We start from the raw sequence: 96,657 nt of genomic DNA on the forward strand, positions 1-96,657 counted from the left end.
TCTATGGCTGCCAGAACGGCAAGCGGATCATCGATGACCACATGGTGAGACTCGTGATCAGCGGAGAATTAAGTTAAGAAGATGGCCAGCTCAACCGCGCAGTTGAACTGGCCATCTTCTCCAGCAAACTTCGGACGCCTTATCCCGTCAGGTTTTGGACGTCCAATCGTAGCAGTAACAGTGGTAACTTACTTACGTAAATACAAACGTGATCTCAGTGAAAAATGAAGATGATTCCTGCACAGCGCAGGAATCATCTTCTTTGATATTATTTGTCAACTAATGCAAAAACTATTCTACAATTAATAATCGCTTTAGCTAGATAGCTTCAACTTCCTCGGATTGATCGAGATTATCCAAAGGAACAACTTGCCCCAAATTCTGATGGGACTCAATGGGAACTCCATCAGCTGTATAGTCCTCTTTAAAAGTATCATACTTCATTGGGTTTTTAGCTACTTTAACAATAGAGTACGCCATTGCTAACTCTAAAAATAGCGCTGGGAATCCACCAAGGTTTGATAACATTTTAATACCATCAATCCCCGCAAATGCTAGCATAACCCATGAAACTATACAAAGCAGAGCACCCCAAAATACTTTCATCCCGATTGAAGGTTCTGGACTATCCGGTGAAATTCCGGTCGTACTCATTCCACCCATAGATGAAGTCATGGCATCCGCACCGGTCACATAAGATAGAAAAGCTGCAAAAATGAAGATCGGGATTATTATTTTAGCCAGTGGGTATTGGGAGAAAAATAGGTAAACTGCCGCTTCAGGGCCTTGGCTGGTTACTGCTTCCGCGATGGGTACGCCATTGAGCTGCGAGTATATCGCACCTCCTCCGTAAATCGACATCCAAAGTAACCCAAAAAGTGATGGAAGTATGAAGTTTGTCATAATCATATCTTTGACTTTATATCCATAAGATATTCTACCCAAGAATAATCCTGTGATAGGTGCCCACGCTAACCAATTAGCCCAATAGAACATCGTCCATCCTTGGGGCCAGCTATCACCTTGTATGATTCCCGTAAACAAACTCTTCTGCATAAAGTTAGTGATATAGTCCGCAAATGATTCTACTCCTAGGTTAAGAATGTACACGGTAGGACCAACAGCGAAGACAAATATTGCTAGCCCAATGAAAAGCCAAGTGTTTATCTTCGAAAGATTTTTAACCCCATTCATCAAGCCTGTGATCGCAGATAATACAAAAGCTACAACAATCACAATATCCACAATCAGCCAAAGTGTAGGATTGCTTTCAATTCCAAAAAGATATGTCAGCCCTCCGGAAACGGTTAATACACCAGTTCCAAGAGATGCAGCCATTCCGCCAACTAAAGCATATAAGCAAATAGCATCGATACCCTGACCAATTTTGCCGTAAGATTTTTTCCCTAAGATTGGATCCATGGTTGAACCCAAACTGTAAGGTTTCTTCATGTTATAATATGCAAAAGCAAAAATGACGGCGGGAACAGTATATATGGCATAGGGTGTAAAAGTCCAGTGTAGCATCAGGGATGATAATGAAAATACAGCTGCTTCTGGTGAACTTGGTTCGATATTAAGTGATGCAGGTGGTGCCAATAAATGGTACATGGGTTCAGCTGTAGCCCAAAATAAAAGTCCAATGGCTATTCCAGTGGTTAAAGTTATCGAAAACCACTCAAACCGTCCCAGCAATGGTTTTGCTTTAGATCCGCCTATTTTGACTTTCCCAAATGGTGAAAAATATAATCCTATGATCACTATCAGGAAAATAATTCCACTAAGACTAAATAACCACCCAAAGTTGACTAGAATCCACGAATTCGTTCCGTTAACCACATTACTAAATGCTTCCTTATCAAGAAAACTTACAATTACTGCGACCAGTAGAAGGATTACCGGAGGAAAGAACACTATCGGTTTAATTTTCTTCATCGTATAACTCCTCGTTTTTCATCACTTTCAATCATTGTGATGAAGCCTAAAATACTCATCTTTTTTATCTACATTCTGACTAAAGAAAAAGTGTCAGATTCATTCGGGAGAATAGGATTGCGAAGTAGCAAAACAGATCTTAATTATGCGGATGACAATGATATTTCACTCCCTTCTATTCAACAGAAACTTGATTTTTTTGCTTTGGTCGGATAACATGCCGATATATTTATTCACCCATAATGATTCTGCATCTTGATAGTCATCAATCTTTTCAAATGAGTTGATTGAATTCCTGAAATATGAGCTCGCTAAGATCGAACTTCTCATATTAGATTTAATTCAGTGTTCCGCACACACTCATAAAGGAAAAAGAGTAAATTACGTGCAACGGGCTAAAGATTTACTTTCACAAAAGCTAAATCCTTAAATCGTTTTCAATGTGCACAATACTAGATTATTTCAAAACGAGTTCATAGTCAACGGATTTTGGAAAATTATTATATATTAATCGAAAAAATAAACTTATTATGGAAAATTTTCCATAAATTCAGGGTACCAAGCTGAATAAACAACATTAAAATTCAGAAGTTTATAAAAAAGCACCGCCAAAGCGGTGCTTTTACACATATTTACGTTTAATCCTGGGGCTTCATTGTGGGGAACAAAATGATGTCCCGGATGGAGTGAGCATCGGTAAGGAACATGATGATTCGGTCGATGCCGATTCCCAGTCCGCCTGTGGGCGGCATTCCCGTTTCCAGGGCGCTCATGAACTCTTCATCGATCATGTAGGCTTCGTCATCGCCAAGCTCTCTTTCCTTTGCCTGCTGGGTGAAGCGATCCCGCTGCACAATGGGGTCATTGAGCTCGGAATAGGCATTACAGATTTCACGGCCGAAGATAAAGCCTTCGAAACGTTCGGTGAAGTCCGGATTTCCGCGCTTCTTCTTGGTCAGCGGGGAAATTTCCACGGGATAGTCGCAGATGAAGGTCGGCTGGATCAGCTTGTCTTCACAGAACCGCTCAAACATGACGTTCAGCACATCCCCCTTGGTCGTGAGGCTCACATCATACTTGAAGTCATCCTGGATGTGCATTTTGCGGGCGATCTCATGGGCTTCTTCATCGGTCTTCACTTCATTGAAGTCGATGCCGGTTTCTTCCTTGACGATATCCGCCATGGTGACTCTTCTCCAGGGTGGTGCCAGATTGATTTCTGTTCCCTGGTAGTTGACGACCATGGTGCCCAGAACCTTCTGAGCCACAGAAGACACCAGGTCCTCCGTCAGGTCCATCATATCATTATAGTCACTGTAGGCTTCATAAAGCTCAATCATGGTGAATTCCGGATTATGCTTGAAGTCGATGCCTTCGTTCCGGAAGTTCTTGCCCATGTCATAGACCTTTTCAAATCCACCCACGATGAGGCGCTTCAGATAAAGCTCCGTGGCGATTCTCAGGTACATGTCGATGTCCAGGGCATTGTGGTGGGTGACAAAGGGTCTTGCGGCAGCACCACCGGCAATGGGGGACAAAATGGGGGTCTCTACTTCCAGGTATCCCCGGTCATCGAGATATCGGCGGATTTCCCGGATGATGTGGGTACGCTTGATCATCTTCTCCCGAACTTCAGGATTCACGATGAGATCCACTTCCCGCTGACGGTACCGGATATCCGGATCCACCAGGCCATGCCACTTGTCCGGCAGGGGCTTTAGGGCCTTGGAAATGAGCTCGAAGCTGGAGACCAGAAGGGAGATTTCTCCGGTCTTCGTGACAAAGGCTTCGCCTTCCACGCTGATCCAGTCGCCCAGGTCCAGGGTTTTGAAGAACTTCAGCTTCTCCTCGCCCACCATGTCGATCTTGATGTAGATCTGGAGTTTTCCTTCCCGGTCATGAATATCGGAAAAACCAGCCTTCCCCTGCACTCTTTTGCGCATGAGCCGTCCGGCGGTCTTGACCTTCACGCCCTCCAGGGCTTCGTAGTTCTCCTTGATTTCCTTGGAATTATGGGTGATTTCCACCTTGTAGACATCAAAAGGATCCTGCCCGGCTTCCTGCAGCTCCTTCAGCTTCTCTCGTCTTAAGAGCTCCTGTTCCGACAAACGGTCCTCGGTCTCTCTCAAATTGCTTTCTTCATTTGACACGTCTTGCACCTACTCTCTTCCTATTTCGATGATCTTGAACTTGCTGGTTCCATTGGGAACCACAGCGAGAACCTCATCTCCCACGCCATGGCCGATGAGGGCCTTGCCCACGGGAGACTCATTGGAAATTTTAAAATTCATGGGATCTGCTTCCGTGGAGCCGACGATGGTGTAGTTCACCTCTTCGTCAAAATCAAAATCATAGACCTTGACAGTGCAGCCCACGCTGACGATATCCACGGAGATTTCGCTTTCATCGATGACGCTGGCGTTTTTCAGCATGTTTTCCAGCTGAACGATTTTGCCTTCTACGAAAGCCTGCTCATTTTTCGCCTCATCATACTCGGAATTTTCACTGAGGTCTCCGTAGCCCAGAGCTACCTTGATCTTTTCCGTGATCTCCTTGCGCTTGACGGTCTTCAGGTATTCCAGCTCGCTTTCGAGCTTTTTTACCCCGTCATAGGTCATAATGTATTTTTTTGCTTCACTCATTTTATATCCCCTTAATCAGTTCATTTAATAACCCATTATAGTTACAATATCGTTCATTGTCAACGGCTTTAATCATTGGCCCGCGAGCCAAAAGCCATATTCCGCGAGGCTTTCCAGCACTTTTCGGGAATCGGTTTCGGTGTTGATCCGGTTCTTGAGGTCAGTGCTGCGGGGCATGCCTTTGAGATACCAGCCCACATGCTTGCGCATCTCCCGGACGGCTTTACGCTCGCCGTCATAGGCCAGGGTGTTCTCATAGTGCCGGATGAGGATGCGGATCCGCTCCTCCAGGGTGGGCGGAGTATACGGGGTATTCTCCAGGGCCGCGCGAATTTCTGAGAAAATCCAGGGATTTCCCAGGGCTCCCCGGGCCACCATGATCCCGTCGCACCCGGTGGTCTCAAACATTTCCAGCGCATCGGCTCCGGTAAAGATATCGCCGTTTCCGATGACCGGAATGGACAGGGCCTTTTTGATCTTCCGGATAATTTCCCGGTCGGATTTGCCCGAATAGTACTGCTCCCGGAATCGCCCATGGACAGTGATGAGATCGGCACCGGCCTCTTCCATGCGAAGGGCAAAATCCAGGGCGGTTTCCTCATCCATCTTGAATCCTCGGCGGAATTTGCAGGTCACGGGTTTGTCCGTGGCCTTCTTCACTTCCCGAAGAATCTCCTGGGCCTTTTTCGGATCCAGCATGAGGGAAGCTCCTTCGCCGTTTTTCACCAGCTTGGGTGCTGGACAGCCCATGTTGATGTCGATGAGGACGATGTCCTCATTCTCACTGAGCCGGGCCGCCGTTTCCGCCAGAATCTCTTTTTCGCTGCCGAAAAGCTGCACGGCAATGGGTTTTTCCAAGGGTGAGATCCTCAGCAGGTCTTCCGTATTGCTGCTGCCGTAATGGAGCGCCTTGGCGCTGACCATTTCGGAGTAAACCATGGAGCAGCCCATACTAATGGCGATCTCGCGAAAGGAGATATCCGTGACTCCGGCCATGGGGGCCAGGAACACGTTGCTCTCCAGGGTTTTATTTCTTATTTTTATCATAGATCAGTTTCAGCCCTTCCAGGGTCAGATTGGGTTCAATGGCATCGATGACGTCAGTTCCGCTCTTCATGAGCCGGGAGAATCCGCCCGTGGCCACCACCAGGGGCTCCTCTTCGCCATCGTTCATCATTTCGGTTTTCATCAGCTTCACCAGGTGCTCCACCATGCCGATGTAGCCATGGACGAGGCCGGACTGCATGGACACCACGGTGTTTTTCCCGATGACCTTTTCCGGTTTCATGAGCTCCACCCGGGGGAGCTTCGCTGCCCGCTCAAAAAGAGCATCGGCAGAGATTTTGATTCCCGGGCAGATGATTCCGCCTTCATAGGTACCGTCTTTTTTCACGGAACAGAAGGTGGTGGCGGTGCCAAAGTCGATGATGATGAGGCTCCGCTTGTACTTATGGGTGGCCGCCACGGCATTGACAATGCGGTCGGCGCCCACTTCCTTGGGATTGTCCGTCTTGACGTTGATGCCGGTTTTCACGCCAGCTCCCACCACCACGGGGGGAACGTTGAAGAGTTTTCGCACCATGTTCTCCAGGGAGTACATGACGTTGGGCACCACAGAAGAGATGATGACTCCATCGATATCCTCCGCTCTCAGCCGGTTCATCTGAAAGAGGCTGAGCACCTCAATGGCGATTTCATCGGAGGTCTTCCGCGCATCGGTGGAAAGACGGAAATCGGAAACGATCCGCTCCCCATCATGGACACCCATGACGATATTGGTATTTCCGACATCGATTAGCAGTATCATAAAACATCTCCCCATAATATTCTAAAAGCAGCTGTGAAGCTGCTACACGATGGATCTATTACGCTGTGGTTATTTTTGACAATACTATTTTAACAAGATTCCCTTTAATGTCAAGCAAAAAGGACATGGCCGCGAGGCATCCGAAGTGCGGTTTTTCCCGATTTTTCAGGGCTTCCCCCTCCATGGCATAAATAAGACGGAGGGAATCCCTCCGTCTTCTCCATCTCTTTAGAATAAGCCCACGATATTGCCTTCTTCATCGATATCCATGCGGTTGGCTGCCGGGACCTTGGGCAGTCCGGGCATGGTCATGATGTCTCCCGTGAGGCACACGATGAAGCCCGCGCCGTTGGAGAGGCGAACCTCATTGACCTTGACCTCAAAGCCCGTGGGCGCTCCCAGGAGTTTGGGGTTATCCGACAGGGAATACTGGGTCTTGGCCATGCAGATGGGTTTCTTGTCGAGACCCATGGCTTCGATGTCCTTAATGGCTTTCTCCGCTGCCGGCGAATACGCCACGGAGGAGCCTCCGTAAATTTCCTTGACGATGGTTTCCACCTTGGCCTTGATGGGGGCTTCCACCGCATAAAGGGGCTGGTATTTTCCTGCTTTTTCTGCCGTCGCAATGACCTTTTCCGCCAGCTCCAGTCCGCCTTCTCCCCCCTTGGCCCAGACCTCCGTCAGGGCTACGCCGACCTTGCGCTCCTCCAGGAAAGCCTGGATGAAGGCCAGTTCCTCGGGGGAATCCGTCACAAAGCGGTTGATGGCCACCACGGGTTCCAGGTTGAACTTCCGGATATTGGCGATTTGCTTTTCCAGATTGACGATGCCCTTCTTCAGCCCTTCCACATCGGGGGTGCCCAGGTCTGCCTTAGCCACTCCGCCGTGATGCTTCAGTGCCCGCACAGTGGCCACAATGACCACAGCGCTGGGATTCAGTCCGCCGAAGCGGCACTTGATGTCCAGGAACTTTTCCGCACCCAGATCGGCGCCAAAGCCAGCCTCGGTCACCACATAATCGCCCAGCTTCAGCGCCGTGCGGGTGGCCAGGATGCTGTTGCAGCCATGGGCAATGTTGGCAAAGGGTCCGCCATGAATAAGGGCCGGAGTGTTTTCCAGGGTCTGCACCAGATTCGGCTTAATGGCGTCCTTCATGAGGAGGGCCATGGCCCCCTGAATCTCCAGATCCTTACAGAAGACAGGGCCTCCTGCCAGATTGTAGCCAATGAGGATTTCACCCATGCGGGCCTTCAGATCCTCCAGGGAGGTGGACAGACAGAGGATGGCCATGATTTCCGAGGCCACGGTGATCATGAAGCCGTCTTCCCGGGGGAATCCATTGGGCTTTCCGCCCAGGCCCACATTGACCTGACGCAGGGCCCGGTCATTCATATCCATGACCCGCTTGAACAGGATTCGACGCACATCGATGCTCAGGGCATTGCCCTGATGAATATGATTGTCGATGGCGGCACACAGGAGATTATTCGTCGCCGTGATGGCATGCATGTCTCCGGTAAAATGAAGATTGATGTCCTCCATGGGAACCACTTGGGCATATCCGCCGCCGGCGGCTCCGCCCTTCACCCCAAAGACCGGTCCCAGGGAGGGTTCACGCAGGGCAATGACTGCTTTTTTCCCCAGGCGGTTCAGCGCCTGGCCCAGACCCACGGTGACGGTGGATTTTCCTTCGCCGGCGGGGGTGGGATTGATGGCCGTGACGAGGATCAGCTTGGCATCCTCGTCCCCTTCATGGGCTTTGAGCACATCCAGGGACACTTTGGCCTTATGCTTGCCGTAGAGATCCAGATCATCCTCGGTGAGCCCCAGCTGGGCTGCCACGTCGCGGATATGGAGCATGGTGGATTCCTGTGCAATTTGAATATCAGTTTTCAAGTTGTACCTCCTCAAATCATGTGGTTGATTTTATTCATAAACTTGTTTCCATCGACAATCACCCGTTCATGGATCGCCGTGCCGATGAGGACCTCCCCTTCAAACACCTCGACCCGGAGGGTCATTTTGCGCCCCTCCCCCTGAAGCAGCTCTGCCCGGGATCGGACCGTTTTTCCCACTCCTGTGGCTTTCAGGTGATCCAAGTGAAGATGCGTCCCCACCGTGGTCTCCCCTTCCTTCAGCATGGGCTTCAGAAGCTCCTTGGCGGTATGCTCCATGAAGGCGGCCAGAGCCGGTGTGGCGTACACGGGAAGATCCCCGGACCCCAAAGCCTTTGCCGTGTCCTTTTCCATGACGCAGCGCGTCTCCTCCAAAATCCATTCCTTTTCCAAAACTCATCCTCCCTTCAAACTATTTTTATTATACCATCGGAAAAAGTTCCTGGGAATGACCAAGAGGGGAAGATGTAATCATTTACACCTCCCCGCGAAAAACAGGCAGAGTTTCCTCTGCCTGTAAAAATCTTGTTTCAGCTATGCTTCAGTTAGGGGTTCATGGGGATAATCCCCTTCCCGGGCAGGCTTGTAGATTGGTTTGTCCTTAGGCTCCCCATGAACGCTCTCCGTTTCCGGTGCTGCATTTTTCGGGGTAATCTTTCCTGTGGTGAAAAGTTCTTCAAACTCATCCGCCTCGATTTTTTCCATCTCCAGGAGCTTTTGGGCCAGGAGGTGGAGCTTGTCCAGATTTTCCGTGAGGATTTCTTCCGCCTTCTTATAGGCCGCATCCACCAGGCTCTTTACCTCATCATCGATAAGTTCACCCATTTTCTCGGAAAAATTCTTGGACTTGGAGAAATCGCGGCCGATGAAGACTTCCTGATCTTCTCCGAAGGAGATGGTTCCCACTTTCTCGCTCATGCCGTATTCCGTGACCATGGCCCGGGCGATTTTCGAAACCCGGTCAATGTCATTCTTGGCTCCGGTGGAGATATCCTTCAGCACCAGGGACTCGGCCACGCGGCCCCCCAGGAGGGAAACCATCATGTCCAGAAGCCGGCTCTTGCTCATGTAGGAACGGTCCTCCGAAGGGAGATGCATGGTGTAGCCTCCGGCCATGCCCCGGGGTATGATGCTGATCTGATGGACGGGATCCATGTTGGGGAGAAGGCGTCCAATGATGGCATGGCCCGCTTCATGATAGGCGGTGAGCCGACGCTCATGCTCGGAAACCACACGGGACTTCTTCTCTGTTCCCGCAATGACGCGGGTGATGGCTTCATCCAGCTCCTTCATGGTGATGAACTTCTTGTTGGCCCGGACAGACAGGAGGGCCGCCTCATTGGTGAGGTTTTCCAGATCGGCTCCGGTGAAGCCGGAGGTCATTTTCGCTAAAGTGTTGAGGTTCACGTCTTCACCCAGGGGTTTCTTCTTCACATGGACCTTGAGAATCTCTTCCCGGCCCTTGGCATCGGGATAGCCCACGGCGATCTGCCGGTCAAAGCGGCCGGGACGCAGGAGGGCATTGTCCAGAATGTCCGGACGGTTGGTGGCAGCCACCATGATGATGCCCTCGTTGATGCCGAAGCCGTCCATTTCCACCAGAAGCTGGTTCAGGGTCTGCTCCCGCTCGTCGTGGCCTCCGCCAAGCCCTGCACCGCGCTTGCGGCCCACGGCGTCAATTTCGTCGATGAAAATGATGCAGGGGGCATTCTTCTTGGCCTGATCAAACATATCCCGAACACGGGATGCGCCCACGCCCACAAACATCTCCACAAAATCCGAACCGGAGATGCTGAAGAAGGGTACGCCGGCTTCGCCGGCCACAGCTTTCGCCAAGAGGGTCTTACCGGTTCCCGGAGGGCCCACCAGAAGGATTCCCTTGGGAATCCGCGCACCCAGATCCAGATACTTTTTGGGATTCTTCAGGAAATCTACCACTTCCTGGAGCTCGTACTTCTCCTCATCAGCTCCTGCCACATCCTGGAAGGTCACATGGCGGGTGTCGGGATTGGCCATTTTCGCCCGGCTTTTGCCGAAATTCATGGCGTTGCGGTTGCTATTGCCCATATTCTGGTTCTGTTTGTTCATATAGATGAAGAAAAAGGCAATGCCGCCCAGAAGGAGCACAGGGGTCACCAGGCTCCACACCGAGAAATCGGACTTCGGCGTATAGCGCTCCACCACAGCATCCTTGCCCTCATCATTGAGGAACTGGGCCAGTCGCTCCGGCGCTGCCACGGTGGTAAAGGTGGTGTTGTCCGTACGAATGCCCTTAATGGTCATGCCATCGGCGGACACGCTGATCTCCTTGATCTTGTCCGCCCGGTACTCCGTGGTGAACTGATTGTAGGAGATGGAGTTTAGCTGGGCATCCATCCCCGCAATAAGGTAATACCCGATCATGAACAGGAGGATGACAGCGGTGAAGCTGAACATCCCTGGAATTTTCGTCTTCGAATTCATCGGTGTTATCCGACAGGAAGCTTTTCCTGTCTGTCTCCTTTCTTTCTCATCTTTTCCCCTTAAAATTTCACGGGGAATAATTTAATTGTATACTACTTATTTTACGACCAACGGCAAAGGAAAGAAAGGGTTTTCTACTTTTTATAGATCTCATCTTTCAGGGATCCGATAAAGGGCAGATTTCGGTACTTCTCCGCATAGTCGATGCCATAGCCGATGATGAACTCATCGGGAACCTCATAACCGATATAGGCCACGGGGATATCCTTCAGCCGCCGTTCCTTTTTATCGAGGAGGCAAACGATCTCGATGCTTTCCGCCTTGCGGTTCTTCAGATAATCCACCAGGTAGCTCAGGGTAATACCCGTGTCAATGATATCCTCCACAATGAGAATATGCTTTCCGGAAATATCCATATCCAGATCCTTGTTGATCTTTACCACGCCGGAACTGGTGGCTCCGGTGCCGTAGCTGGACACTTCCATGAACTCAATATTGCAGGGAATGGTGATTTCCTTCATGAGATCCGTCATGAACACCACAGATCCCTTGAGGATCCCCACCAAAACCAGTTCTTTCCCTTCGTAGTCCCGGCTGATCTGGTCCCCCAGTTCCCGGCACTTTTGGGACAGGTCCTCCCGGCTGAATAAAATTTCCTTCACATCATCTGCAATCACTTATTTTCCTCCTCATAGATCCCGATTTCCAGCACCTCTTGGGTGCTTTCCTTAACTTTATAATCTTCACTGATCACCTGGTTTCCCAGGGAAAAGATGTCCTGTTTACTGACCAGCACCAGCAGCCGGTCCCGGTCTTCCCGGTTCATTTTTTTGTCGATGAGAATGCTCTTCACTTTCCGGTTCCCCGTCATCCCCAGGGGCTTCATTTTGTCCCCATCTTCCCGATGGCGGATGAGAATCTCTTCCCCGAAGGCTCCGCGGTCAAAATAGCGGCAGCGGGGATCACGGCCCAGGGCTTCCCGGGACACCACCCTCGCCTCCACTCGCCGTCCTTCCACCATCACGCTGCCCGGAAGGGGAAGCGTGGTTCGAAGATCGGAGGGCTCCGCGGCTGATTTTCGCGTGATGATGACCTCCCCATAGACATGGCGGGCCACAATCTCGTCCTTCACATCCAGCATTTTCCCCGATTCTTTTCGGCTGAGGGCTTCGATGTCCCGAAGATGAACCTCCTCGATATTCTGGAGGTTTCCCTTGACCAAAGCTACAGCCTCCCGGATCATCCGAATCCTTAGGGCCATGGGCAGGGTAAAGGCCTCCTTCGTCAGGACCACTTTCGGTTGACCTTGCCGATCCTGCTCTTCCCGGAGAACTCCTGGACGGACCTTTTGCACTTCCTCCTCGATGAACTCCCGGTCTTCCCGGAGGGTTTTCGCCATTCGGCTTAAGGTTTGGGGGAAATCCCCATTGAAGTGCTGCTGAATATAGGGGATGACCTCCAGGCGGATGCGGTTTCGAAGAAAGGCCGGATCCTTGTTGGTCTCATCTTCCCGGGGGCTCAGTCCCTTTTCCTCAAGATAGGTCAAGATCTCCTCTTTTTCCACACTGAGCAGGGGGCGGATAAAAGCCTCCCGCTGGAAGGCCATCCCGGAAAGACCGGTGAGTCCCGTTCCCCGGAACAGATGGAGAAGGATCGTCTCCCGCTGGTCATCCTGGTGGTGGGCGGTGGCACATGCCGTGTAGTTCTCTTGTACCATAATTTCCTTAAAGAATGCATATCGGGCTTCCCGTCCGGCCATTTCCAGGGACCAGCCCTTAGCCTCGGCCAGGGCCTCAATGTCCATTTTTTTGCTGTAGAAGGGAATCCCCCGTTCCTGGGCAAAGGTACGGCAAAACGCCTCATCCTTGTCGGCCGATGCGCCCCGCAGCCCGTGATTCACATGGGCGGCACCCAAGGTAAACCCCAAGAAGGGCGAGAGCTCATGGAGCACCGATAGGAGGGCCAGGGAATCGCTTCCGCCGGAAAAAGCCACCAGAATCCGGTCCCCCGGATGAATTAAATCCTGGGCTTCCACATCCCGGATCACCTGTTCCTTCAACATTCCCTCGCCTCCTTTTACTTTGACGCTAAAAGATACTTCTACAGTTTACCGTCTTTTCATCCTTCTCGCAAGAAAGGGGCAGGGGGTTTCCCCCTGCCCCTTCAAAATGTTATTCCAGATCATCCGGTAGGTAAAGATCCACCACCGTTTCCGCCTTCACCTCAGGATCCTCGGAGAGGTTTTTCAACCCCTGCATGGTGTTGATGCCCTTGCAGCGCTGACATTCATAGCCTTCCTCCACAGGAAGGAAATAGGTAATTAGCTCGCATTGGGTGCAGTACCCTTCTTTTGCCTCCAGCATGGCCGGCCATCTCCTTTCCGATTCGCTTTGGTTTGTATCTTTATTATACTGGGTGGAGTTTCCCGGAAAGTTAATAATCTACAAAGATAATGTGAACAATGGCCTAAACTTTTTTGAGCGAATTTCTTTTTCGGGCTCAAGGACTTCCTGATTTTTCAGCCTTTTCGCCGTGATCTTTTGAAATTTCTTCTTGAATGTTCCCCGGGGATCAGCTATAATAAGATTCGGACATCGGGGTGTAGCGCAGATGGTAGCGTGCATGACTGGGGGTCATGAGGTCGCAAGTTCAAGTCTTGTCACTCCGACCAAATGGAAAGCGGTTGATTTCGAAGAAATCACCGCTTTTTTGATATCCGGATTTCTCTGCAGTATTTCGGGATCCTTCTATTTTGAAGGATCCCTTTTCCATGTCCTCAGAGACCAGGCTCTATGCTGCACTTTTTAAACCTCTCCCGTTCCTCATCCATGGCGATGAACTCCTGAGCCACGGAGAGAAGGGAGTCCCGAAAATAGGTATTTTTGAGAAACACGAAGTTGAATTCCCGTTCTTCGCAAAAGCCGGGAATCGCCATAGGGGCCAGGGTTTTGTTCTCGATTTCTTCTTTGGCCGTCACGGCAAAGAGGAAGGTTACCCCAGCGCCTTGGGCTACCAGCTGCTTCATGGCTCCAATGCTGCCGATTTCCACAATTTTATCAAAGGCCTGGAGGGAAAAGTTGTTTTTCTGCAGCAGGTTCTCCAGAATTTCTCGGGATCCGGAACCCGGCTCCCGCAAAATCAGCCGACTTCCGGTGATTTGGGGAAAATCCACCTGCTCATTGGCCCAAAGGGAACTCCCCGCACAGACGGGAAGGAACGGTTCCCGGCGAAAAAGGAGAGAGTCATAGGCAGACTTGTCAAAAAGCCCCTCCACCAGGAGAAAATCCAGTTCCCCCTGACTTAGCTTCTCCAGAAGATCGTGGGTGTTGGCCACGGTCATCTGGATTTTCGCCTCCGGATGCTGCAGTAAAAGGCGAGCCAAGATCGGAGGCATCACATACTCCCCAATGGACATGGTGGCCCCAAACCGAAAGTTCCAATTCCCAGCATCCCCGGAGCCCAGTTGATCCCGGAAATGCCGATAGTCCGAAAACACGGTGGTGGCATAGGCTTTCAGCCGTTCTCCCTCCTCCGTGATGCGGATTTTCCGGTTGGCGGTATCCACCAGGAGGCACCCATAAACCTCCTCCAGGTACCGGATGTGCTGGGAGACGGCGGGTTGAGTCATATTGAGGAGCTCCGCGGTTTTGGTGAAGCTCTGGGAGGCGCAAAGGGTCAGGAAGGTGTGATGACGAAAATCAAGCATAGCCGTTTCCCTTTCATAATTTCAATTTATGTTTTCATAATAAAGCATAATTTAATCTTATTCTATTCTTCTGGTAAACTCAAGTACAGGACATCAATGAACATCAGAAAGGAATAATTTGAATGAACATCATGAACAAGAATCTGCCTGGCATACTCCTGTCCGCCGGCATCACCCTTCTGGCCTATCTTCTCTCCCCCCTCATTCCCGGAAAAATTCTGGGCGAAACCCTATTCGCCCTCCTCCTGGGCATGGCCTTTAACCCCTGGGTTTCCCGTCAGGAATCCTTTGACTCCGGAACCCGCTGGACCTCCAAGATCATTCTTCGCGCAGGAATCATCCTGGCGGGGATCACCCTCAGCTTTTCCCAGGTGCTCCAGGCGGGACGCTACTCCCTGATCCTCATGTTCTTCACCCTGACGACAGCCTTTGGCGTGGGCTATCTCTGCAAGAAGATCTTCAAGATCAACTGGAAGCTGGCCAGCCTTCTTTCCGTCAGCACCGCCATCTGCGGAGGCACCGCCGTGGCTACCCTGGGTCCCACCATCCGGGCCAAAAACCGGGATATCGCCTATGCCATCTCCGCCACCTTCCTCTTTGATCTCATCACCGTCATCGCCTTTCCCTGGATCGGCCAGCTCATGGGGCTTAGCGACACGGGTTACGGCCTCTGGGTGGGTACAGCGGTGAACGACACCTCCTCCGTGGTGGCCGCCGGCTATGCCTTCTCCGATGCTGCAGGACTTCTGGCCACCATCGTGAAGCTCACCCGAACCCTCTTCATCGTTCCCGTGGTGCTGATCTTCTCCTGGATCATCGCCCGCAAGGAACCCACCTCCACGGAAACCAAAAAGATCCGCATCCAGGAAATCTTCCCCTGGTTCATCCTGGGCTTCCTGGCCGTGGTGGGCATCCGTACCACGGGAATAGTTCCTGCCCTTTGGGTGGAACGGATCTCCTTCCTGTCGAAATTTCTCCTGTCCATGTCCCTGGCCGCCATCGGCATGAACACCAGTCTCCAGGAGGTGAAGAGCGTGGGGATGAAACCCATGGTCGCCGGCGTCATCATCGACACCTCCGTGGTCATCGTGTCGCTCTTCGCCCAGGCCGGAATCCTTCGTTATCTCCAGTAACCGAAAAGAATATCCAGCCCATGGCATGAAAGCCCAAGAGGGCAGGGGTGAAGTTCCCCGCCCTCTTGGGCTTCCTTATTCATTGAGTCATTTCAGATTCGGTTGAGGTTTCGGATGACGCCTTCCAGATCCGCACAGTACAGATCCGCCCCCGTCTCCACCGCCGGATTCTGGAGATACTGCAGGGCATTGCCCCCAATCATGAGGGTGGGGGACTTGGTGCCAAAACGCTGCTTGATAGTCTGGATCAGCATTTTCGCCGAGTCCGTATGATAGGGCATGGTCACCGAAATGAGCACCGCCCGGGGTTTATTAGCCTCAATGGCCTGGAGGATATTGTCTGCCGGGATTCCGCTGCCGAGGAATATCACATTGTAGCCATGGGACTCCAGCATGTCGCTGATCATGCGGATGCCTATGCTATGCTGCTCCGCGCCGGGAACCACCGCCAAAATGGGGCGGGAGTTTTCCGCTTCCTTGAATTTTCGGCGCTTGATGAGGGACATGTTCTCCATGGAGATCTCCGAAATAAAGTGCTCCTTCCAAATGGGTAGTTCACCCTTTTCCCAAAGTTCCCCCGTGACCACCAGGGAACGTTCAATATAATCCTTATAGATGGTGGCGGAAGGGATCCCCTGGCGAAGAAAACTGAGGATGATTTTTCGCACGGTCTTTTTGTCCCCATCCACCAGGGCCTTCATATAGTCTTCAAAGGCATACTCCGCTGTCTCCTGGGCAGGGGAGTCTTTTTTTTCCGCCGCTGCGCTGTAGCCCTCCCGGCCAATGAGATAATCCACGGAAACCCCAAAAAGTTCGGCGATCTCCGCGGTCTTTTCCAGATCCGGCACTCGGGTGCCGTTCTCGTAATTGGCAATGGTGGTTTGGCCGATCCCCAGGGCTTTGGCGGCTTCCTTCTGGGTCAGCTGATGTTTGATCCGAAGTTCTTTCATCCGTTGGGGAAAAGAAAAATTCATCATGGTCAGCACCTTTCGTATTCAGGTTCATTATTTAATCACATTATGTGATAATACCACACATCAGTCAACAAATTGTTTGCAATATTTCAAAGCGTGGTATATTATCGAGCTAACAAAGAACGATTCTTCATTAGAGGTGAGAATATGAATCCGAATTTCCATGAATTTGAAGCGATTTTAATAACAGAAAACCGCCGGGAGGCCCTGTCGTACATCCTGAATCTCCTGGATCGGGAGAACCTTTCCATCCCCCAGCTCTACAGTGAACTCCTGGCCCCGGCCCTCAACGGCATGACCTCCTCGGGCAACGAGAAGCTGGACATCTGGAAGGAGCATGTACGAAGCTCCATCATCCGGGCTATCATTGAAAACTGCTATCCTTATGTATTGAAAGAACGGGATCGGAATAACGTCGCTCCCTTGGGCCGAAAGGTCGCTGTGATCTGTCCTTCAGAGGAGTACCACGAACTGGGTGCCCGCATGATCACCGACTATTTTACCCTCTTGGGCTATGATGCCACCTTCGTGGGCAGCAACACGCCGAAAGAAGTCTTCGTGGCCGGGCTTCAGACCGAGAAGTTTGATGATGTGGCGCTGAGCATTACCAACCCCTATCATCTGGTCTCGGCCCGCAACACCATCGCCCTCGTCCGTCAGTTTCTTCCGAAGGTCCGGATCCTGGTGGGCGGTTACGCCCTGACCATTCTGGGTGATGAAAAGGAACTGCTGAAGGCCGATGCCTATGTCTACTCATTCGGCGATCTCGCCAACCTGGCAGGAGGACAACATCATGAAACTATCCTTTAAAATCGCCCTGCGATTCCTAAAATCCAGTAAAGGACAAACCCTTCTCATCGCCTTGGGCATCGCCATCGGGGTCAGCGTCCAGATCTTCATCGGCACCCTCATTCAGGGTCTTCAGAAGAGCCTGGTGGACAGAACCATCGGCAACCAGCCCCAGATCACCCTCGCCGCCGCAGAGAAGGATACCCGCATAGAAAAGAGTGATGAGCTCATGGCCTCCATCACGAAGGACCGGCCGGAAATCACCGCCATCGCCGCCGCTGCCGACGGGCCCGCCCTGATCCATGAAGGAGAGGACACCTACAGCGTCCTCGTTCGGGGACTGGATCTCGCCTCCTCGGACAAGATCTACGGTATTCTGGACAAGATCGTGGAGGGCTCTGCCCCCACCGCCGACAATGAAGTGCTCATCGGCAAGGATCTCAGTGTGGAATCCGGCATCAGCGTCGGTGACGAACTGGAAGTTCAAGCCAACGTCATGGAAACAAAAACCTTAACGGTCACGGGAATCTTTGATCTTGGCGTGGCCAGCATCAATAAATCCTGGGCCATCACCACCCTTCCCACGGCCCAAGGGCTCTTTGACTATGGGGACCAGGTCACCGGCATCGAGCTCCAGGTGAAGGATGTCTTTGCCGCCGATACATTAGCGTCAACCATTCAGCAGACCGTGGGGACCGAATTCACCGTGGACAACTGGAAGGATCAGAATGCCCAGCTGCTCAGCGGCCTCAGCGGCCAGAGCGTCTCCAGCATCATGATCCAGGTCTTCGTCATGATTTCCGTTCTCCTGGGCATCGCCAGCATCCTGGCCATCACCGTGGTACAGAAGTCCAAGCAGATCGGCATCCTGAAAGCCATGGGCATCCGGGACAAGACCTCCAGCCTCATTTTCCTCTTTGAAGGACTGCTTCTGGGCATCGTCGGTGCGGTTCTCGGGATCCTCCTGGGTCTGGGCCTCGCCTGGTCCTTCGCCACCTTTGCCCTGAACCCCGACGGAACACCCGTGGTTCCCCTCTACCTTGACCGGAACTTCATTCTCCTTTCCGCCGGTGTCGCCGTGGTGGCAGCCACCATCGCCGCCCTCATCCCCGCCCGCAACTCTTCTCGACTGAATCCCATCGAGGTGATCCGAAATGCTTAAGAATGTCATTGAACTGAAAAACATCAATAAAATCTACGGCACCACCGTGAAGACCCAAGTCCTCCACGATGTGAACCTGAATATTGAAGAGGGAAGCTTTACCTCCATCATCGGCCAGTCCGGCAGCGGAAAAAGCACCCTGCTGAATATTGTGGGCACCCTGGATAAGCCCACCTCCGGCGAAGTCTACATCAACGGCAAGCGCACGGACCAGATGAAGAAGGATGAGCTGGCGGATCTACGAAACCGTACCATGGGCTTCATCTTCCAGTTCCACTATCTCCTGCCGGAGTTCACCGCCCTGGAAAATGTCCTCATTCCCTACCAAATCCAGGGGGAGAAAATCACCCCGGAGATTCTGAAACGGGCCCATGAGCTCATGGACCTGGTGGGTCTCCAGGCGGTGAAGAACAACATGGCCAATGCCATGTCCGGAGGCCAGCAGCAGCGAACCGCCATCGCCCGGGCCCTCATGAACCAGCCCAAGATCATCCTGGCCGACGAGCCCACGGGAAACCTGGACTCCGACACCACAGAAAGCGTCTATGATCTCATGCGGGACATCAACAAGAAGCTCGGCACCACCTTCATCATCATTACCCATGACCGGCGCATCGCCGAGCGGGCTGACCGCATCGTGGAAATCAAGGACGGCCGCATCGCCCTGAACATTCCTTTTCAGAGGATGACCTCATGATTCCCCGGCAGCGGATCCGCATCCTGAAGGAAACCTCTTCGACAAAAGGCCGTTATGTCCTCTACTGGATGAAGAGCGATCAGCGCACCCGCTGGAACCATGCCCTGGAGTATGCCTTGGACCAGGCCCATGGCCTGAACCTTCCCCTCCTCGTCTATGCCGTGCTGGAGGAGCCAAAAGACGGAGAACCCCGTCATCGGCGCTTCCTTCTGGAAGGGTACCAGGATGTGGCGGAAAACCTGATAAAGCGGGAAATCCCCTTCGCCCTGCTTCCCGGTTCCCCCCAGGACATCACCCTGGCTTTAAGCCAGGACGCCGCCCTTCTCATCACGGATAAAGGCTACCTGAAAGAGGACCGCCTCCTTCTGGAGGCGATTAAGGCTTCCCTTCCCGCAGCCCTCCATGTGGTGGAAACCCATGTGGTGGTGCCCGTGGAGGCTGCTTCTTCCAAAGAGGAGTACAGCGCCGCCACCCTTCGCCGAAAGATCGAGAGGCTCCTCCCGGAGTTCTCCCTTCCTTTGGAGCCCCGCCTTCCTGGAAACCAAGACTTCCCCTGGGATGACTTTTCCTGGCCCACCCCTCCGGTGGAAGCCCAGCGCCTTCTGGCAGCTCTTCCGCCCCGGGGCCTCATCCCTTATGCCGGGGGCGAAAACGCCGCCCAGGAAAGGCTGACCCAGTTCCTGGAGGAAAAGCTTGCGGGTTACGGGGAAAAGCGCAACGATCCCACGGGGGATTTTTCCTCAGGCCTTTCCCCCTATCTTCGGTATGGCCAGATTTCTCCTTTGGAGATCTACCTTCGGGTTCGAAAGATCCCATCAGAGGACACCCGGGTGTTCCTCGATGAGCTCATTGTCCGCCGGGAGCTGGCGGTGAACTTTGTCACCTACAACCCCCACTATGATTCCTACACCGCCATCTCCTCCTTCGCCCGGACCACCCTGGAGAAGCATCGGGATGATCCCCGCCCCTACCTCTATCCCCTGGAGGAGCTGGAGAGGGGACAAACCCATGATCCCTACTGGAATGCGGCGCAGCTTCAGCTACGCCATACGGGCATCATGCCCGGCTATCTTCGGATGTACTGGGGCAAGAAAATCCTGGAATGGACGAAAAATCCGGAGGAAGCCTATGCCTGGGCACTTCTTCTCAATAACCGGTACAGCCTGGACGGCAATGATCCCAACAGCTACGCCGGCGTCGCCTGGTGTTTCGGCAAGCATGACCGACCCTGGATGGAACGCCCCGTCTACGGCACGGTGCGGTACATGAATGACAAGGGCCTGGAACGAAAATTCCGCATCGGCGAATACACGAAAAAAGTGGAGAAACTCCTCGCTGCCCAAAAGGAAGAGTCATGAAAAAGGAAAACATCCGGCTCACCGAGCCCTTGAAGCTCTTCATCGCCCCTCCCCTCACCGAGGAGGATCCCCTCCTCTCCTGTCTCTCCTTCCCCTATAGCCTCACCGAGCTTTCCCAAGCCGACGCCGTCTTTTGTCTGGAGGACTTTTCCCCGGAACCCGGAAAAAGCTTCCCCCTGCATCCTGGGGATCTGGCGGATCCCCTCTTGGCTTGGGACACCCAGCGAAGGCTCCTCGCCCATGTGTGGTTTAAAAGCCTTCCGCTGCCCTCTCGAAGGGCCCTCCAGGAAGCCTGGTATATCCTGAAATTTCTCTGCCAGGAGCTGGATAACCCCTTGGCCCGGACCTGGGGCACTGCCCTCTCCAGTCAGCGGACAACGCTCACCCAAGAAGATCTGGAAGGGTACCGACAAAAAATTCTCCAGCTGCTTCATGGACCTTCCAGTGCCGAGCGCATTCGGGGAAGCCTCTGGAAGAACTACGCCCACCAGCGGAAGAAAACCCAGGAGTCCCTTCCGGGGATTCACTCCTCCGCAGAAGGCATCGGTGGGGAAACCCTCCTGGAGGAGCTCCGAATCCTCGAAGATTATGCCTTGAACCGGGGGATCTTCTTTGGCACCTCGCCGGTGATCTGGCGGGAACAAACCCCATAAAAATTAAATTATTGTAATATTCAAAACTATACCCCATTCCCTCATGAAATATCCGCTATAATTAAAGTACATCCCTGCCGCAAGGCAGTTTTGAAGGAGGATGACCCATGCAAAGCCTGAAACTTTTCGGCATGACCTTTCTCGTCTTTTTCCTGGTGGACCTGGTCTGGCTGGGGGTAATTTCCAAGAACCTCTATCGTAAATACCTGGGCCATCTCATGACCCCCAATGTGAACTGGACCGCGGCCCTTCTCTTCTATGTCCTCTTCATCGCCGGCCTCGTGTTCTTCGTGGTGAATCCCGCCCTGGAGAAGGAGAGTCTGCGCTATGCCATCCTGGCGGGCGGGTTCTTCGGTCTCATTGCCTATGGCACCTATGACCTCACCAACCTGGCCACCCTCAAGGACTGGCCCCTCACCATCACCGTCATTGATCTCCTATGGGGTACCTTTCTCAATGCGGCAACATCCGGGCTCACTTTCCTATTGGCAAGAGCCGTTCTTTAAGAATCATCCCTAAAATGGAGCGTGTTAACATGAGCATTCAGTATCTGGACAATGAAAAAATTTATTATTCCTTTCTCTCCGGAGCCCAGGAAGTCATCCGGAACAAGCGTCTCTTAAATGAGATCAATGTCTTTCCCGTGGCCGACGGGGACACCGGGAGCAATCTGGCTTCCACCATGAACGCCATTGTGCGGGAAGCCAAGATCCTGAAGACTGTCCGGGATACCCTGAATTCCATTGCCGATGCCGCCCTCACGGGCGCCCGGGGAAACTCGGGCATCATCATCGCCCAGTATTTCAACGGCATCTTCATGAGCCTTCGCGATGACGGCAACATCACCCTGCAGAGCTTTGCCAATATGGTGAAGAATGCGGTTCCCCATGCCTATGAGGCCATCAGCAATCCCGTGGAGGGCACCATCATCACCGTCATTCGGGAATGGGCTGATGCAGTAGACCGCTACAAGGATACCTGCGAAGACTTCCACGAGCTCTTTCGCCGCTCCCTGGTGGATGCCCAGATCTCCCTAAAGGCCACCACCGGAAAGCTGAAGGTCCTGGAGGAATCCCATGTGGTGGATTCCGGAGCCAAGGGTTTCGTGTACTTCCTCCAGGGTTTTGCGGACTTTCTCCGTACGGGGCATTTTGCCGCTGAAAACGGACAGGAGGAGGAAATCCTGGCCTTTGCGGAGCTTCCCGGTCACGACCATGATGTGGTGACCCACCGGTACTGCACAGAAGCCCTATTAAGTGGTGTAAACCTCAACCTGGAGGGCCTCCGTTCGATGCTCTCCCCCTTGGGCGATTCTCTCATCATCGCCGGTCATCCCGCCAAGGTGAAGATCCACCTCCATACCAGCAACCCGGAAAAGCTCTTTCAGCTGCTCCGGAGCCAGGGGGAAATCATCGAGCAGAAAGCCGATGACATGCTTCGCCAGTATGAGGATGCCTATCAGAAGAAGTCCTCCATTGCCCTGGTGACGGATTCCATCGCCGATGTGCCCCAGGAAATCCTGGACCGCCATCAGATCCACATGATCCCCCTTAATCTGGTTTTCGAGAATACCTCCTATCTGGATAAGGTGACCATGACACCGGAGATCTTTTATCCCCTGCTGGAACAGGCACCGGAGTATCCCAAGTCTGCCCAGCCCAATCCCAAGCAGCTGGAGGCTTATTTTTCAACCCTGACCCGTCATTATGATGAAATACTCGTCATCACCGTGGCCAGTGCCCAAAGTGGGACCCACAGCGCCTTTGTGAAAGCCGCGGAGAAGTTTGCCGAACAGGGCAAGCGCATCATCGTGGTGGATTCCAAGCAAAACTCCGGGGCGGAAGGCCTCCTGGTCTGGAAGGCTGCGGAGCGAATTGCGGAAGGATGGTCCCTGGAGGACATCGTCACGGAAATCGAGGAGCTCCGCACCCGAACGAAGATCCTGGTCAGTGTGAACACCCTGAAGTTCATGGTCCGCTCGGGACGTTTAAACAAAGCCACGGGCCTTCTGGGCAAGTGGATGAACCTGAAGCCCGTCATCTCCATCGACGAAGCCGGAAAGGGAAAAATTGAGGAGAAGGCCTTCAGTGAAGGCGCTGCCCGGGAGAAGATCCTGAAGATCGTACAGACCGCCCAGGAAAAAGAGGGCATCACCCGGTATGCCATTGTCCATGCCAATGACCCAAAACGGGCAGAGGAATACCGCAAGGCCTGTGTCCAGATCCTGAAGAAAGAACCCGACTACATCATGAATATCTCCACCATTGTGGGCATGAGCGCCGGCGTCGGCTGTGTCGCCGTCTCCTACATGTGTGAGAAGGAGGCATAAGATGAATCCGTATCTCGGCAGCGCTCTGCTGCTCTGGCTTTTCTTTACCCTGATTTTCCTCGTGGCCCAGGTCCTTCGAAACAATTCCATCGTGGACAGTTTCTGGGGTCCCGCCTTTCTCCTGGTGGCCTTATATACCTTCACCGTGATGAAGGATCCCGGTCCCCGGTCGACGGTTCTCACGCTCCTGGTGACCCTCTGGTCCCTTCGCCTGTTCTTCTACATCTCCGTCCGGAACTGGAACAAACCCGAGGATTTCCGCTACGTGGACATGCGCAGGCGTTGGGGCACGAAGCTTCCCCGGCTCAAGGCCTATCTCAATGTCTTCGTCCTCCAGGGCGTCTTCGCCTACATTGTCGCCCTGCCCATCATGGCGACCAACACTTCCTCCATCCAGTCCCTGGGAATCCTCAGCTATGCCGGCATCGCCATTTGGGTCATGGGATTCCTGTTTGAAAGCGTGGGAGATGCCCAGCTGAAGGCCTTCAAGGCCAAGCCGGAAAATAAAGGAAAGATCATGTCCACGGGCCTCTGGGCCTACACCCGCCATCCCAACTACTTTGGCGAAGCCCTCATGTGGTGGGGAATCTTCCTCATCTCCTTCACGGGTCTTTCGGATCTGCCCAGCCTCATCAGCCCGGTCTTCATGAACTATCTCCTGCGCTACGTATCCGGCGTTCCCCTCCTGGAGCGAAAGTACAAGAACCGGGAAGATTTTCAGGAGTACGCCAAGCGCACCCCCATCTTCATTCCCTGGTTCCCCAAAGCCTAAAAAACGATCCTTCCGCGTCCCGCCCGGGGCGCGGATTTTTTCTCTTCCCCTCTTTTATCCCCCGGGCTCCATGCCCTATAATTGGGTGAGGAGTTGATCTCATGAATTCATTTGCATTAAAATTACTGGCTCTCATCACCATGATCATTGACCATGTGGGCGCTATTTTTTATCCCCAGTATCCCGTCCTTCGGATCATCGGCCGTTTGGCCTTCCCCATTTATGCCTATCTTCTGGCCGAGGGCTATGCCCACACGAAGAATCTGAAAAGCTACGGTCTCCGGCTTCTGGCCTTTGCCCTGATTTCGGAAATCCCCTTTGACTATGCCTTCTTTGGTAAACTCGAGCTCACCCACCAGAACATTTTCTTCACTCTCTTTCTGGGGCTTTTGGCCATCTGGTTCATTGACACCCAGAACCCCAAGAACATGGCCGTGGCCTTCATTGGGGTGATCCTGGCCATCATGGCCTCGGAGTATCTGCACACAGACTACGGCACTTTAGGTATCCTCTACATCATTTCTTTCCATATGCTGAAGAACACCCAAGGGATGGAAAAGCTCCTGCTCATGACCTTTCTTTTGGCCGTGCTGAACTTCCTTCTCTCGGGAGGGCTCCAGAACTACTCCGTCCTGGCCGCGGTGTTCATCTCCCTCCATGACGGCACCCCCGGTCCCCGAAACAAAGTTCTCCAGTACGCCTTCTATGCGGCCTACCCAGTGCACCTCCTCGTGCTCTTTCTTCTGAAGGGCACTGGGGTTTAATCTGTGCTCGACGCAGCTTACCGGAAGCTGTGCAGGCTTTGCCTTCACCAGCCATTCCTTCGATAATTTTTGACATGCTAAAAGCGACGGTTTCAACGATGAAACCGCCGCTTTTTTTAGCCTGGATTTATTTTTTGAGGAACATGCCCGCTTCGAGAATCTCCATGACCTTGTCCACCACCTGGTCAAAGTCTTCGTTCTCCTCATCAAACATGACATACTTGAGTCCAATGAAGTTCGAGACACCCATGAGGAAATAGCTGAGGATCATAGGATCCACATCCACCACTTCACCTTTGCCCTGGGCATCCACCAATCCCTTGATGTAGCGCTGGGCGAAATTCTCATAGTACTCGACAAAAAGATTCTTGTCGATGTAGAGGGATTCCCAGATGATGTTGTAGACGTGCTTATTGTCCCGAATATACTGCAGAAAAGCCCGAAGACCGATTTTTTCCGCCTCATAGCGGGAATGGCTCTTCTTGATGTCCACGGAGATGGCTTTTCGGATGTCATGGCTGTAGATCATCAGAAGATACTTGTACAGGCTGTACTTATCCTTGAAATAAATATAGAAGGTGCCCAGGGCAATATCCGCCTCATTGGTGATGTCGATGATCGACGTGGCGTGATACCCTTTTTCGAAGAACAGCTCCTCCGCAGCCCGGACGATATTCTCCAGCGTTTTTTGTCCTCTTTTGGTTTTGGGTTGATTCACAAACTGTTCCAATGGATCTCCTTAGTGCCGGTTCCCCTTGATGATCAGGGAATCCCGCCAGTCTACGTATTTTTAACAAATCGATTTTATCACATAACGGCCTAAGATGAAACACAGGAATTTAAATCGCTTACAGCACTGTCATGTCCAGGGTTTTCGCATTGACAAAACCCAGGGTGAGAGCCGTGAAAAGCGCTGGTTTTTCATACATGGAACCGTGGCCTGCCCCCGGCAGGATCACATGGTCGGAGTTCTTGAGCAGCTTGTGGAGAGCCATCTGCTCCTCCTTGGGGGTGATGTAGTCCTGCTCGCTGCTGACGATGAGGGTTCGGGTGGTGACCCCTTTTAGCCCTTCAGTGACGTCGTGGGTTTCGGCGCTGCGAGTCAGACGGACCATGGAGTCCATGAAGGCCTTGTTGCTGAACACGGTGTCCGTAAGGAGCTTCTTCCGGGCATCCATCCAGCCCCGGTTTCGATTATAGAACTCGGGGGAATAGATCACCGGAATGGTGGTGAGGTAGTAGTCCATGGCGTTGCCGCTGCTGAGATTCCAGGCATCGCCGATATCCTTCAGCCAGGGTGAGGTGCGGTGGGAGGTGTTGAAGAGGACCAGGCGATCCACCTTGTCCGCATACTTGGTGACGAAATTCAGCGCCACCTCGCCGCCGTAGGAGATGCCCATGAGGCTCACCTTCTCCAGGTTTAGCTCTGCCAGAAGGGTCCGGAGAACCTCCACCTGGAGGTCCTGGGTAAAGTCTTCCGTCATTTTGTCCGACTGGCCCTGATCGAGGAAATCCAGAAGGATCAGCTGATTGGAGGCACTGAAGGCCTCCAGGAATATCCCCCAGCTCTTGGTGGACATCATGATTCCATTGAGGAGAATCAAAGGCTTTCCCTCGCCATGGATCTCATAGTACACTTTTTTGTCCTGATAGTGAAAGTATGCCATGGTGTCCTCCTACTTGTCGTAGAGAAGACCCAGTTCATGGGCTTCCTTGGTCAGCTGCTCGCGGAAATCCGGATGGGCAATGGCAATGAGCCGAAGAATGCGTTCCCGGACATTGGTACCGCGCAGATGGGCAATGCCGTACTCCGTCACCACCATATCCACATCATTGCGGGAGAGGGAAACGATGGCGCCGGGCTTCAGGAACGGCACAATCTTGGATACTTCCTCTTTTTCGCCGGTCTCCGGATTTCTCACCATGGCGGTGGAATAGAGGGCGATGAAGCTTCGGCCGTTCTTGGCATTCTGGGCGCCGATGGCGGTATCCGCCTGGCCGCCGGTGCCGGAGAACTGGATATGGCCGATGGACTCGCTGCAGACCTGTCCCGTGAGATCCACTTCCAGGGCGGTGTTGATGGACACCATGTTGTCATTGAGGCCGATGATGGCGGGGTCATTGACGTATTTACCATTGAGGATCATGACGGAGGGATTATTGTTGATGAAGTCATAGAGCTTCTGGTTGCCCAAGGCGAAGGTCGCCACATGCTTGCCCTTGTGCAGGGTCTTTTTCTTCCCGGTGATAACGCCGGCTTCAATGAGGTCCACCATGCCGGAGGTCATCATTTCCGTGTGAATCCCCAGGTCTTTTTTGTCCTTCAGGGCTGCGGCCACGGCATTGGGAATTCCGCCGATGCCTAGCTGCAGGGTATCCCCGTCATGGATGTGCTCCGCGATGTACTCGCCGATTTTGGCATCCTTGCCATTGGAGGGCACATCGGGGATGGAGGGAACGGCATAATCCGTTTCCATGAGGTAATCCACATCACGGTAGTGGATCTCCACATCGCCAAAGGTTCGGGGATAGTTGGGGTTGATCTCAAGAATAACAACAGCTGCTTCATTGATCATCTGGGATTCATAGGTATTGGAGCAGGACAGGGAAATAAATCCATGCTCATCGGGCATGGAGGCAGAACCCACATAAATATTGGGCTTCACATGATCCAGGCGTTTCCAGCCGGCCAGATGAAGGTGATTGGGAATGAAAGAGATATTGCCATTCTTAAAAGCTTTTCGAAGAGGCGGGGAAAAGAACCAGCCGTCAATGTTGAAGCTGTGTTTGTACTCCTCTTTCAAAAATTCACCGTTGGCCATGGAGAGACAATTGGTGATGGTCACATTTCTCACCCGGTCTGCGATGGTATGAATATTGTCCATGAACAGTTTCGCCTCAGCGGCACCCAGTCCGGTGACGATGACGTCGTCGGTTTTGACCATGGCCAGCGCCTGTTCCAGAGTGATAACTTTATCTTTGTATGACATGCTGAATCCTCCTATGTGCGCATTGATGAAATAAAGGCAGGTGTCAGCCTGCCTAAGTGTCCTTTAGTAACCAACATATTCCTTTACCATCCCTTCCCCGGAAGAGGCGCCCAGGGGCGGCCTCCTCCGTTTCAGGGATCGAATTATTCTTCTATTGCAATCGTATCCGAATTTAGACTATTTGCCCAGGAGAACATCCATGGACTTCAGTCCGTCCACAGGCACCCAGCCTGCTGCATTGTTAACCAGGCCAACCTTGGACAGGTTCATTTCCTGGGTACCGGCTCTCTTTCCATCCTTGTAATCAATCACGCCGCCGAAGGGGTTCTTGATGGGTGCGGATTCCAGAGCGTCCATGTACTTCTCCCAGGTAACGGTTCCTTCCACTCTCTTCAGCCCTTCGGTGAAGAAGTGTCCAGCGATCCATCCGGTCATGGCATAAACGTTGGTGGCATAGTCAGGAGCCCACTTGGCAAACTCAGCCAGAGCGTCAGCGCTGGTGGCCAGGTCAACCCAGCCCAGTCCGTACACGTCGAACTTGCCGTTGATCTCGTTGATGACAGCCTGGGAAATAACGGGGGATACATTAACATAGGTCGTGATGACGTCCTTGTTGACGTTCTGTGCAGCCAGTTCCTTGACGATGGTGGGGATGGTGGCCTGAATGGCAGCGCCGATGATGAAGTCAACGTTGGCATTCTTGATGGTGGTGACTGCAGAGGAAACGTCTGTTGCGCCTGCGGTGACCTGCTCAGCAACCAGTTCCACGTTCAGTTCCTTGGCCTTGGCCTGGGCTCCGGAGAAGAGGTCCTTGCCGGCGTCGTCGTTGGTGTAGATGACACCAATCTTCTTGGCCTTGAAGTCACCCACTGCACGGGCTACCATGATCTGACCTTCGGTCTTGTAGATGGGCTGTACGGGGAAAATTCCTCGGTCGCGGCCTGTAGCCTTGTCGTTGTAAAGCTGTCCGATACCGGTGGCGAAATAAACTGCGGGGATTCCGTAGTCCTTGACATCTTCAATGGTGGCACCGACAACCGGTGTTCCGAAGTGTCCGACCAGGGCAAAAATCTTCTCGTCTTCCACGAGGGTGTTCAGCATGGCCTTGCCCTTAACGGGGTCAAACTCGTCATCCTGATGAACAAACTCGATCTTTCTTCCGTTGACACCGCCAGCTTCATTAATCATCTTGAAGTAAGCTTCGATACCTGCGTTGAAGGGAACACCTACCGGAGCATAGTTTCCGGAAGTGGCGGCAGAGTTTCCGACAACGATCTTGTCGTCGTAGACACCCTGGGCCGGTTTTTCAGTTTCTACTGGGGTCTCTGCGGGAGTCTCGCTGGGAGTCTCTGCAGGAGCCGGGGTCTTGCTTCCGCAAGCGGCGAAAGAGGCTACGATGGCAAGGGATGCCAAAATGGAAACGATCTTTTTCATTTAGTATTTCCTCCTTGTTTTTTCCATGGTTTCCCATGATTTGAGACGGTTGAATAAAGGTATGTTGTTAGGGTATGTTGGTTTATTCAAGCCCCTTTCGGGGCAAGGAATATGAATTAATGCTTGCCGAGGTAGGCTTCGACTAGCTTGGGGTCGTTGGCCAGCACTTCAGCTTTTCCGTGGGTGCTGATGTTGCCCAGTTCGATGACATAGCCGTAGTCGGCGATCTTCAGCGTCTGTGCGGCATTCTGCTCCACGATGATGACGGTGGTCCCTTCGTTCTTGATTTCCTTCACGATCTTCATGATGTCCTGAACGATGAGGGGAGCCAGACCCAGGGAGGGCTCATCCAGCAGGAGGACCTTCGGATGGCTCATGAGGGCTCTGCCAATGGCCAGCATCTGCTGCTCGCCGCCGGAAAGGGTGGACGCCACCTGGTTTTTGCGTTCCCGGAGAACCGGGAAGTAGCGATAAACCCGTTCAAAGGTTTCGGCGATCTTCTTTTTGTCCTTCTGGGTAAAAGCGCCAGCTTTGAGGTTCTCTTCCACCGTCAGGTCCCGGAATACTGCCCGCCCTTCTGGAGACATGGAAATCCCCATTTTGGCGATCTTTTCCGGCTCTTCGCCGATGATCTCCCGGCCGTAGAATTGAATGGAACCTTCGGTTCCGTCAATGATGCCGGAGATTTTTTTCAAGGTGGTGGTTTTTCCAGCGCCATTGGCCCCTAAAATGGCCACCACATCTCCCTCGTATACTTTCAGATCGATGCCCTTCAGCGCTTGGATGGCGCCGTAGTTCACCTTGAGTCCCTTGATTTCCAGAGCAATTTTCTTCTCACTCATCTTAGTCCACCCCCAGGTATGCCGTCTGAACGGCTTTATTCTGCTGGATTTCTTTCGGCGTACCGATGGTCAGAAGCTTTCCGAAGTTGATGGCGCAGATGCGGTCACAGATATCCATGACGAGGCGCATATCATGCTCCACCAGGAGGATGGCGCAGTCAAAGGTGTCGCGGATCTTCCGGATCATCTTCGCCAGTTCCAGGGTTTCGCTGTCGTTCAGTCCTGCCGCCGGTTCATCCAGGATGATGAGTTTTGGCCGGGCCATGAGGGTTCGGGCCATCTCCACCTTTTTCAGGATGCCGTAGGGCTGACCGCCGGCCAGCATGTCCTTGCGGTCGAGGATTCCCAGGTTTTCCAGGATTTTCTCCGCTTCGGCCCGATAGCGTTTTTCTTCCGCCCGGGCTTTGGGCAGCTGGAGGGCCTGACTCAGCGTATGGGTTTTATAGTCGATGTGTCCGCCGATGAGCACATTGTCAATGATGCTCAGCTCCCGGATGAGTTCCACGTTCTGGAAGGTGCGGACCAGCCCGTGACGGATAATGTCATGGACGGGGCGGGTGGTGAGGTCTGTGACCTCATCTCCGTGACCGCGGAAGAGCAGCGTGCCCTGATCCGGTTTGTAGAACTGGGTAATGCAGTTGAACACCGTGGTCTTTCCGGCACCGTTGGGGCCGATGAGTCCAAAGATTTCCTTTTTCTTGATGTCAAAGGTCAGATTATCCACGGCCTTGAGGCCGCCGAAGGCGATGGAGAGATTCTCCACCTGAAGGGCTAGGTTTTCAGCCATATTATGCTTCGAGCTCATGGGTCTCCCCTCCCTTCTTTGCTTTTCCGATCTTCAGCTTGGCGAAAAGCCGTTTAATGTCATAGCCGATGCTGATGAGGCCGTTGGGATAGAAGATGATCACCAGGATGATCAAGAGGCCGTTCAGCACATAGGACAGGTTTTCAAAATAGGGGATCCGCTTCAGGAAAATGTCCGGCAGCGCAAAGACGATGAATGCGCCGAGGACGGTGCCGTAGATGGACCGCAGGCCGCCGATGACAATCATGGCCAGGAAGTCCAGGGACAGCTTCAGAATCCAGGTGGAGGGGTAGGAGAACTTGATGAAGTGGACATAGAGCACACCGGCGATGCTGGCAAACATGGTAGCCAGGGCAAAGGCAATGAGCCGGTGGGTGAGGAGATTCACACCCATGGCCTGGGCGGCGGCTTCGCTGCCGCGCATGGCGTTGAGGGCTCGTCCAAGTTTTCCGTTCATGAGGTTCGCCGTGATGATCATGATGATCACCAGGACCACCACGATGAGGTAGTAGGTGGAGGTTTTATCCAGCTGGAATCTTCCGAGAAGCACCGGGTAGCTGGCCGATTTTCCACTGAATCCATTGGTGAACTGGTCCAACTCCTCAAAGGTTTTTCTTAGAACTTCGGACACCGCCAGGGTGGCGATGGCCAGGTACAGTCCCTCAATCTTGAGGGATACCAGTCCCACCAGCACCCCGATGAGGGTGGGGATGAGAACGGCGAGGATCAGGGCCACTTCAAAGGGCAGCTTCAGATCCGCAGTAAGATAAGCAGAGATATAGGTGGCCAGTCCCATGAACCCGGCAGTACCGAGGGAGATCAAGCCCGAATACCCCAGAAGAATATTCAGTCCCAGGGCGGCGATGGCATAAATGAGCGTGCCGCCGATGGTGGTGATGTAACCTTGTTTAAAGAGTCCCCATTCTGCAAACTGCGGAACCAGGGCCAGGACGATGCCAAAGATGACAAAGCCGATCCAGGGATGTTTTTTAAAATATGTCGTCACTGCTTTCATCATCACACCTTCTTTACCACCTTCTTGCCGATCAGCCCGTAGGGTCTGAAGACAATGAAGATCAAAATGAGAATGTACAAGATCTGGCCGCCCCAAACGGAGGACCCGTAGAAGAGAAGAAGATTTCGCATAATGCCCATGATGTAGGCACCGATGACCGGACCGTGGAAGGTCTGGAATCCGCCCAGGACACAGGCCACCAGGGCGGTGATCTGGACCTCGTCCATGAGGTTCAGGGTCACGGAGGTCATGGGAGCGGTCATGACACCGGCGATGACACCCAAGATACCGGCTACGCCCCAGGCGGCCATGGTGACATTCTTGGTGGGCACGCCCATGAGTCGGGCCACATATTCATTGGAAGCTGTGGTTCGCACCGCCAGGCCCCATTTGGTCTTCTGCAGCACATAGAAGAGCAGCATCATGATGGCTAATCCCAGGGCAATGTTGAACAGCCCGTTGTAGGAGATGGAGGCTCCCAGGAGATTGAGGTCTCCACTTTCAATCAGTCGGGGCAACCTTAGCGGATCCACACCGAAGAAGATGGGCGCCATGCCCACCACAATCATGATGAGGCCTAACGTGATAATCTGCTTCGCCACCGGGGAGACTTTCTTCGTGTGCCGCAGAATCATCACGTCGATGAGGAATCCCGTGACGATGGCACTGAAAATTCCGCCCATGACCGCGACCCACAGGGGCAGTCCGAATCGGTTGAAAAGATAGGTCACGACGAAGGTATTGAACATAGCCACGGCACCTTGGGCAAAGTTGGTGGTATTGGACGTGCGGTAGATGATGATGATGCCCAGGGCGGCCAAGGCGTAGATACTGCCGGTCTCAAGACTCCTCAGAATGATCTGCAAAAAGGTACTCAACTAATTCTCACCCCATTTAATAACATTGGCGGCCCAGACATACCCGATCCCTGCAGCCACCATGGCTACCACGGATCCATCCTTCACTTTGCCTTCCTGGAGTGCCAGGTGCAGAGAGAGGATCTGGTCGATCTGTCCGATATGACCGTAGTCTTCGAGATAAATGGCCTGATCTTCGCGAAGTCCCAGCTCCTCCAGCATGGCCAGATGACCGGAACGCTTCATATGAAGTATGGCCAGGTAGTCGATGTCAGAGCGTGTCAGGTTGGCTTTGCGGAGGGACTCGTCAATGCATTTGTACCAGTTGGACATGGATACCTCATTAAGTCGGTCCTTCATCTTCTTGGCATCCATGAGCCGCAGGCTCTTGAACGCTTCTTCCACATTGTCGGGGGTCACCGGGTTGCAGATGCCGCCGATTTCCACGCCCGCTGTCCGGGCTAAAGAGCCGTCAGCGATGACATGGGAACCCAGAAGAAGGTTCTTATTATAGTTCTTTTTGAGGATAATCGCTCCGCCGCCAGCGCCCAGGTTAAACATCATGGACATGTTCTTGTCCGTATAGTCCACGAAGTCTCCATTGCGGTATCCGCCGGCGATGAGGATGGTATTGATGCTGTCATCGGCCATGAGCATATCCTTGGCGATTTTCATGGTGGACACTGTGGTGCAGCACCGGTTGGCCAAGTCGATTCCCCAGGCGTTCTTTGCGCCGATACGGTCCTGAATGTAGAGGGCGGAGGTGGTTAAGGGATATTCCTTCCATTCTTCCCCCACGCAGAGGATCACATCGATGTCCAAAGGGTCGATGCCTGTATTTTTCAGGGCATCCAGGGCGGCTAAAGCGCCCATTTCCTGGGTACCGTCCTGATCTCCGGGGATGGGTTTCATCCGGATACCCAGTTTCTCTACGACGGCTTCTTCCGACCAAACCCCTTGGGTTTTTTCCGAAATTTCTTTTCCCGTCATATAGGTCTCGGGAATGTAGATCCCGGTTCCTACGATTCCGACGTTCGTCATTTCAGTTCCTCCTTAAAGTCTCATTCCACCGTTAACGGAAAGATTGTGTCCAGTGACGTAGGAGGCATCATCCGATGCCAGGAACAGTGCAGCCTTGGCGATTTCTTCCGGCTGACCCAATCTTCCGAGCATGGTCTGGGCGGCGAATTTATCCAGGAGTTCCTGGGGAACCGTCTTCAGAATGTCCGTCATGGTGTATCCGGGGGAAATGGCATTGACGCGAACCTGAGCTCCCTTCATGGCGAACTCCTTGGCCCAGGTCTTGGTGAGTCCGATGACGCCGGCTTTGGTGGCCGCATAGTTGGCCTGGCCGATGTTTCCGTATTCGCCCACCACAGAGGAAATATTGATGATGGATCCGGAACCTGCGGTCTGCATGGCCGGTCCGATATGACGGGTCAGGTTGAATACGCCCTTCAGATTCACATCGATGACCAGATTCCACATGTCATCGGTCATTTTACGGGTGAGCCCGTCCCGGGTGATTCCGGCGTTATTCACGAGAATATCGACTTTGCCGTACTTTTCCAGCACATAATCCGCAAAAGTCTTGCAGGCATCGGCATCGGCCACATTGAGCTTATAGCCTTCCACCCTTGGATTTTCATAGGCGAGGTCGCCCATGTCCGCGGCCACAACCAGGGCTCCTTCGCTGGCGAAAAGTTCCGCCATGGCCTGTCCCAGTCCTCTTGCTCCACCGGTGACCACGGCCACCTTATTTTCTAATCTCATTTCTCTACCTCCATTTTTTCGATTCGACGTTTTTTTCGGTATCGTTGAGTTTGACTCCACATTCACCCCTAAACATGTACCGTCAAAGTCGGCGATATGAAATATGATTCAGTCTTCATGTTTAGAATATATGATAAGGTTTGCAATGTCAATATTCCCGGATAAACCCATTACATTTTTCTATTTTCGTGTTTTTTTGGAACATTTTCTCGAAATCGATACCGCTGATTGACATTTATTATCAAAGTATTGAGAAAAACGAGAAAATCAGGCTCTTTCCTCCCAGGCGTTCACTCCATGGATTTTTTTGCCTTTTCCCCTCATTCATGCCTAAAAATATCCCGATTTGCCTCCTGGCCGACAAATTTCTCCCTGGGGATATCCGGAGATTCTAGTCGTCGAAGTTCCGATATTTTAGGCCTTTTCTTCTCCCCTGGTCGAAATGCCGCAAGCCTTTTCGGGATCACAGAAATATCCCCACCTGCCGCACAAAAATCTCTTTCCGCATTATAATGAAGAAGACGGTTTCATGTTCTTTTTGCGTTAAAAATATATCAAAATTAATCGTTTACCTCTTGTTTTTTCCCGTTCATGAATTATAATGAATTTAAAACATGAAAGTTGCATCACATTTGCGTTTCTTTTCTTTTTCTGCACTGCATCAACACTATCAGGAGGGTATTATGAAAGGAAAAACCATTTCCCAGATCCAGATCGGAGATTCCGAGTTCTATGAGAGAACCGTCACCGAAGCCGATGTCGTCATGTTCGGCGGAGTATCCGGTGATCTCAACCCCGCCCATTTCAATGAGAAATACGCCCGTGACACCATGTTCAAGGGCAGAATCGTCCACGGCATGCTCACGGCTTCTTACTTTTCCACGGTGCTGGGGACGCTGCTTCCCGGTCCGGGAACCATCTATCTGGGTCAGGAACTGAAGTTCACGAAGCCCGTCCGTGTCCAGGACACGATCAAGGCGGTGGTCACCGTGACGGAGATTAATCTGGAAAAGAACATTGTCAAACTCGAGACAATCGCATACAACGAAAGCGGCGAAGTCGTGGTCAAAGGTCTGGCCACCGTTATGCCGCCACGCTAGGAGGACATGATGAACTTTAATTTGAAACCGGAACAGGCTTTATCCCTGAAACTCTTTAAAGAATTTGCCAAAAAGGAGGTTCAGCCCCTGGCGGCAGAAATCGATGAAATGGAGCGGTTCCCCGTGGAAACTGTGGCCAAAATGGCCGCCATCGGCATGATGGGTATTCCTCTCCCCCATGACCTGGGTGGTTCAGGCGGAGACACCCTCACCTACATCATGGCCGTGGAGGAGCTCTCCAAATACTGCGGAACCACCGGCGTCATCCTGTCCGCCCATACTTCCCTGGCCTGCGGCCCCCTCTACAGCTTCGGCACCCCGGAACAGAAGGCCAAATACCTCGTCCCCCTGGCCAAGGGAGAGAAGCTGGGTGCCTTCGGCCTCACGGAGCCCAATGCCGGATCCGATTCCGCCATGCAGCAGACCGTGGCGGTGAAGGAAGGAAACCATTACCGCATCAACGGCTCCAAGATCTTCATCACCAACGGCGGCTATGCCGATACCTTCATCATCTTTGCCATGACGGACAAGGCCAAGGGAACCCGCGGCATCTCTGCCTTCATCCTGGAAAAGGATACGCCGGGCTTCACCATCGGCAAAACCGAACACAAGCTGGGCATTAAGGGCAGTTCCACCACAGAACTTATTTTCAAAGATGTGCTTCTCCCCGAAGAAAACCTTCTGGGCCAGGAAGGCAAAGGCTTTAAAATCGCCATGCACACCCTGGACGGAGGACGCATCGGCATTGCTGCCCAGGCGCTGGGCATCGCCCAGGGCGCTCTGGATGAAGCCGTGAAATACACCAAGGAACGCAAACAGTTCGGCCGCTCCATCTCCAGCTTCCAGAACAGCCAGTTCAAGATGGCCGAGCTCCAAACCAAGATCGATGCCGCCCGTCTTCTCACCTATCGGGCAGCCTGCCTCAAGGACAGCGGAGCCTCCTACACCACGGAAGCCGCCATGGCCAAACTTTATGCCTCGGAAATCGCCATGGAGAGCACCCGGGAGTCCATCCAGCTTCTGGGCGGCTACGGCTACACCCAGGAATACCCGGTGGAGCGTATGTATCGGGATGCCAAGATCACGGAAATCTATGAAGGAACCTCGGAAGTCCAGAAGATGGTCATCGCCGGTTCCCTCTTGAAGTAAAGGAGCAGAACATGAATATCATCGTATTATTGAAACAGGTTCCGGACACCACGGAAATGAAGATCGATAAAGAGCGGGGAACCCTCATTCGTACCGGCGTTCCCACCATCACCAACCCCGATGATCTGGCCGGCCTCGAACTGGCCCTTCGGCTGAAGGACGAAAAAGGGGCCAAGGTCACCTGCGTCACCATGGGACCTCCCCAGGCGGAATCCATGCTGCGGGAGCTCTACGCCCGGGGAGCTGACGAATGCGTCCTCATCTCCGACGGGAAATTCGGAGGCGCTGATACTTGGGCCACCTCCAACACCCTAAGTGCGGCCCTCTCCATGCTGCCCTATGACCTCATCATCGCCGGAAGACAGGCCATCGACGGAGATACCGCCCAGGTAGGTCCCCAGACGGCAGAAAAACTGGGTCTTCCCCAGATCACCTATGTGGAGGAAATCCTCCAGGTGACGGATCGCACCATTCAGGTGAAAAAGAGCCTGGAAACCACCTATGAAATCATCGAGGCGGATCTTCCCTGTCTCATCACCACCTTAAGCTCCGCCGCTGCTCCCCGGTATATGCATGTGGGCAAGATCCACGAAGCTTTTGGCCGGGACATCCGTCTCATCACCTTTGAGGATCTGGTCATCGATCCTTCCAACATTGGCCTCAAGGGTTCCCCCACCAAGGTGAAGAAAACCTTCACCAAGGAAGTCCACAAAAACTGCGACGTCCTGGTCCTTGAACCCAAGGAAGCTGCGCGGAAAATCTTTGAAACCCTCCTCGACAACAACTATATCGGAAAGTAGGTGCATGAGATGAACATCAATGAATATCGGGATATCTATGTTTTCACCGAGATCCGCGACGGCAGGGTCATCGATGCCACGCTGGAACTTTTAGGCGAAGCCGGCCGGCTGAAAGCCGCCCGCCCCTCCCTGGGTTACCAGGTGGTGGCTGTGGTCCTGGGGGAACCCGAAGACAGCCTGCTAAGCACCCTGGGCCATTTTGGCGCCGACAAAGTGCTGAATCTTCGCCATGAAAATCTCGCCGTATACTCCACAGAAATCTATACCACCCTCCTCAACGACCTGATTCTCACGGACAAACCGGACATCTTCCTGGTGCCGGCCACTGTGCTGGGCCGAGACCTGGCCCCCCGTCTGGCTGCCCGCTGCGACACCGGCCTCACCGCCGATGCCACGAAACTGGAGTTTGACCCGGAGAATCCCGAGTCTTCCCTGCTCTACGTGACCCGTCCGGCCTTTGGCGGAAACCTCTTCGGCACCATCATCAATGAGACCAAGCGGCCCCAGATGACCACCCTTCGCCCCGGCGTCATGGAAATGAGTGCCCGGGATACCACCCGCACCTTCCAGGTGGAGAAGCGGCCCGTCAGTCTTGACGGACTGAAAGACGGCGTTCGCATCCTGGAAACCCTTCACCGGGACCATATGGCTGTGGACATCACCAAGGCGGACATCATCATCTCCGGCGGACGGGGTGTGGGCGACAACTTCCACATCCTCCGGGAATGTGCCGACATGTTGGGTGCCGAAGTGGGCGGATCCCGCGCCGCTGTCGATGAAGGCCGCATCGCCAAAGACTTCCAGGTGGGCCAGACGGGAAAAACCGTCAAGCCCCGAGTCTATATTGCCTGCGGAATTTCCGGTGCCGTTCAGCATCTGGCGGGCATGGAAAAATCCGACTACATCATCGCCATCAACAAGGATCCCGATGCCCCCATTTTCAGTGTGGCCAACATGGGTCTCGTGGGCGATGCCCTGACCATACTCCCCCAGCTCACGGAAGAAATTCAGCGGTACCGTCAGCGCCCCTATTAAGTTTCCTCCTCAGCCCTTCCCCGGGCCTTCGTCATTCCCATAGCTCCAAGAGCTATGGGAATTTCCTTTTTTTCTGCCCGAAAAGGTTTTACCGTGCTATAATTTGAGTAAAAAAACAGAATGGAATTGAAGCCAATGAACATGGAAATCATCAAAAGCATCATTTTGAATATCGGCCTTCTGATGGTCATCGCCCAGCTCCTGGCGCGGGTGCCCACGGTGAAGCAATTCGTGGTCCGGGACAAGCATACGGTGAAGGAGCAGCTTCTGCTCATCGTTTTGTTCTCCGCCATCAGCATCACCTCCACCTACATGGGCATTGAAGTCAATGGGGCCATCGCCAATACCCGAGTCATCGGGGTCATGGCCGGCGGCTTCATCGGAGGCCCCGTGGTGGGCATCGGCACCGCCGTCATCGCCGGCGTTCACCGCTACCTCATCGACATCAACGGCTTCACCGCCATCGCCTGTACCGTGTCCACCATCACCGAAGGGGGCATTGCCGCTCTTTTCTATCAGCGGGTGCGCCGGAACAAATATCGGGAGGATGACATCTTCTTCCTCACCTTCGGCGCGGAGATCCTCCAGATGCTGATCATCCTCCTCATCGCCCGGCCCTATTACGACGCCGTGGAGCTGGTGGGCCTCATCGCCCTCCCCATGGTGGTCTTCAACGCCCTGGGCATGGTGCTTTTTGTGGGGGTCTTCAAGTACATCTTTGTGGAGCAGGCCTACGAAGTGGGCAACAAAGTGGGCAAGATTCTGGAGATTACCAAGAAATGCCTTCCTATTATACGAAACGGGCGCTATGACGAAGCCAGCAGCCGCCAAATCGCCAAGATCATCCATGAGTTTTCCAAAGAAAGCACGGTGATCTTCACGGATAAGTCTCAGATCCTCTCCTCCAAGGGCCATGTGTTTCTCCGGGGTGTGGAAAGCCTCCCTGCCATCGTCCGGGAGGTCTTTGCCAAAAAGGAGACCCGTCTGGCGGAGGAAGCTCCGGAAATGGATCCCCTCCACAGCATCCTCAGAAGCATGGTGGCCATTGCCTCACCTCTCATGATTCGGGGCGAAGTCTTTGGCTGTCTCATCGTCCTTTCCCCCAAGTACCAGTTCTCCTACCACTCGGAATTTGAGTTTGTGGAAGGGCTGGCCCAGCTTCTCTCCACCCAGTATGAACTGGCAGAGATGGAAAATCAGAAAGAGCTCCTCCGGAAGGTGGAATACAAGGTCCTCCAGTCCCAGATCAATCCGCACTTCATCTTCAACTCCCTGAATACCATCAGCGCCTTCTGCCGGGAAAAACCCGAGAAGGCCCGGGAGCTCCTCATCGCCCTGGCCACCTATTTCCGCAACACCATCAAAACCCAGGACAGCTGCGTCAGCATCTATGAGGAGATGGACTATGTGGAGGCTTATCTTCAGCTGGAAAATGCCCGGTTTGAGGACCGCCTCACCGTGGATGTCCAGGTGGAAAAAGAGCTGGACTGTCAGGTACCCTGTCTCATCCTGCAGCCCATCGTGGAAAATGCCATTATCCACGGCGCCATGAAGCGCCGTCATGGTCTGGTGAGCATTCTGGTGGAGAAAGACGGGGGAGAAGTGGCCATCACGGTCAAGGACAACGGTCACGGCATTCCTCAGGAAGTACTTCAGGGCCTGGAGGAAAACACCCTGGGGGTGGTGAACATCGGACTTTCCAATGTCCATCAGCGTCTTTGCTATCTCTATGGAAAAGACCACGGCTTGAAAATCCAGTGCACCGACAGCGGCACTTCTGTCCAAATCCGTATTCCCCTGAAAAAAGAACGACAGCGAATCTTTGACCGGATCAAAGTCAGCTGACCCCATACAAAAGAGGAGTTGAACCCATGCGAATTGCAATCATTGATGACGAAAAACCCGCACGGAGCGAGCTGGAGTTCCTGATCCATGAGAAGGATCCCCAGGCGGAAATCACCGGCATCGCCAGCGGAGAAGAAGCTCTGGAGATCCTCTCCAAAGAACCCTTCGACCTTTTCCTCATCGACATCAATCTGGGGGACATCAGCGGTACCACCCTGGCAGCCACCGTGCGAAAGCTCGTCCCCAACGCCGAAATCGTCTTTGCCACCGCCTATAACACCTATGCGGAGAAAGCCTTTGAAGTGGGGGCTTTGTCCTATCTCTTAAAGCCCTATTCCGCCGAAAAGGTGGGGCAGATGCTGGACCGCTATGCCCAAAAAAAAGGCCAGTCCAGTCCGGAAAAAGCCATGCCTGCCCTGGCCAAGATTCCGGTGAACATGGACAAGAAAATCATCATGCTGGATCTTCAGGACATTGTCTTCATCGAAACCCAAAACCGCATGTGCATCATCCATACCCGCACGGGGGAGTACCATGACAATGCCACCATGAACCACTTCGAAGCCAAGCTGGCCGACAAGGGTTTCTTCCGGATCCAGAAGAGCTATCTCGTGAACCTGGCCCATGTGGCGGAGATCTATCCTTGGTTCAACAACAGCTACTGCGTGAAGATGGACGGCTATCCTAAGGAAGCTCTGCCCGTGAGCCGAAAGCAGATCAAGCAGCTTAAGGAACTTTTAAGCATTTGATCCCGATTTTTTGACATTTCGCCCCCGAGGGCTAACAACGTTTACATGAATTGAAGTCAACAAAATGAAGAAATGATATCATAATCCCAGACGACCTGTGTGGATTCTTTCACGATTTCCCCTTGCCCATGACATGATTTATACGTCTTATGCGGAGATCGGGGGAGAAGACACAGAGGAATATGTTAAAAAAGGGGAATAAACCATGGTATCATTTTTTGTGTGTTTGGCCATCCTTCTCGGCGGATACTTTGTCTACGGCAAGATCGTAGAAAAGAACTTCGGACCCGATGAAAGAGAAACTCCCGCTGTGACCCAGGCTGACGGTTCTGACTATGTGGTCATGCCCGTTTGGCGAGTCTTCCTCATTCAGCTTCTGAACATCGCCGGCCTTGGCCCGATCTTCGGCGCTCTGGCTGGAGCTCTCTGGGGACCTGTCGTGTTCCTGTGGATCACCTTTGGAACCATCTTCGCAGGAGCTGTTCATGACTACCTGTCCGGTATGATGTCTATGCGTCATAAGGGCGCCACCATCGGAGAACTGGTGGGTATCTACCTAGGACCGGTCATGAAGCAGATTATGCGTGTCTTCTCCGTCATTCTGCTGGTTCTGGTGGGCGTTTCCTTCTCCACCGGTCCTGCTGCCCTCTTGGCTATGCTGACCCCTGCCACCCTCAACAAGACCTTCTGGCTGGTGGTCATCCTTCTCTACTACTTCCTGGCTACCTTCGTGCCCATCGACAAAATCATCGGCAAGATTTACCCCATCTTCGGCCTTAGCCTGATCTTCATGGCTCTGGGCGTTGCCGGCGGAATCCTGTTCGAAGGATATACCATTCCGGAAATTACCTTGACCAGCCTTCATCCCAAGAACACCCCCATCTGGCCTATGATGTTCGTATCCGTGGCTTGCGGAGCAATCTCCGGTTTCCACGCCACCCAGTCCCCCATCATGGCCCGCTGCATGAAGTCTGAAAAAGACGGAAGAAAGATCTTCTACGGAGCCATGGTTGCTGAAGGCGTCATCGCCCTCATCTGGGCTGCCGCAGGTGTGGCATTCTACGGAACCACCGGCGGACTCCAGAAAGCCATCGTTGAACTGGGCGGTCAGGGACCTGTGGTCTATGACATCACCAGCAAGCTCCTGGGACCTGTGGGTGCCGTCATCGCCATGATCGGCGTTATCGCCTGCCCCATCTCCTCTGGAGACACCGCATTCCGCAGCGCTCGTCTTGTGATCTCCGACTGGTTCCAGGTGGATCAGAAGGACTGGAAGAAGAGACTGGGACTTACCATCCCTGTACTGGGAATTGGTGCAATCCTCACCCAGATGGACGTTCAGATGATTTGGAGATACTTCTCCTGGAGCAACCAGACCCTGGCCATGATGGCTCTGTGGGCCGGTGCTGCATACCTCTACAAGAACCAGAAGAACGCCTGGATGGCGGCCATCCCTGCCACCTTCATGTCCGCTGTCAGTGTAACGTATATCCTGATGGCCCCAGAAGGCTTCAAGCTGTCCACCTCCATCGCCTACCCTGTAGGACTGGTCTTTGCCCTGGGATGCTTCGGACTCTTCCTGAAGTCCACCTACCTCAGCAAGAACAACAAGTCCAAGGCTGTAGCCTAAATTCAGCAATAAAGAGCTGCGGAAAATCCGGTTTATCCGGATCCCGCAGCTCTTCTTTCATGCCCAGGGGAAATTGCCATGCTTTTTCAGGTATGGTATACTTCATGGGATAACGTAAACAATGGAGAGGATCGAATATGGAACTGAGAGAAATCATCAAAGCCCTGCTGTGGATTGTCAGCGTCAGTGCCCTGGGGCTTTCTGGACTGACCTTCTGGACCTATTTCCAGATGCGCGCCGTGCCCAAAAACCAGCGAAACCTCATGGAATATCAGAAAATCAAACAGTACGTTCGCCTGGGCTTGTCCGCCCTGGCCGTGGCTGCTCTTGCTCTGGCAGGAGCCCTCATGCACTAACAGCCTTCGGGCTGTTTTTTTATTTGACCCGCCACGCCATGGGGACCATGGGTAATCCTCCAATGAGGAGCATCTCGCCCAAGGGCAAAAACCCAAAACGGGCATAGTAGGTCACCGCATGGGGGGAGGCATTCACCGTGAGGGTGAGCTCCTGAGGATTCGAGGCCAGGCATCTTTCCTGAAGATCATGGATCAGCCGTTCCCCATAGCCTTTTCCCTGATCCTCCGCCCGGACGAAAAGCAGCACGATGTGCCGTTCCTGCCGAACCCCCAGGACGCCCGCAAGGCCTCCTCCTGGAGGAAACAGACCATAGAGGCAAAGAGACCCATCCACGGTCATGGCTCGGAGGCTTCGGGGTTCCATCATGCGCGTAAACTCGGTTAAACCTTCCGGAGAGGCCCCTTCCCGGTCAAACTGGAGGAAACCCCCGATGATGATGGAGGAGGCCTCAGGAAGCTCCTGGGGCGTCAGTTCGCGAATCTCCATGACACACATCTCCTTTTTGGAAAAGGAAAGGGCGAAACGGTGGAAGCCGTTTCGCCCTGAATTTCTGCCTGAACTTTAGCTAAGCAGGCTTCTCTTGCGCTCATATTCTTCTTCATCGATCTCACCCAGCGCCAGGCGTTTATTCAAGATCGCCAAGGCATCGTCGGATGAACGGTGGTGATCTCGAGGGGACCGATGGGGATCACTTAGCAGGTAAATGATATAGACAACGGGAATCAGCCATAAGAACATCATCTCTTCTCACCTCGCTTCGATAGAAGCGCCATCTTGGACTGATATTCCGCTTCATCGATTTCGCCCTTGGCCAGGCGGTTGCGAAGAATCGTCATGGCTTCGTGGCTGGAGGGGGTATAGTCCATCTCATGTCTTCGGCGGTTGCGAAGAAGGAGATAAATGGCGAGGATAATCAGCCCGACAACAATGACCATGCCGATCATCATATAAGGGTGCATCCAAAAACGTGAATAACCGTAGAAATCTCCTCGATTGAAGAATCGGGAGTAATCCCGGTCGTTCCAGTAACCCATATGGTTTCTAAACATAATTCTCATCCCTTTTCTGGTTTATGGCTTCATTGTAGACGATAATTATGTCAGCTTTGTGTTATTTCACCGGGACGGCAAAAGATTTTTTCCCTACTCAGTCATTGCGAAACATCCCGTGGGACTCTTCTTCCGCTTTTTTCACCACCACTTCAATCCGAGTCATGAGCTTTTCCGGCTTCACCTCATCCGGTGAATTCAGATACATCTCATAGTAGGGTCCGGCCACTTCCCAGCCGTTCACCGCCATCCAGGCCATCATGGCCTCATAGGCGACCTTCATTCCTTCATAGGGCCCCTCGTAGAGGGTCGTCACCCAGGGCCCTTCCGGCAGCTCTCCCGGACACATCTCCCCTTCCCCCGGAAGAATATCCTCCACCGGAAAGCCGATTTCCACATCCAGCTTCGCCATATCCAGGTTGTAGTAGGCCACAAAGGGTGCTCCGCTGTTTTCCACGCCCAGGTCTTTCAGGTAGCGGTCAATCCGCATAAACTTCTCTCCAATGAGCTTCGGCAGATCTTCCATGCGGGTGACGGTTCGTATGCTCATAATGGGCTGATAACCTTGCTGTTTCAATGCAATTTCCGGTATCATTCATTTTCCCCCCCCTTGGTCAAAAAATCCTTGGTCTTTCTTTGCCCCTAGCATAGCATGGTTTTGAATCCTGCCCGTAAACTTTCTATGACCAATAGTTCAAAATGCATTAACTGTCTTGATCTTGGGCATGAAAATGCAGGAGGAAATTAAGCAACAGCTCATGAAAGAGAACCCCTTGCATAAGCCCTCGAAGACCGTTTAATTGGACTCACGATTTGCTATGATCTTTTTAAAGAAAGATGTGAAGGGAGCTCCAAAAATGATTACACTGTGTGAATATAAAAAACGTGTTGGCGTAACGAAAACGAAATATGTAGCTGACTGGATCGAAAAAGGATTGATTCCTGGGGTTATAAAAGCAGCTGATATTGAAAGTACTTTGTTTCCAGATTCCTCTAGGCGTCCTTATAAAGATCGAAGCAAAATAAAAGCCACATCGGAAGCATCCAAAATTCGAACTCACATCATGAAAGCTTCGCTAAATAGAGAACATATCACAAAAGAAATGTGTCACTTGAGCCAGATGGAGTTTAATGGTTTCATTCATGAGTTAGTCGCCGCGGATTTAGTTCGTCTTAGAATCGAGGAAGGGATTACTTACTATGATGCCACGATCAAAAGTGAGGTCTACGAAGGAAAAACATTCGGTGAACTTCGAAAATTCACCCTCGACGCTTTGGAGGCCGTGGCGAAAGGTACCGCTGAAGGGACGATTGACGCATTACGTAACCTAGCTGCTGCTGCTCGATAATGCTTCTTTTTCATTTCCTGTCTCTACTAGATCCACAGTTTGGCTTTTCACCAAATAAAAAAAGAAAGCACTACTGATCATCATCAATAGTGCTTTCTTATATGGTAGCGGGGGCAGGACTTGAACCTACGACCTTCGGGTTATGAGCCCGACGAGCTACCAACTGCTCCACCCCGCGATATTCTATGGTGCTGAAGACCGGAATCGAACCGGTACGGTGTCACCACCGCAGGATTTTAAGTCCTGTGCGTCTGCCAGTTTCGCCACTCCAGCTAAAATGGAATGGTAGCGGAAATAGGACTTGAACCTACGACCCTTCGGGTATGAACCGAATGCTCTAGCCAGCTGAGCTATTCCGCCACATCTACAGCCGCCTCATCTCAGCGACAAGATTAAGTATATATGAACTGTGTGGAAGTGTCAACCATTTTCCCGAAAAAATAATGCCTGGAAGCCAGGCATTATCTTTAAACGTCTCATTGGCACTCATTCTCTAGAGGATTAGCTTCTGCGGTTCTTTGTCCGAACTTCCTGTTTCTTCTTGTAATCGGACATGATTTCTTCGCTTTCCTTCATGAACTTGGACATAATGTCCTCGAAGCTGTTGGATCCGCCGGATTTCTTGCGATCCTGTCCGCTCCATTCGACATCTGCCGGTCTCGTGGTCCGCTTGGGGATAATGGCTACGCCCTGCTTAATCGAGAGGCTGATTTTGCCATTGGCGTCAATTCCTAAAACCTTGACCTTAACCTTGTCGCCTTCTTTGATAAACTCCTTGATGTCCTTGACGTACGTGTCCGCTACCTCGGAAATGTGGACTAAGCCGGTTTTCCCGTTCAGATCAATGAACGCTCCAAAGTTTGTGATGTTGACGACCGTTCCCTCTACAATGTTTCCTACCTCTAAGGTCATGTTAATAAGAATCCTCCTTAAAATTTGAGTGATTGCAACCCGTCAGTTCCCTGACGTATCAATGACCGGAACTTCGCCGGGTCTTAAGAGCCCCAGCCTCGTTCGGGCATTTCTTATAGTATATTCTTCCGTCTTGGTGCTGTCCACAAGATTCTTGAGCTTTTCATTTTCCTTGCGCACATCAGCCAGGACTTCCTCCTGCCGGGATATATTCTTCCGGATGTTGGCCATCATGACTTCCTGATTGTAAATGGTCAGGGCCATGATGCCGGCAAAAGCCAACAGAACGATTCTTCTCAACAGTTTTCCCATTTTCATGAATGTCCCTCCCGGTATCGAGTAAGCACAGATTTATTCTTCCTCGTCCGTGTCCTCTTCCCCTTCCAGAATCTCATACATGCCCTGGGCATCGTCCTTGCGGACATGCTCAGTGATCTTCAGAATTCTGGCTTTGATCATTTTGTCCTTGAATGCGATTTCGATGATATCCCCTTCCTTGACCTCCGTGCCGGGCTTGGCGATCTTTCCGTTGATGGAAACACGCTTTCCGTCACAGGCTTCCTTGGCCACGGTTCGACGTTTGATGATGCGGGATACCTTGAGATATTTGTCCAGTCTCAATTGTTTCACCTCGTTTTGCTCTGAATAAAAATTTTCCATTTTTACTCATCGAATTCATTATATATTTTCGTCCCTTCAAAGTGAAGTAAAACTTTCCCGGTCAACGAAAATAGCCCAAAAGAGAAAGCACGGAAAGACCAGGTCTTCCCGCGCTTTGCGTTGTATCTTTCAGCTTCGCTGAACTATTTTGCTTTCTTCTTGGTGGTCTTCTTCTTGGGAACGACGTTGACCTTGGTCTTGAAGTCCTTACCAGGCTTGAATACCGGAACCTTGGAAGCGGGAATCTTGATCTCTTCCTTCGTTCTGGGGTTTCTGCCGACTCTTTCTTTTCTGTCTCTAACTTCGAAGGTACCAAATCCAACTAATTGAACCTTGTCACCCTTCTCCAGGGATCCCACGACAGTGTCAAGAAATGCCTTCAGGAATACTTCGGAATCCTTCTTGGTAAAGGTGGTAGCTTCTGCCAGGGCGGTGATTAATTCGGCTTTGTTCACAATAAATTCCTCCTTGTTATTGATTGATATTGGAATCTACTGGTATTATTCCATAAAAAACCCCGAAACCCTTTATTTTATGCGGATTATTTTAGATTTTTTCTTCTTTTTTGGCGGTTTCCCAGTACTTGTCGAGCTCTTCCAGGGGAAGATCCTGAAACTTCAGCTCTTTAGCGGTTAAAAGTTCCTCCATGCGCAGGATTCTGCGGATGAATTTATCCGATGTTTCATTGAGGACCAGCTCCGGGTCGCTGTCCAGGAAACGGGCCAGATTTACCACCGCAAAGAGAAGATCCCCCAGCTCGCCGCTGATCTGGCGGGCATCCCCGGAAATCATCGCCTCCCGGATCTCTTCCGTTTCTTCCGTGATCTTCTTGAAGACCTCCTCGATGTCGTCCCAGTCAAAGCCGTACTTCCGGGCCTTTTTCTGGATCTTCTCCGCCCGGGACAGGGCGGGGTAGTGCTTGGAGATTTCCTTCAGGCTGTCGCCCAGGCTCTCTTCCTTCTTTTCCTTCTTCTTCAGCGCTTCCCACTGGACCAGCACTTCGTCGCTGGTCATGTCCTTGTCCCGCTGGAACACATGGGGATGACGGTAGATCATCTTTTCCGTCACGGTGCGGATGACCTCGTGGATGTCAAACTCCCCGGTTTCTTCTCCGATGATGCTGTGCAGCGCCACCTGGAGCAGCACATCGCCAAATTCCTCGGCCATTTTGTCCGGATCCTCCAGGTCGATGGCCTCCAGAGCCTCATAGGACTCCTCGATGAGGTAGCGCTTCAGGGTCTCATGGGTCTGCTCCAGATCCCAGGGACAGCCCCCGTCTTTATCCCGAAGCCTTCGGATGACGCCCATGAAGCGGTAGAAGTCATAGCGCTGGGGCTTGGGGGGAAGGTAAACCGACGTCAGATGGTCGATGTCCTTCTGCCGATCTAAAGCATAGAGGGGCAGAGTTCGGATGCTGGCCTCCGGGGTCCCCGCCGCCCGGATGAACACCACTTCATCTTCGTCCTCCAGATAGCGGCCCAGGGCGAGCTTTACCTGCCCCGCCACATAGGCAGAGTACACCTGGGTGATGATCATGCCCTGGGTGAAGTCGGGGCTGATGTTGTCGATGTCCAGGGCATCCACAATGCGCACACCGGCGATGGGATCGAGACGAAGCTCCTCCAGCACCGTATCCACAAAGCTCACCGCCGGATGGATTCTATGGGGTATCCCCCTTTCTGTGCAGGCTTCCAGAAGAAGACTCACGGACTTTTCCGCCACCAAAGGATGTCCCGGCACGGCGTACACCAGATCCCCTTCCTGCGCCCGGAGAAGCACCTCTTGGGCCATGGCGCCATAGACTTCCTCGAAGGTTTCCTTCTCCTCGTAGTAGTGGTCAAAGGCCACATACTTCAGCCCTTCCTCCTCCAGCCGCGCCACCGTGGGATGCGCTTTAGTCCGCAGATATACCGGATACTCATGGAGCGCCTTCCAGGCCCCCAGGGTCAGGGCTTCTGCATTGCCCGGACCTAAACCCACAATATGAATCATCATTCCACCTCATTCATTATGGGACAGCTTGGGCTGTCCACTCCTTTCTTGATTATAGCACAGGCTTCCATCCCTTCGAAACGTACAGGAAAAAGCGGTCCCTTCCCCGAATATCTCGGGGAAAGGACCGCACATTATCTTACTGAATCTTGTCTTTGTATTCCTTGACGTTGAACTCTTTCTTCCACTCGTCGATCTTCGTCTGAATTCTCTCGTCGAAGAGTCCGTTGAACGCAGCATCCTTGATTTCCACATTGAGGTCGCCCTTCTTGTAGAGATCCTTCACCATGATGATGTGGTAGCCGAACTGGGTCTTCACCACGCCGGATACTTCACCTTCCTTCAAAGGCTTTACAAATTCCATGAAATCCTTGGCCAGGGTGGACTGGGGATTTCCATTGGAACCGGTATAGTCATAGGCGCCCAGAAGGCCGCCGCTGGTGGAGGTCCCGTCGGTGCCGTATTCGGCTGCCGCTTCCTCAAAGGTCATATCCTCACTCTTGATCTTTTCCAGCGCTTCCAGGGCCTTTAGGCGGGCAGCGTCGTCAGATCCGGTGATGATGTGGTAAATGGTGGCGCCATCATCTTCATGATAGTAGTTGCGGTAATACTGCTTGTCAAAGTCGGCTTTGTTTTCATTATAGTAAGCTTCAGTTTCCGCATCTGTGGGCTTCAGCTCCGCCTTTACCTTCTCATAGAAGTTGTTGCGAAGCACATTGATCTTCACTTCTTCCCGGTAGGTTTCCTCGGTATATCCCTGCTCTTCCAGTGCTGCCAAGTATTTCTCCTCGGTGCCGTAGTACTTCAGGTCGGAGGCCAAGGCCTCGTCGATGGCTTTCTTCACTTCATCGGTTTCCACATTCTCGCCAGCGGCGGTGAGTTTCAGATCGATGAGCTTCGTGAAGAGGAGATTGTCCAGGGTGTCTTCCTTGTAGGCCTTGATGGTGGCCTTTCCGTCTTCTGTCTCCCGCCATTCTTTGCCGTACATGGAGTCATAGTAGGAGAAGATGGAGGCATAGCGCATTTCAAACTCCGTGGCCAGGTCCTTCTGGGTGATCTTGATTCCATCCCCCTTGGCCAGCACGGTGTTGTCGATGGCTTCCTGGGTTTTCTCCACCAGTCCGCAGCCGGACAAAGCAGCCGTGAGCAGGGAGGCGGTGAGAAGAGTAAAGATTTTTTTCTTTAACGTAATCAAATTGTTTACCTCGCTTCGATTCTCGATTCATTCTTCAGCTTGATGATACAGGGTCTATGTTACAGTTTCTTGACATATTCTTCAATTATAGTCATTTCAGGGTGTTTTTGCAACTTCCTCGGCCTGGACCAGCTCCTTCATGAGCTTGGTCAGCTTATCGATGGTGGCATAGCGGTCCTTCTCCGTCACGGCATAGGTAATGCCGGGCAGATCCCGGGTGAAGGCGATCTTTTTGCTGTACTTCTGCAGAAGCAGATCCACCTTGGCGGGAGTGAGCTTTTCCGCTGAGGCAAAGGTCACCAGGATGTCCTTGCCCCGGTCCTTCACTTCCACGACGCCGGCGGCGTTGGCATGGAGTTTCAGCCGGGCGATGTCCATAAGATTGTAGAGGGAGTCGGGGATATCGCTGTAGCGATCCAGTAGCTCCTCCTTGATCTCCTCGTAGTCCTCGTCCTTCGCCATGGAGGCAATGCGCTTGTACACCTCGATCTTGTGCATTTCATCGGCGATGTAGGTGGACGGAATATAGGCATCCACCTTGATCTCGATGGTGGTGGTGAGCTCCTCCTCTTCGATTTCGCCGGTGATCATGCGAATAGCGCTGTCCAGCATCTTCACGTAGAGGTCATATCCCACCACGGACATTTCCCCGTGCTGCGCCTTTCCCATGAGATTGCCCGCCCCGCGGATCTCCAGATCCCGCATGGCGATCTTGAAGCCGGAGCCCAGCTCCGTGAAGTCCTTCAGGGCCCGAAGCCGCTTCTCCGCCACCTCCGTGAGCACCTTGTCCTTGCGGTAGGTGAGGTAGGCATAGGCGATGCGGTTGGTCCGACCCACGCGGCCCCGCAGCTGATAGAGCTGGGAGAGGCCCAGTTTGTCCGCATCGTTGATGATAATGGTGTTGACGTTCTGGATATCCATACCCGTTTCAATGATGGTGGTGCAGATGAGCACATCGGTGACCTGGTCCATGAAATTCTTCATGGCGTTCTCCAGCTCCCGCTCATTCATCTGGCCATGGGCCACCTCGAAGGTCACCTCGGGGATGAGCTTGCTCAGGTAGCTGTGGAGCACATGGATGTCCTCCACCCGGTTATGGACGAAGTAGGCCTGCCCGCCCCGAGATTTTTCCCGAAGGATGGCGTCCCGCACCAGCTGCTCGTTAAACTCCACCACATAGGTCTGGATGGGGTAACGCTCCTCCGGCGGGGTCTCGATGACCGAGATGTCCCGGATGCCGGACAGGGACATGTGGAGGGTTCGGGGGATGGGGGTTGCCGACAGGGTAAGCACATCGATGTTCTTTTTCACCTGCTTTAGCTTTTCCTTGTGGGCAACGCCGAAGCGCTGCTCCTCGTCCACCACCAGAAGGCCCAGGTCCTTGAAGTGGATGTCCTTGGAAATGACCCGGTGGGTACCGATGAGGATGTCCACATTGCCTTCCTTCACCCGTCGCAGGGTCTCCTTCTGCTCCTTGGGTCCTCGGAACCGGGAAACCATGTCGATGGTGATGGGAAAGCCCTTGAAGCGGTTGCGGAAGGAGTTATAGTGCTGCTCCGCTAAAATGGTGGTGGGCACGAGGACCGCCACCTGCTTGGAATCCATAACAGCTTTGAAAGCCGCCCGCATGGCCACTTCCGTCTTGCCATAGCCCACGTCTCCGCAAAGGAGCCGATCCATGACCTTGTCCGTTTCCATGTCCGCCTTGATCTCCTCCACGGACTTCAGCTGATCCTCCGTCTCGTCGTAGGGGAACTCCTCTTCAAACTGCCTCTGCCAGGGCGTATCTGCCGAGAAGGCGTAGCCATGGACCTTTTGCCGCTCAGCATAGAGCTTCACCAGATCCTCGGCGATCTCATCCACAGCCCGCTTGACCTTGGCCTTGGCCTTGGTCCACTCCTGGCCGCCCAGCTTGCTGATCTTGGGGGCCTTGCCCTCGGTGCCGATGTAGCGCTGCACCATGTCCAGCTGCTCCACAGGGATGAAGAGCTTGTCGCTTTTGTCGTAGCTGATTTCCAGGTAGTCCCGGATGAGGCCGCCGGATTCCAGCTGGCGAACCCCCAGGAACACGCCGATGCCGTGGTTCACATGAACCACATAGTCGCCCTTGCGCAGCTCGTTGAAGCTGCCGATCTTCGCCAGTCCCTTGCCCTTGTTGACTTTCTTTTTCTTCCGCTTGGCTTCGCCGAAGACTTCCTTGTCGGAAATGAGGGCAAGCTTGATGTCCGGGAACTCAAATCCCCGGAGCTGATTGCCGAAGGTGATCACGACACTAGCGTAGTCCAGGTCGCTTAAAGTATCCTTATAGACACTGTCAATGTCCTTGTCGCGCAGGATGTTTACCAGCCGCTCGCCCCGGGGGCGCGTACCGGCGAGAATGACCACTTTGTAGCCTCGCTTCTTGCGGTCTGCGATATCCGCAATGAGCATATCCAGCTGGCCCTGATAGTTGTAGATGGTCATCTGGTTGAAGCTGGCCAGGGTCCGGGGTGGCAGGAACCGTTCCGTTTTCTGGAAGGCGTTGAAGGTGATCACCGGGAGGCTTCTGACGGTCTCCAGGAGAAGCGCCTGGTCCAGCAGGAGATTTCCCTGGGAGGGAAGAATTTCCCCCCGTCCCAGAAAGGCTTCATAATCTTCCCGAAATTCCAGATAAGTGGACTCGATCTTGCCCAGGGCATTGTTCGTATCATCGATGACGATCTTTCCCTGGCCGATGAAGTCAAAGAACGTGGAGGGCTTATCGAAGAAGAAAGGAAGGTAGGCATCGATATTCTCGAAGAACATACCTGCCCGCAGGGCTTCCAGATTCGCCGCCACATGGGACTTCAGCTTCTCCAGGGCTTCTTTGTCGTAGCTCTTTTTCTTTTCCTTGGTCCGAATGATGCTGTCCAGCTCCGCCTGAATCCGCCGGGCGCCTTCCTCCATCTGCTCATCCTTCAGGATGATCTCCTTGGCGGGAAAAATCTCAAACCGGTCCACCTGCTCAATGCTTCGCTGAGTCTCCGGATTGAAGGTGCGCAAGGAATCCACTTCATCGTCGAAGAGCTCGACGCGGTAAGGCAACGGGCCATCAGGGGGATACACGTCCAGGAGGCCGCCCCGCAGGGCAAACTCTCCCTTTCCTTCCACCAGCTCCGTGCGGACATAACCGGCCTGCACCAGGGTTTTCGCCATGGCCTTCAGGTCCAGGATCATGCCTTTTTCCACCGTGAGGAAGTACTCCCGGTAGTGGCTGAAGGGAGAATATAGGGCAGCCAAAGCCTCAATGGTGGTGACCACGATCTTCTTCTTCCCGTTCATGAGCTCCTTGATCACCTTCAGCCGTTCCCAGCGCAAATCGCCGGAGATGGCATCAATATTGTAGAAGACCACTTCCTTCGCCGGGAAATAGTACACCTCATTCTCATAGAGCAGGAGATCCTCATAGAGATTCTTCGCATCCATGTCTTTGGAGGCAAACACAAAAAGACTCTCCTCCTCCTTCTGGAACATGGCCGAGAGGAGGAAAGCCCTGGCGGATTCTGATATCCCGTAGGCGCCTACAGGATATCGTTTTTCCCGTATTCCCTTTTCCAGGTCCCGAAAGGCTGGGTCTTCCTGAATGGCTTTCATCACACCGTTAAATCTCATTTTCTCACCTACTCCGCCCGAAAGCCGTTGTATTCGCTGATGGCGGAATCAATGCCGTTGTGGAGAATCGAATGGACGGCATTCTTGGCAGCCTCCAGGGTCTGCTCCAGAAGCGGCATTTCCTCCGGCGCGAACTTGCCCAGCACATGGCGCACCAGATCGTGGCTGGGTGCCCCCACCCCGACCTTAACCCGGGGAAAATCCTCCGTGCCCAGGAGGGCAATGGCGGACTTTATGCCGTTATGCCCCCCAGCGCTTCCTTTCTTGCGGATCCGAAGCTTCCCCACATCCAGGCTCACATCATCAAAGATGACCAGGATGTTTTCCGGGGGAATCTTGTAGAAGTTTGCCGCCTCCACGAGACTTTCCCCCGACAGGTTCATATAGGTCTGGGGCTTCAGAAGGATCACCCGGTGACTGCCAATGCGGCCTTCCCCGACCAGACCCTTGAATTTCTTTTTATCCAGGGAAATCCCCCAGGCTTCCGCCAGACGGTCCACCACCATGAAACCGGCGTTGTGGCGGGTCTGTGCATAGTCCTTGCCTGGATTGCCCAGGCCTGCGATCAGGTACATTTCCTCACCTCTTTCTCATTTTCATTCTCTATCATAATGCAAAAAAGGGACCTCTTGAAGTCCCTTTCGAAAATCTTGCCTAGTCCACCACCGTGCCGAAGAGCGTGGCCTCGGTCTCCATCACCGCTGAAGAACGGCGGTACTGGATGATGACCACATCCCCCACCTGCTTGGTCTTCACATATTCATCCACCGTGGTGGCCGTCTGCACGGGCACGCCGTCGATGCTGAGAATGATGTCCGTGGGGCGAAGCCCTGCCCGGTCCGCGGTGCCTTCCGGCGTTACCCGCTGGATGTAGTAGCCGGTAAAATTGTTGTCCGTATCCGTGATGAGATTCCCAAAGACGCCCATGAAGGGAATGAGGATCTCTCCGGAGTTGATCAGCGCCCGGGCGATGCTCCTCGCCTCATTGGACGTGATGACGGCGCCGAATCCGCCGTTGAAATCCTGGGAAAGGCTGAAGCTGTTGATGCCGATGACCTCTCCGTTCATGTTCACCAGGACCCCGCCGTTGGTTCCCCGGTTCACCAGGGCATCGGTTTCCATGGCATAAATCTTGATCTCCCGATTGTCCTCTGTCAGGGTGGAGATCATCTTGTTGATGGTGGAAATCACGCCAAAGGTCAGGGTTCCCCGGGCCCGATCCCCAAAGGGATTGCCGATGGCGGCCACGCTTTGGGCCACCTTCACCGTGGAGGAGTCACTGAACCTGGGCGGGCGAAGATTTACCCCCTGGACCCGGACCACAGCGGTGTCCGTGGCCATATCCCGACCGATGACTTCCGCTTCCCGGATGTTTCCGCTGTCCCGGTCGGACCGGATGTACACCGGGGTTCCTTCCTTGGCCACGACGCTGTAGGGCACCAAAATATAGCCTTCCGTATTCATGACAACGCCGGACCAGACATTATCGTAGGAGATTCCGTCAAAGGCCTCCCGGCTGTTGGCCACCCCCACCACGGACAGCGCCACGTCCTCATAGATATCCCGGAGCTTTTGGCGATCATAGAAGCTGGCTTCAAAAGATTCCAGACTCTTTTTCAGCATTTGGGCGAAGTTTCCCCCATTGTCGATGACCAAGGTGTCCTCGGCAATTCTCCTCGTCACCAGGGTGGCGGTCACCGCCGAGGTGAGGACCACGGCCAGGAGCAGGGTCAGAAACTGAAGGATCCCGCCGCGGATTCGGGAGCGCTGATCCAGTTTATAGCGGATCTCTCCGGATTTTCCCCCTTCGGACTCGAAGGCATTATCCTCTCGGCCCCCTAAGGTTTCTTCTGGTTTTCGTTGTTCATCCATGTTTCTCTCTCCTAGGTCATGCTCAGGGTGAAGGTAAAAATAACCCCCTGCCCTTTGTTTTCCACCCAAATATCTTCGCCAAACTGCGTGATGATGTTGCGCACAATGGGCAGACCCAGCCCGGTGGAAACTTTATTGGTGCGGGACTTGTCCCCTTTATAGAACCGGTCCCAGATATAGCGGATATCCTCATCGGAAATGGGATGTCCGTCATTGTAGACCGACACATGGACCTTCTTTCCTTTGATCTTGGTCTGAATGTTGATGTGTCCGTTGTCCATGCAGTGCTTCACCGCATTGTCCGTGAGATTCGTCAGCACCTGAATGAGACGGTCCCGGTCTCCGGCCACATAGAGGTGGTCTCCCTCCAGGGTCACGTTGACCTTCAGCGCCTTATCGTTGATCTTGGTTTCAAAACGGGTGACGCAGATCCGGACGATCTCGTTGATGTCCAGCTCCGTCATCTTGAAGGAGAACTTTCCCGACTCCATGGCGGAAAGATCCAAAAGGTCATTGACCAGCCGGGTGAGCCGCTGAATCTCGTCATAGACGATTTTCAGGTAATCCCGCTCCTTGTCCATGGGAATGATGCCGTCCAGAATCCCCGCAATGAACCCCCGGATGGAGGTAATGGGCGAACGGAGCTCATGGGAAATATTCGATAAAAAGTCCCGGCGGTTCTTGTCCGTCTTTTCCAGGGACTCCGCCATGCTGTTGAAGGACTCCGAAAGCTGGCCGATTTCATCGTTGGAGGTGACCAGCACTCGCTGATTCACCTCGCCCTTGGAGATCTTCCGGGCGATGTTGTTCAGTTCCACCAAGGGCCTAAACAGCATGCGCTGGGCGATGTAGTAAATGAGGAGAGCCGAAAGCAGAACCGCAATGATGGTCATGGTCCACAGACGGACATAGATCTCATTCAGCGGTTCCCAGATTTTTTCCATGGGCGTATAGACGACGATGGCGCCCTGATAGGCCTGACTGGCAATGACGGGTTTAATGTAGAGCGACATTTCTTCTCCGGTGACCGGATTACGGGTCCCGTTGACTTCAATGGAGTTCCCGGAAAGAAGCCCGCTGCGGTCCGGAAAATCAAACTGGGTGAACATGGTTTCCTCATAGGCGGTATTGGTGACAAAGAACACATAGCCCGATGCATCCACCAGGAGGATATCGCCCTTTTCCACCCCTTTAATCAGCGAAAGACTTTGGAGAAGCTCCGTGTCGTCGATTTCCTTGTTCAGATACCGGGGAACGCTGGAGGAGGCCACCGTGGTGGTTTCCTCCAGATCTGCCCGATTCCGTTCCAGGAAATAGTTTTGGAACCACATGGTGAGGACCACAGCCATGAGGACAAACCCTGTGGCGACGACCAGGGCAAAGGTTACCACCAGTTTCGTCACCAGCGAACTTTTTTTCATTTGCCGTACACCCTCTTACTTGACTTCAAACTTGTATCCCACACCCCATACGGTTTCCAGCTGCCAGTTGGGTCCGCCGTGGAGCTTTTCCCGAAGACGCTTGATGTGGACATCCACGGTACGGGAGTCTCCCGGATAATCATAGCCCCAGACTTCGCAGAGGAGCTGTTCCCGGGTGAATACCCGGTTCTTGTTCGACGCCAGATGATAGAGCAGCTCAAATTCCTTGGGCGGCATCTTCACATCCTGGCCCTTGTAGACCACATTGTAGGAGTTCACGTCGATATTGAGCTCGGGGAAGTTCAGCACTTCCTTGCCGCCGCTCTCCGTGTTGAACCGACGCATGACCGCCTTCACCCGAGCCACCACTTCTTTAGGCTCGAAGGGCTTCACCATGTAGTCGTCCGCGCCCAGCTCCAGCCCCAGCACCTTGTCAAAGGTATCGCCTTTGGCCGTGAGCATGATCACCGGAGTCTCGTAATCCTTGCGGATCCATTTCAGCACATCGATGCCGTCCACATAGGGCAGCATGATGTCCAGGAGGACCAGATCCGGTTTATAGTCCACAAACACTTCCTGGGCCGCTTTGCCGTCTGCCGCCACCCGGGTGTCGTACCCAGAGCTCTGCAAATACATTTTCAGCACTTCGCTGATATTTTCGTCGTCATCGACGATGAGGATTTTTCCGATTTTCCCTTCCATCTTTCTTAACCCCTTTCACTTGGACTTCCTTGCGGATATTGTTACTTTTATCATATAGCAATTTTATGATAAATACATACCTTTCACGGATAATTCATAAGCTTCCCCGCATTGTTAACAGATTATACTCATTCTCTTTTGTTCAAATATGAACATCCCCCTAGCCTCTGCCACTTTTCGGAGAATGGTTCTCCTCCTTGGGTTAACGGCTTTTTAATACACTCTTAATGTATCTCCGATGGAAACGCGATATAATATGTTAATTGGTAAACAATCTGTACAAAAGGAGAACAAGATGATCATTGAAGTGGAAAACCTCAAGAAAAGCTATGGTTCCTTGGTGGCTCTGGAAGATCTGAATCTCAGCGTGGCTGAAGGGGAAGTCTTCGGTCTCCTGGGTCCCAACGGATCGGGAAAAACCACCGCCATCAACTGCATTCTCTCCCTCCTGGACTATGACCACGGAAGGATCCGGATCTTCGGGAAGGACATGGCCCCCGATGCCTATGATCTCAAACAGGACATTGGCGTGGTCATGCAGAACGTGGCGGTATTCGACGAACTCACCGTTCAGGAAAATATCGACTACTTCTGCGGGCTCTATGTGCCGGACAAAAAACGCAAAAAGGAACTGGTGGAGGAGGCTATTCTCTTCACCGGGCTGGAGGATTACCGGAAGTTTTATCCGAAAAAACTCTCCGGCGGTCTCCTGCGCCGCCTGAACATCGCCTGTGGCATCGCCCACAAGCCCAAGCTCATCTTCCTGGATGAGCCCACCGTGGCTGTGGATCCCCAGAGCCGGAACAAGATCCTGGAAGGCATCCTGGAACTCAATCGCCAGGGTTCCACCATCATCTACACCTCCCACTACATGGAGGAGGTGGAAACCATCTGTTCCCGCATCATGATCCTGGACAAGGGAAAGCCCATCGCCACGGGCACCAAGGAAGAACTGAAGAACATGATTGCCACGGGCACAAAGGTCACGGTGGAGGTTCCAATCTTTTCCGACGCCCTCCTGCCCAAGGTTCGCGCCCTGCCAGGGGTCATTTCGGCGGATCGTCAGGGGACAAGGCTCCACCTGAAATCCAGCAAGGAAAACGGCATCCTGGAGCGGGTCATCACCTTCCTCAACGATGAGGGCATTGCCTACTCCAACATCTATGCGGAGCTGCCCACCCTCAATGATGTGTTTCTGGAAATTACCGGCAAAGAGCTGCGGGATTAGGGGGTGACGCCATGTTCTTCCACATTTTCACCTACCGGCTGAAAAAACTTCTCCGGACCAAGGAAATGATCTTCTGGACCCTGGCTTTCCCCATACTTCTGGGCACCTTCTTCAACTTGGCTTTTCAAAACCTCGATACCGCGGATCACTTCACGGCCTTTCCTGTGGCCGTGGTGGCCGATGCCGCCTACGAGGCGGATCCCGTGCTGAAGGACGTCCTCAGCCAGGTCTCCACAGGAGAAGACCCGCTCTTTTCCCTCCAGACCGTCACGGAAAAAGAGGCGGAAGCCCTGCTGGAAGGGCGAAGCATCGCGGGCTATATCAAAGCCGGCAGCCCCTACCAACTGGTGGTTCGGGAATCGGGACTCAATCAGAACATCCTTCGACTCTTCCTGGATAACCTCAACCAGACTTCCGCCGCCATTGCCCTCATGGGTCAGGAACATCCCGAAGGAATTCCCGCCCTTCTGGCCGCTGCAGGGGATCCCCAGACTTACACCCGGGAACTTCCGTCAGACAATCCTCCCCCTAAGCAGATTCTGAACTATTTTTACTCGCTCCTGGCCATGAGCTGCATGTACGGCGCCTTCTTCGGCAGCGATGAAGTGACGGATATTCAGGCCAACATTTCTGCCCGGGCCGCCCGGATTAATGTAGCCCCGGTGAACAAGCTGAAGGCCTTTCTTTCCAGCATGGCCGCCTCCTTCCTCCTCCTCACGGTGAACATGCTCATCCTCCTTCTCTTTGTGCGGTTTGTCCTGGGCATCGACTTCGGATCAAAATCCGCTCTGGTGGTCCTCACCACCATCGTGGGTTCGCTCACCGGCGCCTCCTTCGGCGCCTTCATCAGCGCCCTGGTGAAGAAAGGAGAAAACCTCAAGGTGGCCATCATCATCACCGTCTCCATGGCCGGTTCTTTCCTGGCGGGCATGATGTATGCCGAGATGAAGTTCATCGTCCAGAACACCGTGCCGATCTTGGCCTATCTGAATCCCGTGAACCTCATCACTGACGCCTACTACTCCCTGTACTATTTCAGCACCCTGGAGCGCTATACGCTAAATATGGCGATTCTCCTCCTCATGAGCGTCATCTTCAGCGTGGGCACAGCCCTGATTCTAAGGAGGCGAAAATATGCCAGTATTTAAGGTAAGTCTCAAGGTGCTGAAGCGCAATCTTCCCAGCATCCTGATCTATCTGGGCGTTTTCCTCGCCTTGTCCGTGCTCTTTGCCCGCAATGCCCAGAGTCAGGGCGAAGAGTATACCCGTTTTGATCCGGTGAAAACCCCCATGGCGGTGTTTGCCGAAGAAGATACTCCCCTCATCCGGGGATTTTTGGCCCACCTGGAGAAAAGCGCCGTGATCCGTCCTCTGGAGGATGAGGAAAACCTTATCCAGGATGCCCTCTACTTCCGGAACATTTCCTTCCTCGTCAGGATTCCGAAGGGCTTCACGGAAGCCTTCCTCCGCCAGGAGGAGGTGACCCTGGGCAAAACCGTGGTGCCCGGCTCCGTGAGCAGCATCTATCCGGAGCTGGCCATTGACACCTACTTTAATACGGCCCGGATGATTCTGGCCGCGGCGCCCAATCTCACTTCGGAAGAGCTGGCGGAAAAGGTGGAGAAGGCCCTGGCCCAGACGACGCCCATTACGCTGAAAAGCTATGGCACTGAAGCCTCCACCCCGGGAATGTCCCGTTACTTCTTCAACTATATGGCCTACTCCCTGGTCTCTATCCTGGTCTTGGGCACCAGTCTCGTCATGCTGGTCTGGAAGGATCTGGACCTTTACCGTCGAACGGAGATCTCCCCCTTACGGCGAAGCCGGATCTCCCTGGAAAAGTACCTGGCCCTGGGGGTTTTCACCCTCATCACCTGGGGAACCCTGATCCTCACCTACTATGTGCTCTATCGGGGGGAATCCCGCCAGAGCACCAGCATACTCTTTGTGCTCAACTCCTTCATCCTGGCCTTCACCTCTTTAGGCATGAGCTTCCTCATCGGCACCCTGATGAAGAGCCGCAACGCCATCAGCGGAGTGAGCAATGTGCTCTCCTTAGGGCCGTCCTTCATCAGCGGCGTCTTTGTGCCCCAGGAGCTTCTGGGTGCCGGCGTCCTGGCTCTGGCCCATGTGACCCCCACCTACTGGTACGTGACGGCCAACGGCCTCATCTCCACCCTGGGGAGCCTTCAGGATCCCGCCCTGAGCCGGATCTTTTCCCACATGGCTGTGGTGGCTGCCTTTGGCCTCGGTTTCTTTGCCCTGGCCAGCTTCCTGGGAAGACGGCAGACTCGGATGTAGGCCGTCCCCTAGTCCCCTCCTCCACACAACGAGAGAAGTACAAAGCATCTAAAACATAAAAAACAGGCTGCAAAACCCAAAGCCATGGGTTTTGCAGCCTGCTGCATTGTATGGTGATTTAGTCGAAAAGCTTGCTCAGGGGCACATCGTCGGTGATGCGCTTAATGGCTTCTGCAAAGAGCGGAGCCACGGAGAGAGCGGTGAACTTCGTCAGGTCATCGCGGTTGGGCCAGGCGATGGTATCCAGCATGACCAGCTCCTTGATGGCGCTCTGGTTGATGCGGTCGATGGCGGGACCGGAAAGAACACCATGGGTGCAGGCGGCATAGACTTCCACGGCGCCCAGGTCCATGAGGGCATTGGCGGCATTGGAGATGGTGCCTGCAGTGTCGATCATGTCATCGATGAGGATGCAGGTCTTGCCCTTGATGTCGCCGATGATGTTCATGATCTCCGAAACATTGGCCTTGGGTCTGCGCTTGTCGATGATGGCCATGGGGGCATGGAGTCTTTCAGCCAGCTTACGGGTTCGGGTGACGGAGCCCAGATCCGGGGAAACCACCACGATATCGGGATTCTCCATGAAACCCTTCTTGATGAAGTAATCCGCAATGATGGGCATACCCAGCAGGTGATCCAAAGGGATGTTGAAGTAGCCCTGAATCTGTGCGGCATGGAGATCCATGGTCAGCACGCGGTCAGCTCCGGCGGTGGTGAGAATATCGGCCACCAGCTTTGCGGTGATGGGATCTCTGGAGCGGACTTTGCGGTCCTGGCGGGCATAGCCGTAGTAAGGGATCACGGCATTGATTCTTCCGGCGGAAGCTCGCTTGAAGGCATCGATCATAATGAGCAGCTCCATGAGGTTGTCATTGACCGGATGGTTGGTGGACTGAATGATGAAGACATCGCAGCCTCTTACGGTCTCGTTGGTCTCCACGAAAATTTCTCCATCGGAGAAGGTGCCCACTTTATTGTCTCCCAGCTTCACGCCCAGAATCTCGGCGATCTGGCGAGCCAGCTCGGGATGTGAACTGCCGGCAAAGATCTTGAAATTGTTGTACTGTTTTATCATCGAATATTCCTCCTAATACTTTCCGCTCTCTTTACGCTTCTGAACCCAGCCTTCCTTGTTCACCTGCTTGGCCCGGGCGATGCCCAGGCTTCCCGCAGGGACATCCTCCGTCACGGTGGAGCCTGCGGCGGTGAAGGCGCCCTCATGGACGGTCACCGGTGCAATGAGGTTCGTATTGCAGCCGATGAAGGCATGATCCTCCACCACGGTTTTGAACTTGTTCTTGCCGTCATAATTGACCACGACGGTGCCGCAGCCGAAGTTCACATGTTCGCCCACTTCGGCATCGCCGATGTAGGTGAGATGGGAAATCTTGGTGCCGTTGCCGATGGTGGACTTTTTGATTTCCACGAAATCGCCCACCTTCACTTCTTCGCCAATGACCGACTGGGGACGAATGTAGGCAAAGGGACCCACGCTGGTCTTTTTGCCCACCGCAGATTCCAGGATCACGGAGGAGGTCACCGTCACGTCATCGGCAATCTGGCTGTCCACAATACGGGAGTTGGGGTACAGGGTCACGCGTTTTCCCAGGACCGTCTTTCCTTCCAGAAGGTTGTTCGGATAGATCACCGTATCCTGGCCAATGACCACATCCGCTCCGATGTAGGTGGACTGGGGGTCCACCAGCGTAACGCCGTTTTCCATGTGGAAGGTGTTGATTCTTCGGCGCATGATGGCTTCCGCCTCGGCCAGATGAACTCGGGTATTCACTCCGCGGGTTTCGTCAAACTCCGTAATCACGGCCCCGACCTTCAGTCCTTTGCCCCGCATAATCTCGATGACATCGGTGAGGTAGTACTCCTTCTGGGCATTGTTGTTCTTGAGCATCTGCAGCGAAGCCAGGAGCTCTTCCACATCAAAGAGATACATGCCCGCATTGACTTCCTTTAGAAGCAGTTCTTCGGGAGAGCAGTCCTTGTGCTCGATGATCCGAGCCACTTCTTCGCCTTCTCGCTGAATCCGGCCATACCCCGTGGGGTTCTCGATGACGGAGGTGAGAAGGGTGGCGCTGAATCCGCCCTCCGCATGATTTTTCAGCATGCTGGCCACGGTGGATTCTTGGATGAGGGGGGCATCCCCCGTGAAAATGGCCACCGTTCCGACTTTGCCTTCCAGAAACGCCTTGGCGCAGAGCACCGCGTGTCCCGTCCCCAGCTGTTCCTCCTGGACAGAGTAGCTGACGTCTCGGCTTTTCGTCTTTTCGATGACCTGTTCTTTCCCGTTCCCCACAATGACGTTGACGTCTTGGATCCCGGACTTTCTCATGATGTCGATGACATGATTCACCATTTCCTTGCCGCACACCTGATGAAGAACCTTGGAAGTCTCGGACTTCATTCTCTTCCCTTCACCAGCAGCCAGGATCAATGCGTAATTTCCCATACTTCACCTCTGTTATTAATGAGCGACATGACAATTGGCTTTCAACAGTTCTCCTGTTCAAAGCCCCTTCAATTTCTATTCCATTATAGATGAGGTTCCTTTCAATTTCAACCGATATCCCCAGCCCCAAGGGGATCCTTGGGGAAAATGCAGGATAAATTCAGCGGTTTTCTTTCCCGGAAACGCAAAAAAGACTTGAGGAGCGCCCCAAATCTTTTTCCCGAAATCCCGAAGGATCTTCCTCAAAATTCGCTGTTAATCCACGGCAATGGGTTCGTCCACAAAGGGTTCCTCTTCATGGCGAACCTTCTCATACTCATCGAGAATCGAAGTCTGAAGCTTCTCGCGGGTAGTGGTGTTGATGGGGTGTGCAATATCCTTGAATTCTCCATCTGGGGTTTTCCTGGATGGCATAGCAATGAACAAGCCGTTCTGCCCTTCGATCACCTTGATGTCGTGCACAACGAATTCGTTGTCGAAGGTAACGGAGACAATTGCCTTCATTTTACCATCGGCTGCAATTTTCCTGATTCGTACGTCTGTAATGTTCATGTGAACCTCCTTTAGTATTCGACTTGATCCCGTTGTCCTTAACGTCCATTTAGAAAATTCTGAAATTAAGGATTACATTTTGATTATAAGGGGAAGTGGTTACGTTTTCAACTATTTATGTGAAATTTGCTCATTTTTAGCAAAGTTCCCCTTTCGGTTGAAAGGATGCATAACGTCCCCCCGCCCCTTGAGGAGAATTTTGTCAAAAGGCCATGAATGCCCCAAAGTTTCGTTTCCCAAAAGTCATTTTGTGTTACCATGAAAGGAGAAACCAAAAAGGAGAATTTCCATGAACGACTATAAATTAATCTGCATCGATGTGGACGGAACCCTCTATGATGATCATAAGGTCATTCCCCCGGACAATGTGACCGCCCTGCAGGAAGCCTCCGCCAAAGGCATCCGGGTGGCCATCACCACGGGTCGCATGTTCAACTACGGCTACCTCTACGGCGGACTTCTGGGCTTCGAGACCTTAACCATCGCTTCCAATGGTGCCTATGTGCGCGTGGGCGATGAGGTTCTCCACCATCATGGCCTAACCCACGCCCAGGTCCTGGAGGTGAAAGCCAAAATCGACGAGTCCGGCCTCTTCGCCCACTACAACGCCTGCAACACGCTGCTTTGTTCCGGACCCTTGGGCGATGGCAACGGCTACCTGGCGGCCAACGATAAACTCCCGGCATCCCGAAAGATCGACATCGTGGTCACGGAGGATCTGGAGCCGGAGCTGGAAAAAAGATCCGGCGAAATCCTCAAGGCCATCGTCTTCTCCCAGGGGGATCTGGAGGCCTTAGGTAAGCTTCGGGAGGCGTTTCGGGATCATCCGGACCTGGACGTGGTGGCCTCTTCCCGCTACAACATCGAGATCATCCCCAAGGGCGTGAGCAAGGCCCGGGGCATTGAGGCCCTCATCCGCCATCTGGGCATCTCCCCCGAAGAAGTCATCGCCATCGGCGATGAGGAAAATGACCTACCCATGATCCGCTTTGCCGGCATGGGGGTGGCCATGGGCAATGCCACTGCCGCGGTGAAGGCTGCCGCCGACTATATCACCGACACCAACAACAATGCCGGCGTAGCCCAGGCGGTGCGAAAGCTCTGCCTGGAATAATCGCCCCCAGAAAGTAAAAGAGAGACGACGTGGAAGGAAATGTTTTTTCCTCATCGTCGTCTCTTCTTATTTACGAAAATGGTGGCGCAGGGTGTCTCCCACGCCTTCGATGACTTCCTCGGCCATGTGGAGAAAGAGTCCCGTTTCCACCACCCCGCTCATGAGCTTCAGCTCCCGGTGCAGCCCTTCCGGATCCGAAATGGCCTGCAGGTGGAGATCCAGGATCCGGTTTCCCGCATCGGTGACGAAGGGCTCCCCTGCCTGCATCCGCACCCGGGGATGATAGCCCTGATTCTCCAGTTTCTTCCAGAGCTTTTCCAGGTTGAAGGGGACCACTTCCAGAGGCAGGGGAAACCGCCCCAGGGTGTCCACCATCTTCTGGTGGTCCACCACCCAGATCACTTTATCCGAGGCCTCCGCCACCAGCTTCTCATAGAGCAGGGCTCCTCCACCGCCTTTGATCCCATTGAGATTCGGGTCCACTTCATCGGCGCCGTCCAGGGTGAGATCGATCCGGTCCACGGCGGAAAAGGGCAGGATCGGAATGCCCAGTTCCCGGGCAAGGATTTCGGTGCGTTGGGACGTGGCCACTCCCTGGAGACGAAGCCCCTGGTCCATGCGCACCTTCAGCTCCAGCAGTGTAAAGTGCACTGTGGAGCCCGTGCCCAGGCCCAGGATCATCCCGTCCTCCACGGCATGGGCGGCGGCGCGACCGGCTCGTTCTTTTTCCGTCATCATAGCCCTGCCTCCAGTTCCGCAGCTTTCTTCTGCCCTTCCTGCATCACCTGGAGGAACTCCTTGGGGGTGGTGCCGTACTCGTTCTTGAAGGCCCGGAAAAAGTTGGAGTAATCCCCGAAACCGCACTGCTCATAGACGGCAGTGATGGGGTTTCCCTGAAGAATGAGCCCCTTGGCCAGGATCAGCCGTTTTTGGACCACATAGCGGTAGAGGGTTGTCCCCGTATGTTTTTTAAACTCCCGGGAAAGATGGTACTTGGAGATGAAGAAGTGGCGGGAAAGCTCATCCATGTTGATTTCCCCGTCCAGATTTTCATTGAGGTAATGAATCACCGCATCGATGAGCTGGTTTTTCTTCACCACGGGCTGCAGCTTTTCTTCCACATCGAAGCTGATCCGGTTGAGGGCCACCATGAGCTCCGTGATGTAGAGATCCGGCAAAAGATCCTGCCCTGTGCCCTTGTACCCTTCCACGGCGATGAGCTTGTCCAGGATGCTTCGGACCAGCTGCTGGTTGTCGATGCTGGTTCGAAGGAGAGTCTTCTTCCGCTTGTCCAGAAAACAGCGGGTGAGATCCGTCTGGGGGGTGGAGAGCCGTTTGAGATACGGCCGGCTCACCCAGAGAACATACCGCTCATAGTAGTGGTCCGCCCCTTCGATCATGGCCTGGTGGAGCTCCTTGTGGTTCACCAAGACGATGTCGCCGGGGATAAGCTGATAGTTGCGTCCTTCTATCTGGTAGCTCACTTCCCCTTTGACGAAGAAATAGACTTCAAAAAAGTCATGGTGGTGCAGGGAGACGTTTCTCAGTTTGGTGCTCTTATAGTAGAAGAGTTCATAATCACTCCGGTTCATGTACTGCCGGGTGGAATACTCATTTCCGCGCTTGCCCATGGCAAAACCTCCCTCGTTTCTTGTCCCCATCTTAACGAAATTAAGCAATATTTGCAAGTCCTTGGGCAACTATCATCATCGGGATTTCACACTCATTTGGTATACTGATTCTAGAAGATCCGAAAATGGGACTGTTGCGGACTGGAGATTTGCATTTTGCGGATTTTGCACGCAGCCCACGGACAATCAGGAGGTCACATTAGTGTTTGAATCCGATTTTCTTTTAAAAACGCCCACCGCCCGAATGCTCTATCATGAGGCGGCGGAGCATGCCCCCATCTATGATTACCATTGCCATCTCAATCCCCAGGAGATATTCGAAGACCAGGTGTTTGAGAGCATCACCGCCATGTGGCTGGGCTTTGACCACTACAAGTGGAGAGCCATGCGCTTTGCCGGCGTTCCGGAAAAGTACATCACCGGGGACGGTACGGATCTGGAGAAGTTCAAGGCCTTCGCCAAAACCCTGGAACGGCTTGTGGGAAGCCCCCTCTATCACTGGACGCATCTGGAACTGGCGCAGTTCTTTGGGATCCGGGAGTATCTTACCTCGAAGAATGCCGAGGAGATCTACACGGCCATCAATGTGAAAATCCAGACGGATGCCCTTTCTCCGGTGAAACTCATCGAGGCCTCCGGGGTGAAGCTCATCTGCACCACGGATGATCCGGCAGATGATCTTTCCTATCATGCCAAGATTCGGGAGAAAAACCACAGTTTCCAGGTGCTTCCCACCTTCCGCCCGGACAAGGTGCTGAAGATCGAAGCTCCCGATTTTCTCCGGCAGCTGGAGAATCTCTCCAACACCATGGGAAAACCCCTGACCACCCTGGGCGATCTCAAGGTGGCCCTGGCCTCCCGCATTGCGTATTTTGCGGCCCAGGGCGCTGTCCTTTCCGACCACAGCCTGGAGGCCCTGACCCCGGATCTGGGTTCCGAAGCCTTCGCCGAAGAACTCTTCCTCCGGGCCCTCCAGCGGGATCCCATCTCGGTGCAGGAAGCGGCAGTCTTCCGTAACCACATGCTGATCTTCCTGGCCGGACAGTACCACAAGCATGGCATGGCCATGCAGCTCCATCTGGGAGCCATGCGCAACAACAACGCCCGGTACTTTGAAGCCCTGGGTCCCGACACCGGCTTTGACCTGATGAATGACTTCCCCGTGGCGGAATCCCTCAGCCTGCTCCTGAAGGCCATGGATGCCCAGAACGGCCTGCCCAAAACCATTCTCTATACCCTGAACGCCAAGGACAACGCCGTCCTCTCCACCCTTCCCCACTGCTATCCGGAAGACGGTGTTCCCGGAAAAGTTCAGTTCGGTCCCGCCTGGTGGTTCTTTGACCACAAGAGCGGCATGGAAACCCATCTCAACGACCTGGGCAACCAGGGCATGCTGGCGGACTTCATCGGCATGCTGACGGATTCCCGCAGTTTCCTGTCTTATGCCCGCCATGACTACTTCCGTCGGATTCTCTGCAATTTCCTCGGCAATCTGGTGGAAAACCAGGAGTTCAACGACGATCCGGAAATCCTTCTGGGGATTGTCCGTGGCATTACCCATGAAAATATCAAAAAATATTTAGGAGTTGACTAACATTATGAAACTATCATTCCGTTGGTACGGGGTCGATGATCCTGTCAAAATCGAGTACATCCGTCAGATTCCCACCATGTACAGCATCGTCACCGCCGTTTATGATGTTCCCGTCGGCGAAGTGTGGTCTGTGGAAAGCATCAGCAAGCTGAAGAAGATCACCGAAGACAATGGTCTCCACTTTGACGTCATCGAGTCCGTTCCGGTCCATGAGGACATCAAGATTGGTCTTCCCAGCCGTGACCGCTACATCGAGAACTACAAGGAGAACATCCGAAGACTGGGTGCAGCCGGCGTAAAGGTCATCTGCTACAACTTCATGCCCGTCTTTGACTGGACCCGAACCCAGCTGGACTACAAGCTTCCCGATGGCTCCACTGCCCTCGTGTACTTCAAGGATCAGCTGGAGAAAATGGATCCCCTCACGGGCGAACTGTCCCTTCCCGGCTGGGATTCCAGCTACACCAAGGAAGGCCTGAAGGAGCTCTTCGACCACTACAAGAATGTGGATGAGGACAAGCTCTTCGAAAACCTGGAGTACTTCCTGAAGGCGATTATTCCCGTGGCGGAGGAAGCCGGTGTGAAGATGGCCATCCATCCCGATGATCCACCATACTCCATCTTCGGACTTCCCCGCATCATCACCAGAGAAAAGAACCTGGACCGTTTCCTGAGCCTGGTGGACAGCGAGTACAATGGTCTCAGCGTCTGCACCGGATCCCTGGGATCCACCAACGCCAATGACATTTACCACATTGTGGACAAGTACACCAAGATGAACCGCATCCACTTCATGCATGTGCGCAACATCAAGCTTTATGCTGATGACAGCTTCGAAGAAAGCGCCCACTACTCCGGCTGCGGATCCTTGGATATGGTGAAGATCCTCCAGATCCTCCACAAGAACGGCTTCGACGGCTACCTGCGTCCCGATCATGGAAGAATGATCTGGGGAGAAACCGGAAAACCCGGCTACGGCCTCTATGACCGAGCTCTCGGCGCTTCCTACATGACTGGAATCTGGGAAACCTTATCCAAGCTGGACAAATAACTTACTACGCTAAAAACACAACATTTACCGGAAGAAACTGGCGCAAGCCAGTTTTTTCTTTCCCAAAAATCCGCTCCTCATGCGTAAAAAGGCTCCGGATACTCCGGAGCCTTGAGATAATTTGATTTAGTTGGTGGAACCTTCCACGATGACTTCACCCTCTGCATTGACCCCATGGTAATCCACCAAAGAGGTGTAGGGGGTGGGCAGCTTCTTGGTCACTTCCTTGTTGTCCACCAGGACGCCGATGCCGATGAGCTCCGAATCGAACTCATTGAGCAGATCCGCAATGCCGTTCACTGTTCCCCCGGCCCGGAGGAAGTCATCGATGAAGAGACATTTGGAGGAGGACTTCAGGGTCCGCTTGGCCAGGCCCATATTCTGGAGACGGCCGGTGGTTCCGGAAACATAGTTAATGGTGACACTGGTGCCTTCGGTGACCTTGGAGTTCTTCCTGGCCACAATGAGGGGAACGCCCAGGTAACGGGCCACTTCGTAGGCCAGGGGGATTCCCTTGGTTTCCACGGTGATGACATAGTCCGCCTTGGATTTGGCGAACTTGGAAGCCAGTACCACCCCTGCCCGGTGGACGATGGTGGGATCCAGCATAATGTCGGTGATGTAGAGGAAATTACCGGGAACGATGCGGGACCGGTCCCGCAGCATTTCGCATAGTCCCGTTTTGAAGGCTTTTTCTTCCTTCTCTCCCATGGCGGCAATAAATCGTACGCCGCCTGTGGCGCCGGCGATGGTTTCCACTCTGCCCATTTCCAGAGACTCCAGGACCTCACGAATGACCAGAATATCCTCACTGATGGTGGACTTGGCTGCGTTGAGGATCTCAGAGAAATAATTCAGACTCATGATTTTATTCGGATTCTCAATGAGCAGTTTCGTGATGGCGCTGATTCTGCTGTTTCTGGAATACTTTTGCATAAATGGTCCTCCCTTGCGATTATCTCTTTTCATTCTACCTGATTATCGAATGTTTTTCAAGATATACCCTCTGAATATTCGTATTGATAGGGAAGATTGTCCCCTTGGCCAAAGGCTTCCGTTCAGTTTCAAAAAATCTTTTGAAAAAGTTGGGGCATGTATTATGATAGATGAGGAAGGAAGTGGAAACATGTTATTCGATCTTAAGGAATATGAAAATAAGAAGGTGCACTTCATCGGCATCGGCGGAGTGAGCATGAGCGGTCTGGCCGCCATCCTTCTGAACAATAAAATCCGGGTCACCGGATCTGACTTCAAAGAGTCCCCCACCATCGCCCGGCTGCGGGAAGAAGGCGCGGAGATCTTCTTTGGCCACCATAAGGAAAACATCACTGATCAGGATTTTGTCGTCTATACGGCCGCCATTCCTCCGGACAACGAGGAACTTTTGCAGGCCAAGGAACGGGGGATCCCCACCTATGACCGGGCAGAATTTTTAGGCCATATCATCCAGAACTTCACCCATTCCATCGCCGTCACCGGTACCCATGGAAAAACCTCCACCACCTCCATGATGTCTGCCATTTCCCTGGCTGCGGATGCGGATCCCACGATCCTCGTGGGGGCACATCTTCCGCTCATCGGGGGAAATTACCGCATCGGCGACAGCGATCTCTTCATCACGGAGGCTTGTGAATACAAGGCCTCATTCCTGCAGTTTCCTGGAAAGATCGCCATCATCCTGAACATTGAGGCGGATCACTTGGATTACTACCGGGATCTCCAGCATATCCTGGATACCTTCAAGGCCTATCTCCAGGTCATGCCCCAGGACGGCACCGTCATCGCCAATGCCGATGACCCCAACATGGCCTATGTTCTGGAAGGAAGCACCGTGAAGGTTCTCACCTTTGGCATCCATCAAGGTGAGCTGCAGGCCCGGGAGATTGTCTATAACGAAGCCGGTCATGCCACCTTTCACGTTTATCAACAGGAAGAGTACCTCTTTGCCGTGACCTTGAAGGTCCCGGGAGAGTTCAACGTCTACAACGCTCTGGGCGCCATCGGCGCCGCTTTGGCCGCCGGACTTCCCCGGGAGGCCATTATCCGGGGTTTGGGGGAATACCAAGGGGTCAATAAGCGATTCCAGCACCTTTACACCAAAAAAGGCATCACGGTCATCGACGACTATGCCCACCACCCGGGAGAGATTAAGAACGCCCTGGAGACGGCCCTGAAGATGAAGAAAAACCGGATCCATGTGGTCTTTCAGTCCCACACCTATACCCGCACCAAAGCCCTGTTCCATGAATTTGCCCAGTGCTTTGACGCCATGGACACCCTGATTCTTCTCCCCATTTATGCTGCCCGGGAACCCGATACCGGACTGGTCTCCGCCGAAGAACTGGGCGATGCCATCCGAGCCCGAAACACCGTTCACACCCTGAACACCTCCACCTTTGATGAAGCTGCAGAGCTCCTTCGGGGGATCCTGAAAGAAGGAGACCTGGTTCTCACCATGGGTGCCGGTGAATCGGTGAAGGTAGCAGAAGCCCTGGAACCTCTTCTTTAACCTCAAATCACCTCACGTCAAGAAACAGCCTGCATTCGGACATGGCCGCCCGAATGCAGGCTGTTTTACGCTCTTGTGACGGAAGGATCGACCTCCTCCTGTTTCCGATGAAAATAATAGAGATAAACATCTTCCAGCCCTATGGATTCTTTCAGCAGGCTGAAGCCTGGAGGAAGATGGTCTGAGACTAACCGAAGCACCTGCCCTTCTTTTCGCTGATAAATTTGCCCCAGCCCATACTCAAGCTGCAGCGCTTCCCTCTCTTCCCTGGAGCATCGTTTCTCCCCGACTTTCCCGGCGATCTGGGCGATCAGCCACTGGGGGGACGCTGCCGCAAGGAGGCGCCCCTCATCGAGGAGGAGAATTTCTTTGGCGATGCTTTCAATATCCGGCACCACATGGGTCGCCAGGATGACGATCCGCTGTTCTGCCAAGGAGGCAATATAATTTCGGATTCGGATTCTCTCCTGGGGATCAAGCCCTGCCGTGGGTTCGTCGAGAATCAAGAGCTTCGGATCTCCCAGGAGCGCTTGGGCTAAAAGTACCCGCTGCCTCATCCCGCCAGAACAGTTTCGTATTCTGCTACGCGCAAATCCATGCATCTGGAGAATATCCAGAAGACTGTCCACTTGGACCCTGGCCTGACGGCGGGGGATTTCCTTTAGATCTGCCATATACCGGAGAAACTGAAGGGCTGTCATCTCTTCATAAAGTCCCGGATTCTGGGGCATGTAGCCGAAGATTTTTCGGTACTCTTTGCCCCATTCCAAGATATCCCGATCTTCCCAGAGAATTGATCCCTGCTCCCGCTTTAGGGAATCGGTCATGAGGCCCATCAGTGTGCTTTTTCCTGCTCCATTGGGTCCCAACACGCCATACACCCCAGGGGTGAAGGAGCAGGTCATCGTATCAAGGGCTTTCAGTGTGCCATAATGTTTTGTTAAGTCCTGAATCTTTAGCTTCATCGCGGATACCTCCTCCAACGCCAGTCGAGAACGGCAACAAGCAATGCAATGCCCATGAGAGCCATAAGAAACTGAACCCCTCTTAGGGGCAGACTCTGCAATGCCAGAAGACCTCCCCAGGACCAGCTAACCCTCGACAGCGTGGGAATGACCAGGAGGAACAGGGCAAGCCCCATGGTGACGAGAGTCGAACTGGCCCCTAAGCCAAGGAGTAGAATCCCCAGCCCTCCTGCCAGGAGAACCAAGAATCTCCAGCCATAAAATAGCAGCAGGTGCATCATCACCGTATGGTCCCCCATCTGGGGAAAGACATGAGAAAGACTTGTCCCGCTGGCAAAAAGGCCTTCAAGTCCACCCAAAGATTTCCAAAGAAAATAGAGTTCCCAGCCTGTCCAGATTGCCCAAAGTCCCCCAGAAAGGAGGACAACCTGCATAATTTTCCTCCGAAGAAGAGGTCTTTGGCCCCCAGAGGTGCTTTTCAGAAGTTCCAGCGTTCCGCACCGCTTCTCGTAACCCATGATGGGACTGACCAAAAAAACGAAAACCACACCCATGAGAAGGCTTTGCCCCGTCCGGACACCGGAAACATCGTCGCCGTAGAGCACCCGATAGGGCAACGAGGGCACAATTTCGCCATTTTTCGTTTTTGCCAGCACATCCATTCGTTCTTTCAACAGGTTTAGGGCTTCGTATTTACGATGGGCGTTCTCGATCTTCCAGGCTTTTAGGGGATCCCCCGATGGCAAGGATCTGGTTTCTTCGATTTCTTCTCTATTTTCCTGCATCCATTGGTTCAGTTCCTTTTGCTTTTCTTCGGTGATGGGACCTGCCAGACGCTTGCTATACATCTCACTCACCCGCTCCAGAGGGGTGAGCGTAGTTCCCGGCAACTGCCAGAGGAAGAGGATCAGAAACAGGAGAATGACGCCGGAACCTCCGCCTCCCCAGATCAATCCCTTTTTCCATTCCAGCCCCACCCATCGATCCCTCTGTATTTTTACCCGGTTTCGGCTCTGAAGATGCTTTTGATGGCGGATTTTGATTTCCTTTTTCCCTTGGAGACGCAAAATCAGGAGAAGTCCCCAGAGGATCAGAACCGTCAGGACCCCCAGGAGGGTTTTCTCGTTCCATAATCCCATCCCCAGGGAAACGTTTCGGTAACGTCTCATGGCGGGATCCCATTGAAGAAGACTAAAGAAATTCACCACCGCCCACTCTGCTCCTCGATCCTGCCGCTGAAGCTTTGTGAATGCCGCATATTCTAAGCTAAGAAACCCAAGAACCGTGATCAGCGCCGCCTGGCGATGACGAATCCACCGCAAAACGAGCCAAAACAGAAGACCAAAGAGATAAAGACCGAGGGAACTGGCCACTCCCATAAGGATGACCATTGCACCTACGCTCATGGGAGCTGTCATATTCCGATAACGCTCCAGGGATTGGGCGAAGCGATTCAAATCCAGAGATTGCCCATAAAAAAGGGAGGCTGCGGGAAAAAGAAAGCCGAAGAAAACCATGGTGGAAAGCACCGCCATCAGAAGAAGCAAATATGACTGATGGATTCGGAGTCGGTCTCGACCGCCAGAGGTGGCCCACAGGAGCGGCCTAACGTTTTTTTGCCGCTCATCAAAGAGAAGGACCACAGTGATCATCATCAGCATAAGCCCCGATAATACAGCCGGATGATCCATCACAGTTTCCAGCACCTCATCCTGCCCCAACTGGAGCGGAATCCCTTCCAGACGAGAAAAATCCTTTTCTGCTTTCATTAGGTTTTGATATTCGAAGGACGAGGGGTCCTGATAAACCCCCATGGTTCTCATCAATTTTGCCTGCTTCTGAATCTTTTGAAGATCAGCGGGAAACATCCGAAGATACTCAATACGCTGCAGCCAGAGGTTCAGCAGCACGAACTCTCCCCTTATTTCTTCCCGCTCATCCGTGGTCATTTGATTCAGTTGGGACACCAGTTCCGGATGAGCAAGAAGATGCTTCTGCAAATCCTCTTCATCTCCAAACTCCTGCATTCTCACCGCCGTGAGCAGGAGTTTTACCGCAGCTTGTTTCTGGGTCAGGGTATCGCGGGCCTGTTCCAGGGATAAGTCCTCCACCTCTTTTTGGATGGTTTGATTCCAATGAAGATAGACCTCCCGCTTCACCGGCAGATTCATGTGCTGAACTCCAAGGTAAAGCAAGAGGTTCAGGATCAATAATAATCCAAAGGTCCTTCTCCATAGGGGATGGGCAACTATGCGCTTTAGCTCGTACATGGGTTCTGCTCCTTATGCGATCAGTCCTGTAGCCAATGAACCTTTTTCCAGGTCAAGGTGGGATTTCCGATCTCAGTTTTGTCCAAATAATCCGTTGGTCGGGTATCCTGTCCGAAAGTGAAGTAGAAGACCCGCTGGGCTGAAGCTAGCGCATACGACAGTTCTTTCCCTTCTTTGGTGCTGTCCCAGGGCGCAAACGAAAGAAGTTTTCCCGTATGATCATAAATCCGAAGACCCCGCATTTCCGCCGGCACTTGAAACGCCTGATCAAGGTATTGGTTGCTGTTCAGGAGATAGATATACTGATCATCGTAAAGTGCCCCGCCCACTTCCACCGTCTTGTCCGCTTCTCGAATCAGGATCTTTTCTCCCTGATCCCCAGAACGGTAGAACCCCGTCATGTCAAACCAGAACGCCGTTCCTTGCTGATCCACATAGACATCGGCAAGAAAATCCAATTTTTCCGCCAAATCCTTGACGATAATCTTCTTGTGCTTTGTCTCATAGTTCAGGGATACCAGATCCAATCTGCCCATTTCATTGACTTGGAAAAAGAGCGCCTCTTCTTCCAAAAGTCTAAACAGCATCAGTTCCTCTGTGCTAAGAAGTTCCAGCTCATCCCTTGTATTCAGTTTCGTGCCATAGACCTTCTGCACCATTCCCTCCACTGTGGTTTCCTGAAGCACCATCACCAGATGATTCTGATAGATGGCATAGTTGGAAGTCACCGCCTCATCTTCCTGCAGATCCGTCAGGACTTTGACTTCCTCCCGATTCGTTCCCGTAAGGGATTCCCGGTAGAGGATGCGTTTTTGTCCTTTTTCCACCACATAATAGAGATGGTTACCCGATGCATAGGCATTGTAAGGCATATACGCCGAGCAGCTCTCGTCCCCATGGCGACAGGCAGGATCCGCGCATAGAATACTCAGCTCCCCGCTGTCTTGAAAGACATAAAGAAGGTTATTTGCATTGGCATAGGATCCTTCTTCCGACCATGTAAACACACCTCCAGAGCGGACAAACCGATTATAGTCCGACGCGTTCTCCTCTTTCGGTACAACCGTACGGGAGCATGCCGTAAAAAGTCCCATAACGAGAATGATCCCCATGATTTTCCTTCGCATATATCCTCCTTTTCCATGGCTTAAGCCACTTCCTCGATGAGCCTGCAATTTGCTCCTGGCAAATATTTTTATACAATATGATTGCTATAATTTATCCTATCATAAATCTCTCAGAATATTCAACTTTTTTTGTTTTTGACGAATATTTTATAGCTCATCAACCCTTGTTCACTTCACTTCAACCTCTCTTCACTCTCGGGATATGGATGATCTATTATTACCCCTTCTCCCATCGCATTTTCTTCACCCGGGAAATAACTGCTGGTTCTAAGGATTCCTCCTGGTCCCCTCCTCCCTATTCCTCAGTTTCGTATCCCTTGTCATCCCAAAGCTTTTGTTATATACTAGAGAAAGCCAGAAAATGAATACCACACATGCCGTGACGGGAAGAGTACCTGAAATCCCCCTTCATCCAGCGAGCTGATGACAGTGCAAGATCAGCAGAAGGCTTTCAGCGAAGAACGCCCCAGAGCATCCCCTTTGAACTCGAGTAGGAGGGGACGGACCTGACCGTTACAGGAAAAGTGACAGGGATTATTCCCTGTAAATTGGGTGGTACCGCGAGATTCTCGTCCCTTTACCGGGATGGGGCTCTTTTTTTATACCCCAAAACAAAAAATACATGGATAAAGGAGAAGAACATGGCTAGAGTAAAAGAACTGTACCGCAATGCCCAGGCTTTGGACGGCCAGAGTGTTGAACTCAGCGGCTGGATCCGCACCACCAGAGTGTCCAAGTCTTTTGGATTCATCGAACTCAACGACGGAGGCTTCTTTAAAAATGCCCAGATCGTATTTGACGATTCCCTGGAAAACTTCCAGGAAGTGTCCAAATACCAGATCGCCACGGCCCTCACGGTCCGGGGGACTCTGGTCTATACCCCCGAAGCCAAACAGCCCTTTGAGGTGAAGGCCAAGGAAATCCTTCTGGAAGGAGCGTCCTCCTCGGACTTCCCCCTGCAGAAAAAACGTCACACCTTTGAATACCTGCGAACCATCGCTCACCTGCGTCCCCGGGGAAACACCTATTCCGCTGTTTTCCGCGTCCGCAGCCTGGCTGCCTTTGCCATCCACAAGTTCTTCCAGGAGAGGGGCTTTGTCTACGTGCATACCCCCATCATCACCGGCAGTGATGCCGAGGGTGCCGGAGAAATGTTCCGGGTCACCACCCTGGATCCCGTGAACCCGCCTTTAACCGAAACCGGAGCAGTGGACTATGCCGAAGACTTCTTCGGAAAAGAAAGCAACCTGACGGTTTCCGGCCAGCTCAACGCCGAAGCCTACGCCCTGGCATTCCGTGATGTGTACACCTTTGGCCCCACTTTCCGGGCAGAGAACTCCAACACCGCCCGCCATGCAGCAGAATTCTGGATGATCGAGCCAGAGATAGCCTTTGCGGATCTTCAGGACGACATGAAGCTGGCAGAAGACATGCTAAAGTATGTCATTGCCTATATTCTGGAGCAAGCGCCGGAAGAGATGGAATTCTTCAACCAGTTCATCGACAAGACCCTCTTGGAGCGGCTTCAGTTCATCGTGGACTCCGACTTCAAACAGGTCACCTACACCGAAGCCGTGGAGCTTTTGCAAAAATCCGGCAAGGAGTTTGATTACCCCGTCACCTGGGGTGCCGATCTGCAGACTGAGCATGAGCGCTACCTCACGGAAGTCATCTTCCAGCGGCCCATTTTCGTCACCGACTATCCCAAGGAGATTAAGGCGTTCTACATGCGGCTCAACGATGACGGAAAAACCGTCGCTGCTATGGACTGCCTGGTTCCCGGCGTGGGCGAAATCATCGGCGGATCCCAGCGTGAGGAGCGTATGGACGTTCTTCTTCAGCGCATGGCCGATCTGGGCCTCCATGAGAAAGACTACTGGTGGTATCTGGAACTTCGCAAGTTCGGCGGCACCAAGCATGCGGGATTCGGATTGGGCTTCGAGCGCCTGATCATGTACATCACCGGCATGACCAACATCCGGGATGTCATCCCCTTCCCCCGCACCACCCACAACGCAGAATTTTAACCCCAGAGGAGAGCTTCGGCTCTCCTTTTTTTGTGTGGGTTCTAAACTTTTTGTAAAGGTTTTCGAATATTCGCACAGATCAGTGGTAAAATAAAGACAACAACCCATGCCCAGAAGGAGGTCATCTTATGTTCAAAAAATTGCTGATTGTCAACGAGCAGACTCCCTATGATGATTTGGTCATGAAATTTGCCTCCACCCTCAAGGTCTTCGGGGCGGAGGAAGCCATCCTCGCCAAGAAAAACCCCTTGAAAGTCTCCGCACCCCTGACGGAAAGCGAAGAGCTGGAACGCACCCGGGAGGAGCTGGAACACAGTGGCATCCACACCCGTGAACTGGCCCTGGACCAGCTGCCCATCGAAGAGATCAACCGTCTGGTCAGCGCCGACGAACTCTTTGAATCCCTCATCGTCATCGGGGCCAAAGTCTCCAGCATGGGCAAACGGATTTTTGATTCCGAATTCGCCTACGAGCTCATCCAAATGCCCAGCAAGCCGATTCTGGTGGTGCGAATCCACGAGAATCCGGACGGCAGCCACTTGACCCTTCCCCCGGCAGGTCTATCCCTGGACAGCCACGTGCTTTTCCCCACGGACTTTTCCGAAAACGCCCATCACGCTTTTCTCTATCTGGAGAAAATGGTGGAAAGCGGACTGAAACACGTGACCCTCATGCATGTCCAGGACATCGCCAAAATCAGCCCCTATCTGGACTACCGGATCATCGAGTTTAATCAGATCGACCGGGACCGCCTGGAGGGCCTGAAGAAGCGCCTGGAAGAAAAGGGCCCGGTGCAGGTGGATGTGGTCCTGGACGTGGGACGCCCCTTCCGGGAAATCATGTACACCATTGAGAAAACCCACGTGGATCTGGTTCTTTTGGGAAGACAGGGCAAAGGTTTCCTCAAGGACATCTTCATCGGCAGCACCAGCAACAATCTTACCCGCCGAGCTCCCGCCTCCGTGCTGCTCATCCCTAGGGCGGAGCGCCAGAAAACCGAGTAACCCATAACCCCTTGGACATGAAAAGCCCGGACGTGGCCGATTCCTGTATAAACAGAAATCGGCACGCGTCCGGGCTTATGTTTTCGGCTTAGAGAATTCGAAGTTCTTTGGATACCTGGTTCAGCACCTCCGCCCCAGTGGCGGTCACCACCACCAGGTCCTCGATGCGGACACCCAGCTTTCCCTCCAGGTAGATGCCCGGTTCCACGGAAAAAATCATCCCGGGCACCAGCGGATTTGTATTGGCGGAGGACACATCCCCGGGTTCATGGACCTCGATGCCGATGGAATGGCCCGTGCGATGAGTAAAGAAGGGGCCATATCCTTTTGCTGCGATGAGATCCCGGGCTGCCGCATCCACTTCGGCAAAGGTCACGCCCGGTTTGATTCGGGCAATGGCCGCTTCATTGGCGGCACGGACCGTCTCGTAGACTTCCCGGTCTTCCTCCGACGCATGGCCGAAGAAAACAGTCCGGGTCATATCTGAACAGTAATGGTTCTTCCGGCAGCCGATATCAAGAATCACCGCATCCCCCGGGTTTAGGAGCCGAAGGCCGTTGGTGTGATGGGGATCTGCCCCATTTTTCCCAAAGGCGATGATGGGGGTGAAGGAAAATCCGTCGGCACCCAGATTAGCGTAAATCTTGGCCAGCCGCTCCTCCACATCCTTTTCCGTCAGGTTCTCCTCCAGGACCTCCATGAGCTTTCCCATGGCGTCATCGTTGATGCGGGAAACCTCCCGCATGAGCTCCACCTCTTCCGGTTCTTTCACGGCCCGAAGTCCATCGAGCAAAAGGGAAGAGTTCATCACCTGGGTGGATCCCCAGCGTTCCATGAGGCCCAGGAGAAATCCTGAAGGCCAGTTCTTGTCGATGCCCAGGGTTTTCCCCGGCAGGAGTTCCTGACAAAGGATCCCCAAAGCATCGGAAGTGTCCTTCAGCCAGACCAGCTCCACTCCCTCCAGGGGCTTCTGGGGGAAGAGTTCGTTGATCAGGAGCTTCGGTGTACCCTCCAGAGGAACATAGAGCACCAGAAGCCGCTCGCCACTCTCAATCCATCGGCCGGTCAGATAGTAAATCGAAGGCGTATCCGTGACCAAAAGCTGCTCCAGCTGCACTTCCCGCATCCGCATTTTCATTTTTTCCCAGCGTGCCTGATTCATTTCCATCTTCCCTCCTGATTTAGGGGGTCTTAGCAGCACTTCTTGCCGCTGTCACCCTTGACATAATAATATAGTGTTTTCACCGGAACGCCGGTGGCACCCTTGGGCAGATAGCCCTTGGGGGATTCGATGTCGGAGGTCCCAGCCACATCCAGGTGTACCCAGGGCGTTTCTCCCACGAAGGCTTCGATGAAGGCTGCTGCCGTGCTGGCTCCGCCCCATCGTCCGCCGGTGTTCTTCAGATCCCCCCGGTCTCCCTTGATCAGGTCGTGGTGTCCTTCTTCTACGGGAAGCTGCCACAGGGGCTCTCCCGCAGTCTTGGCTGCCGCCTTCACCTCGTTAAGAAGCGCTTCATTGTTGGTAAAGGCTCCGGTATGAAGAGAACCCAGGGCCACAACGCAGGCCCCCGTAAGGGTCGCCACATCGATGACTGAGGCCACGTTTTCCTTGGTGATGATGTAGTGCACGGCATCGGCCAGGGTCAAACGGCCCTCGGCGTCGGTGCTGTGGATCTCGATGGTCTTCCCGGCCATGGAGCCCACAATGTCTCCCGGAACGTAGGCATCCCCGGAAATCACATTATCCGTGGCTAAAATAACTGCGGTGACATTCTTTTCCAGTTGGTTCAGGGCAATGGCTTTCATGGCGCCGATGACGGATCCTGCACCACCCATATCGCCGTTCATGGTGACCATGGAGGGACCTGGCTTAATGGAATATCCGCCGGTGTCAAAGGTGACCCCTTTGCCCACCAGACCCAGCACTGGTTCTTCGGAAGAGGCCCCGCGATAACGCATGACAATGCCCTGGGGTTCATTGGAGGAACCCTTGGCCACGGCCAGGAAGGCCTTCATCCCCATGGCCTCGGCATCCTGACGGGAGTACACCGTCACCTCGATGCCCAGGGGCTCCAGCTCCGCTTTTGCCGCTTCGGCCAATGCCTTGGGCGTAAGAACGATGGCCGGCTCATTGATGAGATTGCGGGTGGTAAACACCCCGGCCATGAGATGGTCCAGTTCCTGAAGACCGGGAAGCACTTTTTCTTCCTTGCCCTCCAGCAGCTGGAAGGAAACCTCTTCCAGGGTGAAGGGGGTCTTCTTGCTCAGGTACTTGTCGAAACGGTATTCCGCATGATAGAGCCCTTCCCCGAAGGCCTTGGTGCTCTTTCGGTAGCAAAGGCCCTGGAGCTTCGTCAGCTTCACGGAAGCCTTCTTTACCTTCAGCCGGGAGAGTTCCCGGGCGCCCTTAAAGGCGGCCAGCTTCAGTTCTTCCTCGGTGACCTTCTCTTCTTCGCCCAAGCCCAGGAAGACGAGAACCTTTCCCGTGTCCAGGCTCAGATGGCTGTAGAGCTCTCCTTTTTCCCCTTTGAAAAGTTCTCGCTCATTGAGCTCCTGGAGAAGCTCGGGATAATCGGAATCCTTGCCTTTCAGCACAGGAACCAGAACGGCATCATAGGACTGGTTAATGGTTATTTTCATAAACGTCGGGCAGGGAACGGATCCTCTGCCCTTGTTCACCTCGCTTTCACAAATTCTACCTTCTATTTTACTATAACCCGGCGGACAAGGGCTATTAATTTTCTGATTTCTATGTTGCTGAGCCCAGATCTGTATTCCTCCTCTGTTGAAAAAACCCGATCCGGCCGAGCCCCTTTCCCCCTTGCCCTTTATTGTAACCGCTTTAGTCCGGTGGTATACTTTAGAAAAGCAACCCTTTGGAGGAAACTATGGAAAAAATTGCAATATTCACCGACAGCGCCTGTGATCTTTCCGATGGCGATCTGGCCGAGTACGGGATCCGCTACCTGCCCCTGCGCATTATCTACAGGAATCAGGAGTACCGGGATCGGGTGGAAATCAGTCCTGATGCGGTGTATGACAACCTGGAAAATGAAGTGCCCAAGACCAGCCTGCCCTCGGGAGACGACATCAGCCGACTCTTTGAAGAGCTCATCGCCGAAGGCTATACCCATGCCATCGGTGTCCTGATCTCCAGCGGCCTCTCTGGCACGGCAAACTCCGTGAAGCTCATGGCCCAGGAGCATCCCCAGCTCACCACCTACATCCATGACACGAAGAACCTTTCCTTAGCTGAAGGCATCCAGGCGGTGGAAGCGGCCAAGATGGTGAAGGCCGGCAAATCCTTTGCTGAAATCCTGGAAGCCCTGCCCACGTTCCATGAGTCCGTGGATACCTACTACTGCGTCGCCACCCTGGATTATCTCATCAAGGGCGGACGAATCGGCAAAGTGTCCGGAACCATTGGTCAGCTCCTCAACATCAAGCCCATCATCTCCGTGGATAAGGATGGGGTCTACTATACCGTGGATAAAGCCCGAGGAACGAATCAGGCCTATGCCAAGCTCGTGTCCATTCTTAAGGAAAACCTGGAGAAAACCCGCTGCAAAGTGTGGGTCATGCACGGAGGCGCGCTGAAGGAAGCCCAGGACATGGTGGAGCGGATCAAGAACCTCCCCAATATCCTGTCCCTGGAGTTTGCCCAGATCAGCCCGGCTTTGGGCGTCCATACGGGAAAAGGCCTTCTAGGGATCTGCATCCAAAGAGTTCTGGGAAATTAGTCCATTGCCTTGACGGCAGAAGACATATCCCATAGAATAAAGTTATGGCTAGGGGTGCTGCAAAGCTGAGAGATGAAAATCAACCCTGTAACCTGATCTGGTTAGGACCAGCGTAGGGAAGCGGATAAACAACAAGAAGTTTACTGCCTTACCTTTGGTTAGGCAGTTTTTTTGTTCCTAGCCTCTAGTAAAAGGAGGAATTACCATGCTCAATCTCATGTCCAGTTCCAAGGAAGCCCTTACTGCCCTCATGGCCCAGCCGGCCGCTCTAGGGGCCCTCATTGCCGTCTTTGCCCTCATCGTCTTCATTCTGGTCACCCGGAAGATCCGACTCACCCCTCTTCTCATGGCCCAAATTGCCATCAGTGTGGCCATCTGCGCCGTACTGAACTCTTTGCCCCTGTTCCACATGCCCCAGGGGGGAAGTGTCACCTTGGCCTCTACCCTCCCCATCATCCTCATGGCCTATGCCCATGGGCCAGAAGTGGGTATGCTCACGGGATTTCTCTTTGGGGTGGTCAACCTCTTCATGGGGCCCTACATCGTCCACCCTCTGCAGACGCTTTTGGATTACCCTCTGCCCTTCATGCTGGTGGGGACTGCTGGTTACTTCAAGAACCGCTTCGTCGGTTCCATCGCCGGGCAGCTGCTTCGGCTGATCATGCACGTGCTCTCCGGAGTAATCTTCTTTGCCGCCTACGCTCCGGAAGGCCAGCAGGAAGGCCTGGGCCTTTGGATTTACTCCCTGGGCTACAATGGATCCTTTGTAGCCATGGAACTGGTCATCCTTCTCGCCATCCTGCTAGTACTTCCCTGGGAGCGTTTCCTTAAAATCCTTCAGGGTAGTCAAAAACGCTAATCATCACTATAAAATGTCAAGAGCCGGTTCAGTGAACCGGCTCTTGCATTTATCCTCTCAGGGCTCGAATATTTAAAACAAACTCGGCATTGACCAGTTCCATGCCTTTCTTAGTCTCCACCTCAATCCAGTTGTCCTTCACATCGCGGATAACCCCCACAATGGCGTTCCCGAAGGAACCCGTGGAAATCCTGCAGGAGCTGCCGATGTACTTTTGGATAATTTCATGGTTCATGGGAAACTTCCTCCTTTTTCTGCTGCGCTTCACGGCCACCACGGCAACTCTGCGCATTTCCGGCAGAATCACCACAAACAGGATGAACAGAGGCATATAGATGGCAATCCAGGATCCTTGGTTCATCTTTCCTCCCCCGAGAAAACCCTTTAGTTTTTAGGGTTCTCTCCTCTTGCTTTTCCCTGTCGATTATAGGAATGGAATCACTTTCTTCTTTACCGCTTTATTCCGGGCATAGATTTCCTCATCATCCGTTTTGAAGGCCTCATAGATCACATCATACTCGGGATTGGTGGCAGCAAAACGTTCCGCTTGGCCATCTTCCAGGTAATCGGTGAACTCCGGATTGATGGGGAGCTCCGCCAGAAGCTTCAGCCCCATTTTGTCAGCCTGACTCTGGGCAGAGTTGTTTGTGAAGACATTGTGGCGCTCACCGCAGCCCTGGCACTGAAAATAGGCCATGTTCTGGATGACCCCTTTCACGGGAATCTCCAGTTTCTCGGCCATGTTCACCACCTTCTGCACGATCATGGACACCATGCTCTGGGGGGTAGAAACCATCACCAGATAGTCCACAGGAAACTGCTCCATGATGGTCATGGCGATATCGCCGGTTCCCGGGGGCATATCGATGAGAAGATAATCCAGCTCGCCCCAGTCTGTGTCGGTAAAGAGCTGCACCAGGACATTGCCCAGGACCGGTCCCTTCCAGAGGAGGGGCTCCTCTTCTTCGCCCAGCATGAAGTTCATGGAAATGGCCTTGATGCCCAGTCCCGTTTCCACAGGGACAAACTTGTACGCATCCTTGACCTCCGTGGGGGCATAGCCGGTCCGTTCTTTTTCCAGCCCGAAGAATCGAGGGATGGAGGGACCGGTGATGTCGCCATCCAGTACCCCCACCTTATACCCCAGCTTTCGCAGCTGGACGGCGATGATGCCGGTGACGGTGGATTTTCCCACGCCGCCTTTTCCGCTGATGACCCCCACCACATGCTTGATCTTGCCGTACTTAGGCTTGATCAGCTCGCACTTCAGGTCCTTTCTGCATTTATTCTTCACTGCACATGTTGCGCACTTTACCATGATAACCTCCTAAAATCCTTCCGGCTTGGTCTCCGAGATGAGGGTTTCCCATCCCGTCAAGTCGTTGCTGTATTTGCCATAGATATAGTAGTTCCGGCTCATGGACTCTGACTCCATTTTCAGGGTGACCACCGCTTTGTAGACGAGGGTCGTGAAGCCCTGGGTTTTGACTTCCAGAACGATGTCGCTTTTCTCCCCCGGATTGAGGACCACCGTATTCCACTGGAGGGCCTCGGTCCGGAAATTCTCGATGTCCTTGGACAGCTGATATTTGAGGATGTCGGAATCCCCATACAGGCGGATGCCCATGGTCTTGTCCGGGAATTCTTCCCGGAGGGATGCCATGAGTTCCAACAGCGTCCCATAGTAGATTTCCTCGAAATATTTGGGTTTTCGCAGGCTGTAGAGATTGCGGATGAGATTATTATCGATGCGGTCAGTCACAATGTAACTGTCTTCCTCATTATAAAAATTCGCCCGTTGCTGGTCCGACATACCCGCCACATAACTGTACTTTCGGACATTCCCATCCAGATCATGAAATTCGAAGATGTAGTCCGCATCGTGGGTGATGCGTTCCGTGGTCTTCTTGGCAGAGGACAGGCTCGTATAGAGCTCCCGAATGGTGCTGGGATCCGTGACAATGAAGCGGAATCCCGGATCCCGGGTGCTCTGGATGATGATGGAGTCGATGTCCCCGGTGGTCATAAACTCAAAATCCAGATTCTTCATCCCATATTTCACCTTCAGGCTGTCGATGCGCGAGCAGCCCATGAAGAGTCCCACCGCAAGGAGGAAGCCCAGGATAAGGCTAGTTTTCCGTTTCACGCTTTCCCATCTCCTTGATTGTATTGGCCAACTGGGCAAAACGCTCCACCGAGAGAGTCTCTCCCCGAACCTTTTCATCCAGTCCGGCACGCCGCAGGACTTCTTCCACATATTCCCGGGAATACCCCAGAGCCTTCAGATTATTCGCCAGGGTTTTACGGCGCATATTGAAGACCTGCCGGATGATCCGGAAGAAGAGTTCCTCATCGGCCACCTCTGCCCGTGGTTTTGCCAGACGGGTGAGACGAATCACCGTGGAATCCACCTTGGGCCGGGGAATAAAGCACTCCGGAGGAACATGGCGGACGATCTTGGTGTCGCAGTAGTACTGGACCAGAAGAGACAGGGCTCCATAGTCCTTGGTCCCCGGCACCGCATTAATTCTTTCCGCCACTTCCTTCTGAATCATAATGGTCAGGGACTGGAAGCCCACCTTGTCATTGAGGATCCGGGTGATGATGGGCGTGGTGACATAGTAGGGCAGGTTGGCCACCAGCTTGATGTTTTCCCCGGCCGCCAGGGCTTCGAAATCCACTTTCGTGGCGTCGGCGTGGATCAGCTCGAAGTTATCCGCCTCCTTCAGTTCCTCCTGAAGGATGGGGATGAGCTTGGCATCCAGTTCAATGGCTGTGACCTTCCCCGCGGTGCGGATCAGTTCCCGGGTAAGGGTTCCCACGCCCGGTCCGATTTCCACCACATGATCCTCTTTTCCGATCTCGGCTCCCTGGACGATGGCGTGGACAATATTCTGGTCCACCAGAAAATTCTGGCCCAGACTTTTGGTAAAATGAAATCCGTATTTTTCTACGATTTCCCGTGTTGTGGCATTATTCATCGCGATACTCCTCAAAATGGGTTTTTATAGCCTGTTCAAACTCTTCCACGCTGATGCAGTACGCATTCAGCCGGGACAGAAACGATGCGGAGTTTCCGTAACCAATTCCCAGGGCTTTCCCCAGAATCTGCCGCCGAAGCTTCGAATCGGGTGCCCCTGCCAGCTTAAAAGCATGGAGATCCCGAGGGGTGAAGCGGATCTCCTTTTCCTCCACCACGGCTTTTGCCGCTTCCAGCGCACGGAGAATGGCCTCGGGGGATGCATTCTCCACCCCGATGTTCGTTCCTCTTCTGCCCTCTTCCCGCATGATGTAGGCGTGTTTTACCTGGGGCACACGTTTGGCGATGATCCGCCGGATGCGCTCCCCGGCATGGTCCGGATCCGTCAGCACGATGACCCCCGTGCGTCTGGCGGCTTCCCGGATCTTTCCGATGACCTCTTCATTGATCCCAAATCCATGGACGGCCAGAACCTCTGCCTCCACGGCTTTTTTCACCGCAGCCACATCATCCTTGCCTTCCACCACAATTACTTCTCTTATCATAGTATCCCCTTGCTTTTTACTCTTTCCTATTATAGCAGATATTTCTCCGGAACAAAAAAAATCGGGCAGGCGCCCGATTTTTACACGTCCGATTTTTAGTCCAGAATGTAGATGGTCACCGTGCGGCGTCCCCAGGTCAGGGCTGCCGAGGTGGAGTTCATGTAGAGGTCGATCTTGTTTCCCACGATGGCTCCGCCCACGTCTTCGGCGATGGCATAGCCATAGCCTTCCACATAAACTCTTGTGCCCAGGGGAATGACATTGCGATCCACGGCAATGGTGGACCAGCCTCCCTCATTGCGTACGGGTACGGTTCCCGTGGCCGTGACGCCGTGACCGGCATAGGCTGTGGCCGAAACCCGGAAGGATGAGGAATAGCTGAGAGAGGAGGGAATAGCGCCTCCCCGGGAAGCATAGATGGACGATGCCGAGGGCTTTTTCGCCACCACTGGAACCTTGGTTCCCACGGCTACGATCTTATCCACCGGACTCTTGACGATTTCATTGCCCACTTCCACTTCGCTGACGAGGATTCCATCTTCATAGGTGCGCTGACGGGTGATTTTACGTTCTCCCTGGGCGCCTTCCTGCTTTACGATCTTGGTGCCCTTCAGAAGATTGCTGTCCTTCACTTCCTGCACGGCGAAATCCACGGGTTGCGTCTCATAGACCACTTCTCCCGTCACCCGGATCACGGATACCTGCATGCCGCTGTAGACAGCATCGGTCATGGCAGCGGAGACGATATCCGCCTCGTTAACCACCACATTCTCTGCGGTGAAGAAGGCTTCCACGGTCTTTTCTGCGGTCATGAAGCGCACGGTGGCGCCATCTGCCGTGAGTTCCACCGGGACTGCCCGGATGATCTCAATCTTGTCGTTCTTGGCCAGGACATCGGAGGTACTCCGGTCCATCTTGTCTTTCTCCGCCACGGTGATGCCCATTTCCGACAAAACACCTTCCACGGTTTCCGAATATGTCTCTATGACTTGTTCTTTTCCATCAATAACAATGGTAATGTGCTTCTTCATACTATTAACAGCCATGACTACGGTGAGCATGGTTGCCGCTGCGAATAACGCAATGAACACACTCTTTGAAAATAATCTTTTCATATTACCCTCCTTTAGAGTTACGGACCCATTATATCGGGGGGCAATTTCACTGTCAAAAAATAGCGAAAATCATTGATTATCAACGATTTTCGCTATTCGACACATCATATTATGAACAAATTGTTAACGTAAATCTTCACAACTTCTTCTCCGAAAGTCCAAAGAGCCGCTGTACATTCGCAAAGGTGGTCTCCAGAACCTCCTCCACCGTGATTTCCTTCAGCTCCGCCACCTTCTCCGCCACGGACCGAAGATAGTCGGACCGGTTCCGCTTTCCTCGGAAAGGCACCGGGGCCATGTAAGGGGCATCGGTTTCCAAAAGAAGGCGATCCAGGGGGATTTCCTGAACCACTTCCGGAAGCTTCCGGGCATTCTTAAAGGTCAGCACTCCGGAAATCCCCAGGTATCCGCCCAGCTTGACAATTTCCCGGGCCATCTCCACACTGCCGGAGTAGGCGTGAAACACAGAGGTGACCATGGGGTAGGCCTTGGCAATGGTCAGGATGTCCTCATGGGCCTCCCGATCATGAAGAATGATCGGAATCCCAAGGCTTTTGGCGATTTCATACTGATCGGTCAGCACCGCTTTCTGGATCTCCCGGGGGGGATTGGACTCCCAGTAGTAATCGAGACCCACTTCACCCACGGCGACAAATTTGTCCCGCTGCAAAATCTCCAGGAGTTCTTTTCGAACCTCCTCATTATACTCCGCGGCATTTTCCGGGTGGATTCCCACCGCGCCGTAAATATAGTCATAACGCTCCACCAGATCCACCGTTTTCTGGATCGAGGCATAATCCGAACTCATGTTGAGCACGCCCCCCACTCCCTGGGTCGGCATTTCCCGGAGAAGCTCATCCCGGTCTTCATCAAATTGTGCATCATCATAGTGAGCATGGGAGTCAAAAATCGCTTTCATGGCATTTCCCGTCCTTTCATCTCCCCTAGAAATGTGAAGAGAATTCTTCACACAAATGAATGAAATGTAAACATATCATACGAATGTTCATTTTCTGTTCATAAACTCCGGGGATCGGCTTTTTGCAAGGCTTCCAAGACTTATGAAGAGCCCTTTACACCTATTAATTTTCTGGATTTTTTCTTTTTTGTCATGATTTTGTTATGATTTCGTTATCATTCCTCCGCATCCAGCCCTGGGCCCACCCACTCGCGGACCAGACGGATGGTGTAAACGAACGGCAGTTTCGCCATCGTTCGGATCTGTCTCGTAGGCTTTCAGAGTTCTTTTCTCCCCTTAAGCCTTCGGTTTCAGTGTAGCACGAACATCCCCACCGGTCCAAGACCCTTCCCCCAGGATTTCATGAAAAGAGCTGCAGCAAAGCTCCCGAAGGAGGTGCTGCAGCTCAATTTTACCCAGGGACTCTTTGCATTTTGGGCCTTTAGCTGACGACAGTACCGGTTTCCTCATCCTTATCCGGAACAATCACAGATAGGGATTCAGCGGTGGACGCAGCCAGGATCATCCCCTGGGAAAGCTCTCCCCGCAGGGTAACGGGCTTCAGGTTGGCCACAAGAATAACCTTCTTTCCCACAAGATCCTGGGGGGCGTAATGCTCTGCGATGCCGGAGACCACCTGACGGGTTTCATTTCCCAGATCTACCGTGAGCTTCAGCAGCTTCTTGGCCCCCTTGATGGGTTCACAGGCTAAAACTTTTACCACCCGCAGGTCCAGCTTGGCGAAATCTTCAATGGTGATCTCTTCCTTTAAAGGCTTGACCGCTTTCTTCACCACGGGTTTCTCCTGGAGGGCTTCCAGCTCCTCCAGCTTTTTCTGGACATCGATGCGGGGGAAGATGATTTCACCTTTCTGCACCAGGGTGCCCGGCTTGGTGCCGTCAAAGCTCAAGAGGCTGGCAAAGGAAATATCTTCAGCCTGGATCTGACGCTGAACCTTTGCTGCTGTATCCGGCAGGAAGGGCTCCACCAATGCGGCGGCAAAGCGCAGGGTTTCCAGAAGATTGTACATCACGCCGCCCAGACGAGCTTTAAGAGCTTCATCCTTGGCCAGAATCCAGGGCGTGGTTTCATCAATATACTTGTTGGCCCGGCCGATGAGGGTCCAGATATGGGTCAGGGCCTCGGGCAGCTTCAGCTGATCGATGGCGTCTCCCACCAGCTGCGGGGTCTTCAGACACAGCGCCATGAGCTCCGCATCGAAGTCTCCTTCCACATATTTTTCCGGAACGATGCCCTCGAAATACTTCTCCACCATGGAGACGGTTCGGGAGAGGAGATTGCCCAGATCATTGGCCAGGTCTGAGTTGATCTTCTTGATAAAGGTTTCATTATTAAAGAGGCCATCACTGCCGAAGGGAATTTCCCGCAGCAGGAAGTAACGGACGGCATCCACCCCGAAATGATCCACAAGGATCACCGGATCCACCACATTCCCCTTGGATTTGGACATTTTTCCGCCATCCACCAGGAGCCAGCCATGGCCGAAGACCTGCTTGGGCAGGGGGATATCCAGAGCCATGAGCATAATGGGCCAGTAAATGGTATGGAACCGCAGGATGTCTTTTCCGATGAGATGGACATCAGCAGGCCAGTACTTGGCATACAGCTCCGTATTGTCCGTGCCGTAGCCCAGGGCGGTGATATAGTTGGACAAGGCATCAATCCAGACATACACCACATGATCCGGGTCAAAGGACACGGGAATCCCCCAGTCAAAGCTAGTACGGGAGACACATAGATCCGTCAGCCCCGGCCTAAGGAAATTATTCAGCATTTCATTCTTTCGGGATTCCGGCTGAATAAAGTGCGGATTATCCTCGATGTACTGAATGAGGCGGTCTGCATACTTGCTCATCTTAAAGAAGTAGGCTTCCTCCTTGGCTTTCTCCACGGCTCTTCCGCAGTCCGGACACTTGCCGTCCTTCAGCTGGGAATCCGTCCAGAAGGATTCATCGGGGGTGCAGTACCAGCCCTCGTAGACGCTCTTGTAAATGTCGCCCTGATCATAGAGCTGTTTGAAGATCTGCTGCACCACTTCCACATGATACTCATCCGTGGTGCGGATAAACTTGTCATAACTGATGTTCATCAGTTTCCAGAGATCTTTGATCCCCGCCACGATATGATCCACATACTCCTTCGGCGTCACCTTCTTTTCTTCAGCCAGACGCTGAATCTTCTGGCCGTGTTCATCACTGCCTGTGAGGAACATGACGTCAAAGCCGTCCTTTCGCTTGTACCGGGCCAGAGCATCGGCCGCTACGGTGGTGTAGGTGTTGCCGATATGCAGATTCGCTGAGGGGTAGTATATGGGGGTGGTGATGTAATAGGTCTTGTTCATGGTTTCATCCTCCTTAATCATAAAAAAAAGCTCTATGGATTGCTCCATAGAGACGCTTCTTGCGTGTTCCCACTCTAATTCACACAGCCCTCGCGGTGCTGTGCCTCCACAGGTGGCCTGAACCACCTCGCCCTGTAACGGGGGCTCCCGGGTACCCTAACGATTCAGATACCGACTCCAAGTCCATGTTCCGGGTTGTTTCGCTGCCTCTCTTTCACCAACCGTAGGCTCTCTGTGAGTTTCCCTTCCCGTACTCTTCTTTTCTTCGTCAATTTTTCTCATATCATGTCTAATTCTAGCAAAGAACGCGTTCCAATGCAACGGTTTCCCCGGATCCCCCAGAACGCAGCCCCAAAAGATCCCTCCTGAGAAATTTCCAGGGCAAACCCTGTCCCCAGGCTCCTTCCAGGATTTTTTTGTTTCGGGATAATTCTTCCCGCTCAAGGAATATCCCCCTTTTTGACCTGCATTTTCAAAAAATATGAATAAATTATTTCAATCTCACTATGGATATTTCCGAAATCCTGTATTATAATAACTCATGTACGGGGGCGTAGCTCAGCTGGGAGAGTGCCACACTGGCAGTGTGGAAGTCGTGGGTTCGAGTCCCATCGTCTCCACCATTTTTCTTTTTTAAAAGAAATCTCTTGAAAAAAAGAAAAAGTGGACGTATAATATGTTTTGTGCTCCTTTGAGAGCAAGTCATGCAGATATGGCGGAATTGGCAGACGCGCTAGCTTCAGGTGCTAGTGGGGGCAACCTCGTGCAGGTTCAACTCCTGTTATCTGCACCAGCAGAGAAAGAATCCCAACCGGAAACGGTTGGGATTCTTTTTTGTCTCATTTTCCGCATGTGAAAAAAGGCAGGGCGTTAAAGCCCTGCCTTTCAAACTATCCTATCGGTTAACGCTTCGCGAGGAACGCTTCTACATCTTCCACGGTGATGGGGATCTCCACAGAAAGATTCACTGCACCGTCAGCGGTGATGAGGACATCATCCTCCAGGCGGATACCGATACTTTCCTCTTCGATATAGAGACCGGGTTCCACGGTGATGACCATCCCTTCCTCCAGGAGTCCATCCCGACGGCCCACATCATGGGTATCCAGGCCCAAATGGTGGGAAGTGTTATGGTAGTAGTATTTGCGGACTTCCTCATCCTTTTCGATGAGACCCAGAGCCTTCAGTTCCCGGGCATAGATTTCCAGTACCAGCTCATTGATGCGAGCATAGGGAACCCCGGGTTTCACCATGGCGATGACCTCATCATGGGCTTTAAGCACAATGTTGTAGAAGGTCTTTTGCCGTTCGCTGAACTTTCCGCTGACGGGGAAGGTTCGGGAAATGTCTGCACTGTAATAGCCATGTTGTGCTCCCAGATCCAGAAGAACCAGATCCCCCTCCTTCACCTCCGCGTCATTGGCCACATAGTGAAGTACAGTTCCGTTATGACCGGAAGCGCAGATGGTGGTGAAGGCAAAATCTTTTACACCCCGGGACTTCAGGATGAAGTCAAAGTAGGCCTCCAGCTGGTACTCCTTCATGCCGGCTTTGGCGTTCTGCATGAGGTGCGCAATACCCTCTCCCGTAATGGTGATGGCCTTCTTGATTTCCTCCACTTCGCGGGCGCTCTTGCGCACTCTCAGCCGGGAAATCCCATTGTAGCAGTTGGCCACCTGAATTTGGGGATACTTGGCCGCCAGGGATTTGGCAAAAGCCACGCCCGTCGTATCCGGAGCCTGAAAGTTATCCTTCTCCAGATCAAAGTACACCCGGACCACATCTTCCTTCGCCAGAAGATTATGCAGGAACGCCTCCAGGGTATCCAGGAAACGGATATCCGTAATTCCCGACACGGCCGTGGCTTCCTCCGGACTGATGGTTTCCCCCACCCATTTCACCAGCACCTCATCCCGGCGCTTGATAAAGAGAGATTCCTGCACCGCACCCTGGTGTTTATAAAGGGCCAGGACCACGGAGCTTTCCGCAATTCCCGTCAGGTAGTAGAAGTTCCGGTTAGGGGTATACTTGTAGGCTTCATCCGCTGTTTTCTTCGGGGCTTCTCCCGCAAACAGGAGCAAAAGACTGTTGTCTTCCAGGGTCTGGGCGAGGTTTGCCCGGTTCATTCCAGTAAATTCTTTCATATTCTCCTCCTCAAGTTCGGATCAAGATAGCATAGGGTTTCTTAAATTGTATCACAGACCTGAAATTTCAGCCCACTTCCCCAGAAAAAATCTCCATCCTGGGAAGAAACCCTCAACCTTGGCAGAATCTCCCGGATGCTTTTGCCAGAGCTCCAATAATCCTGGCAAAAAATCCCGGGATTATTATTTTTTAGCTTCCCTGTTGCAATCCACCCTTCCGGAAATTACAATGAGCACAGGCAAAGTAGGAATATGCGCGTCAAGTGCCAGTCGGACGGGAAGTTGCCGCTGGACGAAAAATTCCCCCAAAAGGGAGAATTTACGGTGCCTATTCCGCATTCCGTTGCCACAGAAGAGTCTTCTCTTTATGTGGTTATCACAAAATAAGGGAGGTCATTTTTTTTGAGAAAAATGATTGAGACACTCCGGTCTTCCGCCGGCGAACTGCGGAAGACCAACACCATCGCCCTGGCGGGTCTGCTCATCGCATTCAGCGTTGTGCTGGCTCTCCTGAAAATCCCCATTTCCCTGATCAACCAGATCAGCTTCGCCTCGCTCCCCATCGCTGCCGGCGGCATGCTCTTCGGCCCTGTGGTGGGTGCCCTCATCGGCGTGGCGGCGGATCTTCTGGGGTATGTGGCCCGTCCCACGGGACCCTTCTTTCCGGGCTTCACCCTCAACGCCCTCCTCGTGGGAGCGCTCTACGGCTTCCTGCTCTACCGCAAGAAACCAACGCTTCCCCGGGTAGCCCTTTTGTCCCTCTTGACGACACTGCTGATTAACATGCTGCTGACCCCGCTTTGGCTGCAGATGATGTTTGGAAAAGCATTCCTCGTCCTCGTGGCCGCCCGGATCACCAAAAACCTCATCCTCTACCCCATCACCACAGCGCTACTCTATGGACTGCTGAGTGCGGTGCATCGGGTAAGTACGTCAAAAAAAGCATTTTGAGCATAGCTTGTAAAATAAAGAGAGCTGAACCATCACCCTGATGTGTTCAGCTCTTTTTTCTTTGGTTAAGCTTTCGCCACGGGGACAGCGGGTTTCTTTTCCGGTTCCGGATATTCCACCAGACCATACTTCTCGGCATAGCTGTAAAGTCCGCCGGGCTTGTAGTTCAGATAGCGGTCACCCGCCTTGAGGAACTGATCCCCATACTTCAGGAAATCATTGCCCATATTTTCTACCATGGACTTGCGCCTTGGGGCGCCCATTTCCGGAACGGTATTCTGCACAGCCCCCGCAGCGGAAGCTGCCGGCTTCTCCGTCTTCTTCCCGTAACTCTCGTCATAGGCATAGCGCTGTTCCCGGGTGTTGGTTTCCATCTCTTTTTTCTTCTTGGCCGCTTCCCGCTGACGGTCCTGGTTTTCCTTGGTGGAGGTGAGACTATCCCGAGACCGGACATCGGCATAGGGATTCACCGCGGTCATGGGACGTTTCTGATCGTAGTCCATGTTCGACCGCTGAAAGCTCTGGGTATGCTTTTGGGCTTCCTTGGTCAGCTGGGTGATATCATCGGCTGCCACCGCTCTAGGCTTTGCCGCGCCGTAGCCTTGGCCTTGACTTGGCCGGCTCTGGGGCGGTCTGCGGGCAGGATTCTTCTTCTGCGCGCTGACAATGGAGCTGAAGATCGCAAATACCACAATAATGGGGAGAAAACTGCCGAAAAGGCCGAAAATCCAATCCATAACCTGATCCTCCAATTCATTTGTTGGGGTCATTATAGCACAGAAACCTTAAAAATTTCGAAATTTCGCAACTTTTCACGCAGAAGAAATCCCCTCCGAAGATTCGGAGGGGATCAGACTGTAGACAAAGCGACCAATTTCCGAAAAGAAATGGTCGCTTTGTTTTTTATGTGGCAAGAATTAGCTTTTC

90 protein-coding genes, 6 tRNA genes, 2 riboswitches and 1 other annotated feature are annotated in these 96,657 nt (G+C 53.0%); of the genes, 34 read left to right on the forward strand and 62 right to left on the reverse strand.

Features of this window, described 5'->3' with window-relative positions; all coding sequences use genetic code 11:
* Nucleotides 1–318: 318 nt before the first annotated feature.
* The 11 genes from KCG48_RS08375 to KCG48_RS08425 all read right to left on the reverse strand — a co-directional run bounded on the left by KCG48_RS08375 (nt 319) and on the right by KCG48_RS08425 (nt 13,105).
* Nucleotides 319–1,935: a BCCT family transporter gene (locus KCG48_RS08375; RefSeq protein WP_211801262.1), complete on the reverse strand. Its 1,617-nt coding sequence runs from the start codon at nt 1,933–1,935 to the stop codon at nt 319–321.
* Nucleotides 1,936–2,573: 638 nt separating this feature from the next.
* Entirely contained in the window at nt 2,574–4,085 is a 1,512-nt protein-coding gene (gene lysS, locus KCG48_RS08380) for a lysine--tRNA ligase (RefSeq protein WP_211801377.1), read from the reverse strand.
* Between the two features lie 9 nt (nt 4,086–4,094).
* Nucleotides 4,095–4,577, reverse strand: coding sequence for a transcription elongation factor GreA (greA, locus tag KCG48_RS08385; protein ID WP_211801264.1), 483 nt, complete (start codon nt 4,575–4,577; stop codon nt 4,095–4,097).
* Between the two features lie 72 nt (nt 4,578–4,649).
* On the reverse strand, nt 4,650–5,621 hold the full coding sequence (dusB, locus tag KCG48_RS08390) for a tRNA dihydrouridine synthase DusB (protein ID WP_211801379.1): 972 nt from the start codon (nt 5,619–5,621) through the stop codon (nt 4,650–4,652).
* The gene (locus KCG48_RS08395; RefSeq protein WP_211801266.1) at nt 5,605–6,384 is read right to left on the reverse strand and encodes a type III pantothenate kinase; all 780 of its coding nucleotides are present in this window, start codon (nt 6,382–6,384) and stop codon (nt 5,605–5,607) included. Before KCG48_RS08395 ends, dusB begins: the two co-directional genes overlap by 17 nt.
* A gap of 228 nt (nt 6,385–6,612) precedes the next feature.
* On the reverse strand, nt 6,613–8,280 hold the full coding sequence (locus KCG48_RS08400; protein ID WP_211801268.1) for a formate--tetrahydrofolate ligase: 1,668 nt from the start codon (nt 8,278–8,280) through the stop codon (nt 6,613–6,615).
* An 11-nt stretch (nt 8,281–8,291) separates the two neighbouring features.
* Complete coding sequence (locus tag KCG48_RS08405) at nt 8,292–8,672, reverse strand: thioesterase family protein (RefSeq protein WP_211801270.1); 381 nt, start codon at nt 8,670–8,672, stop codon at nt 8,292–8,294.
* Between the two features lie 141 nt (nt 8,673–8,813).
* On the reverse strand, nt 8,814–10,742 hold the full coding sequence (gene ftsH, locus KCG48_RS08410) for an ATP-dependent zinc metalloprotease FtsH (RefSeq protein ID WP_211801271.1): 1,929 nt from the start codon (nt 10,740–10,742) through the stop codon (nt 8,814–8,816).
* 134 nt (nt 10,743–10,876) lie between these two features.
* Nucleotides 10,877–11,416, reverse strand: coding sequence for a hypoxanthine phosphoribosyltransferase (gene hpt, locus KCG48_RS08415; RefSeq protein WP_211801381.1), 540 nt, complete (start codon nt 11,414–11,416; stop codon nt 10,877–10,879).
* Complete coding sequence (gene tilS / locus KCG48_RS08420) at nt 11,416–12,804, reverse strand: tRNA lysidine(34) synthetase TilS (RefSeq protein WP_211801273.1); 1,389 nt, start codon at nt 12,802–12,804, stop codon at nt 11,416–11,418. The genes hpt and tilS overlap by 1 nt, the downstream gene beginning before the upstream one ends.
* A gap of 109 nt (nt 12,805–12,913) precedes the next feature.
* Nucleotides 12,914–13,105 carry a hypothetical protein gene (locus KCG48_RS08425; protein WP_211801275.1) on the reverse strand — a complete coding sequence of 64 codons (192 nt, stop codon included), beginning with the start codon at nt 13,103–13,105 and terminating at the stop codon, nt 12,914–12,916.
* 232 nt (nt 13,106–13,337) lie between these two features.
* Between KCG48_RS08425 and KCG48_RS08430 the strand changes: the two genes are divergently transcribed.
* Nucleotides 13,338–13,413 (forward strand) — tRNA-Pro (locus KCG48_RS08430).
* Between the two features lie 105 nt (nt 13,414–13,518).
* On the opposite strand, the gene KCG48_RS08435 is transcribed toward KCG48_RS08430, so the two are convergent.
* A complete protein-coding gene (locus KCG48_RS08435) occupies nt 13,519–14,448 on the reverse strand; it encodes a LysR family transcriptional regulator (protein WP_211801277.1) in 930 nt (309 codons plus the stop codon).
* A 122-nt stretch (nt 14,449–14,570) separates the two neighbouring features.
* On the opposite strand from KCG48_RS08435, the gene KCG48_RS08440 reads away from it, so the two are divergent.
* Nucleotides 14,571–15,581, forward strand: a complete 1,011-nt coding sequence (locus KCG48_RS08440) for a YeiH family protein (RefSeq protein ID WP_230977064.1) — start codon at nt 14,571–14,573, stop codon at nt 15,579–15,581.
* Nucleotides 15,582–15,673: 92 nt separating this feature from the next.
* Here the strand turns inward: KCG48_RS08440 and KCG48_RS08445 are convergent, their stop codons facing one another.
* Entirely contained in the window at nt 15,674–16,531 is an 858-nt protein-coding gene (locus KCG48_RS08445) for a helix-turn-helix domain-containing protein (protein WP_211801278.1), read from the reverse strand.
* 171 nt (nt 16,532–16,702) lie between these two features.
* On the opposite strand from KCG48_RS08445, the gene KCG48_RS08450 reads away from it, so the two are divergent.
* The 9 genes from KCG48_RS08450 to KCG48_RS08490 all read left to right on the forward strand — a co-directional run bounded on the left by KCG48_RS08450 (nt 16,703) and on the right by KCG48_RS08490 (nt 25,079).
* On the forward strand, nt 16,703–17,365 hold the full coding sequence (locus KCG48_RS08450) for a cobalamin B12-binding domain-containing protein (RefSeq protein ID WP_211801279.1): 663 nt from the start codon (nt 16,703–16,705) through the stop codon (nt 17,363–17,365).
* Nucleotides 17,349–18,506, forward strand: a complete 1,158-nt coding sequence (locus KCG48_RS08455) for an ABC transporter permease (protein WP_211801280.1) — start codon at nt 17,349–17,351, stop codon at nt 18,504–18,506. Before KCG48_RS08450 ends, KCG48_RS08455 begins: the two co-directional genes overlap by 17 nt.
* Nucleotides 18,499–19,203 (forward strand): ABC transporter ATP-binding protein, encoded by a 705-nt coding sequence (locus KCG48_RS08460; RefSeq protein ID WP_211801281.1) that lies wholly within the window; start codon nt 18,499–18,501, stop codon nt 19,201–19,203. Before KCG48_RS08455 ends, KCG48_RS08460 begins: the two co-directional genes overlap by 8 nt.
* Complete coding sequence (locus KCG48_RS08465) at nt 19,200–20,561, forward strand: deoxyribodipyrimidine photo-lyase (RefSeq protein ID WP_211801282.1); 1,362 nt, start codon at nt 19,200–19,202, stop codon at nt 20,559–20,561. Before KCG48_RS08460 ends, KCG48_RS08465 begins: the two co-directional genes overlap by 4 nt.
* On the forward strand, nt 20,558–21,214 hold the full coding sequence (locus KCG48_RS08470; protein WP_211801283.1) for a hypothetical protein: 657 nt from the start codon (nt 20,558–20,560) through the stop codon (nt 21,212–21,214). Before KCG48_RS08465 ends, KCG48_RS08470 begins: the two co-directional genes overlap by 4 nt.
* A gap of 107 nt (nt 21,215–21,321) precedes the next feature.
* Nucleotides 21,322–21,720 carry a DUF2177 family protein gene (locus KCG48_RS08475; protein ID WP_211801285.1) on the forward strand — a complete coding sequence of 133 codons (399 nt, stop codon included), beginning with the start codon at nt 21,322–21,324 and terminating at the stop codon, nt 21,718–21,720.
* A gap of 29 nt (nt 21,721–21,749) precedes the next feature.
* A complete protein-coding gene (locus KCG48_RS08480; RefSeq protein ID WP_211801286.1) occupies nt 21,750–23,543 on the forward strand; it encodes a DAK2 domain-containing protein in 1,794 nt (597 codons plus the stop codon).
* A gap of 1 nt (nt 23,544) precedes the next feature.
* Nucleotides 23,545–24,315: a DUF1295 domain-containing protein gene (locus KCG48_RS08485; RefSeq protein WP_211801287.1), complete on the forward strand. Its 771-nt coding sequence runs from the start codon at nt 23,545–23,547 to the stop codon at nt 24,313–24,315.
* A gap of 101 nt (nt 24,316–24,416) precedes the next feature.
* A complete protein-coding gene (locus KCG48_RS08490) occupies nt 24,417–25,079 on the forward strand; it encodes a TraX family protein (protein ID WP_211801288.1) in 663 nt (220 codons plus the stop codon).
* Nucleotides 25,080–25,206: 127 nt separating this feature from the next.
* Here the strand turns inward: KCG48_RS08490 and KCG48_RS08495 are convergent, their stop codons facing one another.
* From KCG48_RS08495 to fabG, 10 genes are all read right to left on the reverse strand, one after another.
* Nucleotides 25,207–25,809 (reverse strand): TetR/AcrR family transcriptional regulator, encoded by a 603-nt coding sequence (locus KCG48_RS08495; RefSeq protein ID WP_211801289.1) that lies wholly within the window; start codon nt 25,807–25,809, stop codon nt 25,207–25,209.
* A 118-nt stretch (nt 25,810–25,927) separates the two neighbouring features.
* Nucleotides 25,928–26,746: an alpha/beta fold hydrolase gene (locus tag KCG48_RS08500; RefSeq protein ID WP_211801290.1), complete on the reverse strand. Its 819-nt coding sequence runs from the start codon at nt 26,744–26,746 to the stop codon at nt 25,928–25,930.
* Between the two features lie 9 nt (nt 26,747–26,755).
* Nucleotides 26,756–28,069, reverse strand: coding sequence for an acetyl-CoA hydrolase/transferase family protein (locus KCG48_RS08505; RefSeq protein WP_211801291.1), 1,314 nt, complete (start codon nt 28,067–28,069; stop codon nt 26,756–26,758).
* A 177-nt stretch (nt 28,070–28,246) separates the two neighbouring features.
* Nucleotides 28,247–29,503 carry an ABC transporter substrate-binding protein gene (locus KCG48_RS08510; protein WP_211801293.1) on the reverse strand — a complete coding sequence of 419 codons (1,257 nt, stop codon included), beginning with the start codon at nt 29,501–29,503 and terminating at the stop codon, nt 28,247–28,249.
* 116 nt (nt 29,504–29,619) lie between these two features.
* The gene (locus tag KCG48_RS08515; RefSeq protein ID WP_211801295.1) at nt 29,620–30,345 is read right to left on the reverse strand and encodes an ABC transporter ATP-binding protein; all 726 of its coding nucleotides are present in this window, start codon (nt 30,343–30,345) and stop codon (nt 29,620–29,622) included.
* 1 nt (nt 30,346) lies between these two features.
* A complete protein-coding gene (locus KCG48_RS08520) occupies nt 30,347–31,150 on the reverse strand; it encodes an ABC transporter ATP-binding protein (protein WP_230977065.1) in 804 nt (267 codons plus the stop codon).
* Nucleotides 31,134–32,168, reverse strand: coding sequence for a branched-chain amino acid ABC transporter permease (locus KCG48_RS08525; protein ID WP_211801297.1), 1,035 nt, complete (start codon nt 32,166–32,168; stop codon nt 31,134–31,136). The genes KCG48_RS08520 and KCG48_RS08525 overlap by 17 nt, the downstream gene beginning before the upstream one ends.
* A complete protein-coding gene (locus KCG48_RS08530) occupies nt 32,168–33,043 on the reverse strand; it encodes a branched-chain amino acid ABC transporter permease (protein ID WP_211801298.1) in 876 nt (291 codons plus the stop codon). Before KCG48_RS08530 ends, KCG48_RS08525 begins: the two co-directional genes overlap by 1 nt.
* Nucleotides 33,044–34,063, reverse strand: a complete 1,020-nt coding sequence (locus KCG48_RS08535) for a 3-oxoacyl-ACP synthase (protein ID WP_211801300.1) — start codon at nt 34,061–34,063, stop codon at nt 33,044–33,046. It lies immediately after the preceding gene.
* 12 nt (nt 34,064–34,075) lie between these two features.
* On the reverse strand, nt 34,076–34,795 hold the full coding sequence (gene fabG, locus KCG48_RS08540) for a 3-oxoacyl-ACP reductase FabG (protein WP_211801301.1): 720 nt from the start codon (nt 34,793–34,795) through the stop codon (nt 34,076–34,078).
* 683 nt (nt 34,796–35,478) lie between these two features.
* Here fabG and KCG48_RS08545 point away from each other — a divergent pair.
* The 8 genes from KCG48_RS08545 (at nt 35,479) to KCG48_RS08580 (ending at nt 43,459) form a co-directional block, all read left to right on the forward strand.
* Complete coding sequence (locus KCG48_RS08545; protein WP_211801302.1) at nt 35,479–35,895, forward strand: MaoC family dehydratase; 417 nt, start codon at nt 35,479–35,481, stop codon at nt 35,893–35,895.
* 9 nt (nt 35,896–35,904) lie between these two features.
* Complete coding sequence (locus KCG48_RS08550) at nt 35,905–37,044, forward strand: acyl-CoA dehydrogenase (RefSeq protein ID WP_211801303.1); 1,140 nt, start codon at nt 35,905–35,907, stop codon at nt 37,042–37,044.
* Between the two features lie 11 nt (nt 37,045–37,055).
* The gene (locus KCG48_RS08555) at nt 37,056–37,844 is read left to right on the forward strand and encodes an electron transfer flavoprotein subunit beta/FixA family protein (RefSeq protein WP_211801304.1); all 789 of its coding nucleotides are present in this window, start codon (nt 37,056–37,058) and stop codon (nt 37,842–37,844) included.
* A 9-nt stretch (nt 37,845–37,853) separates the two neighbouring features.
* Complete coding sequence (locus KCG48_RS08560; RefSeq protein WP_211801305.1) at nt 37,854–38,879, forward strand: electron transfer flavoprotein subunit alpha/FixB family protein; 1,026 nt, start codon at nt 37,854–37,856, stop codon at nt 38,877–38,879.
* Between the two features lie 141 nt (nt 38,880–39,020).
* Nucleotides 39,021–40,724 carry a LytS/YhcK type 5TM receptor domain-containing protein gene (locus KCG48_RS08565; RefSeq protein WP_211801307.1) on the forward strand — a complete coding sequence of 568 codons (1,704 nt, stop codon included), beginning with the start codon at nt 39,021–39,023 and terminating at the stop codon, nt 40,722–40,724.
* A gap of 26 nt (nt 40,725–40,750) precedes the next feature.
* Complete coding sequence (locus tag KCG48_RS08570) at nt 40,751–41,473, forward strand: LytR/AlgR family response regulator transcription factor (protein WP_211801309.1); 723 nt, start codon at nt 40,751–40,753, stop codon at nt 41,471–41,473.
* Nucleotides 41,474–41,678: 205 nt separating this feature from the next.
* Nucleotides 41,679–43,103, forward strand: coding sequence for a carbon starvation CstA family protein (locus tag KCG48_RS08575; protein ID WP_211801312.1), 1,425 nt, complete (start codon nt 41,679–41,681; stop codon nt 43,101–43,103).
* Nucleotides 43,104–43,240: 137 nt separating this feature from the next.
* Nucleotides 43,241–43,459 (forward strand): hypothetical protein, encoded by a 219-nt coding sequence (locus tag KCG48_RS08580; RefSeq protein ID WP_211801313.1) that lies wholly within the window; start codon nt 43,241–43,243, stop codon nt 43,457–43,459.
* A 19-nt stretch (nt 43,460–43,478) separates the two neighbouring features.
* On the opposite strand, the gene KCG48_RS08585 is transcribed toward KCG48_RS08580, so the two are convergent.
* From KCG48_RS08585 to KCG48_RS08600, 4 genes are all read right to left on the reverse strand, one after another.
* Nucleotides 43,479–43,946, reverse strand: coding sequence for a GNAT family N-acetyltransferase (locus KCG48_RS08585; RefSeq protein ID WP_211801314.1), 468 nt, complete (start codon nt 43,944–43,946; stop codon nt 43,479–43,481).
* Between the two features lie 75 nt (nt 43,947–44,021).
* The gene (locus KCG48_RS15085; RefSeq protein ID WP_211801315.1) at nt 44,022–44,201 is read right to left on the reverse strand and encodes an SHOCT domain-containing protein; all 180 of its coding nucleotides are present in this window, start codon (nt 44,199–44,201) and stop codon (nt 44,022–44,024) included.
* On the reverse strand, nt 44,198–44,509 hold the full coding sequence (locus tag KCG48_RS08595; RefSeq protein WP_211801316.1) for an SHOCT domain-containing protein: 312 nt from the start codon (nt 44,507–44,509) through the stop codon (nt 44,198–44,200). Before KCG48_RS08595 ends, KCG48_RS15085 begins: the two co-directional genes overlap by 4 nt.
* 97 nt (nt 44,510–44,606) lie before the next feature.
* Nucleotides 44,607–45,104, reverse strand: coding sequence for a GyrI-like domain-containing protein (locus KCG48_RS08600; protein ID WP_269142435.1), 498 nt, complete (start codon nt 45,102–45,104; stop codon nt 44,607–44,609).
* 223 nt (nt 45,105–45,327) lie between these two features.
* On the opposite strand from KCG48_RS08600, the gene KCG48_RS08605 reads away from it, so the two are divergent.
* The gene (locus KCG48_RS08605) at nt 45,328–45,858 is read left to right on the forward strand and encodes a hypothetical protein (protein ID WP_211801318.1); all 531 of its coding nucleotides are present in this window, start codon (nt 45,328–45,330) and stop codon (nt 45,856–45,858) included.
* A 102-nt stretch (nt 45,859–45,960) separates the two neighbouring features.
* Here KCG48_RS08605 and KCG48_RS08610 read toward each other — a convergent pair.
* The 14 genes from KCG48_RS08610 to KCG48_RS08675 form a co-directional block, all read right to left on the reverse strand.
* Nucleotides 45,961–46,036, reverse strand: a tRNA-Met gene (locus KCG48_RS08610).
* An 8-nt stretch (nt 46,037–46,044) separates the two neighbouring features.
* Nucleotides 46,045–46,131, reverse strand: a tRNA-Leu gene (locus KCG48_RS08615).
* A 10-nt stretch (nt 46,132–46,141) separates the two neighbouring features.
* A tRNA-Met gene (locus KCG48_RS08620) sits at nt 46,142–46,218 on the reverse strand.
* A gap of 141 nt (nt 46,219–46,359) precedes the next feature.
* The gene (locus tag KCG48_RS08625; protein ID WP_211801319.1) at nt 46,360–46,770 is read right to left on the reverse strand and encodes a S1 domain-containing RNA-binding protein; all 411 of its coding nucleotides are present in this window, start codon (nt 46,768–46,770) and stop codon (nt 46,360–46,362) included.
* 42 nt (nt 46,771–46,812) lie between these two features.
* Nucleotides 46,813–47,088, reverse strand: coding sequence for an FtsB family cell division protein (locus KCG48_RS08630; protein WP_211801321.1), 276 nt, complete (start codon nt 47,086–47,088; stop codon nt 46,813–46,815).
* A gap of 33 nt (nt 47,089–47,121) precedes the next feature.
* Nucleotides 47,122–47,391, reverse strand: a complete 270-nt coding sequence (locus tag KCG48_RS08635) for an RNA-binding S4 domain-containing protein (RefSeq protein WP_211801323.1) — start codon at nt 47,389–47,391, stop codon at nt 47,122–47,124.
* A gap of 182 nt (nt 47,392–47,573) precedes the next feature.
* Entirely contained in the window at nt 47,574–47,885 is a 312-nt protein-coding gene (locus tag KCG48_RS08640) for an HU family DNA-binding protein (RefSeq protein WP_211801325.1), read from the reverse strand.
* 91 nt (nt 47,886–47,976) lie between these two features.
* On the reverse strand, nt 47,977–49,425 hold the full coding sequence (gene yabN / locus KCG48_RS08645; protein ID WP_230977066.1) for a bifunctional methyltransferase/pyrophosphohydrolase YabN: 1,449 nt from the start codon (nt 49,423–49,425) through the stop codon (nt 47,977–47,979).
* 136 nt (nt 49,426–49,561) lie between these two features.
* The gene (locus KCG48_RS08650) at nt 49,562–50,617 is read right to left on the reverse strand and encodes a peptidylprolyl isomerase (protein ID WP_211801327.1); all 1,056 of its coding nucleotides are present in this window, start codon (nt 50,615–50,617) and stop codon (nt 49,562–49,564) included.
* 96 nt (nt 50,618–50,713) lie between these two features.
* A complete protein-coding gene (gene mfd / locus KCG48_RS08655; RefSeq protein WP_211801328.1) occupies nt 50,714–54,247 on the reverse strand; it encodes a transcription-repair coupling factor in 3,534 nt (1,177 codons plus the stop codon).
* Between the two features lie 8 nt (nt 54,248–54,255).
* Entirely contained in the window at nt 54,256–54,822 is a 567-nt protein-coding gene (gene pth / locus KCG48_RS08660) for an aminoacyl-tRNA hydrolase (RefSeq protein ID WP_211801330.1), read from the reverse strand.
* Nucleotides 54,823–54,901: 79 nt separating this feature from the next.
* On the reverse strand, nt 54,902–56,119 hold the full coding sequence (locus KCG48_RS08665; RefSeq protein WP_211801332.1) for a S1C family serine protease: 1,218 nt from the start codon (nt 56,117–56,119) through the stop codon (nt 54,902–54,904).
* An 11-nt stretch (nt 56,120–56,130) separates the two neighbouring features.
* Nucleotides 56,131–57,540 carry a sensor histidine kinase gene (locus KCG48_RS08670; RefSeq protein ID WP_211801334.1) on the reverse strand — a complete coding sequence of 470 codons (1,410 nt, stop codon included), beginning with the start codon at nt 57,538–57,540 and terminating at the stop codon, nt 56,131–56,133.
* Nucleotides 57,541–57,555: 15 nt separating this feature from the next.
* Nucleotides 57,556–58,242 carry a response regulator transcription factor gene (locus tag KCG48_RS08675; RefSeq protein ID WP_211801335.1) on the reverse strand — a complete coding sequence of 229 codons (687 nt, stop codon included), beginning with the start codon at nt 58,240–58,242 and terminating at the stop codon, nt 57,556–57,558.
* A 295-nt stretch (nt 58,243–58,537) separates the two neighbouring features.
* Between KCG48_RS08675 and KCG48_RS08680 the strand changes: the two genes are divergently transcribed.
* From KCG48_RS08680 to KCG48_RS08690, 3 genes are read left to right on the forward strand one after another with little or no spacing between them, the layout of a single operon-like run.
* Entirely contained in the window at nt 58,538–59,470 is a 933-nt protein-coding gene (locus KCG48_RS08680) for an ABC transporter ATP-binding protein (RefSeq protein ID WP_211801336.1), read from the forward strand.
* Between the two features lie 11 nt (nt 59,471–59,481).
* On the forward strand, nt 59,482–60,618 hold the full coding sequence (locus KCG48_RS08685; protein WP_211801337.1) for an ABC transporter permease: 1,137 nt from the start codon (nt 59,482–59,484) through the stop codon (nt 60,616–60,618).
* A complete protein-coding gene (locus KCG48_RS08690) occupies nt 60,605–61,771 on the forward strand; it encodes an ABC transporter permease (protein WP_211801338.1) in 1,167 nt (388 codons plus the stop codon). Before KCG48_RS08685 ends, KCG48_RS08690 begins: the two co-directional genes overlap by 14 nt.
* A 118-nt stretch (nt 61,772–61,889) precedes the next feature.
* On the opposite strand, the gene KCG48_RS08695 is transcribed toward KCG48_RS08690, so the two are convergent.
* From KCG48_RS08695 to spoVG, 3 genes are all read right to left on the reverse strand, one after another.
* On the reverse strand, nt 61,890–62,846 hold the full coding sequence (locus KCG48_RS08695; RefSeq protein ID WP_211801339.1) for a ribose-phosphate diphosphokinase: 957 nt from the start codon (nt 62,844–62,846) through the stop codon (nt 61,890–61,892).
* A gap of 12 nt (nt 62,847–62,858) precedes the next feature.
* Nucleotides 62,859–64,232, reverse strand: coding sequence for a bifunctional UDP-N-acetylglucosamine diphosphorylase/glucosamine-1-phosphate N-acetyltransferase GlmU (gene glmU / locus KCG48_RS08700; protein WP_211801340.1), 1,374 nt, complete (start codon nt 64,230–64,232; stop codon nt 62,859–62,861).
* Nucleotides 64,233–64,487: 255 nt separating this feature from the next.
* Nucleotides 64,488–64,784, reverse strand: coding sequence for a septation regulator SpoVG (gene spoVG, locus KCG48_RS08705; protein WP_211801342.1), 297 nt, complete (start codon nt 64,782–64,784; stop codon nt 64,488–64,490).
* Nucleotides 64,785–65,073: 289 nt separating this feature from the next.
* Between spoVG and KCG48_RS08710 the strand changes: the two genes are divergently transcribed.
* The gene (locus tag KCG48_RS08710) at nt 65,074–65,898 is read left to right on the forward strand and encodes a Cof-type HAD-IIB family hydrolase (protein WP_211801344.1); all 825 of its coding nucleotides are present in this window, start codon (nt 65,074–65,076) and stop codon (nt 65,896–65,898) included.
* Nucleotides 65,899–65,964: 66 nt separating this feature from the next.
* Here the strand turns inward: KCG48_RS08710 and rpiA are convergent, their stop codons facing one another.
* Together rpiA and KCG48_RS08720 are read right to left on the reverse strand one after the other, a co-directional pair.
* The gene (rpiA, locus tag KCG48_RS08715; RefSeq protein WP_230977067.1) at nt 65,965–66,636 is read right to left on the reverse strand and encodes a ribose-5-phosphate isomerase RpiA; all 672 of its coding nucleotides are present in this window, start codon (nt 66,634–66,636) and stop codon (nt 65,965–65,967) included.
* On the reverse strand, nt 66,633–67,529 hold the full coding sequence (locus KCG48_RS08720; protein WP_211801346.1) for a helix-turn-helix domain-containing protein: 897 nt from the start codon (nt 67,527–67,529) through the stop codon (nt 66,633–66,635). The genes rpiA and KCG48_RS08720 overlap by 4 nt, the downstream gene beginning before the upstream one ends.
* Before the next feature lie 202 nt (nt 67,530–67,731).
* On the opposite strand from KCG48_RS08720, the gene uxaC reads away from it, so the two are divergent.
* Both uxaC and uxuA read left to right on the forward strand, forming a co-directional pair.
* Nucleotides 67,732–69,123, forward strand: coding sequence for a glucuronate isomerase (gene uxaC / locus KCG48_RS08725; RefSeq protein WP_211801348.1), 1,392 nt, complete (start codon nt 67,732–67,734; stop codon nt 69,121–69,123).
* A gap of 4 nt (nt 69,124–69,127) precedes the next feature.
* Nucleotides 69,128–70,174, forward strand: a complete 1,047-nt coding sequence (uxuA, locus tag KCG48_RS08730) for a mannonate dehydratase (protein WP_211801349.1) — start codon at nt 69,128–69,130, stop codon at nt 70,172–70,174.
* Between the two features lie 126 nt (nt 70,175–70,300).
* Here uxuA and purR read toward each other — a convergent pair whose 3' ends face one another.
* On the reverse strand, nt 70,301–71,110 hold the full coding sequence (purR, locus tag KCG48_RS08735; protein ID WP_211801350.1) for a pur operon repressor: 810 nt from the start codon (nt 71,108–71,110) through the stop codon (nt 70,301–70,303).
* Nucleotides 71,111–71,300: 190 nt separating this feature from the next.
* On the opposite strand from purR, the gene murC reads away from it, so the two are divergent.
* Nucleotides 71,301–72,683 (forward strand): UDP-N-acetylmuramate--L-alanine ligase, encoded by a 1,383-nt coding sequence (gene murC, locus KCG48_RS08740; protein ID WP_211801351.1) that lies wholly within the window; start codon nt 71,301–71,303, stop codon nt 72,681–72,683.
* A gap of 65 nt (nt 72,684–72,748) precedes the next feature.
* Here murC and KCG48_RS08745 read toward each other — a convergent pair whose 3' ends face one another.
* From KCG48_RS08745 to KCG48_RS08755, 3 genes are read right to left on the reverse strand one after another with little or no spacing between them, the layout of a single operon-like run.
* The gene (locus KCG48_RS08745; RefSeq protein ID WP_211801353.1) at nt 72,749–73,648 is read right to left on the reverse strand and encodes an ATP-binding cassette domain-containing protein; all 900 of its coding nucleotides are present in this window, start codon (nt 73,646–73,648) and stop codon (nt 72,749–72,751) included.
* Complete coding sequence (locus KCG48_RS08750; RefSeq protein WP_211801354.1) at nt 73,645–75,918, reverse strand: hypothetical protein; 2,274 nt, start codon at nt 75,916–75,918, stop codon at nt 73,645–73,647. The genes KCG48_RS08745 and KCG48_RS08750 overlap by 4 nt, the downstream gene beginning before the upstream one ends.
* Before the next feature lie 20 nt (nt 75,919–75,938).
* A complete protein-coding gene (locus tag KCG48_RS08755; RefSeq protein ID WP_211801355.1) occupies nt 75,939–77,045 on the reverse strand; it encodes a hypothetical protein in 1,107 nt (368 codons plus the stop codon).
* A gap of 370 nt (nt 77,046–77,415) precedes the next feature.
* Nucleotides 77,416–77,625: a binding site (T-box leader), on the forward strand.
* 61 nt (nt 77,626–77,686) lie between these two features.
* Between KCG48_RS08755 and asnS the strand changes: the two genes are divergently transcribed.
* Nucleotides 77,687–79,072, forward strand: a complete 1,386-nt coding sequence (asnS, locus tag KCG48_RS08760) for an asparagine--tRNA ligase (protein WP_211801357.1) — start codon at nt 77,687–77,689, stop codon at nt 79,070–79,072.
* A 128-nt stretch (nt 79,073–79,200) separates the two neighbouring features.
* Entirely contained in the window at nt 79,201–80,076 is an 876-nt protein-coding gene (locus tag KCG48_RS08765; RefSeq protein ID WP_211801359.1) for a universal stress protein, read from the forward strand.
* A gap of 88 nt (nt 80,077–80,164) precedes the next feature.
* Here KCG48_RS08765 and KCG48_RS08770 read toward each other — a convergent pair whose 3' ends face one another.
* Nucleotides 80,165–81,238 (reverse strand): M24 family metallopeptidase, encoded by a 1,074-nt coding sequence (locus KCG48_RS08770; RefSeq protein ID WP_211801389.1) that lies wholly within the window; start codon nt 81,236–81,238, stop codon nt 80,165–80,167.
* Between the two features lie 29 nt (nt 81,239–81,267).
* A complete protein-coding gene (locus tag KCG48_RS08775; protein WP_211801361.1) occupies nt 81,268–82,716 on the reverse strand; it encodes a leucyl aminopeptidase in 1,449 nt (482 codons plus the stop codon).
* Between the two features lie 248 nt (nt 82,717–82,964).
* On the opposite strand from KCG48_RS08775, the gene KCG48_RS08780 reads away from it, so the two are divergent.
* The gene (locus KCG48_RS08780; protein ID WP_211801363.1) at nt 82,965–83,816 is read left to right on the forward strand and encodes a DegV family protein; all 852 of its coding nucleotides are present in this window, start codon (nt 82,965–82,967) and stop codon (nt 83,814–83,816) included.
* A 40-nt stretch (nt 83,817–83,856) separates the two neighbouring features.
* Nucleotides 83,857–83,952: riboswitch (TPP riboswitch) on the forward strand.
* A gap of 69 nt (nt 83,953–84,021) precedes the next feature.
* Complete coding sequence (thiT, locus tag KCG48_RS08785; RefSeq protein ID WP_211801365.1) at nt 84,022–84,675, forward strand: energy-coupled thiamine transporter ThiT; 654 nt, start codon at nt 84,022–84,024, stop codon at nt 84,673–84,675.
* Between the two features lie 49 nt (nt 84,676–84,724).
* Here thiT and KCG48_RS14770 read toward each other — a convergent pair whose 3' ends face one another.
* From KCG48_RS14770 to metG, 8 genes are all read right to left on the reverse strand, one after another.
* The gene (locus tag KCG48_RS14770; protein WP_230977068.1) at nt 84,725–85,036 is read right to left on the reverse strand and encodes a hypothetical protein; all 312 of its coding nucleotides are present in this window, start codon (nt 85,034–85,036) and stop codon (nt 84,725–84,727) included.
* Nucleotides 85,037–85,099: 63 nt separating this feature from the next.
* Nucleotides 85,100–85,993 (reverse strand): Mrp/NBP35 family ATP-binding protein, encoded by an 894-nt coding sequence (locus KCG48_RS08795; protein ID WP_211801367.1) that lies wholly within the window; start codon nt 85,991–85,993, stop codon nt 85,100–85,102.
* 9 nt (nt 85,994–86,002) lie between these two features.
* Entirely contained in the window at nt 86,003–86,821 is an 819-nt protein-coding gene (locus tag KCG48_RS08800) for a hypothetical protein (RefSeq protein ID WP_211801369.1), read from the reverse strand.
* Nucleotides 86,805–87,656, reverse strand: a complete 852-nt coding sequence (gene rsmA, locus KCG48_RS08805) for a 16S rRNA (adenine(1518)-N(6)/adenine(1519)-N(6))-dimethyltransferase RsmA (protein WP_211801370.1) — start codon at nt 87,654–87,656, stop codon at nt 86,805–86,807. The genes KCG48_RS08800 and rsmA overlap by 17 nt, the downstream gene beginning before the upstream one ends.
* On the reverse strand, nt 87,649–88,200 hold the full coding sequence (gene rnmV, locus KCG48_RS08810; RefSeq protein WP_211801371.1) for a ribonuclease M5: 552 nt from the start codon (nt 88,198–88,200) through the stop codon (nt 87,649–87,651). Before rnmV ends, rsmA begins: the two co-directional genes overlap by 8 nt.
* A 95-nt stretch (nt 88,201–88,295) precedes the next feature.
* Complete coding sequence (locus tag KCG48_RS15015) at nt 88,296–89,315, reverse strand: 3D domain-containing protein (RefSeq protein WP_211801372.1); 1,020 nt, start codon at nt 89,313–89,315, stop codon at nt 88,296–88,298.
* 136 nt (nt 89,316–89,451) lie between these two features.
* A complete protein-coding gene (locus KCG48_RS08820) occupies nt 89,452–90,234 on the reverse strand; it encodes a TatD family hydrolase (protein WP_211801373.1) in 783 nt (260 codons plus the stop codon).
* Between the two features lie 481 nt (nt 90,235–90,715).
* Nucleotides 90,716–92,635, reverse strand: coding sequence for a methionine--tRNA ligase (metG, locus tag KCG48_RS08825; RefSeq protein ID WP_230977069.1), 1,920 nt, complete (start codon nt 92,633–92,635; stop codon nt 90,716–90,718).
* 547 nt (nt 92,636–93,182) lie between these two features.
* On the opposite strand from metG, the gene KCG48_RS08830 reads away from it, so the two are divergent.
* Both KCG48_RS08830 and KCG48_RS08835 read left to right on the forward strand, forming a co-directional pair.
* A tRNA-Ala gene (locus KCG48_RS08830) sits at nt 93,183–93,258 on the forward strand.
* A gap of 83 nt (nt 93,259–93,341) precedes the next feature.
* A tRNA-Leu gene (locus KCG48_RS08835) sits at nt 93,342–93,428 on the forward strand.
* 109 nt (nt 93,429–93,537) lie between these two features.
* Here the strand turns inward: KCG48_RS08835 and KCG48_RS08840 are convergent.
* On the reverse strand, nt 93,538–94,779 hold the full coding sequence (locus tag KCG48_RS08840) for an aminopeptidase P family protein (RefSeq protein WP_211801375.1): 1,242 nt from the start codon (nt 94,777–94,779) through the stop codon (nt 93,538–93,540).
* A gap of 238 nt (nt 94,780–95,017) precedes the next feature.
* Nucleotides 95,018–95,127: riboswitch (THF riboswitch) on the forward strand.
* Between the two features lie 63 nt (nt 95,128–95,190).
* Here KCG48_RS08840 and KCG48_RS08845 point away from each other — a divergent pair.
* Nucleotides 95,191–95,730 carry a folate family ECF transporter S component gene (locus tag KCG48_RS08845; RefSeq protein WP_211801391.1) on the forward strand — a complete coding sequence of 180 codons (540 nt, stop codon included), beginning with the start codon at nt 95,191–95,193 and terminating at the stop codon, nt 95,728–95,730.
* Between the two features lie 65 nt (nt 95,731–95,795).
* Here KCG48_RS08845 and KCG48_RS08850 read toward each other — a convergent pair whose 3' ends face one another.
* The gene (locus KCG48_RS08850; protein ID WP_211801376.1) at nt 95,796–96,467 is read right to left on the reverse strand and encodes a hypothetical protein; all 672 of its coding nucleotides are present in this window, start codon (nt 96,465–96,467) and stop codon (nt 95,796–95,798) included.
* Nucleotides 96,468–96,657: the final 190 nt, after the last annotated feature.

This window comes from Proteiniclasticum sediminis (genome assembly GCF_018128025.1).
Lineage (GTDB): Bacteria > Bacillota > Clostridia > Clostridiales > Clostridiaceae > Proteiniclasticum > Proteiniclasticum sediminis.

What these genes read in the sequence shown, in the direction of transcription:
- KCG48_RS08375 (WP_211801262.1), bottom strand. Translation starts at nt 1,935, where the DNA reads ATGAAGAAAATTAAACCGATAGTGTTCTTTCCTCCGGTAATCCTTCTA.
- greA (WP_211801264.1), bottom strand. Translation starts at nt 4,577, where the DNA reads ATGAGTGAAGCAAAAAAATACATTATGACCTATGACGGGGTAAAAAAG.
- KCG48_RS08395 (WP_211801266.1), bottom strand. Translation starts at nt 6,384, where the DNA reads ATGATACTGCTAATCGATGTCGGAAATACCAATATCGTCATGGGTGTC.
- ftsH (WP_211801271.1), bottom strand. Translation starts at nt 10,742, where the DNA reads ATGAATTCGAAGACGAAAATTCCAGGGATGTTCAGCTTCACCGCTGTC.
- tilS (WP_211801273.1), bottom strand. Translation starts at nt 12,804, where the DNA reads ATGTTGAAGGAACAGGTGATCCGGGATGTGGAAGCCCAGGATTTAATT.
- KCG48_RS08425 (WP_211801275.1), bottom strand. Translation starts at nt 13,105, where the DNA reads ATGCTGGAGGCAAAAGAAGGGTACTGCACCCAATGCGAGCTAATTACC.
- KCG48_RS08435 (WP_211801277.1), bottom strand. Translation starts at nt 14,448, where the DNA reads ATGCTTGATTTTCGTCATCACACCTTCCTGACCCTTTGCGCCTCCCAG.
- KCG48_RS08440 (WP_230977064.1), top strand. Translation starts at nt 14,571, where the DNA reads ATGAACATCATGAACAAGAATCTGCCTGGCATACTCCTGTCCGCCGGC.
- KCG48_RS08445 (WP_211801278.1), bottom strand. Translation starts at nt 16,531, where the DNA reads ATGAAAGAACTTCGGATCAAACATCAGCTGACCCAGAAGGAAGCCGCC.
- KCG48_RS08450 (WP_211801279.1), top strand. Translation starts at nt 16,703, where the DNA reads ATGAATCCGAATTTCCATGAATTTGAAGCGATTTTAATAACAGAAAAC.
- KCG48_RS08455 (WP_211801280.1), top strand. Translation starts at nt 17,349, where the DNA reads ATGAAACTATCCTTTAAAATCGCCCTGCGATTCCTAAAATCCAGTAAA.
- KCG48_RS08460 (WP_211801281.1), top strand. Translation starts at nt 18,499, where the DNA reads ATGCTTAAGAATGTCATTGAACTGAAAAACATCAATAAAATCTACGGC.
- KCG48_RS08465 (WP_211801282.1), top strand. Translation starts at nt 19,200, where the DNA reads ATGATTCCCCGGCAGCGGATCCGCATCCTGAAGGAAACCTCTTCGACA.
- KCG48_RS08470 (WP_211801283.1), top strand. Translation starts at nt 20,558, where the DNA reads ATGAAAAAGGAAAACATCCGGCTCACCGAGCCCTTGAAGCTCTTCATC.
- KCG48_RS08475 (WP_211801285.1), top strand. Translation starts at nt 21,322, where the DNA reads ATGCAAAGCCTGAAACTTTTCGGCATGACCTTTCTCGTCTTTTTCCTG.
- KCG48_RS08480 (WP_211801286.1), top strand. Translation starts at nt 21,750, where the DNA reads ATGAGCATTCAGTATCTGGACAATGAAAAAATTTATTATTCCTTTCTC.
- KCG48_RS08485 (WP_211801287.1), top strand. Translation starts at nt 23,545, where the DNA reads ATGAATCCGTATCTCGGCAGCGCTCTGCTGCTCTGGCTTTTCTTTACC.
- KCG48_RS08490 (WP_211801288.1), top strand. Translation starts at nt 24,417, where the DNA reads ATGAATTCATTTGCATTAAAATTACTGGCTCTCATCACCATGATCATT.
- KCG48_RS08500 (WP_211801290.1), bottom strand. Translation starts at nt 26,746, where the DNA reads ATGGCATACTTTCACTATCAGGACAAAAAAGTGTACTATGAGATCCAT.
- KCG48_RS08505 (WP_211801291.1), bottom strand. Translation starts at nt 28,069, where the DNA reads ATGTCATACAAAGATAAAGTTATCACTCTGGAACAGGCGCTGGCCATG.
- KCG48_RS08510 (WP_211801293.1), bottom strand. Translation starts at nt 29,503, where the DNA reads ATGAAAAAGATCGTTTCCATTTTGGCATCCCTTGCCATCGTAGCCTCT.
- KCG48_RS08515 (WP_211801295.1), bottom strand. Translation starts at nt 30,345, where the DNA reads ATGAGTGAGAAGAAAATTGCTCTGGAAATCAAGGGACTCAAGGTGAAC.
- KCG48_RS08520 (WP_230977065.1), bottom strand. Translation starts at nt 31,150, where the DNA reads ATGAGCTCGAAGCATAATATGGCTGAAAACCTAGCCCTTCAGGTGGAG.
- KCG48_RS08525 (WP_211801297.1), bottom strand. Translation starts at nt 32,168, where the DNA reads ATGATGAAAGCAGTGACGACATATTTTAAAAAACATCCCTGGATCGGC.
- KCG48_RS08535 (WP_211801300.1), bottom strand. Translation starts at nt 34,063, where the DNA reads ATGACGAACGTCGGAATCGTAGGAACCGGGATCTACATTCCCGAGACC.
- fabG (WP_211801301.1), bottom strand. Translation starts at nt 34,795, where the DNA reads ATGAGATTAGAAAATAAGGTGGCCGTGGTCACCGGTGGAGCAAGAGGA.
- KCG48_RS08545 (WP_211801302.1), top strand. Translation starts at nt 35,479, where the DNA reads ATGAAAGGAAAAACCATTTCCCAGATCCAGATCGGAGATTCCGAGTTC.
- KCG48_RS08550 (WP_211801303.1), top strand. Translation starts at nt 35,905, where the DNA reads ATGAACTTTAATTTGAAACCGGAACAGGCTTTATCCCTGAAACTCTTT.
- KCG48_RS08555 (WP_211801304.1), top strand. Translation starts at nt 37,056, where the DNA reads ATGAATATCATCGTATTATTGAAACAGGTTCCGGACACCACGGAAATG.
- KCG48_RS08560 (WP_211801305.1), top strand. Translation starts at nt 37,854, where the DNA reads ATGAACATCAATGAATATCGGGATATCTATGTTTTCACCGAGATCCGC.
- KCG48_RS08565 (WP_211801307.1), top strand. Translation starts at nt 39,021, where the DNA reads ATGGAAATCATCAAAAGCATCATTTTGAATATCGGCCTTCTGATGGTC.
- KCG48_RS08570 (WP_211801309.1), top strand. Translation starts at nt 40,751, where the DNA reads ATGCGAATTGCAATCATTGATGACGAAAAACCCGCACGGAGCGAGCTG.
- KCG48_RS08575 (WP_211801312.1), top strand. Translation starts at nt 41,679, where the DNA reads ATGGTATCATTTTTTGTGTGTTTGGCCATCCTTCTCGGCGGATACTTT.
- KCG48_RS08580 (WP_211801313.1), top strand. Translation starts at nt 43,241, where the DNA reads ATGGAACTGAGAGAAATCATCAAAGCCCTGCTGTGGATTGTCAGCGTC.
- KCG48_RS08585 (WP_211801314.1), bottom strand. Translation starts at nt 43,946, where the DNA reads ATGGAGATTCGCGAACTGACGCCCCAGGAGCTTCCTGAGGCCTCCTCC.
- KCG48_RS15085 (WP_211801315.1), bottom strand. Translation starts at nt 44,201, where the DNA reads ATGATGTTCTTATGGCTGATTCCCGTTGTCTATATCATTTACCTGCTA.
- KCG48_RS08595 (WP_211801316.1), bottom strand. Translation starts at nt 44,509, where the DNA reads ATGTTTAGAAACCATATGGGTTACTGGAACGACCGGGATTACTCCCGA.
- KCG48_RS08600 (WP_269142435.1), bottom strand. Translation starts at nt 45,104, where the DNA reads ATGATACCGGAAATTGCATTGAAACAGCAAGGTTATCAGCCCATTATG.
- KCG48_RS08605 (WP_211801318.1), top strand. Translation starts at nt 45,328, where the DNA reads ATGATCTTTTTAAAGAAAGATGTGAAGGGAGCTCCAAAAATGATTACA.
- KCG48_RS08625 (WP_211801319.1), bottom strand. Translation starts at nt 46,770, where the DNA reads ATGACCTTAGAGGTAGGAAACATTGTAGAGGGAACGGTCGTCAACATC.
- KCG48_RS08630 (WP_211801321.1), bottom strand. Translation starts at nt 47,088, where the DNA reads ATGAAAATGGGAAAACTGTTGAGAAGAATCGTTCTGTTGGCTTTTGCC.
- yabN (WP_230977066.1), bottom strand. Translation starts at nt 49,425, where the DNA reads ATGATGATTCATATTGTGGGTTTAGGTCCGGGCAATGCAGAAGCCCTG.
- mfd (WP_211801328.1), bottom strand. Translation starts at nt 54,247, where the DNA reads ATGAGATTTAACGGTGTGATGAAAGCCATTCAGGAAGACCCAGCCTTT.
- pth (WP_211801330.1), bottom strand. Translation starts at nt 54,822, where the DNA reads ATGTACCTGATCGCAGGCCTGGGCAATCCAGGCAAGGACTATGCACAG.
- KCG48_RS08665 (WP_211801332.1), bottom strand. Translation starts at nt 56,119, where the DNA reads ATGGATGAACAACGAAAACCAGAAGAAACCTTAGGGGGCCGAGAGGAT.
- KCG48_RS08670 (WP_211801334.1), bottom strand. Translation starts at nt 57,540, where the DNA reads ATGAAAAAAAGTTCGCTGGTGACGAAACTGGTGGTAACCTTTGCCCTG.
- KCG48_RS08675 (WP_211801335.1), bottom strand. Translation starts at nt 58,242, where the DNA reads ATGGAAGGGAAAATCGGAAAAATCCTCATCGTCGATGACGACGAAAAT.
- KCG48_RS08680 (WP_211801336.1), top strand. Translation starts at nt 58,538, where the DNA reads ATGATCATTGAAGTGGAAAACCTCAAGAAAAGCTATGGTTCCTTGGTG.
- KCG48_RS08685 (WP_211801337.1), top strand. Translation starts at nt 59,482, where the DNA reads ATGTTCTTCCACATTTTCACCTACCGGCTGAAAAAACTTCTCCGGACC.
- KCG48_RS08690 (WP_211801338.1), top strand. Translation starts at nt 60,605, where the DNA reads ATGCCAGTATTTAAGGTAAGTCTCAAGGTGCTGAAGCGCAATCTTCCC.
- KCG48_RS08695 (WP_211801339.1), bottom strand. Translation starts at nt 62,846, where the DNA reads ATGATAAAACAGTACAACAATTTCAAGATCTTTGCCGGCAGTTCACAT.
- glmU (WP_211801340.1), bottom strand. Translation starts at nt 64,232, where the DNA reads ATGGGAAATTACGCATTGATCCTGGCTGCTGGTGAAGGGAAGAGAATG.
- spoVG (WP_211801342.1), bottom strand. Translation starts at nt 64,784, where the DNA reads ATGAACATTACAGACGTACGAATCAGGAAAATTGCAGCCGATGGTAAA.
- KCG48_RS08710 (WP_211801344.1), top strand. Translation starts at nt 65,074, where the DNA reads ATGAACGACTATAAATTAATCTGCATCGATGTGGACGGAACCCTCTAT.
- rpiA (WP_230977067.1), bottom strand. Translation starts at nt 66,636, where the DNA reads ATGATGACGGAAAAAGAACGAGCCGGTCGCGCCGCCGCCCATGCCGTG.
- KCG48_RS08720 (WP_211801346.1), bottom strand. Translation starts at nt 67,529, where the DNA reads ATGGGCAAGCGCGGAAATGAGTATTCCACCCGGCAGTACATGAACCGG.
- uxuA (WP_211801349.1), top strand. Translation starts at nt 69,128, where the DNA reads ATGAAACTATCATTCCGTTGGTACGGGGTCGATGATCCTGTCAAAATC.
- purR (WP_211801350.1), bottom strand. Translation starts at nt 71,110, where the DNA reads ATGCAAAAGTATTCCAGAAACAGCAGAATCAGCGCCATCACGAAACTG.
- murC (WP_211801351.1), top strand. Translation starts at nt 71,301, where the DNA reads ATGTTATTCGATCTTAAGGAATATGAAAATAAGAAGGTGCACTTCATC.
- KCG48_RS08745 (WP_211801353.1), bottom strand. Translation starts at nt 73,648, where the DNA reads ATGAAGCTAAAGATTCAGGACTTAACAAAACATTATGGCACACTGAAA.
- KCG48_RS08750 (WP_211801354.1), bottom strand. Translation starts at nt 75,918, where the DNA reads ATGTACGAGCTAAAGCGCATAGTTGCCCATCCCCTATGGAGAAGGACC.
- KCG48_RS08755 (WP_211801355.1), bottom strand. Translation starts at nt 77,045, where the DNA reads ATGCGAAGGAAAATCATGGGGATCATTCTCGTTATGGGACTTTTTACG.
- asnS (WP_211801357.1), top strand. Translation starts at nt 77,687, where the DNA reads ATGGCTAGAGTAAAAGAACTGTACCGCAATGCCCAGGCTTTGGACGGC.
- KCG48_RS08765 (WP_211801359.1), top strand. Translation starts at nt 79,201, where the DNA reads ATGTTCAAAAAATTGCTGATTGTCAACGAGCAGACTCCCTATGATGAT.
- KCG48_RS08770 (WP_211801389.1), bottom strand. Translation starts at nt 81,238, where the DNA reads ATGAATCAGGCACGCTGGGAAAAAATGAAAATGCGGATGCGGGAAGTG.
- KCG48_RS08775 (WP_211801361.1), bottom strand. Translation starts at nt 82,716, where the DNA reads ATGAAAATAACCATTAACCAGTCCTATGATGCCGTTCTGGTTCCTGTG.
- KCG48_RS08780 (WP_211801363.1), top strand. Translation starts at nt 82,965, where the DNA reads ATGGAAAAAATTGCAATATTCACCGACAGCGCCTGTGATCTTTCCGAT.
- thiT (WP_211801365.1), top strand. Translation starts at nt 84,022, where the DNA reads ATGCTCAATCTCATGTCCAGTTCCAAGGAAGCCCTTACTGCCCTCATG.
- KCG48_RS14770 (WP_230977068.1), bottom strand. Translation starts at nt 85,036, where the DNA reads ATGAACCAAGGATCCTGGATTGCCATCTATATGCCTCTGTTCATCCTG.
- KCG48_RS08795 (WP_211801367.1), bottom strand. Translation starts at nt 85,993, where the DNA reads ATGGTAAAGTGCGCAACATGTGCAGTGAAGAATAAATGCAGAAAGGAC.
- rsmA (WP_211801370.1), bottom strand. Translation starts at nt 87,656, where the DNA reads ATGAATAATGCCACAACACGGGAAATCGTAGAAAAATACGGATTTCAT.
- rnmV (WP_211801371.1), bottom strand. Translation starts at nt 88,200, where the DNA reads ATGATAAGAGAAGTAATTGTGGTGGAAGGCAAGGATGATGTGGCTGCG.
- KCG48_RS15015 (WP_211801372.1), bottom strand. Translation starts at nt 89,315, where the DNA reads ATGAAAAGATTATTTTCAAAGAGTGTGTTCATTGCGTTATTCGCAGCG.
- KCG48_RS08820 (WP_211801373.1), bottom strand. Translation starts at nt 90,234, where the DNA reads ATGAAAGCGATTTTTGACTCCCATGCTCACTATGATGATGCACAATTT.
- metG (WP_230977069.1), bottom strand. Translation starts at nt 92,635, where the DNA reads ATGAACAAGACCTATTACATCACCACCCCCATATACTACCCCTCAGCG.
- KCG48_RS08840 (WP_211801375.1), bottom strand. Translation starts at nt 94,779, where the DNA reads ATGAAAGAATTTACTGGAATGAACCGGGCAAACCTCGCCCAGACCCTG.
- KCG48_RS08845 (WP_211801391.1), top strand. Translation starts at nt 95,191, where the DNA reads ATGATTGAGACACTCCGGTCTTCCGCCGGCGAACTGCGGAAGACCAAC.
- KCG48_RS08850 (WP_211801376.1), bottom strand. Translation starts at nt 96,467, where the DNA reads ATGGATTGGATTTTCGGCCTTTTCGGCAGTTTTCTCCCCATTATTGTG.